We start from the raw sequence: 112133 nt of genomic DNA on the forward strand, positions 1-112133 counted from the left end.
CGCTGTGAAGATGCAGTGTATCCGCGGCTAGACGGAAAGACCCCGTGAACCTTTACTATAGCTTTGCACTGGACTTTGAATTTGTTTGTGTAGGATAGGTGGGAGGCTTTGAAGCGTGGACGCCAGTCTGCGTGGAGCCAACCTTGAAATACCACCCTGGCAACTTTGAGGTTCTAACTCTGGTCCGTTATCCGGATCGAGGACAGTGTATGGTGGGTAGTTTGACTGGGGCGGTCTCCTCCCAAAGAGTAACGGAGGAGTACGAAGGTGCGCTCAGCACGGTCGGAAATCGTGCGTAGAGTATAAAGGCAAAAGCGCGCTTGACTGCGAGACCAACACGTCGAGCAGGTACGAAAGTAGGTCTTAGTGATCCGGTGGTTCTGTATGGAAGGGCCATCGCTCAACGGATAAAAGGTACTCCGGGGATAACAGGCTGATACCGCCCAAGAGTTCATATCGACGGCGGTGTTTGGCACCTCGATGTCGGCTCATCACATCCTGGGGCTGAAGCCGGTCCCAAGGGTATGGCTGTTCGCCATTTAAAGTGGTACGCGAGCTGGGTTTAGAACGTCGTGAGACAGTTCGGTCCCTATCTGCCGTGGACGTTTGAGATTTGAGAGGGGCTGACCTTAGTACGAGAGGACCGGGTTGGACGAACCTCTGGTGTTCCGGTTGTGTCGCCAGACGCATTGCCGGGTAGCTACGTTCGGAAAAGATAACCGCTGAAAGCATCTAAGCGGGAAACTTGCCTCAAGATGAGATCTCACCGGGAGCTTGACTCCCCTAAAGGGCCGTCGAAGACTACGACGTTGATAGGTTGGGTGTGTAAGCGCTGTGAGGCGTTGAGCTAACCAATACTAATTGCCCGTGTGGCTTGACCATATAACACCCAAGCAATCTGGTGTTATCGAGCCAACAGAATCAAACAACTTCGCGAACTTGCGAGATTGCAAATGCCTTAGCTTCTGTCACACATCCAAGCTTTTTAAGCTGCACGCACTGCGGGCAGCAACAAATTGCTTGACGACTATAGAGCATTGGAACCACCTGATCCCATCCCGAACTCAGAAGTGAAACGATGCATCGCCGATGGTAGTGTGGGGCTTCCCCATGTGAGAGTAGGTCATCGTCAAGCACCTATACCAAACACCCTGATCAGCAATGATCAGGGTGTTTTTCTTTGTGCGCTAAAAGCCCTGCTGCGCGCTCCGTCTCGGTTTCTTGTATCTTCTTGCGTCCTGAGCGCAGCGTGACTGTCAGTCCGTTGCGCTGTTCTGGTCTTTCTGGTCTCGCTGGCTGCTAAGCTGATGGCACGACAAGGAGGAAGTATGGGGATATACGACAGATATATACTGCCCAAGCTAATTGATACCGCCTGCGGTATGGGGGATGTCATGAAGCGACGTGCGCGGCTTGTTCCTCAGGCGCATGGCGATGTTCTTGAGATAGGTATCGGAACCGGGCTGAACCTCGCTTACTACGATAAGGCGAAGGTAACTCGGGTGACGGGCGTTGACCCAGCCGCGCAAATGCAGGTTACTGCCAGACAGCGTGCCGCCGATATTGGTATACCGGTCGATATGGTTGCCGTTGATGTGCGCGGTATACACGCGGACGCCAGTCGCTTTGACACTATCGTTATGACGTTTACGCTCTGCAGTATTGCTGATCCGCTGCCGGCCCTGCAGGAGATGAAGCGCGTTCTGGCTGACGGCGGTCGTTTACTTTTTTGCGAGCATGGCCTTGCCCCGGATGTGAGTGTGCAGGGTTGGCAGCGTCGCCTCACGCCGTGGTGGAAGCCGCTCGCAGGAGGCTGCCATCTGGACCGTGATATCCCCGCGCTGATTGCTGAGGCCGGATTTGTGATTGAACAGCTGGACACCGGTTATATAAAAGGGCCACGCCCTATGACGTTCCTCTATGAAGGGGTAGCCAGCAAGTAATGCGAGCGAGCCGTAAACAAAAAGAGCGCCCGAAGGCGCTCTTTTTGTCTGGGCGTTTTGCTCTGCTCAGGCGCGGCCCCATTCGACATCCTGCAGGTGTCGCCACATGATCTTGCCGGTAGGTGACTTGGGAATGCTGTCGCTGAATGACACCATCTGCGGGCACTTGTAGGCTGCCATGTTTTCGTGACACCAGCTGATGATTTCCTGTTCTGTGGTGCTCTCCTGGCCCTTGGCCAATACCACCACCGCTTTGACTGTCTCGCCACGGCGCTCGTGGGGAGCCGAGATGACGCAAACTTCCTGGATGGCTGGATGGGCGTACATGAGCGACTCGACTTCGGCAGGCCATACCTTGAAACCAGACGCGTTGATCATGCGCTTCACACGGTCGACCAGGAAGAAGTATCCCTCCTCGTCGTAGTAGCCCAGGTCGCCGGAGCGGAAGAAGCGCTCGCCATCTACGTTGACAAACGCTTCTTCGGTGGCGTCGGGCCGATTCCAGTAGCCTTGGAATATCTGCTCGCCGCGCATGATGATTTCACCGGTTACGCCCGGCTCTACCTCTTTCAGTGTTTCCACATCGATTACCCGGGAGTCGACACCGATAAAGGGTATGCCAAGGCATTGCGCCTTGCAGGCATGCGGCGGGTTGACGTGGGTTGCTGCAATGGTCTCTGACAGGCCGTAGCCTTCCATATAGGTCAGGCCTGTTTTGTCTTTCAGTTTGGCGGCCACCGCAGCTGGCATGGCCGCACCACCGCCGCCGATACCGGTCAGCGAGCTGATGTCGTAACTGTCGATATCCGGGTCTGACAGCATGTCGACCACCATGGTTGAGATGTTGCGCCAGGTGTTGATCTTCAGTCTCTCGATCAGGGTGGCTGCAACCTTGCGGTCCCAGCGGGTCATGACCACCAGGGAGCCGCCTGCGTAGAGGGTGGAGTTCATGCACGACTGCATGCCGGTAACATGGAACATCGGCACCGATACCAGGTGTATGCAGCTGTGCTGGGTGTTTACCCAGGCAGCGCCATAGACTGTGGTTGCCATAACGCTGTGGTGGGTATGCACGCATCCCTTCGGGTTGCCGGTGGTGCCTGAGCTGTATGGAATTACGCAGAGATCCTGTGGCCCTGCTGTCAGCACGCCGGGGCGCAGGTTGGCGGCCAGGGCATCCTGCCAGCGACTGATGCCGGCGCCGCTCTCAACATGCGCGGGCTCGCTCACGGCCTCGGGAAGGGGCAGGTCGGTTGGCTCTACTACATACTCGCTGTAGGCGCTGACGATAACCTCACGCAGACTGCTCTTGCCAACATGAGGGGTAACGAACTCGCTGAGTTCCTGGGCGCACAGGGCCACCGGCGCCTGGGTGTCTTCAATCAGGTAGGCCAACTCGGCGGTGCGATTCATTGGGTTTACCGGCACCACCACGGCATTGGCGCGCAGGATGGCGAAGTAGCCGATGATGTATTGCGGGCTGTTCTGCATATACAGCAGTACGCGGTCGCCCGCCTGAACACCGGCCTGCTGCAGGTAACCGGCCAGACGCTCGGTTTCATCCTGCAACTGACGATAGCTGATGTCGCTGCCGTAGTAGTGGATGGCCGGATGGTCCGGGTAGCGCAGCGCAGAGACGGTGATGTTGTGGTACAGGTTGGTTGCCGGTAGTTCCAGCTCGCGGGGTACCTGATCCGGCCATACTGCAAAATGACGGTCAAACATGCATCCAGTCTCCTGTTGTTGTCTGCCGATGCGCTGGCTCGCCAGACTGTTGTAGTGAGTATTCCGACAGCATAGGGCAGGTGAGCGTGTTGATGAATCAAACTGCCTTGCCGTGTTGGCAGCCAATAAACAGCGCTTAGTGTGCGTGCCGCTCGCGTGGCTGGATCGGGTATCATTGCAAGTTGGGGTAAACGTCGTCGCGGAGGGCTGCGCACATGACACAGAATCAGGTAATCATCTTCGATACCACGCTGCGTGACGGGGAGCAGAGCCCCGGCGCGTCCATGACCAAGGACGAGAAGCTGCGTATTGCTCGCGCGCTGGAAAAGCTACGTGTAGACGTCATCGAGGCAGGCTTTGCGATTGCCAGCCCGGGTGACTTCGAGGCGGTCAAGCTGATTGCCGACACTATTCAGGATAGTGTCGTCTGCAGCCTGTCGCGCGCGGTGGATGCGGACATCGACCGTGCCGCCGAAGCGCTGGCCGGCGCCAACGCCGGGCGTATTCATACCTTTATCGCCACCAGCCCTATTCATATGCAGCACAAGTTGCGTCTGCCGCCGGATCAGGTGGTTGAGCAAGCAGTGCGGGCGGTCAAGCGGGCCCGTAATCTGTGCGCGGATGTGGAGTTCTCCTGCGAGGATGCGGGCCGCTCAGAGATCGATTTTCTGTGCCGCATCATTGAGGCGGCGATCGATGCCGGTGCGCGCACCATCAACATCCCTGACACCGTGGGCTACGCCATTCCCCATCAGTTTGCCGACACTATCGGTCAGATCATCCAGCGCGTGCCGAATGCCGACCAAGCGATTTTCTCGGTGCATTGTCACAACGACCTCGGGCTGGCGGTCGCCAACTCGCTGGCGGCGGTGACCGCCGGTGCGCGGCAGGTCGAGTGCACCATCAACGGCCTGGGCGAGCGAGCAGGCAACGCAGCGCTCGAAGAGATCGTGATGGCCATCAAAACCCGCAAGGATCTGCTGGGTGTGCATACCGGTATCGAGACTGAAAATATTCTGGCTGCCTCGCGACTGGTATCCGGCATTACCGGTTTTCCGGTCCAGCCAAACAAGGCCATTGTTGGCGCCAATGCCTTTGCCCATGAGTCGGGTATCCATCAGGACGGCGTGCTCAAGCACCGCGAAACCTACGAGATTATGAGCGCGCAGTCGGTCGGCTGGCACACCAACAAGCTTTCGTTGGGCAAGCTGTCCGGCCGTAATGCCTTTCGCTCGCGCCTTGAAGAGCTGGGCATCGAGCTGTCCGGTGAGGCGCTTAACGCAGCCTTTGCGCGTTTCAAGCAACTGGCTGACCGCAAGCACGAGATCTTCGACGAAGACCTGCAGGCGCTGGTGACCGATACCCTGACTGAGGTGGAGGAGCACATCCGCCTGGTCCATCTGGAGGTGACCTCTTGCATGGGTGAGGTGCCGGTGGCCTCGGTGCAGCTGAATGTCGACGGCAAGGAGCAGAGCGCGCGGGCCGAAGGGTCCGGGCCGGTTGATGCCACCTTCAAGGCGATTGAGCAGCTGATTGGTTCGGCCGCCAGCCTGCAGCTGTACTCGGTCAATGCCATCACCCAGGGCACCGACTCGCAGGGCGAGGTGACAGTACGCCTAGAAAAGGCCGGGCGTATCGTTAACGGTAATGGTGCGGACACCGATATCGTCGTCGCCTCTGCCAAGGCGTATATCAACGCGCTTAACCTGATGCGCGAGGGTGCTTATCGCGCGCACCCGCAGGCGGCGGGGGTCTGATGTACGAGGCAACCCGTCTCGCCTATCTTGAGGCGCTTGGGGTCACCAACTGGATACCGCGTGAGCCGCTGAGCGGCGTGCCGGTGCGCCCGCCTGCGTTGCTGCTGCCCGAGGCAGAGCCGCAGGCGCCGCAACCGGCCAAGCCCCAGGCGGTGCCGGCTGACTCGCCAAGCGCTGCCCCGCGCATTGAGATACCTCGCCCCGGCAAGCCCAGCGTCGCTGCGCCGGTCGCCGCCCCCGAGCCGGCTGCGGAGCCTGCGCCTCAGCCCACAGGCCCGGCCGCCGAGCCGGTTGCGCCTTTCTACCTGCAACTCTGGCAGGCTGGCCCGTGCCTGCTGCTGATCGAAGTGCCGGAGCCTGGTCTGGAAAGCGCGATGCCGGGGTTCATCCTGCTGCAGGATATTCTGCGCGCCGTACAGTTACCGAATCGCCCGGCGCTACTCGGTGACTTCCGCTGGCCGCTGAACCGTAACCCACAGCTCGACCGTAGCGCCGGCGCCGCCAGTCTTGGCTTGCAGGCATTCATGCGTGGGCGCGTCGAAGGGCTCGAACTGGTGTCACTCGGCTGCTTCGGCTCTGCCACCACCTTGCTGGTCGATGCTGACCTGGCCCAGGCCGATACCTTGCTGGGCTGCGAGGAGGCGTTTGATGACCTGCCGCCAGCCTGGTTTGCCCCTGATCTTGAGTCCCTGTTGCGGCAACCTGCGCGCAAGGCCGAGCTCTGGGCGTTGTTGCGCCGTGTGCGCGCTCGCTGGCAGGGAACGCAATGAGTGAATTGAGTTTTCGCCGCATGCAGGAGTCGGATCTGGATGCGGTGCTGGCGGTCGAGTTTGCCGCCTTCAGCCATCCCTGGACCCGTGGCATCTTCCTCGACTGCATCCAGTCTGGCCACGAGTGCTGGCTGGCGTTCAGTGGCCGCCAGCAGGTTGGCCACGGCGTGCTATCAGCTGCCGCAGGCGAGTCGCATCTGCTGAATCTGACCGTCAAGCCCGAGAGCCAGGGCAACGGTTATGGCTATGCGTTGCTCGACCACCTGATGGCGCAGGCGCGCCTGCGTGATGCGGAGGAAGCGTTTCTGGAAGTGCGAGCCTCCAATCAGACCGCTGCGCGCTTGTACGAGCGTTATGGCTTCAACGAGATTGGCCGGCGCCGCAATTATTACCCGGCCGTTGGCGGGCGCGAAGACGCGCTGGTGATGGCCTGCTCGCTGATTGACTGAGCGCAGGTACACGGGAGACCTCATGTTTTTTGCCACACGCCATGGCGCTATCTGCGGCCTGGTTATCGGCGCCCTGGCCTGGGCTGGCAACGCCCTGGTGGCGCGTGCCAGTGCCGGCCTGTTGCCGCCGGTAGGGTTGTCATTCTGGCGCTGGCTGACGGCTCTGGTCTTGATACTGCCGTTCACGCTGCCCAGCCTGATACGCCACCGCCATGTGCTCGCCGCGCACTGGCCGCGTATTGCACTGCTTGCCGCGCTGAGTATCGCCTCCTACAACACCCTGATGTACCAGGCCGCGCAAAGTACCACCGCTATCAATATCACGCTGGTCAACACCGGGCTGCCGGTCGCCGCGTTTATCTGGTCCATCCTGTTGCTGCGGCAATGGCCCACGCGACTCACCTTGGCCGGCACGCTGTTGTCCTTCAGTGGGCTACTTTTGATTCTTGGGCGCGGTGAGCCGACCCAGGTATTTGTTCAAGGAATGAATAAAGGTGATTTGATCATGGTACTGGCGGTGCTGACTTGGGGGCTTTATTCGGTGCTGCTGCAGCGCTGGCCGGTGCCGCTCCCGGGTTTCACATTGCTCGCGGCCATGTTGCTGTTTGGTGTGCCTATCCTGTTGCCTGTCTACCTGTGGGAAGTGTCGCAGGGCGCTAGCATGCCGCTGTCCGCCAGCTCGGTGGGCGCGGTGCTGTACACCGCGGTAATGGCGTCGCTGGTTGCCTATTCGGCCTGGAACAATGGAGTACGGATACTTGGGCCGGGAACAGCTTCCTTGTTCAGCTACCTGATGCCGGTATTTACGTCGCTGTTCGGTGTGCTGCTACTCGGGGAGCATTTGCATGGTTACCACCTGCTTGGCGGAAGCCTGACTTTTGCCGGCCTGTTGCTCGCCACCTGGCAGGGGCGGCAGGCATGAAGCGTCTTTGCGTGATTGCCGGAGACGGCATAGGCCCCGAGGTTGTGCCCGTCGCGGTGGATGCCCTCCAGCGTCTGCTGCCGGGGTTGCGCACCTGCGAAGCTGACGCGGGTTGGGGCTGCTTTGAGCGCACGGGCACATCGGTGCCGCAGGCGACGCTGGACCTCATGAAGAGCTGCGGCGCCGGCATCTTTGGCGCCGTGTCTTCGCCTTCCCACGCGGTTGCCGGTTACCGTAGCGCCATTCTGACCCTGCGTCAGGCGCTCGCCCTGAACTGCAACCTGCGCCCGGTACGTAGTTGGCCGGTTATCTCACCGCAGCCGAATATCGACATGCTCATCCTGCGGGAAAACAGCGAAGGGCTGTATGTCGGGCGCGAGCGCATGGACGGAGAAGGCTGCGCCCTGGCCGAGCGCCAGATTACTCGCCGGGCCAGTGAGCAGTTGGCGCAGCGCACGGCAGAGGTCGCAGCTTTGCGCAACGCCCGGCGCATTACTCTGGTACACAAAGCCAATGTGCTGCCGCTGACCTGCGGCCTGTTTCGCGACAGCGCCCGGCAGGTGCTGGCTCAGGCGGGTTGGGATGCGTGCGTTGACGAGCGCCTGGTGGATGTCGCCGCCCTGCAATTGGTCGCCTCGCCGGAGCAGTTTGATCTGATTGCCACCACCAACCTGTTTGGTGACATTCTCTCGGACCTGGCCTGCCACTGGTCCGGTGGCCTGGGCACCGCACCGTCGCTCAACTGGGGCGAAGGCATCGCACTGGCTGAACCCGTGCACGGCAGCGCCCCCGACATCGCCGGCACCGGCCGCGCCAACCCGCTGGCTGCACTGCTCAGTGCCGCTCTGCTGCTCCGTTACCACTGGCAGCTGCCAGCGCTGGCGGACCAGCTGGAAGCTGCAGTAAGTGGCTTTCTGGAGGACGCAGGCACCGTCGATTTTGGCGACCGCACAACCCGAACCATTGCCGATGGCGTGTTGGCGCGGCTTCGCTGACGCTGGCGACTAGCTAGCGGGCTGCCGTGGGCATATTGTGGGCATACGCGGAAATAAAAAAAGGCCTAGCCGAAGCTAAGCCTTTGAAAAGGTTGGTGGCTACACCGGGACTTGAACCTGGGACACCAGCATTATGAAGGGGTTGAGGTATTCCACATTAAACCTCGTATCTTGCTGTTTTATAAAGGCTTACTCTTGCTTCGCCTCGCTATTCCTTAAAGCTCACCTTTCTATAGTCTGCATTCAGGGCTATTATAAGTGCACTTTTAATGGTGCCTTTAAGGGTGCTTTGTGAGGTGCTTAATGGCTTTTCAAATTCTAGCGGAGGTTGCCGCGTCCGTTACTGATCTGAAGCGGGATCCAATGGGTACCCTGCGTGAGGGCCACGGCAAGCCCGTCGTCATTCTCAACCGTAATGAACCTGCCTTCTACGCTGTACCGGCCAAGCTCTATGAAGCCATGCTGGAGCAGTTGGATGACATAAAGCTGGAAGAACTGGTGCGTTCTCGCATGGGTGAACCAACCGTTGCTGTTGATATCGACGACCTGATTGCAGACGCGGGCGGCGCGGGTGTCTGATTTCAGCCTTGAATTCAACCAAAAGGCTTTGAAGGAATGGCATAAGCTGGATGCCACCATTCGGCTGCAGTTTGCCCGCAAGCTGAAAGAGCGTATGCAGGCGCCGCATGTGGAAGCAGACAGACTGAGAAGCCTGCCGGACTGCTACAAGATCAAATTGCGGTCTGCCGGTTATCGTCTGGTCTATCAGGTGATCGACCAGCGTTTGGTCATCACTGTGATCGCTGTAGGCAAGCGGGAGCGGTCTGCGGTATACGGTGATGCAGAGAAGCGTCTTCGCTAGCGCTTCTGCCTGCCCCATGCCCGCATATGAATGAATAGCTTCACCGCCTTGTTTCGCCTGATTGCGTTATCCTCGATCTAACGATGTGTTGACACTCCCTCGTTATGCCTTGCTACTCCGTCAGTCGTTTGGGAGACAGGTCCATTTTTATCTACTTTACCTGAAGCCAAAGAAGCGTTAGCGTTACTGAGAAGTAATGGCTAACGGACAGCATGCATTAGGAGGTAGGGATGACCTTTTTTGGCGTACAGTCAAAGTGCTTGGTGTGCCCTTATTTTGGGGCGTTTGATACGGGCATTAAGCTCTTCCTTCCTGCAGTCAGTCGTATCTTCTGCGATTTTCTTGCGATTCTCTATTCTTTATTTCCTCAATATTTATGTTCGAAGCTCCCCTCTAGGGTCGAACTTTGGAGGGCTTGTGTCTGAAAAATATACTGCGGTGAATGGCTTCATTGTTGTTGATGAGGATTGGGGTTGTGCGTTTGAGCAACTAAGTGCGTCTCCTGAGTTTCCGGAAATAAAGCTATGTCATGTCTCTGTGTCAGACGTAAGAAAAATGGCAGGAAAGCTCTCCCAGCAGGTGCTTGATACTTCATGGATGACAGGTTTGGATTACGGAGCGCAGCAGGCTTATGAGTACACTGTAAATGAAACAGCGGGCATGCTTTCCCAAGTTTTTAAGCAGGCTAATCCGGATGACCCTGTGTCTGCCGAATTTGGCGAGATGATGGTGTCTATGGGGGCTGGACGTGGATTGAATCAAATTTATAACCATATCCAGTTGCCTATTTCAGAGCTATGGAAATTTCAAATTAAAGGGAATGAAGGTTTCGACTTTCATACAGTATGCCCTAGTGAATTATTGAATTTTGGTGAGGCGAAATATTCAGGATCTAAAAATCCTCATGGTTTGGCGATGTCTCAGATTAAGGATTTTTTGGATCAGGAAAAGTACATTAGAGATTATATTCATCTGTTGCACATCGCTCCGGAAGGAAATAGTGTTGATAATTTGACTCAAAGGGTATTTGGGGTCGTAGCTGCATTCTCTATTAATTCAGATAATTATGCCTCAATTCTAGAGAATGCACTGAAAACAGCAGTGGGGCTTTTTAATGACTCACAGGCGTCCGCTGTTTATGTTGTAGGGGTTAGCTGTGAAGACAATTGAGATATCAGCCAGTAATTCTCCGTTCTCTGATCTGATGGGTATATTGGAGGAGCTTCATGAGACGGGGCCTGTCTCGTCTGATATATTAGAAACTCTAGGAATGTATAAGTTTTATCATCCAGAAACCTTTCGGCGTTTAGAGTCTAGGATAATTTCGGCACTGGGGCTTTTCTACAAGGTGCGCGATCCGTCTGATCTTTACTCATTCATTCTTGGCGCTATCGGCAGAGATCATCAGTATAAGTACGGCGCCCTGCTTACGCCAGTTCAAGCAAGCGTCCGGCGCGCAGTAGAGAACATGAAGTTTGTTTCCATCTCGGCGCCTACTAGTGCGGGTAAATCTTATTCGATTCGCGATTTTATCGCTGAGCAAACTGGCGATGCGGTCGTTGTTGTGCCTTCTAGGGCGTTAATTGCAGAGTATGTCGCCGTGATGAAAGAAAAATTTTCAGGCGACAAAACAGTAATGATTTCTGCTTTCGTTGATAACGTTTTTACTAGCAGGCATCCTAGGCGCATATTTGTCTTAACACCTGAACGAGCTCGGGATTTATTTTCTGCCGACTTGAGTTTGGATATACGGGTATTCTTCTTCGATGAGGCACAGATATCCGAGGAACCCGAAAGAGGTGTTATTTTCGACGTGCTAGTGCGAAGGGTTAAGGTTGGGTTTCCAGAAGCAAAGCTGATTTTTGCTCATCCTTTTGTATGTGCTGATACGGTATTCACCTGACAGTTGACCACTGTCAGGGGTGGTGGTCATACGGCCTCGAACCGGGTTATGAAACGGGTACCCCTACCTGTCCATAACCTGGAGAAGCACGCATGACCACCGAGGAGAAAATAGCACGACGTAAGCTCAGCCTGCTGGACTTGGCGCAAGAGCTACGCAACGTCAGCAAGGCCTGCAAGGTGATGGGATACAGCCGCCAGCAGTTCTACGAGATCCGCAGGAATTACCAGACCTACGGGTCATCTGGCCTGCTGGATAAGCTGCCGGGCTGCAAAGGTGCGCATCCTAACCGGGTGTCGCCCGAGATTGAGCAAGCCATTCTGGACTACAGCTTACAACGCCCTACCCATGGCCCACTGCGGGTATCACAAGAACTGGCCCTGCGCGGCATCACAGTTAGCTCAGGCGGCGTTCGAGGCGTCTGGAGCAGGCATGACTTGCTGTCCAAGCATGACCGTTTGTTGCGACTGGAACGAGAGCAGAAGGATCGTGCCCTGGAGCTCAGCGATGAGCAGATTCGCCTGCTGGAACGCTTTAGCCCTGAGTTCCGGGAGCGGCAGATTGAGGTGCATCACACCGGCGAACTGGTTGCGATAGACACGTTCTTTGTCGGCACGCTCAAAGGCGTCGGCAAGGTGTATCTGCAAACTGTTATCGACTGCTTCAGCCGTTTTGCTTTTGGCAGGCTGTACACGAGCAAGATGCCGGTCACTGCGGTTCATGTCTTGAATAACGATGTGCTGCCGTTTTTCGAGCAGCACGCCGTGAGGGTAGAAACCGTGCTGTCGGATAACGGCCGCGAATACTGCGGCAGGCCGGATAACCATCCCTTCGAACTGTTCCTTCAGCTCGAAGGGATCGAGCACCGAACCACGCGTGTTCGACGTCCGCAGAGCAATGGATTTGTGGAGCGACTACACCGCACGCTGCTGGATGAGCACTTCCGCGTGGCAGGGCGTACGACGTGGTATGAGAGCGTTGAACAGATGCAGGAGGACTTCGATAAGTACCTGCACCACTACAACTACGAGCGGCCCCACCAGGGTCGGATGATGAACGGGAGAACGCCAAGCCAAGCGTTCATCGAAGGTATTGTTGAGCAGCCAGAACCGGCCACGGAGGACGCTGTTTAACTCAGCCCCGGAACGGGGCCGGTGTCAGGTGAATACTTGATCTGTACATTTTGTAGAAAATCCCGAAGCTCAACTTAAGAAGCATAGTATTCAAGAAGACGATGCATACGCAAGAGCTTACACTTATGGAACTGTAGGTAAGATCTGTGTTTTTCATCATAAACTTAGCGGTAAAGATTATGTGTTTTCCCCTTATGTTGTTGGTGGGCACACAGTAAGAAAGTCCAAGGAGTTAGTTGGTGGGTTTGAGAAGTTCGCTTTCGAGTCAGGTCTTTCCATATTGATGTATGTCTCTAAGGCCTCAATATATAACGGAAAGTTTTTAGATGATTTGATGTGGTTTATTGATGGTTTGGATGAGGTGGAAGATCAGCATGCTTTAGATATAATCGATGAAGTCGAGCATCTGGTTGGTGCAGACGAGGAAGGCCATAATTCTTTAATGGTCGGCCTTCTCCGTAAAGGTGTTGTCATTCATCATGGCTCTGTCCCGCTTGAAGTAAGGTTTCTTGTCGAAGATTTTATTCGTGGTGGTTTTGCTAGGATTTGCTTTGCAACTAGTACGCTTGCTCAAGGCGTTAATATGCCGTTTGATATCGTTTGGTTGGAAAATATGAGATTCCAGGGCGAAGGCGATGGTGAGCGTTCGCTTTCATTTAAAAACCTTATAGGAAGGGCGGGTCGCCTTTCTTCTGAAGAGAAGTTTGATTATGGATTTGTTTATACCAAAAATCCGAAGTTGTTTTCAAGGCGAATAAATGATGTTTATTTTTTGAAGGAGATGTCGCTTGTAGATTCTCCTGAGGATTGTCCTCCTGATTCTCGTGAGCTGGTTGACTCGATTCGCGATGGTACCTTTAATGATGAGCTGCATATTCCTCAAAGTAAGGCTGATCGGCTGCGTGATAATAGTGTCATAAAGGCGGCATTTGATATCTTGGAAATTTTTTATGCAAATGGCGGTGATGTTCGTTCTAATATTAGGGGTGAACATAACCGTGATCGACGGGAGGCCGTGAAATATAATCTCAGGTTGATATTTGAAGCGTCGATTGGTCGTCCGCTTCTGTATGGTGAGCAGGCTGTATTTGATAATGCGATTAGTATATTTTTGCAGCTTATTCAGGGTGCTTCGTTTCGTGAAAATGTTGGTTTAAGGTATAGCAGGATAACTAAGCGTGATGAGGGGCGGGCCGGATTTGCTCAATTTACTCAAGGTGCAAGCAAGCTTCCGAATAGTAAGCTAGAAAATAGATTTTCTCTTTTTGACCAAGTGCTTGCGCGCAATGTGAGTTACGATGCAGTTGTATATGATACTTATGACTACCTGGATCAGGTTATCTCTTTTTCACTTTCTGATGTTTTTATAGCTGCATTTAAGATATACCAACAGGTGTCGGGCGATGCTCGTGCGCAGAAGGTGATAGAACTCCTTCGATTCGGTACAAATGACTCGATGAATATGCTTCTTATACGCTATGGTTTTTCCTCTGAGCAGATTGCCGAAATTACGCCTTATATTCGCTATGTTAACGAGAGCGATATTGTGTTCAAGGAGACTGTCGCGGAAGCGCCGTTATATATAAAGAAAATTGTTGAGTGGTATTTGCCGTGATGTTCCGTTTGTGAATTTTGAGAAGGGCGTCTAGGCGTCCTTTCTTCTCTGCTCCGTTGCAAGAGCCTGCAGAGCAGCGTTTCATCTGTTCACTGTTTATTTCGTCTTGCGGTTTCGCGTTCGTGCAGAGACTGGATGTATGAGTCTAGATCTTTCTGTTTAGCGTCTTCCTGTTCGTACGCTGCGGTTTTGTTAGCCTGTTCCGATCTAACTTCTGCGCTTTTTTCCTCTGTCCATGACTTCATACCGTTCACGCTAGCTAACACGGTCACGATCCCGGCCGCGCCCATCGCTACCTTCCATATTATTCGCTCTAGCTCGTTCATCCTGCCGTCTCTTCCTTGAGCTTTGCCCTACTTCAACTTTTCCTTGTCTTTGCGTGAAAACCAGCGCTGTCCGGCTTTTCGTGTGATCGCTATCCCGCGCTTTGATTGGTCAAGTTTCGGTTGGCCTCGTCGTATTCCGGGCTTGTCTGGCCGCAGTCTGGTGCAACTTCGCCTGTGATCAGCCAGAGGGCGTATTGGGGAAAGAGTTGCGCCACCGCTTCTATTTCTGCGTCGGTAAGGCGCGCTTTGCCGTTACGGACGTTCCCCCAACGGTAGCGGTCAATTCCCGTCTTCTTTTCGAACCAAACGCTAGTCCTTTCGCTGTTGAAAAGACTTATAAGGCGCTCTTTTATCATAACGAAATATTATACTAAGTATATTGTACTTAGTAATTCCTGTGCCATAATTGGTTCAACGTAGTAAATATTACTAAGTCGGTTTCTCGATCAATTATAGGTGGTTTCCATGGAACAGTCAGGCGTATTGGGGTTGAAGGTAGATGGCGAGGTTACCGTGGAGGTAATTCGCAATGTCCCGTTCTGCACTCACGAAGCTCTGGCCCAAATGGTCGGCGTCTCCGATGACACCGCTCGGGGCTGGGTTGAGATGGGCACCATCCCGACCGCCAAGATTGGCCGCCGCCGTGTGGTGAACCTCGCTCGCATCATGTCTGACCTGTCCCGTGGCAAAACAATTTTTTGCTCCGGCGATTACAGCGACGAGTGAGGGCAGGGCGATGAACAGCCTCCAGCGCTACAAACCCAAGCACGAACCCGGTTGCGATTGCTCCGTTTGCTGGACCCACCAGTTCTGCAACGAAATGCATGCCCGCAACGATGCCCGGCAAAAGCGTTGCCATGAAATCCTGAACAACCCGTTTCAGGCCCGCTTCCCGCGGACCTGGAGCAACTGCTCCTTGAGCGTGGCGCCCCGGGTAACGGTCGTTTATTCAGCTCCTGCCGGTCAGCGTTCCGCAGCGTCTATGAGAGGGCAGGGCTATACACTTCCGGCCAACTGACGCACATTCTCCGGCACGCCTTCGCTAGTCACGACATGATGCAGGGCGGGAACATTCTGGCGCTGCAGCGGATTCTTGGTCATGGGGATATCAAGATGACCATGCGCTACTCGCACCTGTCGCCGGGTCACTTTGCCAGTGTGCTGACGCATTCGTCATTGGCGTTGATTGGCGGTGGTGACCAGTCGAGTGGGCTATGAGAATATTTGCTATAATTTCACGGTCCCGAAAGAGGTGTGCTCGATGACCAAACCGTCACTGAAAGCCAAAAAAGCCTACGCAGCAAAAAGCCGCCAGTCCAACTATGTGGCTAGCCTGCGCCTTGAAGGCTTTGCCGTTTCTCGTTCGGATGCAGATCGCAAACTGCCTACCCGAGAGGCTGCGCTTAACCAGCTTCGTGCAAGCCAGGCTTGATGGTCGATAAATACGGCACAGGCCAAGACCCTTACTGTTACCCAGGCTCTACTGTTCTTCGCAACAATTTCGACCTTCATGACGATGAAGCGTTGGAAGGCGCTGAACGCACGATGTCAGAAATCGCTGCCAGCGAAATAGAGTTTGACCTTCCCCCCTACGATCTAGCGTATCTCCGAGAAATTCACCGCAAGCTATTCCGTCAGACGTATGACTGGGCGGGCAAGCTTCGGAGTATCGCCATTTCGAAAGGAGACACGCATTTTTGTACTGCAAGCCGCATTGAACCTGAAGCCAACAAGCTATTTAGCCAGGCTGCCCAAGTGAATTGGTTCGAGGGGCTGGCCCGGCGTGAGTTGGTGCAGCAGGTTGCCGAGTTCTACGGTGATCTGAACATGCTTCACCCTTTCCGCGATGGCAATGGCAGGGCGCAGCGTATTTTGTTTGAGCACCTGATTATCAACGCCGGCTATGAAATCAGCTGGTGGGCGGTAGAGCCGGACGAATGGACCCGCGCAAACATCGCTGCGGTAGCGTGTGACTACCAACCCCTGATCGACATTTTTGAGCGCTGCATTGGTCAGAAGATCGCCTGATCAGCGGGACAAGATAGGGGCACTGAGGGGACACTACAGGAATAAAAAAAGGCCTAGCCGAAGCTAAGCCTTTGAAAAGGTTGGTGGCTACACCGGGACTTGAACCTGGGACACCAGCATTATGAATGCTGTGCTCTAACCAACTGAGCTATGTAGCCATCCGAGGCGCGCATTATTCATTTTGGCGGATACCTTGTCAAGCCTGTCGCGCGATTTTTTTAGCTGCCATTTCAATTGCTTAACCGGGCGCTACTGGCTATCGAGGTGCAGCGGGATGCTGATGCTGTCGGCGCCGCTACTGTCCTGTGTCGATACGTCGATCAGGTAGAGGCGCTGTGCGTCCAGGCCGCCGCGCTCTACCAGGTATGCCTTGATCTCTGCGGCGCGGGCTTGGGCCAGGCGTCGTAGCATCAGCGCGTTGCTGCTCCAGTTGTCCAGCACGGCTTGCTGCATCAGCGGGGCGCGCTTGTCGCTATCCAGCTCTGCCCATTCGGGCGGCGGCTGGCGTTTCAGGCGGCTGCGGTAGATGCCCTCAAGCAGCGCCGGCTTGTCGTCATCCTCCACTGTCAGCTCGCTCGGGTTGGCCGGTACCTTTGCGCCGCTGCGCTGCAGCGATTGGTACAGCAGCTGTTGATACTCTTCTTCCAGGCGGGCGGCGGCGAGTGGTGGACCGTCTTCCTTGATGGTGCTTCGTCCCTCAATTTCCAAGGTCAGGGAAGGGCGCTCCTGCAGAGCGGTGGCGAGGGTGTCGAGGGTGCCTTGCGCGCTGCCGTCCAGCGCTGTCTGGCCGGGGGCAAAGCTGATCTGGCTCAGGTCCTGGTCATCGCCTGAAACCAGTCCGGCGATAAATTTGAAGGGGGCCTGGGTGGCGCGCAGCAGCAGATTGCGTAGGGTCTGCCAGACGATCGGCATGACGCTGAATTCGGGATTGTCCAGGTTGCCGGACACGGGCAGCGATAAGTCGATGTTGCCCTTGGTGTCTTTGAGCAGCGCCACGGCCAGGCGCACGGGCAGGTCGACGGCGTCGGGGCTGTCGACTTTCTCGCCCAGTTGCAGGCCTTCGAGCAGCACCTTGTTTTCGGCATTCAGCTGGCCCTGCTCGATGCGGTAGCGCAGGTCGAGGTTGAGGCGTCCCTTGCGGATGCGGTAGCCGGCAAACTTGCCGGAGTAGGGCGTGAGGGTTGTTAACTCGACATTGCGAAAACGTGTGGCGATGTCGAGGCTGTTGAGCGGGTCAAAAGGTGTGAGTTCGCCTTTGATGGTTACCGGGGCGTAGCGATCCACGCGGCCTTCGATATCTACACTGGCGACCTGCTGCCGCTGGTTGTCGATGGTGCCGATGTTGCCATTAAGCTGGCCCAGGGCGGTGGCGAAGTTCGGCGTCAGGCTGAAGTCGGCGAAGTTGGCGGAGCCGTTGGTAATGCGGATGCCGCCAATGCGCAGGGCCATTGGTGGCTTGTTCGCCGCAGGAGCCTGTTGTGCTGCGCGATTCGGCTGTTTGACCAGCAGGTCGCTGAAGTTGGTGGTGAGGTTTTCGTTGATGATGAAGCGAACGTAGGGCTGTTGCAGGGTTATGCGCTCAATACCAAGGCTGGCGCCTTGGTAGTCGATACCGGCAACCTGAATGCTCTGCCACTTGAGCAGATCGCGTTTGCGTGCGGAGTCTACAACGTGCAGCTGGTTGACGTTGGCATCGCCGGTAACGCCGATATCAAGCGGTGATGCGCTGCGCAGTTGCAGGTTCAGATCGCTGTCGAGCAGGCCGCTGCGCAGTTGGATTTGAACCAGGGGCTCGACGTAGGAGCGGGCGAGTTGCAGGTTGATGTCGCGGGTTTTGATGGCGAACGTCGCTGCGATAGGTTGCAGGCTGACCTCGCCGCTGGCGCTTACGTGGCCGTCCCCGTTCACGCCAGTGTCTACGGTCAATGTGAAGGGGGCTGCCGCGGCGCTGTCAAAATTGTTTAGGGTGAGGTTGAACGGCGCCAGTTCCAGGTCGACATCTCTTTCAGGGAGGCGGTCCTGCAGGTGTAGGTGGTAGCCGATTAGCTCGGCGTTTGCCAGCTGCAGCTGCCAGGCTTTAGTGGGTTGCTCTGGTTGCTCTGGTTGCTCTGGTTGCTCTGGTTGCTCTGCACGCGCGTCGTTTTCGTCAATTGCCCTGCTTTCTGCATTACGCTCTGGCGGCTGCTGGGTGCTCGCACTAGCAGTCGTGCTCACGGCCGTCGGCTGGGTGGTGTTGGTTGGTGCAGGTATCAGGCTGAGGAGGTCGATCTGGCCATCCTCGGTGCGTGCTGCCCAGGCTTCCAGCCCTTCACTCTGCACGCTCCCCAGCCGGGCCAGGCGGTCGGTAAGGTCGAGTGAGCCGTCGCTGATATCCAGTGATGGGATGCGCAGCAGCGGGTTTTCACCGTTGTCGATAATCAGCTCGCGCAGCTTGAGGCCGGCATTGCTCAGGCGCACGTCGGTGCCGGCGGAAAGGTCGACATGATAGTCGGTGCTGGCACTGACAGCGCCGCTGCGCAGCAATAGCGGCAAGCGCTCTTGCACGTAAGGCCAGACGGTATTCAGCTCGGCGGCACGCAGGCTGACACGGCCGCTGGAGCGTAGCGGTATCAGGCTGAGCTCGCCTTGCCAATCCAGAGTCGCGCCATAGGGGCCAGTGGCGGCCAGTGTCATTGCACCACTGTTGTCGGGCAGGGTGCTCAGGTTCTGCAGTTCGACCGACAGGTCGTCATAGGCGAATTCGACTGGCTCCGACGGACGCAGGTCTTCGAAGTGGAAGCTGTTCTTGATCAGTGCGATGCGGTCGAGCAGCAGCGGGAAGGGTTGGGCGTTAGGGTCTTTCTCTTTGGGCTCAGACGGTGGCAGCTCGAATAGCTGCATGAGGTTCAGTTGGCCTTCTGCGTTGAAACGCGCGTCGACGTGGGCGCGTTCCAGTTCTATGTCGGAGAGGTGCAGCGCGCCACGCCAGAGGCTATCGATTTGCAGGTTCGCGTAGGCGCGACGAAATGCGACCTGTGGCTCGTCTTCTTCGCCAATGCGCAGGTTCCACAGCGTCAGCTCCATGCTGAACGGGTTGAATTCAACCCGTTCCAGTTTGGCAGGGACGGTTGCCAGTCGGCTCAGTTGTTGGTTGGCTACATGCAGAACGATGGCTGGCAGCAGCAGGGCGCCAATCAGGCTGTAGGCAAATGCGATGGTCAACACAGAGACCAGCAGGGACTTCTTCCTTAAATGCATGGAGATCTCGCAGCAGCTTGGAGCACCGGACAAGTATGGCACGGGAATCGCGCGGATGCGGCGCCCCAGGCTGGCGGCAAGCAGCAGACGTGAACGGGCGGGCTGGTCTGCCCCGGTAGCTTGATCTACAAGGGCAGCGTTCCCGCGATTGAGAGGCGTCGTCTACTGGACTTGTGCAGGTTGCGTGCTGTTGCCTGGTTGGGTGGTGTGCTCTCGAAACCACTCGATCGCCAGCTGTGCCAGGCGCTCGGGGCGTTCCAGTGGGATCCAGTGGCCGGTGTTTTCGATGCGCTGATAGGCCCAGCTGTTGTTGACGAAGTGCTCGGAGTCGAGCATCTGTTCTTCGGTCAGGTAGGCGTCGTTGCTGCTCCAGACGCCGAGGGTTGGGCATTGCACCGACCCCCATTCGCCAAAAACGGCGTTGCGCAGGTTCTCGCGATACCAGTTTAACGCCGCAGTCAGGCGTCCAGGGCGAGACATCAAGCGCAGGGTGTCATCGCCATGTTCGCTGTCGCCGAGCCAGCGCCGTAAGCCGCCAGCGCGCAACAGGTACCACTCGCAGAGGCCGCGGAGTTGGAAGCCGAGAACATACAGGCCCTTGCCGAGCTTTTGTTTTACGCCGGCGCGGCCGTAGCTTTTTGGGTGTCCGACTGAAACGGCGACCAACGCCTGTACCCGTTCCGGGTGCTGCAGGGCCAGGGCCCAGGCAATGGCCGAACCCCAGTCGTGGCCCATCAGGCAGACTGGCTGTCGGACTCCCAGTGCATCGAGGATTGCCGTTGCGTCGGCGACGATCTCATCAATGCGGTAGCTGGCGCTGTCTGCGGGCGCGTCGGTTTCACCGTAACCGCGCTGATCATAGGTGATGACGCGAAACCCGGCTGCCAGCAGCTGGGGCGTCATCGCCTGCCAGAGTTCCAGAGAGTCGGGGAAGCCGTGTAGCAGCAGTAGCGGAGTTCCTGCGCCTTGATCGAGCACGCGGAAGTTCAGGCCTCGTGTGTTGATCGTCTGGAAAGCGGGCTGGGTTGGTTGCTGGCTCATGTGTCCTGTCTCACCTTGCTTATTGTTATTGGAGGGCGCGTTGCTGGCCGATGCCTGGTGGCGCTTGCGAATGCCGGCTTATTCTTGAGCAATTGTGGGGGCTTGTGTCGTCATTTTCGGATGGAATAACTGCAATTACGGACACAGTATAGGCGGGAGGGCGAGAGGGGCCGAATGCTGGTGCGAGGGGAGTGTTCGGATGTCTACCCCGGCGGCGCCGGGGTAGACAGTACAGTAGCGCTGTTTAGACGTTAAGTAGGAAGTCTGTGTGTTAGGGTTAGGATATTCAGGGCTTATCTTGATTTCCATAAATTTTGTACCCGGTTTTATGGCTTTGTCCTTGGTTGGCCTATCTGAAAACGAGTAGGCTCAATCCTCATCGAAATCGCCGTGCTGCCTCGCTATCTCTCGCACCCTCTCGGTCATCTTGTTGAGGGCTTCTTGGCCCTTCTGGGTTTTCTTGCGACGTTTCTCTATCTGGACAATCATCCCTGATGCTGTTGTGTAGGTGATCGACTGCTGCTCCTGACTACTTGAAGAACCACTTGGGTCTAAGACCGGTGACCGAGCAGTGTCAGTCGCGAGTTTTGACTGCTCCGTGTTCGCTGGCTCTTCAGATGCTGGCGGTATAAAAGCTTGGCTTTCGTGCTGGCTGTTGGGTTGGATCATGGTCTTGACGCCTAGCTGCTCGGCAGTCTTTTGTAGATCACCACGCTCCCCTGCTAGCGGCTTTGGTCCGTTGCCCGCCCGAAGTTTCGCATAGGGATTTTTCATTAGCTGCTGCAAATACGCGCCTTCATCCACTCCCTTTGATGTTGCAAGCGCTGCCAGCATCTCTGCTGTCTCTGGGTCAAGTACAATTGAGCGAGCCCCCAAAGCCTTCATGGCGCGCCTTTTATTTTGCATGGCCCAAGCCTTCTTCATGCTCGCCAAGAGCTTCCCGTACTCTTCTTCAAACTCTGCGTTTTGGCCGAAGTCTGCCTCAATAGCCTCTCCGATGCTCAGCAACTCATCGAACCTGTAGTCCCCGTGCTTTGGTGCCCTAAAGTAGCTCTTGGCATTGTCGATGCGATTCTGCAAGTAGTTGACCGCCCATTGGTGTTGCTCTCGGTCTTTCGGGTCGAGCCAGGACAGTAGCGTATCGTTATTGGTGTTTTTGCGTCTCATTTTATCCTCAAGCATGCTCGCCACAGTTCCCTGTTCCTGCCTACTCGCCACAGTGGCGCCACTGTGGCAAGGCTAATAGAATTCCAAATTGACCCCTGTTTGGGGCCTTGGGGAGGGGTGCTGTGGTTTACCTAGAACGTTTCCTGCAGTCAGTTGATCCACAGCTGGGCGTTAACGAGCGATTCCTGCTTGCTGCCCTTATGTTCGCATTTGATGGGCGTTGGGGAGGAATCGTCGTCGCTGACGTAGCTGATCGTCTGGCGGTGTCGGCGAAAATGGTGCGCAACGGTTTCAGGCTTCTTTGCGACGCAGGCTGCCTCGTTGATGACGATAGAGTGACAACGTCGCCTGGCCGCCCGAAGCTCAGTTTTAGCTTGTCTGCCGATCTTAAGCAAGCTCGGACGGAGTTCAGCAGGGCAGAGGCATGGGGTAAGCAGCGTCAGGCTATCCTCGAGTGCCTTTGTGGTGCTGCCTTTAGCTATGATCCTAAAGGTGGTCCGGATCTGGGAACTAAAGTCGGGCATGGTCATCCGCCAACTCGCACCCGATCATCTAAGCTTCCAGTGCCTGCTCGACTCATTGCCAGCCTTATGGTCGATAGGTCTGATGAGTTGGGCTGTGTTCAGGGTATCAGCAAGGCCCGCCTGCGAGAGCTGACTGGGATCTCGGATTCTGGTGTGCGAAAGCACGTCAGGGAGCTGCACCAGCGAGGTGTCATTTTGGGAGCGGTGCCCGGGGTTTCGAGCAGGTTGCTTGCTGAGCACAAGGTGACCTCTGTCTACCTGCTCAACTTGCCAGATTGGCCATGTCTTGCCGGGCGATTTGCTGCGAGCTGTGTTTTCTTGGACGTAGAGCAGGCTGACTTCCACGGTGAGCTTTTGGAACAGCTGTCTTTCTTGCCACAGGTGTTGCGAAAGCAGGTGATGCAAGTGGCACTTGAAACACTGCTATTCAGGCTGCTTCAAGAAGCAGCCAAATTGGTCCCCTCGTGTCCGGAGAGTCTGAGTTCGGCTCAGACGTTTTATGACGACTGTGCTAGCTCGTCAGGGCTGAATGACAGAGTTGCCGCTCTCCTGCATCCTCAGTTGGCCGTTTATCAGGCTGTCTATGGCCATGGCATACCTGCGAACATTTTATCTCTGCTGTGTGGGAGGCTAGTCTGGTTTTGCATTGAGACGGCGATCAGAGTTCGTCGTATTCTCATCGACCGTGGGCTCAGAGTGGACGACCTTGATGAGCTCCAGATCTGGCCCCGGTTGAAGGGGAGCAAGGTGCACGTCTGTCGGTTGCTGTTCATTGCACCCGGTGAAGGCTGAGCTGTCTCTCGGTAGCACTTGGTTGAGGCTAGCCGTTCCAGAAGGTCATTTTTTACTACGTCGCCACATCCTCTGAGCTAACAGAGGAGACTGCTCATGAGGATCATTCGACTGCGTGACGTGATGAGCGCAACTGGCCTGGCACGGTCAACTATCTACAAGCACATCAGCGAGAACACTTTCCCCAAGCCAGTATCCATGGGCGACCGTTGCGTGGGGTGGATTGAGAGCGAGGTCCAGGACTGGATTCTGGAGCGTATTGAGGAGCGGGATCAGCAAGCCGGCGCGGCATAACAGGGGCACCACGGCGCAAGGTCGTGGTGCTCCTATGCCGACTTGCTCCCCTCGAGCGCTCATCCCTCATCAGCTAACTTGTCAGTGACTGTTCATCAGGTTTTGCTCCGCCCCACCGTGACTTTTCCCTCAGAAGTGCTTGCTACGCTGGGCATAGGCTGTCGGTCTGGATCGGGATCTATTTATATACCCTACAAACAGTATTCATCTGATAGTGGTAACTAGGCTATCCCATACACCTACAGAGCCATAGACAGGACATCAATACCCTACAGATCAACCAGGTATCAGAACTGCATTCAGGTTAAAAAATACTCACCTCACCAGTGGTATGTACCTCAACAGGAGACATACCATGCACGACTACATACCCACCATTTCCCAAGCAGAAGTCAGCTTCAAGATCGATCAGCTCGTAGACGATGCTCTACGCAGAGGTGAATCGGCCTACATCCCACAATCACGTCCAGACAGGCCATACCGCAAGACGATGCTAGGAGCGGATCTGGACTACCTCAGTCAGATGCTCGCTCTGTTCGATGGTCGTGTGGATTACGACTACAGCGAGAACCTGGAACTGTTCTACGACGCTTGCCAGGACATCAGGCTGGAGCATGTCGGTCGTTCCTATACCTGTCCTGATCCAGAGGCTAACGGTAGCTACCTGTCAGAGCCTGAGACCATGAACCTGCTGTTAGACCGTATCCGTGACCTGAGTAAGCGTGAGCGCTACCAACGCAGGTGTGCAGACCGTCGATACCAAGCCAAGCGGCAGGACGAAGAGCTACGAGAGTGGACCGACAAGGTGATGGAACGCTACGCCAGGACGTTGGTGCTGAGGCTGAACTTCTACTACCGGGAGTCCGCTAGGCTACGACTCACTGTCGAGCAGGTGTTTGCTGACATGAACGAGATGGTCAGGGCTCGCAGGACCAATCCCGCCTTTGACCATCTGGTGGGCTACATCCTTCGGGTAGAGCAGGGCGAGGATCAGGGTTTTCACATCCATGCGGCATTCTTCTTCAACGGATCAGAGCGTTTTCGTCAGTTTCACGTAGCTGAGCGTATCGGTGAGCTGTGGGAAGGGATTACTAACGGGCGAGGGTACTGGCATGACAGCGCTAGGGAGTGGGTAAAAAGGGGCGGTAACGATGAGCACCGAGGCACTGGCATGTTTCATCGCAGTGATGAGAAAGGACGCTACGCAGTCATGGAGCTGATGACCTACCTGGTTAAGGACAAAGGACAGCACCTCAGGATTAAGCCTGCTGGTGCCAGAGCGTATCGGACGGGATGCATACGCTAGCTGCCAGCTCCGACTGTCCATAGCTGATCAAGCCTAGTGGTGAATGCAGGGCTCACTAAGTGTGTACTATGTACAGTACCTGTCTGCGCTCTAAGAAAATCTCTAGTCTCCGTCTAGGGAAAAATGTTGAAAGCCGAATCAGGTAGCCTGATTCGGCGATTCCTCCATGGAGTCAAAAAGGGTGCTTCCAATATCGACAAATATGAGGCTAGGAGCACCCGTAGAATCGGATTCTAGTTGCTATTCAGAGATTGAAGCCGTGCCTGCAGTGCGTTTCGCGCTTGAGGTGAAGTGTTGCCTGGATTTGTAGATGGGAAATAGAGACAAAAGGCAGATGGCACCGGGTACTAAAGACGTTAGCATTACTATGGCCAACAGGGCACTGTTGGTTTGCCCCACCAGCTCTCCTGCACTGGACTCGACAAAGCCGCTGAGCTGCAGTCCAATACCGGCGAGCCCTGCCCCAAGACCTAGTCCGAGTTTCTGTCCGAGTACCCAGATGCCGGTAAAAGAGCCCTCCTCAGCTAGGCCCGAGCGTTGGCGTTCGGCCGCGACAATATCTGGCATGATGGCAAAGCAGAATAGTTGTTGGCCTGCATTGGCAATACCTAGGACGATAATGGCTAGCCAGAATCCCCAGAAACCGTCTTTTGCGAACCAGAATAGCGCCATTCCGAGCGCATAGAGGGTGGTGGCTAGGTAAAATCCGCGGTACTTGCCGCTCCAGCGGGCCAGCCGGGTCCAGAAGATGGTAGTAATTACAGTCAGGGTCATTACGCCGATAAAGATTTTGCTAACGGTTAGTTCCTCGTTACCCAGCCAGTACTTGTTGTAAAAGCTGATTAGTGAGGAATTTACGCTGACCGATACCATCTGGATAATGAAGCCCAACCAGAGCCAAGCGAACGCCGGCACTCGCAATGGCTGCAGCAGGCTGCCGCTGCTTTGCCGACTACGCTGGATTACTCGTCCGTTGCTGGTACCCAGCACCGTAGTGGTCATTGCGGCAAAGGACATGAGCCCGATTAGCAGGCCCATGGTGGCGAATGCTGGTCGTTCACCACCACCACTTTGAACTACCCAAGGTGCTAGTCCGCCGGCAAGCAGAAAGCCAACTGAAAGGAAAACGCTACGCCAGCCAGCTATTCTGGTCCGTGTTTTGCTGTCCTCAGTGACCTCGGCGAGCATGGTGATATAGGGCACTTCGAAGAGTGTATAGGCTGTAGTGGTGAGGGTGTAGAGAAGCAGTACCCAGATCAAAGCGCTGCGCCAGTGATTGAAATCAGGCGGGGAGAACAGGGCGATGAACCCAATTACGAACAGCACTGCGCCCACGGCCATGAATGGTCGGCGCCGCCCCCAGCGCGTATCTACTCGATCGGACCAGCGACCGATAAGAGGATCGGTGAAAAGCTCGATCAACTTCGGGAACAGCAGCGCCATTCCTGCAGCGCCGGGCGGAATGCTCAGCGCTTCTGTCATGAAATATAAAAGTAGAATCTGTGGGGCGATGACGAATATCGCCGTGCCGATACTGCCCACGCCATAGGCAAGTTCAAAACTCAGCCCTGGGGTGCGCTTAGTTTTGGGCATGGTGAAGCTCCTGTTCAGGATGCGCCGACTGCCGGGCATGGCGATCATGACCGAGTCTCACAAAGAAATGGGCGAAAACCGAGGTGGCCTGAGGATGCCACCCCAGCTGGTTTTACGCTGTGACCACTGTTAGGCCTGCGCCTTGGGGGCCACAGAACGGGTCTAGAAGCTTGAAGAAGGTATCTGGGTCGATTACCTGTTCTGGCGCGAAAACGCCGAACTCCTTGATGTTACCGTTCTGTAGCAGCGGAAGGAAAAGGGCGTGGGGAATACCGGTAATGGTCGCCATGCCACCGACAGGTCGGTGGTTGATATAGGCTCCGGCGGTGGCAGGTTGGCCATTGCGGTAGCCGGCGGCAAAGGCAAGCGCACCGGGTACATCCGCCCGGTCCTTTTCTGCTAGTCTGGCCTGACGAGCTTCGCGACCACCCTCTCCGGCCAGCAGTCGCGCGGCATCATCTACGCTCATGTGCGCCATCGCTACAGCACTGGCTACCTGGCGCAGGTCGCTGGCGATATCGTCGATGCCGAGCATGCCGTTGTAGCAGTTCTGCAACTGGGGAAAGCGACGTATCAGCGTGACAGCTTCCGGGTGGCCCAACGACCACACGTCGAGGTTACCGAGACCGGGAAATTCGATCGTCGAATGTTCCAGCGGGTCGGTATCAATGAACCGGCCTTGCCGCAGTACGCGAATCTTTTCGGATAGACAGTGCATCAAATGTACTGCGGCGGCATCCACATGGCCGGTGGCAGGTAGCGGGGTGAAGCCGTCATCGTCATTGATCGCGCCCGAGAGCTTCCAGGCAGAGACCAGCGTATCCACTTGATCCAGGGTCTGGGCGGCCTTGACGCACAGCAGATTGATGATGCCGGGGCTGGCTCCCAGGCCGATGACCGCCTTGACCTGGTTCTGGCGGGCCCGTTCGTGCAGGGCGAGCATGTCCAGGGTCGGCTGCCAGTCATCACAGATGTCGCAGTAGTGTTTGCCCTCGTCGATAGCAGCGCTGAGTACCGGCACGCCAAAGCGGAAAAACGGGCCGGCGGAATTGAGCACGACATCTACATCGCGCATGGCAGCGCGCAGCGCCTGATTGTCGGTGATGTCCAAGTGCAGGTTGCGAACTCGAGGATCTTCGAGTGAAGCGACAAAGCGTTCGGCCAGTTCACCATCAATACCCGCAACGATAACTTCACTGATAAAATCATAAGTCAGCGCGGTGCGCACAGTTGCGCGCCCCATGCTGCCGCTTCCACCTATAGCTAATACTTTCATGTTATTTCCTTTAGATGCTATGACCCGGCTGTTACCGAGTCGGTTACCTGTGGAGGGGAGTGATTTAGCGCACCCCTTCGTTCCTCAGAGCTGCAGGGGTGAAGTCGGAAAACCTTGCGGGTATGCCAAATTCGAAGCTGTTGCGCTCCTCGTTCTTCATACCCAAGGCCAAATAGCGTCCAGCATTCAGGTCATATATGACTTCCAGGGTGTAGGCTGGGGTCTTGACGTGGTAATACTGCTGCATGTGTCCCTCGGCAACGCGCCATAGTTGGCCGCGACCGTCGTAGTGGTCCACATGGGCGAGCTGCCAGGTATCCTCGTCGAAGTACATTTGGCGCTGGGCATAGATGTGGCGTGCTTCGGGCTTGACTGTGGCGACGACTTCCCATACGCGATGCAATTCGTAGCGTACGTTTTCCTGATTCAGATGCCCCGCATGTATGATGTCTTCATACTTAAGGCTGGGAGAGTCCAGTTGGTAGCTGTTGTAGGGAATATACAGTTCACGCTTACCCACCAGCTTCCAGTCATATCGGTCCGGCGCACCACCGAACATATCGAAGTTGTCGGTAGTGCGAAGGCCGTCTGCGGCAGTACCGGGGCCATCGTAATCGACTTGAGGGGCGCGACGTACGCGACGCTGGCCAGCGTTGTATAGCCAGGCCGAGCGAGGCTCTTTCAACTGATCCAATGTCTCGTAAACTAACAAAACGTTGCCGGCCAGTCGGGCTGGAGCGGTAACCTGCTGCTTGAAATACGAGATAATGTTGTCACCTTTGCCTTCTGGCAGATCAGGCAAGTCTTGGGGAGCCGCGACTGTCTCTTCAAAGCGAACTGGAATGAAGGTACCGTTGGTACTTGGCGTTGCCTGCGTGATGATTCGCCGCATATTGCCGCCACGATAGCGGGTGATATGGTTCCACAATACCTGTAGGCCATCCTGGGGGATCGGGAAAGCGTAATATCGGCTGTTCTGAAAGTTGCCTACAGCGTAACCGTTGTTCTCTGCTGTAGTCTCTAGGGCGCTTATTTTAATCCGGTTGTATATATCGTCTGGCAGAGCAGCGCTGCGCCGGCTTGGATAAATCGGCATTGTGAAAGTGGCCGGGTAACGATTGAACATAGCGATTTGTCCGGGCGTCAGCTTGTCACGATATTGCTCCAGGTTGGCAGCGGTGATTATGAATAATGGCTTGTCATCGGCGAAGGGGTTTTCCAGAAAACCCTTGGCATCGACTTGGCCGGCATTGGTTACCAGCCCGCCAGTCCATTCTGGGATGGTGCCCTCAGCATTGCCAGCACGCTCTGCACCGATAGGGGTCAGGTCTTTGCCCAAGCGCTCAGCTTGCTCGCTTGAAACTGCCGATAAAGCATGTGGGGACGCGGCAGCCAACAAGCTCACCGCGACGTAGGTGAAGATAGTCGTTTTCATGGTTATCTCTCGTCTGCGTACAGGAAATCAGAAGCTCACGCCGAGGCTCAGCGCAATAAAATCTCGATCAACTTCGGTGTTGTAACGCCCGCCGAAAAAGTTGGTGTAGTTGAGGCTGGCGCTGTACTTGTTTAGGTAGTTGGCGTCGAGCCCGAGGCTAATAGCTTTGGCCCCTTCGATGAAGTTGTCGTTGGGACCATAGCCGGATACGTCATGTGACCAGGCCAAGTTGGGTTCTAGGTTGATGCCGGCAATGACATCGCTGTACTCAAGGCTGGCGGCCAACTGGTAGCCCCAGGCGTTGGTTGTGGTATAGCCTTTTCTTCGAGTGTCACCGAATACAGTATCTCGGCCGTAGCGGAGCTGGCGTGTGCTTTCCAGGCCGGATGTATGGGTTAGCGCTGCCTCGCCTACCAGTACCATTTGTTCTGCGCCGAGGACCTGATCGAAGGTGTGGATTAGCGTAGATTGCACTTGGCTGACTTCTTTGCGCTTATAACCGCGGACCTGACCGCCGGGTTCAACCCCCAGATTGGATATGGCCGGATCTACTGGAGTCAGTAGACCTAGAGTCATATCCGCGGCGTTAAAGCTAACCGGCGCGTTGGGACGGTAACTGATCTCACCGCTCCACGCTGTGCCACTAGGCAGGGTAGTGGCGAAGCTAACACCGAATAGGCGTATATCCTCGGGATAATCCATGAAGTACCTTGCACTGCCTAACACAGTTGCTGCCGTCAGCCCTTCCAGTGTCGCCGGGTCGGTTACGCCCATACCTATCGCGCTGCCGATGATATCGTTGAGGCTTGCATAGGTGCTCAGTGGTGCGGCTTGGTATGCCAAAAAGGGGACGCGGCTATGGTAGTTCATGGCAAAAAAGCCGAACTCTGTACTGTCAGTTTGCAAACGGAGCGCAAGCCCCCACTGACCACCATCTCGGGCCTCGCGATCTTTGAGGCGGGGAATCAATACCCCTTCTGCACCACCCGGATACGCCTGACCATGGATTGCCGCGATGGGTGATAAAGCCATAAGGTCGCCATCAAGCACAGTGAAGTTATCTGCGCAACCTGGCGCGGCGACATCGGAGCTGAAGAAGGTGCCACAGTTGTCTAAAATGTAGGGCTCCCACTTCAATTGATAGAATGCCTCCAAGTTCACAGTGTTGCTCAACCGTTGCGAGGCAAAGACCATCGGCACTGGTACCAAACCCTCTTTTAGTTCAGCCCCTGGACGGCGCAAAGCAGCGACATCCCAAGGATTCACAGAGTTAATACCTCCGCCTATAAAGGTGCTTTCGCCCCAGCTGACTACCTGCTGGCCAAGCCGCAGGTGGCCTGGCATATTTCCTAGGTAATAGTTGTGATAGACGAACGCGTCTAACAGGTCATAACCTGAGGATTTGGCGGCTGGTGAGCGTCCTTGGTCGCTTATCTGCTTGAAGGTGCGCGACTCGTCTTTAAGCTCGAAGTCGTACCAGTATTTGCCGCGGAAAAAAGCCCCACTATCCTCGTATCGGAACTCAAGGTCGTGGACCCCTTTAAAGATTTTGGAGAAGGTTTCACCGCGCTTGAAGTTCATGCGGCCATCATCCCCGGTGGAAGATGCGCCATGACCGCCGTTGTTGGTGTCGATTAGTCTGCTGCTGGGCTTGCTGGTACTCCAGCTGGCACCAATCGATAGCTGTGAGTCCAGGCTACCTTGGACCTGACCTATATCGAAGTCCACCGCCTGGGCTGCGGTGGCAACACCAATCGCCGCCGTAAGCACACCCAAACGGGATACTGAGCGTAGATTATTGTTCATTGTCGTGAGCTCCATTCAAGCTGTTTAAGCAGAGTGATTGAAGCGCGTTGGAGAAGGGGTGATTAGTCCCCGAAAGAGCTCATTTGCGTACTAGTTCTTTAGGATTAATGCACTGTGCTATGGTGCTTTTCTTCTGTGTGGTCGCAGTCCCGCCAGGCGATGCCCTATGGAAGAGCGCTTTCAGCGGTAGCCGATCATCCCGGTAGGTTAGAACATTCGACTGTGCTTCTAGATGGGCCGTTTTGTACGGCATCAGACGTTTTATGGTAAGAATGTGTTCCGCCTTTGTTTGTGCTGGAACATTCTCGATATGGACTTTTCCGCGAACTTGCCCCCTCGGCTACCGCGCCCACACATTCCGCGCCCCCGCCTAAGCAGACCGATATTGCAGGCTCATGCTCGTGTATTGCTCTTCTGCGCACCGGCCGGTACCGGCAAAACGGTATTGCTGCTGGAATGTCTGCAGCAGTTGCCAACAGAGGCCACGGTGCACTGGGTGCCGCAGTTGGCTAGTCTGAGTGATCCAGAGACCTTGATGCAGCAGCTGGGGAGTGTCTTTGGGGTAGATGTGAGGTCATTTTCAAGCTTGGCTCGGCTGCTGAGTAATCAGGATGAAGCCGTGCACCTAGTGCTGGATGACTATTGTAGGAAACCCGTTGCTGGGGTGGATGACCTGCTAGTGCAGTTGATTCAAGCAAGTTCTCCGTCTATTACCTGGTGGGTGAGTTGCCGCCGCCCCTTGTCTGAAGTCTTCAGTCGTCTCGCCGTGCAGGGTGATGTATTCCAGACGGGTGGTTGGTCGACCATGGCGTTCACCTCTGTGGAGAGGCAGGCTTTGCTGGATTGTGGCGCTTTAGACTTGCCAAGCAGACAGCAACTGGCCATTGCCCGGCAGACCGAGGGTTGGTGCATTGCCGTACGGAGTTTTCTGACTGCGGACCGCGCGGACCTGCAACCGCACTGGCCGGCCTCGCTGCGGCAGTATCTTGAGAGTGAGCTGTTGGTACAGCTGAGCGATGAAGAGCGTGATTTGTGGTTGCTGCTGGCACAACTTGGTCGGTTTTGCGCGGCGTTAGTAGCTTACGTTACCGGGGGGCGTGAGTTTGATTGCGCGCTCCGGTTGCAGGGGCTGGTGGAGTTGGGTGCTTACATTGAACCTTTAGGTGAAAGCGGTTTTTGGTACTGCATGCATGAGCCAGTGCGCCAGATGGTCAATTGCTGGGCTGGTGTCCCGGCGTCAGGACACCAGCGTGCCAGCCAATGGTATGCAGGCCAGGGCCATTGGCAGCTAGCTGTGGAGCATGCGTTACATGCCGGCCGGGAGGCGGAGGCGCTCAGCATGGTGCAGTGGGTTTCTGATGAGCAGTCCATGAGCGGCGATAACGTTACTGTGCTTAGACGTCTGCAGGAGATGGTGCCCGAGGACATCCTGCCGAGCTCGCCGCGATTGGTGGCGCTGCTGGCCGGTGCTCAGATTTTCACTGGGCAGTTACGAGAAGCGGCTATGACCATGGAGCACTTTGCCAAGTTCATGCCCCAGCCTAGTGCCGAGCTGGAGGCCGCCATCGTCACCCAGTGGCAGGTGTTCTGTGGTTGGAGTCATCACCTCGAGGGGCGGCGCGAGCAAGCTCTTCCTCTGCTTGAACAGGGCTTGCAACAGACCGGGGAAGCCTTCTGGGAGCTGGGACTGACCTGCTACAGCGCTTTAACCCAGCAGGCTCTCTTGATTGCCGATCTGGAACTTGCGCAGCGCTTGAGCCGGACCGGCCTGCGCCAGGCCAGGCAGCGGAGAAGCGTGGTGCTGGAAGCCTATCTGGAGCTGGACCATGCGCAGCTGCTGGAGCACCGTGGTGCATTGCTTGAAGCCGAACGGGTGTTGCAGCAAGCATGTCTGCTGCTCAATGAGGATGATATCAATCAGAGTCCAGTGCTGGGCCGTATCCATCTGCGGCTGGGGCAGCTCATGTTGCGCCAGGGCAAGCTGGCTGCTGCGCACCGCTATTTCACCTGCGGCCTGCAGGAGACCCTGCGCTGGGGCGACCATCGCGCATTCTACGGGTATTGCGGTCTGGCTTTCATCGCCTTGGGGGCGCATAACGATGCCGCTGCTCTGGATTACTTACAGGATGCCGAGCGCTGCATGCAGCGCAATCATATTCCAGATGAGGTCTATCGCCCGTACCTGTCGTTTGCCAGCAGCATAGTTCGTTTGTATCAGGGGCGCTTCCAGCTTGCGCAAGAAGCGCTTGGCGAGTTGCTGCGCGACTACGCAGACCAGCCAAGCCTGACGCCACCACCGGCTTCATTCGAGATGCTCCAGCGCTGCCAGCTATACCAATCCATCGCGTGGATGCTGCTGGGGCAGTATCAGAAGGCTATTGCTCAGATACAGGATGTGCTGGCCTACGCGCTGCAGCGCGGCCTGATCACCCTCAGCGCGGAAAGCCAGGCGTTGTTGAAGCTGGCTCAATACGGGGCGGCCTGTCACATGCCGAGCCTGTCGCAGATAGAAGCTCTGTTCAAGCCTTGCCATGACCTGGGATTGTTTGGCATCTCCGATGAAATGTGCCGGCTGTTTCCTGAGTTGTTGGGTAGATATACCGAGCGTGGAATTGAAGCTCAGGAAGAGCTGCTGAGCGCACGCGAGGTGGAAGTGCTGAGGTTGGTGGCTGCCGGGTTGGCCAGCAAGCAGATCGCCGACCAGTTGTTTATTTCGTTGCATACGGTCAAGGCGCATTTGCAACGGATATACAAGAAGCTTGGTGTGGTTAGGCGCACACAGGCGATTGCCAAGGCAAAACTGCTTGGTATCTTCCTGGAGTAGGTCCATATAAAAGATACCTTTACTCTGGGAGCTTTGTACCGGTGCAGGGTTTGTTTGCGCTTAATTGCCAGTCGAGCCTGACTTGTTTTGCCCAGCTAGGTTTTCACCTTGCGTTCCATAGCTGATCAAGCCAGGTGGTGAATGCAGGGCTGAGTAGCTGGCGCTGCATTTACCATTCTGACTTGGTGGGAACATGTCCAGGGCGGATCGTACTTTTTCCCCGGCGTTGGTTGCTTTAATTGGACTGCACAGCCGCGGGCGATCAGGTGTCCGATCATGAATATCTTGCTGGTCTTGCACAGCCGAATGATAGATCCTAACTGGCACGAGCTGTAATGCCTGTCTGTGGTGTGAGAAGAAGCCTTCCTCAATGCCCTCGAAAGGTGCTGGTTCCGTGTAGGGCAGGGCGTCTGGCTTCTGAAGAGCTTATTAAAGAAAGAATTTGTATTTGATCGGCCTAGTACGGGTGTTTTGAGTAAGTCACTGACATGCCATCATAACGCCGCCGGTTCACTCAACAGTTAGTCACCAAGTTCAAATTTCAAGGAGATTCCTGCATGGGAGCTTGGTCGCACAACCCGTTCGGCAATGACACTGCTTGCGATTGGGCATATGGCCTTGATGAGCGGCGAGACTTTTCACTGATTACCGAAGCTATCCAAGCTGTTCTCGACAATGGCAGCGACTACCTTGACTCAGATCTAGCCAGTGAGGCTGTCGCCGCTGCGGAGATTCTTGCTAAGGCCCTTGGGCGCAGCACGCAGACTGATAGCAACTCCGAAGAGGTAGATGCCTGGATCAAATCCATCACTGCCAAACCCTCCCAAGACTTGCTGTCCAAGACCAATGGAGCGCTCGTGCGCTTCATGGGGCCTGACTCTGAACTGAGGGAGCTGTGGGAGGAGAGTGAGGATTTTGGGAGCTGGGAGTCATCAATCAAGGCGCTGCAGTCAGCTCTTGGTTTCTAATGATGCATTCAAGCCGAAGCTGCTTCGTGGCTCGACTTAGCTCAGGCGTTGGGCGAACCCCGTATGAGTTGTGAGTACGCCGGACTGATCAGAGACACCATGACTAAGGTTTCGCGCTGTGCAAGTCTTACAACACCGTCAAGCAGGCTGGTGCCCGCACCAGCCTGCTTGACGCTCTGAGGCTCATGACCAACATCCTGCTAGTATTGCAGTCGGGCGTGATCGCTCACTAACAGCGGTCTCACAGCAGGCCTAGGTTGTGCAGTAGCAAACTGTCTCATGAACGGAGGAATGATGACGCATGATATTGACGTAATTGGAGAGTTCGATCCCGACTCCTCTATTCTCTTCCTAGGCTCTGGATTCAGCCTCGGCGCAAGCAACATCGCGAATGGTACCCCGCCCAACGGCAGGGGGTTGCGGCACCACTTTATTGAGCAACTTAACCTGCCCAGAGATACGGACTACGACCTGCAAGTTCTCAGCGAGGAGTTTGCCGAGCATGACTCCGGTAAGCTTCGTGACGAGTTGTATAGGATTTTTCGGCTGACCGAGCTAACTGCTGGACAAACAGCTGTATTAAATGAGCCTTGGCGACGTATCTACTCTACTAATTACGATGATGCGGTCGAGTTGCACAGGTTAAAAAAGAAAGTGCCGCCGAATGCCTTCGATATCTCGGAGCCAGTTCCGAACAAGCTTCCTCACGGCGCAGTAGTGCATCTCCATGGAAGCATCCGACTGATTACAGCTGATAATGTGATGAAAAGCTTGGTTCTCGGCGAGGGATCCTACGTGAACCAGTATGTCGTGCGCTCACTCTGGTACAACCAATTTCAGCGCGATTTGGCTTTTGCAAGTACCCTATATATCGTCGGATACAGCCTTGCCGATTATCATATCGCTGGTCTTCTCATGGCCAACCCTAAACTTGCTGAGCGAACTATCTTCATACAAGGACCTACCGTCGACGAAACGTTCCTGAGACGCACTGCGCAGTATGGGCGCACTATGTTCATAGGCACCGACGGCTTCGCTGAGATTCTAGCGCGTACCCCACGCTCTGTTGCTCCTTCGTTGGATAATCTACGCTCTTTCCGCTCGTTGTCGCCTGTACGAGACAGAAAAGCAGTCGCTCGTCCGACCGCTACAGAGGTGTTTGATCTTCTAGTCTATGGCAATTTCGATCCTGCTCGTCTTGCTCGCTCGCAACCAAGTGAGGAGTACGCGATTGCTCGGTCGGATTCGGTGCGCACGGCGGCTGATGCTGTTGAGAGTAAGGCATCGCTCGTTGTCGATGGTCGCCTTGGTAATGGCAAGTCGATTTTCCTTCAATTACTTGCATTCGAGCTTTCGTCGAGAGGATGGACTTGTCTTCAGCTCCAACTCGGTCACCCGGACTTTCAGCGTGAGGTTGCGGCACTGGCTGGGGTCGATCGATTGGTCGTATTTGTCGACCAATACTCGGCTGCTCAAGATAGTTTACGTGGCCTCCGCGATGCGCTTCCACAGGCTAAGCTCGTGGTGGAAGTGCGGACGGGGACGTTCGAGGTTCGTTTCCACGAATTCATACAGCTTCTGCCTCAACCGTTTGATCGGATTAGCCTTAACGCCTTAACACGATCCGAAATAGCCTCATTTGGGCGGCTGTGCGAGAGTGCAGGGCTTCGTGCTCCTGATCCAGAGCATCGTGGCGACCTACGGGACCTTTTGCTTGATCTTTTCGACAATGCCGCAGTCCGCGACCGTGTGAAAGAGGCTCTAGCCCCTCTGTTTGAAAATAGGGCTACCCGGCGAATTTTGACTATGACGATGCTGATTGCCACCCATCAAGGCTCCGTCGGTGCATCATTCGTGAGAAGCGTAGTTGGTGAGGATCCATTTATGGCTCTCAAACCGCTAGAGGATCTATCGCATGAAATTTTCGAGACTTCGGCCGATGGCTTCAGAGCCCGATCATCTATCTTCTCCTCGTTTGTGATAGCTGCGTTCATTGGACCAGAGGAGATCGCCGAAGCTGTTGTCGAGGTGACGCTGGCCGCTGCACTGCGGCGAACTGAGCGACTCTATCGAGTTCTTATGTCGAACATGATTGCGTATTCGAGCTTGCGGAGAACCCTGCGCGGCAAGGGCGATCCGGATACCGTCATCTCCAGCATCTATGAACGTTTGCGATATGATGAGCGGGTGAATGGTGAGCCGCTCTTTTGGCTTCAGTATGCGATAGCGATGGCGGAAAAAACTCGGCTCGATGCGGCCGACGAGTTCATTGCTACGGCTTATAGAAAGGCCAGCGAGCTCCCCGGCTTTCAAACCTACCAAATTGATACCCAGGCTTTTCGTATAGCGCTGATGCGTGCGACGGAGCAGAGCTCGGGGCAGGCTATTTTCAACATTGATGCCATTATTCTTGGGTTTGAGCGGATCAATGCCATGCTCGGCGACGGGAGTCACCGGTTCTACGCTGTGAAAGTGCTTGAGCACGTTCAGCCGTTTGTGATGGCACGGCTTGGCGATTTGGTAAACGGCGAGCGAACCGCCTTGCAGTTCTGGCTTCTAAAGGTGGAAAAGTCTCTCTCTTCGCTGCCAGATGCCTTCAAGGCAGCAGCAGGTTCTGAGGCCATTCGTACGAGCGTCGAGGATGCCGCCAAGATGTTTATCGACCAGCGTTAATCGTTTTGTGGTCTGTAGATATCGAGCTTTTCTGCCGCCTTGCGCCGTGTGCTTCTTTCTCACCACCCTGGAAAAGCGGTGGGATTTAGAAGGGTAACGGTCTGCTCATGGCCATTTCTTGCGATAAAGCTGATGTGCCCTCCGGTGATAGGGAAGACTGTGCGGATTAGCTATTGCTTGGATAGTGGTTACTGGGATGGTTTGTGAGGGTCGTCCTAAAAAGAAAAGCACCCCAGCCAGGCCCGAAGGCCGCTGAGGTGCTTTTGCTCAGTAGACCCCGCTACACTGTAGCGTGGCTTGCACGTTGAACCTGATGAACTCCTCGCTCGGAGCGCCAGTGCGTTTTACGCGTTCCAGGTAGGACAGGTCATATTCCTGAATCACTTTGTCAAACACGCAGCTACATACCTCTTTACCTGCACCACCTTGAGCGCAGCCTGAGAGAAACTCCCCGCGCATCTTGTCTTCCGGGCTAGAGCAGCCAGCTGCCAGTGCGCTCAGCGCCAATACCGCCATCAGTTTATTTTTCACACGTGTTTACCTTTATATGCGGCTCAGCACCTGGGACATTCCCAGCGCGACGCCAATGAACAGACCAATGACCTGAGGGCCTGCAATCCAGAACAGCTTGATGAACACCAGGCTGCAGAATCCGCCAGACGTGAACACCGCAGACGGGCGCGCGAAGCGGCAGATGGCATCACCCAGCAGGGCGCCACCCCAACCCAGCAAGGTGCCGACTAACACTGCAAAGGCTTTAGCGAAGAATCCCGCACGCAGCACCATGCCGGAATTGTTGAAGGTCACCATGAAGATGGCCACGGCGAAGGCTGCCAGCGCCCAGCCTAGTACCTTCACTTGGACAGGAAGAGAGTCATCGATGTAGTCATCATCGTCGTCTCGCGGATCACGTTGGTCGAGATTGTTTTGCTCCATACAGCTAGCTCCTTGGGTGTTCGCATTGAGCATTATTGGATTTTTGGTTACCACGACGCCCGGCAGGTGTTCTCGGGGTGGTCGAGCGGTTTGATCACGTCGATGCCCGTGGTTGGCAGGCTGACGGTTTGGCCACGCTGACTGATCTGCAGCGTTTTTGCGGTACGCAGGTGCTCCCAGAAGGAGGGGAACAACTGGCCGCAGATGTTGCAGTAGGTGTCGAACGGGTTGGTGTACTCGGTGCCGTCGAGAATGACGTTGAATCCCGGATCTTTCTCCGAGCTGTACACCTGGCCATCGATAGTGGCGTAGGCCTGAACGTACTTACCGTCGTCGTCCGAGCAGGCGATCAGCAACTCATTTTGGTTGCCGTCGTTGATGGTGTACTCAGTCGTGCCCATAGCCCAACCTGAGGTCCACTCGGCAGCGCTGACACTGCTGATGCTCAGCACGCTGATCAATGCGGTGGCGCAAAGCGATTTCTTCATGGCGTCCTTTCCTGTGCTGTTTCGGGAGTCAATGGGTATAAATTGACGTCAAATCTACCTGTTGAGTTGATTCTCATCGCTGTAAGTCCTTCATGTCAATCGGTCGACGCCCAACTATTCGAGTCGAATAGGAGGGGTTATGGCTAAACCAGAGAACACAGTGGCTGCGAGCATTGGTCGCACAATCGCAGACATGCGCGCCAAGGCGGGCATGACGCAGGACGATGTTGCCGGCAAGCTGGAGATTGGCCCTGAGGCTGTCTCGCGGATGGAGCGGGGTGTGGCGATGCCGTCGATTGCTCGGTTATACGAACTGGCCGAGCTGTTTGGTTGTGAAGCGGTAGACCTGTTAACGGTCGGTAGCTCGCATGTGGACGATCAGGCTCGTCACCTCAAAACGATGCTGGAGCCGCTGGGGACCGAGGACCGAGAGTTGGTCATGCGGCTGGTTGAGCAACTGACCGAGCGTCTGCAGAAGTAGTGTTTTAGTCACCTCACTTAGACGGTGCAGGCGGTTCCTCGTCAGCCTCATCCATCAGCAGAAATCCGCAGTTCAGGCACAGGCTGTCGAAAGTACCCAGCCAGTGCTTTGCCGCGTTGTCTGCCAATGCAACGCCTTGCTCAACGCCTGTCTCAATGGTTGTTGCTGGCGCCTGGAGTAACGCAACCAACTCCCCCAGCTGACGCCAAGGGGCTGGCTCTTCAGGCTGCTCTTGCTGGCGCTCCACGTGCTGGCGTAACAGCGCATCCAACACCCCGGCCATCACAGCCAGGGTGCACAGGTTCTGCCGATGGACCAGTGTGGCGCTACGGCAGATGGTGCAGGTCTTCATCATGGGTGGATCTCCTTTTCGGCTTCGCTCAGATCAACCCACGCTCGGCAAAGCTCACCGCGGTGGCTCCACCAATCACCAGGTGATCGAGCAGGCGCACATCGATGGTTTGCAGGGCTGTGTTCAGGCGAGTGGTCAGGGTGCGGTCGGCCTGACTGGGCTCAGGCACACCGCTCGGATGGTTGTGGGCGAGGATCACAGCAGCGGCGTTGGCATTGAGTACGGCTTTGATCACCTCGCGGGGATAGACGCTGGCACTGTCGATGGTGCCGTAGAACAGCCGTTCAAAACGCAGCACACCGTGCTGGCTGTCCAAGAGGATGACGCCAAACACTTCGCGCTCCTCATTGGCTAACTGGGAGATGAGGTAATCGCGAACCAGGTTCGGATTGGTCAGGTAGTTACTGCGATAAAAGCGGGCTTCCAGTATGGACTGGGCCCAGCTCAGTACTTCGGTTTCGGACAGCTCGATGCCTGCCGTCGGCACGAGGGCCGACGACGATTTTGGGTTACTCATGATGGTCTCCTGATATAGGAAAACCCACCCGCTCAGGCGCTGGCGAGTGGATTCGCTTGTTGCAGGTTGTGGGTACGTTCGAGAATCAGGTCGTGCAGGGTCGGCTTACCGTTGCGGCTCCGACGGCTGCTGTACTGCGGCGTGGGCTTTTGCGTGGTGGTTGCTGGCGCTGACTCAGCCACCGATTGCTCTGGATAGAACTCCTCAAGGACCAGATGCGAGTCCTCTTCACTGTCTTCAAAGGCGCCATTGATGAGCCCCATACGTGCAGCGGCATCCAGTGCGTGCTGATCAAAGCCTGCATCGCGCCGTGACTGATCCAGCTGGTGTGCTTGGGCCAGAGCATCCTCAAGACTCAGCCCACTACGCAGGGTTAGATCCACGTAGTAGATAGGTGAGCCATGGCTTTGCCGGGTGGACTTACCCCGCAAGCGTAGCTCCAGTGGCAGGCACGCAAGTCGATCCCCAGACAATGCCTGCAGATAGCTCAACCGGGCCGATAGGGTGCGGATGCTGTTGTAGCCGGTAGTACGAAACACAAAGCTGCCCAGCGGATCGTCATCACCGATGGCGACGTTCAATCGGCCATAGGGCTTACAGTTACCACCGGGTGCCAAGGGGCAACCGTCAGGCGAAGGGCAGGGCAGCGATTGAATGCCTTCTGCCGTCGAGCGTTTGCACGACTCACCGTTACCGACACAGAGCGGTCGGCCACTGGTGCGGTCAAACAGACTGTATTCGGCGCGGAAGTTGAGCTCCGGATCGTTGAACAGCAAGCGCACCGGAATACTGCGGATCTTGCCGCCTTGCTCCTTGCGCAGCAGCTCATCCAGTGGATGGACCAGCCAGCCATCGCGGGTCTGGACCTGCGAGGTGATGGTGAACTGGTCGTCTTTCTCCGGCAGGCGTTTGCCGTTCTTCTCGACTACTTTACCGATGGAGATACGCCCGAGCACGGGCGGGGTGATTGCCAAGCCTTTGATCATGGGAATGCTCCTAGAGGAAACAAAAAGGCCGACGCCATAACGGCAGTCGGCCTGAAGGGGAGTGATGGGAGATAAAGCGACTCAACTGACCAGAAAGCGCCGGCTGCCGGGTTTGCTGATCTGGTACTGCGTCTTGAGCGCGGGGTGGTCCTTGAACAGCGCATCCAGGTCGAGACCGGTGCCGTCCTTGGATTTCTTCCAACTGATGCTGCCGCTGGCGAAGAGCGCTTTACTGGCTTCGCCCATGGCCTGCTGCAGCGACTGCTTGAGCTCGGCTTCGCGCTTGCCCAGATCACTCAGGGAAGAGCGCACCTGCTTGAGCTCATCGAACGCCTCCGACAGGGCTGTATTTGCTGAAAGATCCAGCTGCTCACCATCGTCAGCGGGGTAGAGCAGGCGCAGTGCCGCTTCTGCCGAGTCCGATCCATCTGCTGGTGGTGGAGTGTCGGTCTCAACGTAGTGCCAGAACTGACGCTCCAGGGCGATCAATTGCTCGATCAACGCCTCGTCACGCTCGATGCGGTAAACCTCCAGCTGCTGCCCACCGAGCAGCACAGCCACATCCGCCGCTTGCTTACCGGTGACAGCCAACTGATGCATGACCTGAACCTCGACGTACTTGGGGACGCCATCACGCCAGAGGCGGGCACCGTTCAGACCCGCCGTTTTGCATTCAAGGATCTGCACCTCACTACTGCCAACCACTTCCCGGTCGATATTGGCCAGCATCCAGGGCACGTCAGGGTGCCGCAGCACGGCATTCACCTTGCGCACCTTGTTGCCGGTGCGGCGCTGATATTGGGAAGCCACCACCGGCTCCAGCACCACGCCCCAGAACACCGGGGTGGTGTCGTCTTCGGGGTTGGGTTTAGCGAGTCCCACGTCACGGTTGGTTTTCTCCAGCCAGAGCTCCAGCTGGGATTTGTAGGGGTTGAGGCCGATAGCGGTTGCCGCATCCGAGCTGCCGATACCGCGTTTTCGCACGTCTAGCCAGTCGTTGCGAGTCAGGTCTTTGGTGCTGACCAAGCGCAGGAGGCCACGGTTAGCTTTGTTCGTGCCATTGGTAGGTGTGGTTTGATGCGTATTCATAAGCAAACTCCAGACGCACAAAAGCCCGACCAGCAGACACTGATCGGGCTCAGGCGAGTAAGTAGAAAGGGGAATTGAGGGAAACGGAAAACCCGTACGGGAAAATCAGGCGATCAGCTCCAGGGCGTGATCCAGAGCCTTTTGCTTCAGGGTGGCACCTTGACCAAACCAGGCTGAGTCCAGCCGGTGATCAATGCTGCGGGCGCGTTTCTCGTGATCGACGTACTCGGTCACCGCATTGAGCAAGCCCCACGCGGTGTCCTGTGCTGATACCAGTTGAGAGCCGCGTCCTTTGCCAGCGTATAGATCCTGCACTTTCTGCAGGGCGCGGTGCTGGGTGAGTTCGCGGCGATCCTCCACGTCCTGCTCGGTGTCGCAAATCACCCGCAGGAAGTAGCCAAGCGCTTCACCGGTGTTCACCTTTCGTTGAGACAGATGCTTCATCCGGTACATGAAGTCATCCCACTGCGCGACCGAGATGCCGAGCTGGCGTTTGACTGCCTTGGCGTTGAACTCGGTGTTGTGCGGCACCTTGATTGACTCGGAAGCGCCATTCACTGCGATGGCCAGGGTGTTGTTGCATACCACCCGTACCGTCGTTGGCGTGGCGACGGTCGACAGGGTGCCGTCGCAGGAGGTGGCCAGCAGCAGGTAGCCGTTGACCAGATCGTTACCCTTGAGTGCTGAGGCCTGCCCTGTACGCGCCAGTGCCCAGAACTTGCGGCCACCTTTGAGCACGCCCGCGGTTTCCAGCTCAAAGCCTGCGTACTCAGTCAGATCTCGGTAGAACTCCAGCACGTCGAACGGCTGCACCACCTTGTAGCGCTGTGAGACGACTGAGAGTGGGGCTTTGGTGTCCGAGCGATAGAGCACCTTTTGCTCCGGGAAGGTGTGAATGCTGCCCAAGTGCGCAGCGGAGTCCGACAGGAACCGTACCGGAGACTCTTCAATGTGCCAGTTCATCCCGGCTTCATGCTGCCAGACCTCCAGCGGCTGATTGCGGGACAGCTTGCTACCCAGGCCATGCCAGGGTGTGGTGCCAACGTAGGCCATGTTTTCAACTTGATGTGCCATGGAAACCTCCAAAACGGCATAGACCGCCCGAGCCACAGAGCCCAGGCGGTCAAAGACAATGAGAAAGGGACAAAGCGAGACAGGGAAATACAGAGAAAGCTGGAAGGGCGGGGATCAGAAGTGTGCGTTGCAGTCGAGGCAGCGGAAGCGGCAGAGCAGTTGCTCATCGAGCACCTGACCTAAGCGCAGTCCAGCAATGCAACCAGCAAAGGCGCCAGTGATAGCGCCAAGCACCGCGCCCGCACCAATGCCAGTAGGGCCACCAGATGCACCGACTTGCATGCCGATACGCAAACCAGCTGCAGCACCGGATGCAGAGCTGGCTGCAGCACCACTGAACGCACCGGCCACGGTGCCTACGGTGCCACCGATGCGCTTGCCGTAATGGCAGTACACCACGCGCTGTGAGCGACAGCGCGGACAGGATTTGGACATAGAGAATTCCTCACGAGACAGGCCAGTTGAGCGGACTGGCTGGGGTAGGCTCGTGGGAGTTATGTAGGGTTGAAGAAAATTCGAATGGATATCGCTTGTTTGAGGGGGTGATTCGCGCCAGCTTTCCGATGATGCGTACGCGCTGCAGAGCAATGCTGATGTTGTCAGGAGCGCAATCGATTGACTGGACCTGACACTCTATGTCGGCATTGGTGCCTGAATAAATAGATATGAGTCTAGTAAGTCCTTGACTTATATGCCTTAGGTCGCGAAATTTGAGTGAACTAATTGCCGATTGTGCGTCGGTTTGAAGCCGTACTCACTGCGCTTGCAGAGGGGGCCTTGCTTTGTTAGTTGGTTTAACGTGGCCTCCGTCGAGGTGGTTTGCCCGGAGGCTGGGTTACGGAAGGCTCTGCGAGGAGGCGTGATTGGGCTCTATCCCTAAAAGACGGCGCACAGGAAATGGCAATCGGATCAAATATACGAAGGGGTGAACTACATGTGGAGCTGGGACCAAGGACGGCTTGATTATTTTCAGTTCGATAATCTCAAGAAGCTCGCTAAGCTTGCCCTCAGCGGTGACCTTCGTCTTATGGATCGTGGCGAACTGGTTGCAGGGACGGGCCTGCCTTTCCTTCCCGACAACGAGAGATACAAGCCGTGGAGGAACTACGGCCGAGTTTTTCGTTCGGCTTTGCTCTGTGTTCCCGAAGAGGGAGGTGGCTCAAAAGCCACGAAGGTTGCAAAGGCTCTTGCTGCTGATGGCAGCACTACAGCAGACGAGTATTTTCATTATTTAAGCGAGTCTTATTCTGATCCATCCCCAGCGTTGCACAATTGGGATCACTCAGCATCTCTGCGGTACCCGCTGCTGTTCTCTTTAAAATACCTACTGGCTAGAGCTGCGATTGGCCTAACTGAAACGACGATTACTCAGATCATCGCAGCATATGCTTACTCTGGTTTTGTTGGTGACGAGGACCAGTCAAGCTTCATTGAGCTAATTAATGTAGATCATGACATGGGAGCCGTTGGTGAGCATCGGCAGGCGGCTGAAAGTATACGTGTTATCGCTCAGATATCTTATTTGTCGCTTGATCGCAGAGCTGTAACTGTCTCCCTTTCGAGAGAAGACGCCGGTAATATATTTCAGCAGCTTTCGCCTATCGGGGGTGAGCATCTTGAGAGTGCCGCAGAAGAGATACTGAGGATCACGGACCTTTTTCCTTCAGCTGTCGATGAGCTGGAGCTTGATTACGCGACTACGGCAGTAAGCGATGTTGAGGAAGCAGGGTTCTCCGTCGTCAGCTTCGCAGAGGGCGTCAAGACGAGAAAAACACACATCGTAATTGAGCGTAACAGCAAAATCCGGTCAGAGTTTTTTAAATTTTATCCTGTTTCGATCTGCGATTTCTGCTCGCTGGACACGGCTCATCGATATCCCTGGGTATCCCGGGTGCTAGATGTGCATCACCTTCTCCCGTTGTGCTCTGGTTCGAGAACGTCCAGAGATGGTACGATGCTCAATGATCTTGTGGCTGTGTGCCCCACTTGTCATCGGGCTGTCCACCGGTACTACGACTGCTGGCTGAAAGAGCAGGGACAAAAGGACTTCCTCGACGCTGAGCAGGCAAGGGCCGTCTACGAAAAAGCAAAGAAATTACTTACCACGGGTACCTGATGCAGATGCCAAAACCGGCCAAAATCGACGTCACTCATCCTTATGATGCTCAATCGGAGCTGATTGGAGCTGCAGATGAGCGAGAGGATATTCAGTCCGTCATGGCAAGCGTTGGAGCAACAATTGACGACCTGGTATATGCCAACAGCCGCTCGTTGCGCTGGACGGGGGATAAGCCTCCTGCATTGAGTTCTTTCCAACCCATAGCGAAAGGGGTTCCCATAGTCTCGTTTTTTACTGGCTGTGGAGGCATGGATCTTGGCTTCGAGGCGCTCGGGTTCGAGCATAAGGCGGCCTTTGAATTCAACGAGATTTTTTGCAAAACCTTGCGCGTCAATCGTCCGAAATGGAGCGTCTTTGGGCCTCCGTATCATAATGGTGATGTCTCTAAAACCGATGAAATCGTCGAGCAGCTTGCTCCTCTGATTGGCATGCCTTTTGACGGTGTCTTTGTCGGAGGGCCACCCTGTCAACCGTTCTCGATCGCAGCGAACCAACGCTTTTCAAAGTCTGGCGATAACTTTAAGCGAGTTGGCTTTGCGCACGAAAAGAACGGCAACTTGTTGTTCGACTTCGTAAAGCTAATCGCTCACTTCCGTCCAGCGGTTTTTGTCATCGAGAATGTTCCCGGGCTCCGTGATCTGGATGGAGGAAAGCAGCTGGGTGAGGCAATCAAAATTCTAGAGAAAGCGGGTTATTGTGTTGTTGAACCTGAGGTTTGGGATGCTGCGGATTACGGAGTGCCTCAGTATCGCCAGCGGATGTTTGTGGTTGGGGCTAGGGTCGGTGGTGAGTTTCAGATGCCGGAAAAAAGGGAGCATATCGGCGCCGGCAGTGTGCTTGCTGAGTTGCCGCCTGAGCACCTGGAAAATCATGAGACTCGTAAGCACTCTATTGCTTCGGTGTCACGATATCGCACCTTGGATTACGGGAAGCGTGATCAGCTTGGGAGAGTGGATCGCCTCACGCCAACCAAGCCTTCAAAGACTGTAATCGCGGGCGGTACAAACGGAGGTGGGCGCTCACATTTACACCCCGAGATACCGAGAACGTTAAGTGTTCGAGAGTGTGCGCGTTTGCAGACATTTCCAGATGACTACAGATTTGTCGGGCCGACGGCAAGGCAGTTTACGCAGGTTGGAAATGCGGTGCCTCCTCTACTTGCCGCGACGCTCGCGAAGCAAGTAGCTCTTGCTTATTTTTCTTAGGTAATCTGGCTTGGCGGCTATGCGCGGCATTCTATAGTGTCGCCTGCTGCTGTCTTTGTTGATGCATTGCAACACCCTTGTGCTCAAAGGCTTTTCTAACGAATTGCCACAACCTTTCCCTTGTCTCCTTCATTACAAGCAGCGACAGACAGGCTTCCTGTCGCTGCTTGCTCAATATGCCGGCTCCACCACTCCATCATTGGTCTGCGGCGCTCGACGTAGTCAGCCCTGTTGTAAGCGCTACGGACTTCGTTCTTGTCCACATGTGTCAGCGCGACTTCGATGAGCTCCGGATCAACCCCGTATTCATTGAGAACGGTGCTCGCAATAGAGCGCATGCCGTGGCTGACCAGGGATGCTGGGGGTTAGTGTTGCTAGATGGGCTGGTCGGCTTTGGAGTCCTTCCACAAGTCAAGCATATCTGCCCACTGCTGCATCATCTCTGCTCGATCGGCTAGATACTCCGCATGGTTGTAGGTGCGGCGAACCGTGTTCTGCTCGGTGTGCGCTAGTTGACGTTCGATCCAGTCTGCTGAGTAACCTAGTTCGTTCAGTCTGGTGCTTCCAGTAGTTCGAGTGGCGTGAGGGCTGTATTTGCCTCCCCAGCCAAGTACGTTGAGCATCTGGCGAAATGATGCGGAAACCATGGGTCGAGTGCGGACATCTCTGTGGGGGAAAAGATGTGCATATTTCCCTGTTATTGGTTGCAGTGCTTTTAGCATTGCTACTGCTTGCCTGGGCAGTGGCACGGTGTGGGGCTTACGCTTTTTCATACGCTCGGCCGGTATGCACCATAGGGCCTTCTCTAGGTCGAACTCAGACCACTCGGCTTCCACCGCTTCGTTTGGGCGGCATAGGGTCATCCACATCAGCATGAAGGCACAGAGGGTTTCGTGTCGCCCACCGTGGGAGTCGACATCTCGTAGGAGCTGGCCAATTTCTTCTGCAGACAATGGTCGCTTATGCTGGGTCTTATTTGCGGGCACTGCTTTGCGGACGGGGTATACAGGGTCGGAGTCGGCTCGAAGGGTGGCGATAGCGAGTTCGAAAACGCCAGACATGCTCCGTTTTGCCTCGGCGGCAACGGATGGCCCATTGTTTTGTGCCGCAGTTTTGAGTACTTCTAGAATGTGCGCGGGTTTGATGTCCTTGATTGGCAGTTCGCCAATTTTGGGAAACACGACTCGCTCAAGCATTTTGAGGCGTCTGGACTTGGTTATCTCCTCCCAATCCTTCAGTGACAGCCATTCGTGTGTAACGGCTTTGAAGGTTATGGCTCGCTCATGGTCACGTTTGATGCGCTCTTGCTGCCTGTAGTGAGCCGGGTTGATTCCTTGAGCCACTAGCGAGCGAGCTTTCATGCGTTCTTCACGGGCTTCTGAAAGGGTAAAGCTTCGTCCTTTTCGGCGTTCCTCCGCTTGCCCGTGTGTCTCGCCCTTGGGAGGCGTCACATAGCTGCCAATGGCGAACAGACTCTCCTTTCTGATTCCTTCTGAGTTCAGCTCGAAACGGTAGCGCCAGGCTTTAACTCCGTTTGGTTTGACTTCGAGGTAGAGGCCATTCCCGTCAGTAAGTTTGTAGGCTTTTTCCCTAGGTTTCGCAGTACGGCATTGGGTGTCAGTTAGTGCCATGGCTGATCCTTTCGTCATACCCGGTGATAAAAGAGGATGGGCTTAATCGTACCCGGTAGCGTACCCGGTTATGACATGGATCGTATAGTCTATTGGTGGACGCTATTGGAAAAGAAAAACCCCTTGATGCGGTATAAATCAAGGGGTTTTGTGTCCATTAGGATCCGATAGGATCTTAATGTCTGCTCAGACGTTGAAGCGGAAGTGCATCACATCGCCATCTTTGACGATGTACTCTTTGCCTTCCAGGCGCCACTTGCCGGCTTCCTTGGCACCGCTCTCGCCGTTGTACTGAATGAAGTCGTTGTAGGCGACCACTTCGGCGCGGATGAAGCCCTTCTCAAAGTCGGTGTGAATAACGGCAGCCGCTTGCGGCGCGGTGGCGCCGATCTTCACGGTCCAGGCGCGGACTTCCTTCACGCCAGCGGTGAAGTAGGTCTGCAGGCCCAGCAGCTCGTAACCGGCGCGGATCACGCGGTTCAGGCCAGGCTCTTCCATGCCCATGGTTTCGAGGAACATCTGCTTTTCCTCGTCGTCATCCAGTTCGGCGATTTCTGCTTCGATCTTGTTGCACACCGGCACCACCACGGCACCTTCTTCGGCGGCGATCTCACGCACCACGTCCAGGTGCGGGTTATCCTCAAAGCCTTCTTCGGAGACGTTGGCGATGTACATGACCGGCTTGTTGGTCAGCAGGTGGAAACCCTTGGCCAGCTGGCGCTCTTCCGGGCTGAGGTCTTTCAGCAGGGAGCGGGCGGGCTTGCCGTCTTCAAAGTGCGGGATCAGCTGTTCCAGCAGCGCCTTTTGCGCTACGGCTTCCTTGTCGCCACCCTTGGCGTTGCGGGCAACGCGCTGCAGCTGCTTCTCGCAGCTTTCCAGGTCGGCGAAAATCAGCTCCAGGTCGATGGTTTCGATATCGCGGCGCGGGTTGACGCTGTTGGAGACGTGAATCACGTTCTCGTCTTCAAAGCAGCGCACCACATGGGCAATGGCGTCGGTCTCGCGAATGTTGGCCAGGAACTTGTTGCCCAGGCCTTCACCTTTGGACGCGCCTTCCACCAGACCTGCGATGTCGACAAATTCCATGCTGGTCGGGATGACCTTCTCGGGCTTGACGATGGCGGCCAGGGCGTCCAGGCGGGCATCGGGCATGGGCACCACGCCGCTGTTGGGCTCGATGGTACAGAAGGGGAAGTTCTCGGCGCCAATGCCGGCCTTGGTCAGGGCATTGAACAGAGTGGATTTGCCGACGTTGGGCAGGCCGACGATGCCGCAGTTAAAACCCATGGTGTTGTCCTCTGCCGATGGTTCGGCGCAATGAGATTCAGGCCTTGAAGCTGTGCAGGCGTTGCATGACGGCGGTCCAGTTGCCTTCGATCATGCCGGGCAGTTCGCCAATGGCTTCGTCGATGCAGGCATCCAGTGCGTCCTGCTCGGCGCGGGGCGCTCGCCCCAACACAAAGCCGGTCACCTGCGAGCTGTGGCCGGGGTGGCCAATACCCAGGCGCAGGCGGTGAAATGCGTTGTTGTTACCCAGTTTGGCGATGATGTCGCGCAAACCGTTGTGCCCGCCGTGTCCGCCACCTTTCTTGCACTTGACCACGCCCGGCGGCAAATCCAGCTCGTCGTGGGCAATCAGAATTTCTTCGGGTGCAATGCGATAGAAGCTCGCCAGCGCGGCAACAGCCTGCCCGCTGCGGTTCATAAAGGTGGTGGGGATAATCAGGCGAACATCCTGACCGGCCACGCTGATGCGTGCAGTCAGGCCAAAAAACTTGCTCTCCGGTCGCAGGCTGGTGTTGTACCGTGCGGCCAGGCGCTCAACAAAAAGGGCGCCAGCGTTGTGGCGGGTCAGTTCGTATTCCGGACCGGGGTTTCCCAATCCTGCAATCAACTTGATTCCCTGCGTCACAACGGGCGCCCCTCTTCAGAAGTCGTACGGGAGATTACTCCGCGGACTCCTCGCCTTCGGCAGCCGGCGCGTCGTCAGCAGCGGCAACGCGAGCAGCGTGAACGTTGGCAACCGGCAGGTCGTGGTCAGCACCCTGAGCCAGAACCGGAATGCTAACGCCTTTCGGCAGTTTCAGATCAGACAGGTGAACGATCTGGTTCAGATCAACGCCAGCCATGTCGACTTCGATGAACTCCGGCAGGTCTTTCGGCAGGCAGTTCACTTCAACGTCGGTCATGGTGTGGGAGATCACGCCACCGCTCTTCTTGACGCCAACGCAGCTGTCTTCGTTGATGAAGTGCAGCGGAACGTGGACGGTAACTTCGTGGCCAGCAACAACGCGCAGGAAGTCAGCGTGCATGATGACCGGCTTGGCCGGGTGACGTTGCAGGGCTTTCAGCAGCACGTCTTCTTTCTTGCCGTCGATGGACAGCTTGATGACGTGGGAGTAGAAAGCTTCGTTTTCCAGCGCTTTTTTCAGTTCGCGAGCTGCCAGGGCGATGTTTTGCGGAGCCTTGTCGCCACCGTAAACGATTGCCGGGACCAGATCAGCGTTACGACGCAGGCGGCGGCTCGCACCTTTCCCCAGGTCGTTACGCGCATTCGCATTCAGAGAGAAGTCGACCATTGTAGTCTCCTTGCTAATTCACCCGGGCACTTGCGACCAGTGCGTCGAGCGAAGGGTTGTGCCCTTGTTGGGCGTAAACCAGCGCGGGTTCCTTAACGGAACATCGCGCTGATGGATTCTTCGTTGCTGATGCGGCGCATGGCTTCGGCCACAATCGGGGCCATATCCAGCTGGCGGATGCGCTCGCAGGCTTCAGCGGCCGGGCTCAGCGGAATGGTGTTGGTCACCACCAGCTCATCCAGCACGGAATTGGTAATGTTCTCGATCGCCTTGCCCGACAGGATCGGGTGTGTGCAGTAGGCATAGACCTGGGCGGCGCCGTGGTCTTTCAGGGCCTTGGCCGCGTGGCACAGGGTGCCGGCGGTATCGACCATGTCATCGACCAGTACACAGGTGCGGCCTTCAACGTCACCGATGATGTGCATCACTTCAGACTGGTTGGCCTTGGGGCGACGCTTGTCGATGATCGCCAGGTCAACGCCGAGGCTCTTGGCAACGGCACGGGCGCGAACTACGCCGCCGATGTCAGGCGAGACAATCATCAGGTTGTCGAAGCGTTGATCCTGAATGTCGTCAATCAGTACGGGCGAGCCGTAGATGTTGTCGACCGGGATATCAAAGAAGCCCTGGATCTGGTCAGCGTGCAGGTCAACGGTGAGCAGACGGTCAACACCAACGGTGTCGAGCATGTCGGCTACTACCTTGGCGCTGATGGCCACACGGGCCGAGCGCGGGCGACGGTCCTGACGGGCGTAGCCGAAGTAGGGCACCACTGCGGTAACGCGCGACGCGGAGGAGCGACGCAATGCATCGGCCATGACCACCAGTTCCATCAGGTTGTCGTTGGTCGGTGCGCAGGTGGGCTGAAGAATGAAGACGTCCTTGCCGCGTACATTTTCGTTCAGTTCAACGTTGACTTCACCGTCGCTGAACCGGCCGACGGTAGCGTCGCCGAGCGGAATGTGCAGTTGACGCACGACGCGCCGTGCCAGATCGGGGTTGGCGTTCCCCGTAAAAACCATCATCTTGGACACGCAGCATTACCTTTTTGGGTAGCGGTCTGGGCGGAAGATTCAGATCTGCGGGAATGCCGGGGGAGGCCTCAACCAGTCAGACATGAATCTGTTCTGTACGTGATTGCTGCCGGAGAGAAAAATGGCAGGGGCGGCTGGATTCGAACCAACGCATGGCAGGATCAAAACCTGCTGCCTTACCGCTTGGCGACGCCCCTGTATCTGTCCGGATGCACGGCTGCATCCGTCATGCTTGCTTTTGCAGTTCGCGGTGTAACGGTGAAACGTTACAACCTCTTGCTACAAAACTTCGCAGTGTGGCTGGCAACCGGGCGCGAACTTTATCAGCTTCGCGTTCGTTTGGGAAGGCCCCAAACAAGCAACTGCCAGTCCCGGTCATCTTAGCCTCACAATATTTGTTTAGCAAGATCAACGTGTTACGAATTTCAGGGTAACGCGTTGTGACAACCGGCAAGCAGTCATTCCGACCACCGACCTCACGGAAGGCCGCTAATGTAATGGGCGATGTATCGCGCGTCAACCTCTGGTCGGAAAAAATTTCTGCGGTGCTGACGTGACAGGCCGGCGCAACCACCAGAAACCAGGGTTCATCCAGCTCGACCGGGGTCAGTTTTTCGCCGACGCCTTCGGCCCAGGCGGCCTTGCCGTGCACGAATACCGGCACGTCGGCGCCCAGGCGGATGCCCAGCTCGGCCAGTTGCTCAAGGCTCAGGCCGGTTTGCCATAACTGGTTGAGACCCAGAAGCGTTGTGGCGGCATCGGAGCTGCCGCCGCCAATGCCGCCGCCCATGGGCAGAATCTTGTCCAGGCGAATGTCGGCGCCGAGCTGGCAGCCGCTGGCTTCGCGCAGCAGGCGCGCGGCGCGGATGATCAGGTTGTCCTCGGCGTTGACCCCGGCCAGCTCGGTCAGCAGGTTCAGCTGCCCGTCTTCTCTCGGGCTGAAGTGCAGGGTGTCGCCGTAGTCGAGAAATTGAAACAGAGTCTGCAGTTCGTGGTAGCCATTGGCACGGCGACCGGTGATGTGCAGGAACAGATTCAGTTTGGCGGGGGCGGGCAGGCTAAGTGTGGTGCTGTTCATTCGTTGAGGCCTGGTTTCCATTCGGTGACCACCAGGGTCAGCAGCAGGTCGTGACCGGAGATTTGCAGACGTTGCGGCAGCTGCACGCCGTTTACCTGCTGGTAGCGGCTGTATTCGACGGTCCAGCCGCTTTGGCTGAGACGGCCAAGGCGGCTGCTGCTGTCCAGTTGCAGGTTGCTGGGCGAATCCGGTGCCGGCAGGCCGCGTACCCACCAGAGCAGATGGTCGACCGGCAGGCGCCAGCCAATTTGCTCCTCTACCAGCTGTTCGGCGGAGTCGGCGGTGACGGGGGCGCGACCGGCGATCTCCAGTGTGGTCTGCTGGCGGTCGCCCTGGATGCGCGTGGCGCCGCGGCCGAGCGGGCCGGACAGGCGGATATCGTAATAGTGCTGACGCTGCAGCCAGAACAGGGTGCCGCTGCCGGACTCCTGCGGGCTGCGGATGCCCAGCTTGCCCTGCAAAATCCAGCTGTCGATGGGCTCGACGCTGCTGCGGTGGGTTTTCCAGGCGGCTTCGTCGCCGCCCAGTTCGAGGGTTTCGCGTTGATGCAGGCTGCTGCAGGCAGTCAGGGTCAGCAGCAGGCAGGCCAGTAGGGTGCGGTGCAGCAGGGGCATGGCTTATTCGGCTTCCAGGCGGTCGCGGGTGGCGGGGATCAATTGGCTGTCGGGGCTGTGTTCCAGCGCCTCGCGCCAGACCTTGCGGGCTTCGCGTTTCTTGCCCTGGCGCCAGAGCACCTCGCCCAGGTGGGCGGCGACTTCCTGGTCCGGGTAGGCGGCGTAGGCGTCGCGCAGCAGGGCTTCGGCACGGTCCAGGTCACCCAGGCGGTAGTAGACCCAGCCCAGGCTGTCCTGAATGGCGGGGTCGCTTGGGTCCAGTGCGGCGGCGCGCTTGATGAGGTCCAGCGCTTCGTCCAGGCGTTCGTTGCGGTCGGCCAGGGTGTAGCCCAGGGCGTTGAGTGCCATGGCGTTGTCCGGCTCGCGGGCGATGATGTCGCCCAGGTCTTCTTCCAGGCCGCGCGGATTACCGAGCATTTCATGCAGCATGGCGCGGCTATAAAGCAGGTTGCTGTCGTTGGGGTAGGCCTGCAGGGCGGCGTTGGCCTGCTGGATGGCCAGCTCCGGATGGGCCGGGAGCAGCGCTTCTATTTCTATCTGGAACAGGGCCAGGCCATGTTGCGGGTGCTGGTAGCGATCCTGTTGCAGTTGTGCTTGCAGGGCGGCTGGGCGCTCCTGTTCCAGTAGCAGGCGGGCTATCTGCACCCTTGAGGTGAGCAGTTCGGTGCCGTTGTCGATGCTCTGCCAGGTCAGCAGGGCGTCTTCAGGACGGTCTGCAGCCAGATAGGCGTTGCCCAGATGGTAGCGTGCGGTATTGTTGCCCGGCGCTAATTGCAGCGTGTTTTGCAGGTGGATGACGGCGTCGCTGGCGTGTCCGAGTTCCAGTTCGATCAGGCCGAGAGAGAGTTGCAGGTCGGGCTCGTCGGGGTTGTCGCGGGCGAGCTTCTCGTATTGTACTCGGGCTGCTTCAAAGTCGGCTTCGCTGACCAGAGTGCGGGCCAGCATGAGACGCAGGCGCGTGTCATCCGGAAATTTCTCCAGCCCGCGGTAAAGAATGTCGGCCGCCTCCTCGCTGTCATACTCGGCCACCAGGCGGCTGTGCAGCAGGATGGCGGGCGGTGCATCGTCGGTGCGCGGATGATCTTCCAGCAGCGCCAGTGCTTCAGTGCTGCGGCCGGCCTGCTGCAGTAGCAGGGCTCGGGCGAACACCAGTTGGGTGTTGTCCGGGAAGCGCTGGGTCATGCGCTCGAGGCTGTCGAGTAGCGCGTTGCGGGTGGTCGCATCGGTATCGGCCGCGGCCAGAGCAAGAAAGTCGAAATGGGTTTCACCATGCAGCTCCAGCGCACGCTGCATCATGTCCATGGCCTGCTCGTGGCGACCGGTGCGGGCTAGGTGAATGGCCGCTGAGCGCAGGGCTTCCGGGTCCTGCGGTGCGACCTCTACCCATAGGCGGGCCATCTCCAGAGCTGCGGGCTCGTTGCCCAGAAACTCTGCCACGCGCATAGCGCGTTCACTAATGCCGGCGTCGCGGGTGCTGCGGGCCTGGCGCAGGTAGTTGTCCAGAGCCAGATCAAAACGGTTGCGTTGCCCGGCGATCTCGGCGGTCAGCAACTCGTACAGGGTGTCCTGCTGGAAGCGGCCGTAGGTTACCGGGGTATCGGTTTCCGGTTCTTCGATGGCGGTTGGCGCGGTGCTGGGTGCGGCTGGTGCAGAAGGCTTGGACAGGCTGGTGCAGCCACCGAGCAGCAGTCCGGCGGTGAGCAGGGCGGGCAGGGTTGACGCGGAAAACACCTTCATAGGAAATCTCATGCGGAACGGTTGACCTGCCTTGCTGGCGCCGGCGGGCGCCTGACGGCAGGGCTCATCATGACACAGGCGTGCGGGCAAACCCAGCGGCTGGCAGAGGCCTGCGCGGCGATCTGTCGCCGGTGCCGAGCGTCGCTGCGGGCATCTGGCGATTGATTGGCTTGAACTAACATAGGACAATTGCACGTTTTTGGCAGCAGCTCCGTTCTCGCAATACGAGGCATCATGGGTTTCATTGCACTGGGCATCAATCATCGGACCGCAGGGGTTGAGGTACGCGAGCGCGTGGCCTTTTCGCCCGAGCAGCTGCCCGATGCCCTGCAGCGCCTGCGCGCCGAGGCTGGCGCTGACGAGGTCGCTATCCTTTCTACCTGCAACCGCACCGAGCTGTACTGCGCTCAGGATCGGCTCGACGCCGAGCGACTGGTTGATTGGGTGGCCCGCTTTCACGGTATGACCGCAGATGAGATTCGCCGTTCCAGCTATTTGCATCAGGACGCTGGCGCGGTGAACCATATGATGCGGGTTGCGGCCGGGCTGGATTCGCTGGTGCTGGGCGAGCCGCAGATTCTTGGGCAAATGAAGGACGCCTGGCAGACGGCGCGTACTGCCGGCACTCTCGGCCCCTATCTGGATCGACTTTTCCAGAGCACCTTCAGCATGGCCAAGCAGGTGCGTACCGATACGGCGATTGGTGAAAACCCGGTGTCGGTAGCCTTTGCGGCGGTGAGCCTGGCGCGTCAGATCTTTGCCGACCTGCGCCGCAGCACCGCGCTGCTGATCGGCGCTGGCGAAACCATTGGGCTGGTGGCCCGTCACCTGTTCGAGCAGGGCGTAGGCCGCATTATCGTTGCCAACCGCACCTTGCAGCGGGCTGAGTTGCTGAGCGAGCCGCTGGGTGGTCAGGCCATCGTATTGACGCAGATCCCCGACATTCTCGCCGAGTGCGACGTGATCATCAGTTCAACCGCCAGCCCGCTGCCGATTCTCGGCAAGGGGGCCGTGGAGCGGGCGCTGAAGCAGCGCCGGCACAAGCCGATGTTCATGGTCGATATTGCGGTGCCGCGGGACATTGAGCCGGAGGTGGGCGACCTGTCTGACGTCTATCTGTACACCGTCGACGATCTGCACGAGGTGATCGAGGAAAACCGGCGCTCGCGTCAGGGCGCGGCCGAGGCGGCTGAACGGCTGATTGAGCTGGGTACTGGCGAGTTCATGCAGCGCCTGCGTGGGTTGGCGGCAGTAGATGTGCTGCGCAGCTACCGGCAGAAGGCGGAGCAGACCCGTGACCTGGAGCTGCAGCGCGCTTTGCAAAAGTTGCAGCGCGGCGCGGATCCGGCGCAGGTGATGGCAGAAATGGCGCGCATGCTGACCAACAAGTTGCTGCACGACCCCAGCGTGCAGCTCAAACAGATGACGGCGCAGGGCCGGGTGGAAGCCCTGGCGCTGGCCCAGGAACTCTTTGCACTGGGCGACAGCGCACCGGGCAATAGCACCACCAAGGCACAAGGCGACTCATGAAAGCATCCCTGTTGAACCGGCTGGACGCCCTTGGCGAGCGTTTTGAAGAATTGGCAGCGCTACTCAGCGACGCCGAGGTGATCAGCGATCAGCCGCGTTTTCGCAGTTACTCCAAGGAGTACGCCGAGCTGGAAGGCACGGTTAAATGCTACGCCCAGTGGCGCCGGGTGCAGGACGACATTGAAGAGGCGCGCAGCCTGCTGAAAGACAGCGATCCCGACCTGCGCGAAATGGCTGAGGACGACCTGGCAACCAGCACGGCGCAACTGACCGAGCTGGAAGAAGAGCTGAACCGCCTGCTGTTGCCGAAAGACCCGAACGACGACCGCAACGTGTTTCTGGAAATTCGCGCAGGCACCGGCGGTGATGAAGCGGCGATCTTCTCCGGTGACCTGTTCCGCATGTACAGCCGCTACGCCGAGCGTCAGGGCTGGCGCGTCGAAGTGTTGTCGGAAAACCAGGGCGAGCACGGTGGTTATAAAGAAGTTATCGCCCGCGTCGAAGGGCAGTCGGTGTATGCCAAGCTCAAGTTTGAGTCCGGTGCGCACCGTGTACAGCGGGTGCCGGAGACCGAGTCGCAGGGGCGTATTCACACCTCCGCCTGCACCGTGGCCATCCTGCCGGAAATGGATGAGCAGGCCGAGATCGAGATCAATCCGGCTGACCTGCGCGTAGACACCTACCGCGCTTCCGGGGCTGGCGGCCAGCACGTCAACAAAACCGACTCGGCAATCCGCTTGACCCACCTGCCGACTGGCATCGTGGTCGAGTGCCAGGACGAGCGCTCGCAGCACAAGAACCGCGCCCGCGCCATGAGCCTGCTGCAGGCCAAGCTGGTGAATCAGCAGCGCGACGCGCAGGAGAAGGAGCTGTCCGACACCCGCCGTTCTCTGGTGGGCTCAGGGGACCGCTCCGAGCGTATCCGCACCTATAACTTTCCGCAGGGCCGGGTGACCGATCACCGCATCAACCTGACCCTCTACAGCCTGGATGAAGTGATTACCGGCAACCTCGATAACGTGATCGAGCCGCTGCTGCGTGAGTACCAGGCTGATCAGCTGGCAGCGCTGGAGTCGGCATGACGCCGACCCTGGCCGAGCTGCTGGCCAGCATTGAGCTGCCTGACTCGGATAGCGCGCGGCTCGACGCTGAGTTGCTGCTCTGCCATGTCATTGGCAAACCCCGTACCTACTTGCGTACCTGGCCTGAGCGTCGACCGGACGCCGACCAGCTGCGCCAGTTCGAGCAGCTCCTGAGCCAGCGCCGTAGCGGCGTGCCCGTCGCCTATCTGCTGGGCGAGCAAGGCTTCTGGAGTCTGCAATTGCAGGTTAGCCAGAGCACGCTGATTCCGCGTCCGGATACCGAACGGCTGGTCGAGGTGGCGCTGGAGCTGGGGCCGCAGGCGGCAGCCAGCGTGCTTGACCTGGGTACCGGCACAGGCGCCATCGCCCTGGCGTTGGCAGTTGAGCGCCCGTACTGGCAGCTCACCGGGGTGGACCGCGTTGCTGAGGCTGTGGTGCTAGCGCGTGGTAATGCCGAGCGTCTGCAGATTGGCAACGCCAGTTTTGTGTGCAGCGACTGGTTCAGTGCGCTGGCCGGGCAGCGCTTTGACCTGATTGTCTCCAACCCGCCTTACATTGCCGCAGATGACCCGCACCTGCAGCAGGGTGATGTACGCTTTGAGCCGGGCAGTGCACTGGTTAGCGGTGCTGACGGCCTGGATGATATTCGCGGCCTGGTGCAGCTGGCGCCTGATTACCTGCAACCGGGCGGCTGGCTGCTGTTTGAGCATGGCTGGCAGCAGGCCGATGACGTTGCGCTGCTGCTGGCTGAACGCGGATTTGAGCAGATTGAGAGCTGGCGCGATCTGGGCGGCCAGCAACGGGTGACCGGGGGGCTATGGCGTGGATGATCAACAGCTGTTGCGCTACAGTCGGCAGATTCTGCTGCCGCAAATTGACATCGAAGGTCAGCAGCGACTGCTGAACAGTCGCGTGCTGGTGGTCGGTGTGGGCGGGCTGGGCTCGCCGGTGGCCTTGTATCTGGCCGCTGCCGGGGTTGGCCAATTGCTGCTGGCGGACCCGGACCAGGTGGACTTGAGCAATCTGCAGCGGCAGGTCATTCATCACGCCGCGGATATCGGCCGGGACAAGGTAGCCTCGGCGGCCGAGCGGGTAGCGGCCATCAACCCGCAGGTCGAGTGCCGGCAGCTGCCCTCGGCGTTGGCTGGCGCTGCGTTGCAGCAGGCGGTGGGAGAGGTGGATCTGGTGCTCGACTGCTCCGACAATTTTGCCACCCGCCATGCGGTCAATGCCGCCTGTGTGCAGCTCGGCAAGCCTCTGGTGTCAGGGGCGGCGATCCGTCTGGAAGGGCAGCTCAGTGTGTTTGACCCGCGCCGTGAGGATAGCCCGTGCTACCAGTGCCTGTACGGTGAGGGTGATGAGCAGGCGCTGAGCTGCAGTGAGGCTGGCGTGGTTGGGCCGCTGGTTGGGCTGGTTGGCAGCTTGCAGGCGCTGGAGGCGCTTAAACTGCTGGTCGGCTTTGGTGAGCCGCTGGTTGGGCGTTTGCTGCTGATCGACGCGCTGGACTCCCGCTTCCGCGAGCTGCGCGTGCGTCGCGATCCGGCCTGCAACTGTTGCGGAGCCGCCGCGTGAGTGCGCCGATTGGGGTATTCGATTCCGGGGTTGGCGGGTTGTCGGTGTTGCGCGAGATTCGCCGCCTGCTGCCCGATGCGGACCTGCTCTACGTCGCCGACAGCGGTCACGTGCCCTATGGCGAGAAACCACCCGAGGCGATCCGCCTGCGCAGCCGGCGTATCGCCGAGTTTCTGATTGCCCAGGGTGCCCGTTCGCTGGTGCTGGCGTGCAACACCGCCACGGTGGCGGCGGTGAACGAGCTGCGCGGTACGTTCGATATGCCCATCATCGGTATGGAACCGGCCGTCAAGCCGGCTGCCTGTGCCACCCGCAACGGTCGGGTAGGCGTGCTAGCCACCACCGGCACACTGCAAAGCGCTACCTTCGCCGCTTTACTGGATCGCTTCGCACGCGATGTGCAGGTGCTATCGCAGCCCTGCCCGGGGCTGGTTGAGTGCGTGGAGCGTGGTGATCTGCAGGGGCCGCAGGTGCGGGCCTTATTGCAGCAATACCTGCAGCCGCTGCTGGCGGCCGATTGTGACACCCTGATCCTCGGCTGCACCCACTATCCTTTCCTCAAGCCCCTGCTTGGTCAGTTATTGCCAGCCGGTATTAAGGTTGTCGATACCGGTGAGGCGGTGGCCCGTCAGGTGCAGGTGCGACTGACCGACAGTGGCTTGCTGCGTGAGACTGGTGGCGCGACGGTCGGTTTCTGGAGCAGTGGTAGTCCGCAACAGATGCAGGCGGTGTTGCCAGCGCTCTGGGGCAGCCCCGGGGTGGTTGCCGCCCTGCCGGTTTGAGTCGGTGCGGTACAGGAAGACCTGTTGGGAGAACTTTGCGTTATTTCGCAGTCTATTCTGCGTGATTTGTCGATAAATAAGGAAGAAGACGCCATGAGACGTTCGTTGATAATCGGAAGTATGCTGTCGATTATGGCTTGTAGTTCATCCGTGTACGCTGTGGATGGCATTACCCTGGAAGGGGGTCACACCAACGAGTCGACCGACACCCTGCGCCTTGGTCTGCAGTTCGACTTTGGCCGCACCCTGTGGCAAAGCGATGGCGGTGGTGCCGTGCTGGGTGGTTACTGGGACGCCGGTTACACACACTGGAGTGGGCTGGACTCGGATAGCCTGAGCCTGACTCCGATGTTTACCCTGAGCTTCCCGGGCAACGGTGGTGTCACGCCGTTCCTGGAGGCGGGTATCGGGGCTGCAGTGTTCAGCGAGTCCGACCTGGATAATCGCCGTGACCTGGGCTCCAATTTCCAGTTTGAAGACCGCCTCGGGGCGGGCCTGCGCTTTACCTCGGGTGCTGAAGTCGGTCTGCGTTACTACCATTACTCCAACGCCGGTATCGAAGAGCCTAACCAGGGCGTCAACAAGGCGGCTGTTTACTACCGTCACCCCATCTGATGGGTATCAGGAAGCATCGCCTCGATGCTTCCTGGCCAGTTGCTGCATGCGGTACTGTTCACGGTAAAGGTGGGCGAACCCGTGCAGCACGGGCATCACCAGTGCCCAAATCCCGCCAAGCAACAACGCCGTGTTCATTTGGCCCAGCGGCAGGCTGACCTCCGCCAGGCGCGCGCCGGCCAGGTAACTCAGTGGCCCGCCAATCGCCCCCAACAGCGCTGCACGCCAGATTGGCTGGGCGGTCCAGCTCAGGCAGTGATTGAGGGTAGTCGCCAGCAGTGCCCACAGCAATACCAGCCAGAGCGGCACCAGGGTCTCTTGCCCGGCGAACTGCAGCACGCCCAGTTGCAGCAGGAATGAATCCAGCGCTGCCCCGGCCAGCATGACCGACACCACCAACTTGCCTTCGGCAGCCCAGCTGCTGGTCCAGAAAAAATGCACCAGCAGCGCCACCACGGGTACCGCCAGCCAGATGCTGGTGCCGCCTAGTACACAGGCTAACCAGCCAAGCTGAAAGAGTACGGCGTTGGCGATCAGTCGCCGATCAGGCATATCAGCCTCCCAAGTAGGTTGCTCCGGGGCGGGCATCGGGCTTGCTGAGCAGGATTTGAGCAGTGCCGATGCCACGTTCGCGAAAGCCCCCTTCGCAGTAGCAGAGGTAGAACTCCCACAGCCGGAAAAAGGCGTCATCATACCCGAGTTGTGCCAGCTCTCCACGGTAGCGCTGCAGGTTGTGGTACCAGTGACGCAGGGTGCGCGCGTAGTGCAGGCCGATATCTTCCAGATGCAACATGGCAAGGTCGGTGTGCTTACGGGTCAGTTCGCCAATGATGCTGACGGAGGGCAGGGAGCCGCCCGGGAAGATGTAGCGCTGAATGAAGTCCACGCTGCGGCGGGCCTGTTCATAGCGCTGGTCGCGAATGGTGATGGCCTGCAGCAGCATGAGGCCATCGGGCTTGAGCAGCGCGGCGCAGGCTTTGAAGTAGGTGGCAAAGTAGGCATGCCCGACGGCCTCGACCATTTCGATGGAGACCAGCTTGTCGTACTGACCTTCCAGCTCGCGGTAGTCCTTGAGCAGCAGGGTGATGCGATCCTGCAGGCCGGCCTGGGCGATGCGCTCCTCAGCCAGGCGGTATTGTTCCTGCGATAGCGTAGTTGTAGTCACCTTGCAGCCATAGTGTTGCGCCGCATAGATCGCCATGCTGCCCCAGCCGGTGCCAATCTCCAGCAGATGATCCTCGGCGCTCAGTTCCAGTTTGCGGCAGATGTGCTCCAGCTTGTTGAGCTGGGCTGCGTGCAGATCATCGCTGCCGGGTGCAAAGAGTGCCGCCGAGTACATCATGCTGGGATCAAGCAGACGCTCGAACAGGTCGTTGCCCAGATCATAGTGAGCGCTGATATTGCGCCGTGAGCCGCTGAGACTGTTGCGGTTGAGCCGGTGCAGCCATTGCAGGGCGGGTTGTCCGAGCCGTGCCAGGCCGGTCTCCATGGCGTCCAGCACATCAAGATTGCGCACAAACAGGCGGGTCACGGCGGTCAGGTCTGGGGTGCTCCACATGCCCTGAAAGTAGGCCTCGCCGGCACCGACGCTGCCGTTGCAGGCAATTTGCCCCCAGGCGGCCGGATCATGCAGGCGGATCTCGGCGTGCAGGCCGTCGTGATCGGGCTGACCAAAGTCCAGGCTTTCTTCCTCAAGATGCAGGCGCAAGGTACCGCGCTGCAGCAGGCGTAGCCGTGCCATCACGGCCTGACGGCACAGCTTCTGCAGCCAGCCCTCACGGTCTTGCGCCGTGCTGCAGGTCAGTTCAGGTCTGCTCGGTTTCATGTCCGGACTCCTTGCGCGGATGCGCCGCCACCGATTGTGCGGCGGGTGCATGGTCAAACAACGGTATACCTTTGAGCAGCAGGCGCAGGGCCTGCCAGTAGATGCCACTGACGGTGCGTAGCACCATGAAGGGAAAGCGCAGCGTCTCGCGCCGCAGCAGCGCAGGGCTGAGCGGCTGGCGTTGCAACCCCATGCTGGCGTCGAACAGGCGCTGGCCGTCCTGATGGTGTTCTATGCGCACCTGCAGGCGCCTGGCCGGCACGCTGAAGTGCATGTGGTACTCGGCTTCGCGGGGTAAAAAGGGGGAGACGTGAAAGCGCTTGGTCAGGTTGAAATGCTGACGCTGCTGCTCGGGGTCTGCTTCCAGCAAATAGCTGAAGCGCTCTCCCCAGGGGGTATTGGTGACTTCGCAGATGATGGCGCGCAGCTGACCGTTGAGGTCATGGCAGTAAAAGAATGAGACCGGGTTGAACAGCATGCCAAAGCTGCGAATCTGCGTGAGCAGCCGCACTGGGCCGTCTAATGTCAGCCCCAACTGCTCACGCACCAGGCGCTGGGCGCAGGCCTTCAGGTCCTCCTGCGGCCGGCGTTCAGCCCGCAGGTAGTCGCGCTCGGCAAAGCGCATGGGTGACCACCAGCGGCCGCTCCAGAGCGCACTCAGACCGAATACCTTGGACTGCTCGTCGAGATCGAGCAGCAGCAGGGTGATCCGGTAGCGGAACTGATGCCCGCGCGGCAGGTGCCGGCGATGCTGCAGTTGGCCGCTGTAGAGCGCGCTGGCGAGGCTCATCAGAGGCTCTCTCCAAAGTGCGCTGCAACGCGCAGGGCGCTGATGACGCCGTCCTCATGAAAGCCATTGGCCCACCAGGCGCCACAGAAGAAGGTGTGCTGTTCACCCAGCAATGACTGCCATTGTTGCTGGGCGGCACTGGCTGCCTGGCTGAACTGCGGATGGGCATAGTTGAAGCGCGCAAGAATGCGTGCCGGATCAATTTGTTCGGTCTGGTTGAGGCTGACGCAGAAGGTTTCCGGCGCTTCAATGCCCTGCAGGATATTCATGTTGTAGGTCAAGGCGGCCGGCTGTTCGGTGGAGGCACCGAGGCGGTAGTTCCAGCTCGCCCAGGCCCGTTTGTGGCGTGGCAGCAGGCGGGTGTCGGTGTGCAGCACCACGTCGTTGTCGGCATAGCGAATGGCACCCAGAATCGCCTGCTCAGCTTCGCTGGGCTGCTCCAGCAAATGCAGGGCCTGGTCGCTGTGGCACGCGAGTATCACGCGGTCAAAGCGCTCCTCGCCCTGACGGCTGAGAATGCTGACGCCCTGTTCGTCGCGGCGAATGCGCTGAACTGGACAGTTCAGCCGGATGCCCTTGGCGAAGCCGGCGCTGAGCGCCGGGACGTAGCTGCGTGAGCCGCCCTCGATGACCCGCCACTGAGGCCGATTGCTGATCGACAGCAGGCCGTGGTTGTGGAAAAAGCGAATAAAGAAGGCCAGCGGAAAGTCCAGCATGTCGCGCAGCGACATCGACCAGATTGCTGAGCCCATCGGAACGATGTAGTGGTCGATAAAACGGCGGCTGTAGCCGCGCTGGTGCAGGTACTGGCCCAAGGTTTTGTGGCTGCCTGCCTCGGGCTTTTCCAGGTCGGTCAGCGCTTCACGGTTAAAACGCAGTATGTCGGCCAGCATGCGCAGAAAACCGGGCGAGATCAGGTTGCGACGCTGGGCGAACAGGGTGTTGAGGTTGTTGCCGTTGTACTCCAGCCCGCTGCGTGGGTCGCTGACTGAAAAACTCATTTCGGTTGGCTTGGAAGCCACGCCCAGTTGGTCAAGCAAACGAATGAAGTTGGGGTAGGTCCAGTCGTTGAAGACAATGAACCCGGTGTCGATGGCGTAGCGCTGCTGCGCTACGTCGACATCGACCGTGTGGGTATGGCCACCAATCCAGTCGTTGGCTTCAAATAGGGTGATGTCGTGGCGACGCGACAGCAGATGCGCCGCCACCAGGCCGGCTATACCGCTGCCGACAACGGCAATGCGCATCAGTTGATCTCCTGCTCAGTTGTGGCCTCTGGCTTGCGGCGGCGCCGCGTCAGCGTTATGCGCAGCCAGGCGGGGAGCGCTGCGATCAGGCGCAGCATGGCGATAAAGCGGCCGGGGAAACTGATCTCCCGTTGCCCGCGTTCCAGGCCGCGCAGGGTGCGTCGGGCCGCCTCCTTGGCGCTTAGGCGCATGGGCATGGCGAAGTCGTTGTTGGCGGTGAGCGGCGTGTCGACAAAGCCGGGGCTGACCAGGCTGACTGCCACGCCCTCATTGGCCAGGTCCAGCTCCAGTGACTGCACTAGGTAGCGCAGAGCCGCCTTGGAGGCGCCGTACGCTTCGGCGCGCGGCAATGGCAGGTAGGTAACGCTGCTACCCACTACCGCCAGGCGCGGTTCGTGGCCACGGCGCAGCAGGGGCAGGGCGGTCTCAATGCAATTGGCGGTACCCAGAACATTCACCCGCATGACCCGCTCCATCAGGCTGGCGGAAAAGCGTGGCAGCTCCATGTACTCGCAGGTGCCCGCATTGAGAATAGCCCAGTCCAGGCCGCCCCAGGTGGCGTCCAGCCGTTCGCCGGCCTCGCGCACGGCGTGAATGTCGGTCAGATCGGCGGTGATGACCAGGATCTGCTCAGGGTAGCGCTTGGCCAGGGCCCGCAGCGGCTCACGGCGTCGCGCGGTGAGAGCGATCCGGTGGCCCTGTTCGGCCAGTTGCTCGGCCAAAGCAAGGCCAATGCCGCTGGACGCGCCGGTAAGCCAGATTCTGCGTTGATGGTTCATGTCAGTCGTCTCTTGAGTAAGCGTATGAGGCTGCCGAGCAGGGGGATGTGCTCGTACAGCAGTGCGCCCGCGTCGTAATGGTCTCGATGTCGAAAGACCTTGCCGTTGCGGAACCACACCTGGCTTACGCCCGGTACGCTGACTTCGCGTCCGCCGGCCAGTCGGGGGTGGCGGTAGTACAGGGTCCAGCACAGCAGCGCTTGCTCATCATCGATTGCCGAGCATTGGCTGAAGTCGAAGCGCACGCTGCTGAGATTGCTGTAGAGATTGGCGCAGTAGTCTGTCAGCGCCGTTAGCCCTCGCAGCTCGTGCAGCGGGTCGGTGAAGTGCACGTCAGGCTGGTACAGCTCGCCCAGGCGCGCAAGGTTGTCGCGGTCCAGGCTGGCAAAGCCGTGGGCAAAGGCGTCGATCTGCTGCTGGCTGATCATGCGGTTTCTCCTGCCTGGCGGAAGGCGTCGATAGCGCGTTGCCGGCTGCTGCGGAGATCGACGATGGGGGCAGGGTAAGTATGGTCGCGGGAAAGCAGATCTTCCTGCGGCGGCAGGTGGATGTCGCGCGCGGCCAGCTCTGCCAGCTCCGGTAACCACTGGCGGATAAAGCTGCCATCGGGATCGCATTTCTGTGACTGGCTGACCGGGTTGAATACCCGGAAGTAGGGCGCGGCGTCGGTGCCGGTGGAGGCACTCCACTGCCAGCCGCCGTTGTTGGCGGCCAGGTCGCCGTCGATCAGGTGTTGCATGAACCAGCGCTCGCCTTCGCGCCAGTCGATCAGCAGGTTCTTGGTCAGGAACATCGCGCTGACCATGCGCAAGCGGTTGTGCATCCAGCCGGTTTCGAGCAGCTGACGCATGGCCGCGTCCACCAGCGGGATGCCGGTGCGACCTTGCTGCCAGGCGGCGAGGCCGTCGGCGTCTGTGCGCCACTGCACCACTTCGGTTTCCGGGCGGAAGGCGCGATGGCGCGATACCCGCGGGTAGCAGACCAGGATGTGTTTGTAGAACTCGCGCCAGAGTAGTTCGTTGATCCAGCTGACCGCGCCCCGGTTGCCGCCGTCAAACTCACCCCGGTTGACGCGCAGCGCCGCGTGCAGGCACTGACGGGGTGACAGCACGCCGGCGGCGAGGTAGGCAGACAGGCGGCTGGTGACATCCAGGTCAGGGCGGTCGCGGTCCTCGGCGTACTCTTCCAGTAGCTCGGCGCAGAAATGTTCGAGGCGCTCAAGGGCTGCCTGTTCGCCGGCAGGCCACAGCGCTTGCTGATCCTCGGAGGGGCATTCGAAGGCGTCGAAGCCTGCCGCTGGCGGGTCGCTGTCCAATGGCAAGGCGGTTTGGCGTTCGGGTGCCGGCAGGCAGTCAGGTAGCTGGCGATGCAGCGCCTTGTAGGCCTGCTTGCGGAACTGACTGTATACCTTGTACATGGTACCGCTCTGTGTCGTCAGGCTGCCCGGCGCAAACAACAGCTGATCGGTGTAGCGCTGGCAGCTGAGGCCGGCGTCAGCAAAGACCGCGGCTGTGGCGTCGTCGCGAGACTGTTCGTGCAGGCCGTATTCGTCGTTGAAGTGAAGGCTGCCGACCTCCAGTTCCTGGGCAAGCTTGAGAAGCTGGCTGGGGCAGTCGGCCCAGCTGTCGGCGTGCAGCACGCGCAGGGGGATGTTGCGCTCAGTCAGCTGTGCTTGCAGGGCGATCAGGTTGCGCCGCCAGAAGTCGATCTTGATGGGGGCATCGTCGTGCGCGCGCCAGTCGTTGGGCGTGACCACGTATACCGCGACTACCGGGCCCTGCTGGCTGGCGTGCCAGAGCGCGTGATTGTCGTGCAGGCGCAGGTCGGTGCGCAGCCAGCACAGTTGCATAGGCTGGCTCATGAGCGGGCTCCGCTGGGCTGGGTGCAGCGTTGAAAGTCGGTCATGGTCAGATCGCATTCCGCAGGCTGAGCTCGGGTGGGTGTGGCTGCAGGTAGGCCTGCTGCTGCAGATACGGGTCCGGATGGCGCAGCAGGTGGTGCTGCAGCAGGGTGATGGGCACTACCAACGGCACCACGCCTTCGCGGTAGCGCGCGATCAACTGTTGCAGTTCGGCTTTTTCCGGCGCGGCCAGCACGCGTTTGAAGTGCCCGGCCACATGCTGCAGCACGTTGCTGTGGCTGCGGCGGCTGGCGGGCTGGCGCAGGGCCTGCATCAATTCGCTGAAATACTGCTCGGCGGTGCGGGCGAGCGCGTCGCCCTTGCCTGGCTTGGCCAGCAGTTGACCCAAGGTGCGGTAGCGCGGAGATTGGTGCGCCATCAGCAGATACTTGTGGCGCGCGTGGAAGGCCAGCAGGCGGCTGGCGCTCAGGCCATTGCGCTTGAGGGCTTGCCAGTCGGCGTAGACGACCACCCGATTGACGAAGTTTTCACGCAGCACGGGGTCGTGCAGGCGGCCTTCTTCCTCGACCGGCAGCAGCGGATGGCGTTGCATCAGGCGCGCGGCGAACACGCCGCTGCCAGTGGCTGGAGCTGGTTGGCCTTGGCGGTTGTACACCTTGACCCGCTCCATGCCGCAGCTGGGTGATTTCTGCATCAGGATAAAGCCGCACAGCTCATCGCTGCGGTCGCTGACGGCATCAGCGTAGTCGCTAAGGGCCTGAGTGTGGTCCTGGTCAAGGTTGTCGCTGCTTACCGCGCGCGGTGCCTGCGGATCGTCGATCAGGCGGATGACCTTGCGCGGTGTCCCGAGGCCGATAGCGACTTCGGGGCAGACCGGGCGCAGGTCAAAGAGGGCGCCGAGCTGCTCGGTGCACAGGCGCGAGTGCTTGTGTCCAGCGTTGAAGCGCACCGGGTCGCCTACCAGGCATTGGCTGATGCCGACCGGGATACGTGCAGTAATGGCAGTGCGCATGGCTTATCTCCTGTACAGCTTGGATTGCTCTTGTACAAGGATAAGCATGAATTCACTATTTTTGTATAAGTTTTTGCGCCGTCCGTCTGCCAATCGCCTCCATTGGTATAATTTTTACGGCCTTTATTGGGCTGCTCAGCTTCTGCCGAGCAGCACTTGGGCCGCTTCTCGACCGCTCAACCATGCGCCTTCCAGCCGCCCAGCCTGACACCAGTCGCCGCACACGTAGAGGTCCAGCTCGGGCGCAGCAAGTGCGCCCCATTGCTGATGGTCGGCTGGGCGCGCGTACAGCCAGCGGTGGGCGTGCGTGAAGTGCACCTCGGGTAGCTCGGTTTGCAGCGCGTCTGCCAGTGCCGCCAGCAGCTGTGCCGCTACCTCCTGTGGTGGTGTGTCCAGGTTTGCCGCCGCCCAGGCCGGTGTGGATTGCAATACCCAGTTGGCGGCACTGTCACGGCCAGGCTTGCTGTGGTTGGCACAGACCCAGTCCAGCGGGCCGCAACGTACGAAGGCGGCGTCCAGCGCCAGAGTCAGTGGTTCTGCAAAGCCCACGCAGACTGCCCAGCCCGGTTCCATCTGTGCCTGTGCCGCTGCGTTGGCCAGGGCCGGCGCAGCGCTGAGCAGCGGCACTGCCTGGGGCGCTGGCGTCGCGACGATCACCTGCTGGTAGGGGCCGTGGTGATCGGCTTCGCTATCAATCAATAACCAGCCGTCCTCGCTGCGCTGCAACTCGACGATGCGGGTGGCGCTGTGCAGCGGAATGTCAGCAATCAGGTTGCGACTCAGCGCGGTCATGCGAGGGGCCCCGACATAGCGCTGCTGGTCGTCTTCGGATGCGCGTAGCCCTTGCTCGTCAATGCGATACAGACGAGGCTGCCAGCGCGCTACCCAGCCGCGTGCCTGCCAATCTTCTACTGCCGCACGAAAAGCGCTGTGACGGGCGGTGAAGTACTGGGTGCCGATGTCAAACTCGCCTTGTTCGGTGCGTTTGCTACTCATACGGCCACCGGTTCCCCGGCTTTTGTCGAACAACTCGACAGCAAGGCCAGCCTCTTGCAATTGCAGGGCGGCGCTGATGCCAGCCATGCCGGCGCCAATTACGGCTACGCTCATAGTGTGATCTCGTTCTGTTCAGGGTCGCTGTAGGGGGCCGTTGTACCCCGGCAGGACAGGAAAAGCTATACATAGGGTGGCGGTCTGTATAAAAATTTGCGTGTCGTCAGCGTTGCCGGTGTCTCGCATGTTGTTCATTTGGCAGTTTGGCGTGCCCGTGCTTGCCCGAGGAGCTGCCAGGTCATAGTGTGGCGGCTAGCAGCGTTGATGACAGGGAGTCTTTATGAACGTATTACTGACCGGCGGTACCGGTCTGATCGGGCGGCAGCTGTGCCGCCAACTGACTGCGGCCGGACATCAGGTAACTGTCTGGAGCCGGCGTCCGGGTGAGGTTGCAACATTGTGTGGCGCGCAGGTGCGCGGCATCGCCAGCCTTGAACAGTTGGATGATGATGCGCTGGATGCGGTGATCAATCTGGCGGGCGCGCCCGTCGCGGACCGGCGCTGGAGTGACGAGCGCAAGGCTGTGCTATGGCAGAGCCGGGTGACCCTGACCGAGCAATTGGTGCAGTGGCTTGGCCAGCGTGCCCAACGCCCTGACGTGCTGGTCAGTGCGTCGGCGGTGGGCTGGTATGGCGACGGTGGCGATACACCGCTGACCGAGTCCAGCCCGGCGAAGGCAGAATACACGCACACGCTTTGTGATGCCTGGGAGGCGGCGGCGCGTCGAGCAGCGTCCTACGGTATTCGCGTATGTGTGCTGCGTCTGGGGCTGGTATTGGCTCCGGACGGCGGTTTTTTGGCTCGCATGCGGGTGCCTTTCAGTTTGGGGCTGGGCGGGCCGCTGGGGGCTGGCAAGCAGTACATGTCTTGGGTGCATCATAGCGATGTCGAGGCGTTGCTGCTGTGGCTGATGGAAACCGCCGATTGTCGGGGTGTTTACAACGGTACGGCGCCGGCGCCGGTCACCAACTCGGAATTCAGTGCGGCACTGGGCAAGGCGCTGGGCCGCCCGGCAGTGCTACCAGCGCCGTCGCCGGTATTGAAGTTGGCGTTGGGGGAAATGGCTCGGCTGTTGCTGACCGGTCAGCGCGCGCTGCCTGCCAAGGCTGAGCAACAGGGGTTTGTATTTCGCTACCCGCAGCTGGACGCCGCCTTGGCGCAGGTGCTGCAAAAGCGGGAGTAATGGTGATCAATTTGCTGGAGTCTGTAGATGTCTGAACGTGGGGTTTTGCTGGTCAATCTGGGCTCGCCCAAGAGTACTCAGGTGGCCGATGTGCGACGCTATCTGAATCAGTTCCTGATGGATCCCTATGTAGTAGACCTGCCCTGGCCGGCGCGTCGGCTGCTGGTCAGCCTGATATTGCTTACGCGCCCCAAGGCGTCGGCGCATGCCTATGCCTCAATCTGGTGGGAGGATGGCTCGCCCTTGTTGGTGATTAGCCGCCGGGTGCAACAGGCCTTGCAGCAACAGCTGGAGATGCCGGTGGAGCTGGCAATGCGCTACGGCGAACCCTCCATTGAACGGGGGCTGCTGGCGCTGGCGGCGCAGCCTGGGGTGCGTGAGGTGCTGTTTATGCCGCAGTACCCGCAGCATGCTGACAGCACCATCACTACCTCGGTGCAGGAGGCGCAGCGGGTCATCCAGCAGCATGGTCTGGATCTTCGCTTGACCGTCGTGCCGGCATTTTATGACCGCCCCGACTATCTCGCAGCGCTGGCCGACACCATGCGACCCTATCTGGCGCAGGGCTTTGATCACCTGCTGTTGAGCTACCACGGCTTGCCCGAGCGACACCTGCGCAAGGCCGATCCGACCGGCTCGCATTGTCTGGCATCCGCCGATTGCTGTGAGCGCCCCTCGGCGGCCCACGCCATCTGTTATCGTGCGCACTGCAGTTATGTCAGCCGTGAGCTGGCTGCCCGTCTGGAGTTGGCGCCAGAGCAATGCTCGATGGCATTCCAGTCTCGACTGGGGCGCGACAAGTGGATTGAGCCCTACACGGAAAACCGTATCGACGAGCTGGCAGCTCAGGGCGTCAAGCGGCTGCTGGTCGCCTGCCCGGCCTTTGTGGCTGACTGCATCGAGACGCTGGAGGAGATTGGTGACCGCGCACGCGAGCAGTTTGTCGCCGCAGGCGGGGAAGAACTGGTGCTGATCCCCTGCCTGAACGATGACCCGCAATGGGTCAAGGTGCTTGCCGACTGGGCGCGGAACACGCCCACTCAGGCCTGAGCTCGGCGCGGCTCAGCCGCGTTTGATCCAGTGCGACAGGGCGATGTGCAGCCCCAAGGCGACCAGTACGCCACCCATCATTCGATCAAACCAGTGCCCCATGCGGTGGAAGCCGCGACGCACTGCGTCGCGGCTGAACAGTAGGGCTACCAGGCAGAACCAGGCGCCCGTCGCTACGGCCAGATACACGCCGTAGCCTGCCTGCACCAGCAGCGGAGTGTCGTGACTGATTACCACGGTGAACAGCGAGAGAAAGAACAGCGTTGCCTTGGGGTTGAGGCCGTTGGTGATAAAGCCCTGACGAAACGCCTGCGCGGTGCTCATGCTGCGCTGCTTGCTGACCTGCTGGGCAGCCGAGACGGGCTGGGCGCGCAGGGCGCGAAAACCGATGTAAATTAGGTAGGCCCCAGCCAACAGCTTGAGCAGATTGAACAGCCAGATCGACTGCGACACAATCAGGCCAATGCCCAGCAGCGAGTAGGTTACGTGCAGGAAAATGGCGCTGCCAACACCGGCTGCGGTGTACAGGCCGGCGCGGTGCCCGGCGCTGACGCTATTGCGAATTACCACGGCAAAATCCGGTCCTGGGCTGATTACGGCGAGCAGGTGGACCAGTGCCACCAGCGCAAATTCATTCCAATACATTGCAGGGCCTCCTATGGGCGGGCGATTATACTGCGCCGTCTCCCTGCAATACAGGTACAGCCAGCATGCAAGAAGGTCTCTCCACCGTTTTCCTCGATCGTGCCAGCCTCGACCAGGGCGACCTGGATCTGAGTGCGCTGGAAGGCACAGCGAGTGTCTTCACCAGTTATCCGCGCACGGCTGCCCGCGAGGTCGGCGAGCGGCTGCAGGGGCAGCAGGTGGTGATCACTAACAAGGTGGTGATTGACCGCGCACTGATGCAGGCCAACCCGCAGCTTAAGCTGATTCTTATTGCTGCGACCGGTACCAACAATGTCGACCTGCAGGCGGCGCGTGAGCAGGGCATCGTGGTGTGCAACTGTCAGGCCTACGGTACCCCGGCGGTGGCGCAGCACACCTTGATGCTGATGCTGGTGCTGATTACCCGATTTGAGTCCTACCGTGAGGCGGTGCGCGGCGGCGCCTGGCAACGCAGCGAGCAATTCTGCCTGCTGGACTACCCCATTGGCGAGTTGTCTGGCCGCACCCTGGGTATTCTTGGCTACGGCGAGCTGGGGCAGGCGGTGGGGCGGCTGGCTGAGGCCTTTGGCATGCGCGTGCTGGTGGGCGCCTTGCCCGGGCGTGAGCGGGAAGGGCGCCCGGCGCTGGAGCGCCTGCTGCCAGAGGTCGATGTACTCAGCCTGCACTGCCCGTTGACCGAGTCAACCCGCGACCTTATCGGGGCGCCTGAACTGGCGCTGATGAAGCCGGGCAGTCTGGTGATCAATGCCGGGCGCGGTGGGCTGGTCAATGAGGTCGCGCTGGCGGCGGCGCTGCGCTCCGGACACTTGGGCGGCGCGGCCTGTGATGTGCTGACGGTCGAGCCGCCGGTCGATGGCAATCCGCTACTCGACGCGGATTTGCCGAACCTGGTGATTACGCCGCACAGTGCCTGGGGCAGTCGCGAAGCGCGCCAGCGTATTGTTGGGCAACTGCGTGACAACTTGCTCGGCTTTGTCGCTGGCCGGGCTCCGCGCCAAGTCGGCATCTGATAACTCCCTCACACCGCTGTCGCCGCCCTCACCCATAAGGGTGGTGGTGGTCTGGGAGCCTCCTTTTACGGTGAACGGCGTCATCGGATGACGTTCGCCGGGTACCTGCAGTCCGGCTGATCCGCCACGGAATCAGGGCCTGCAGGTGTTGCTGCGCAGGTCCACTGGCACAGGACCTGCCTCATGCTGGCCAATCACTCGTCCGCCTGCGGCCCGCCGGCCCAGCGCGGCTTTTCGCTGCTCGAAGTGCTGGTGGCACTGCTGCTGACCACGCTGGGTGTATTCGGTGCCATCGGCTTGCAGCTCAACGCCCTGCGCTTCAGCGCCGATAGCGCGCACCGCGCCCAGGCGCTGCTGATTACCAATGACCTGCTTGAACGCATGCGTGCCAATCGCGGTGCCTTGCCGCTGTATGCCATGACGGTCACCGGGGACTGCCCTGAGCAGACCGCAGAAAACCTGCCCTTGCTGCAACAGGATCGCGCTGACTTTGCCAGCGCCGTGACCTGTCAGTTGCCCGACGGTGAGGCGCGAGTAACGGTAGAGCAGGGTGTGGCACGTGTGTTGCTGCGTTGGTCGCAGGCACGCATCAGTGAGCAGGGCCCTGCCCGCCTGCAGCTTGATGTGCATATCGGAGAGCAGCCGTGAGCTGCCGGCTTAGCGGCTTCGGCCTGGTCGAACTGCTGGTATCCATGGCGCTCGGGCTGCTGCTGACCATGGCCTTGATGCAGACCTTGTTGGGCAGCCGCGACAGTCTGGTACTACTGCGCCACGGTAATCAGTTGCAGGAGGATGCGCGCTATCTGATGGGGCGTTTGGCCAGTGACCTGCGTGCGGCCGGCAGTGAAGGCTGCCTCGATCTGCAGCTCAGTTCGGGGTTGGCGCTGCCAGCGCCGCTGGCGCAGCCGATCAGCTATCAAGATGGTGTGCTGCAGATTGTTACCGCCTTGCCGGTCTGGATTCAGGTCAACGCGCCCGCAGGCTATCGCCCCGGCAGCTTTGGCGCTCGCTGGCTGGTAGCTGGCAATTGCCGTGACCGGGTGACCATCGCGCAGGATGAGCTGCAGTTGCTGCCCGGTGACTGGCTGCTGGCGCTACGTCAGCTGGAATACCGCCAGCAGGGCGACCGGGTGCAGGTGCGCCTCAATGGCAGCGGCAACTTTGAAACGCTGATTGAGCAGGTGGTGGATTTTCGCGTGCAGTTTGCCCTGGCAGCAGACGCCGATTCGCCCGATGCCAGCGGCCGCTACCAGCCAACGCTTACGCCTGGGGAGCAACCCCGGCTGCGCAGTGTGCGAGTAAGTCTGGCGCTCAGTGACAACCCGAGCAGCCCGCAGGCCGGGCGCCTGCTAACCCAGCACTTCACGCAGGTTACCCGCCTGCGCAACCGACCTGACCAATAAGGGAGTGATATGAGCAGGCAACCTTCGTTCCGGCCGCAGCAGGGCGCCGCCCTGCTGATCAGCCTGGTGTTTTTGCTGCTGATGGTGGTGGGCGCACATGCGGCTGTACGCGGCGCTACCCATCAGCAGCGCCAGGTTGCCAATCTGGCCCAGCGCCAACTCGGTTTTCAAGCTGCCGAAAGCGCATTGCGCACGCTGGAGGCTCAGATTCGGGCGCAGGAGCTGGGCCTGCCCGGCCAAGCCTGCAGCGGGGCTGACTGCAATCTGGCCGATACTGGCTGGCAAAGCCTTGCCTCTGCCGAAACCGGGGTGGCGGTGGCCTATCGAGTTGACTGGCTGGGCAGCAGTGCGATACCGGCCCAGCTGCAACACAGCGGTGAGTCGCAGGTGTATCGACTTAGCGTGCGCAGTGAAACCGGGCGTCGTCGCACCGAGCTGGAGGCTGTGTATGCACTGGCCTATCAGTAAGCTGGCAACCTTGCTATTGGGTGCCGTGCCTACTGCTGCACTGGCCTTTCAGCCGATCAGCGGCCCGGTGAGTACGCGTAGCGCCGCCCCGGCCAATGTGATCCTGCTGCTGGATAACTCCTCCAGCATGGTGTTGAACAGCACAGGCGGACGCACTCGTTTGGCGGTTATGCAAGAAGCCGCCAGTCAACTGCTGCACCAGCACCGCGACCTGCGATTTGGCCTGTTTGCCTTTAACCCGGCCTCGGGAACGGGCGCGCAGCGTGACACGGCCGGTGGACGCCTGCTGGTGCCCGTTGACGGGATTGGGCATGACGCAGCCGGCCTGCAGCACCTGCAACAGCTCGAGCAGGCCATTGCCAACCTGAGCCCCGCAGCGGGTAACGACCCGGACCAGTACACCTGGACGCCGCTGGCCGAAACCCACTATGAGATCAGCCGCTACCTGCGCGGCATGTCTTCCTTCTACGACCCCGCGATACCGCGCTACCAGAGCCCTTTGCAGTGGCGCTGCCAGGCCAGTGCCGCGGTTGTGCTGACCGATGGGCTGCCAACTCACGACAGTGTCTTCCCCGTCTCGGCGCAGCAGGAGCCGGCTGGCCAGAACCCGCACTTGCCGGGCAATTGGCACCTGCCGGACTGGGACGGCGACGCCAGCAACGATACGACTGGCGCAAGCCTGCAGGACCCGGGTAGCACCTTTTATCTGGATGATATGGCGGCCTTTGCCCGGGCGCTCGATTTGCGTCACGGCGGCGTGGATGCGGCCGGACAGAGCTGGGACGACCCGGCCTATCCAGCGCAAAGCCTGCGTACCTACACCCTTGGCTTTGCTATTGATGACCCGCGTTTGCGCGCGGCTGCGCAGGCTGGCGGTGGCCGCTACCTGAGCGTTGCCGACGCCGGCGGGCTGTCCGCCGCGCTGGGGCACATTGTGGGGGAGGTTGGCGCGCACAGCGGCTTTGTTTCGGCAGTGACGCTGGATGGCCAGACCCTGAGCGCTGGTCGCTTGCGTGTACGCTCGCAATACCATGCCCGCGACTGGAGCGGTGCGCTCGAGCTGCTGGCGCTGGACAGAAGTGGGGCAGAACAGGGCGTGATCTGGCGTAGCGACAGCCAGTTTGTACCCGGCGGGCTGCGCGGCCGATACCAGAGCTGGCGTCAGGCTGACGCGTTACAGCCAGCAGGCCCGGTGACCTTGCGCGGCGCGGGGTTTGGCGCCCTGGCGCCCGCCCAGCAACAGCAGCTACAGGCGATAGCTGCGGGGCTTGGCTTGCCCGGCGCTAGCGCCGGGCAACAGTTGCTCGACTGGGCGCGCGGTGTACCTATTCCGGGGCTGCGCGCACGCACCCGGCTGCTGGGCGACAGCGTGCGCAGCGCGCCCAGGCTTCTGATCGCCGGAGCGCCCCTGTTGGCCAGTGAGGAGGCAGACTATCAGGCCTATCTGCAGCAGCGCAGCGCTACGGGTGACCTCTTGCTGGTAGGGGCCAATGACGGCTTGCTGCACCTGTTCGAGGCGGGCGGTCTGCACCGCTACGCCTATTTACCTGCGGCCCTGCAAGGCAACCTGCAACACTGGGCCGCTCCGTCCTACGGGGCTGGTTACGGGCATTACTCTGGAGTGGATGGTCAGGTAGCGCTGGCCGATGTGCGCCTGTCGGCAGGCTGGAGCACGCTGGCAGCGGCCGGGTTGGGTGCCGGCGGCAAAGGGCTGTTTGCTGTCCGGCTATTTGACCAGCGCGATGCAGGTAACGCCCTTGGCGCACTTTGGGAGGTGGAAGCAACGCTGCCGGGCTGGCAGGCGCTTGGCCATGTATATGCCGCCCCGCAGGTGTTCAACAAGGCTGGGCGTGCGTTGCTGATCACCGGCAACGGCTACGGTAGCGCTGCGGGCCTGGCCAGTTTGCTGGTGCTGGATGCGGAAACTGGCGAACTGCTCAGGCAATTTGACCTGCCTTCCAGGGCGGGCACGCCCGAGGGCAACGGTTTGTCTGCCGTGACCCTGCAACGTGATACCAATGAAAACGTCGTGGCAGCGTACGCCGGTGACCTGCACGGGCAGCTGTGGGGCTTTGATCTGAGCGCAGACGACCCGCAGCACTGGCAGGTGATCAACCGCAGCGCGCCGCTGTTTGCTGCTCCGCCGGGCCAGCCGCTGACGGCCGCCCCGCTGCTCCACCTAAGCACGCCGGCCAAGGCGCCACTGCTGCTGTTTGGCAGTGGCCGCCTGTTGGCCCAAGGCGATGCGCAAAGCCGGGAGCAGCAGGCATTCTATGCGCTGCGCCTGGCGCCCTCGGGGCGAACGTTGAGCGTGGCCGATTTGGCGCAGCGCAGGCTGCAGCAGGGCGACACGGTCAGTAGCCGAAAAGTGGACGGTACTGCGCTGGACTGGCGGCAGCAGGCGGGCTGGTATGTGCCGTTGCCGGTGCATTCGGTCAGTGCCGAGCGGGTGGTCGATGCGGCCACGGTCGTGGGTAGCCGGGTGTTGTTCAGTACGTTGATCCCGCGCCGCAGCGCCGCAGACCCCTGTCGCCACCAGAGCAGTGGCTGGCTGGTGTCGCTGGCGCTGGATACCGGTCTGGCGCCGCCCTTCGCCAGCCTGGATGGCAACGCCGATCTGCAGGTCAATGAGGCAGACATTGGTGTGGTCGGTATCGAGCTGGATATCGGCCTGCCCGGTCTGCCGCAGGTACTGCGCGCGGAGGCAGACCCGGAGGTGGCGCTGCCCGGCTGTGAGACTGAGCACTACCTGCTGCAGGGCAGTGAAGGCAGCGCGCTGCTGGCCGGCGGCGGGCGCTGCGTGTTTGCGCGGATTCACTGGCGGCAATTGCTATGAGGCGCGCGTGCGGCTTTACCCTGCTGGAGCTAGTGGTGGTGGTGGCGATCATTGGCCTGCTTGCGGCCATTGCCTACCCCGGCTACCAGGAGCATGTACGCAAGGGCCAGCGAGCTGAGGTCAGCGGTCTGCTGCTGGATAATGCCCAGCGTTTTGAACACCACTATGCCAGCGCTGGCAGCTATGACGAGGGCACTGTCGAGGGGCTGTGGCAGCAGAGTCCGGCGCAGGGGGCTGCGGTTTTTCAGCTGAGTGCGGAGCGTTATGAGCAGCGCTTTGTGCTGCGTGCTCAGGCGGTGCCTGGTGGCTTGATGGCTGGTGATGTCTGCGCTGAGCTGACGCTCAATCAGCTGGGGCAGCGCACGCCGGCCGACGCGCGCTGCTGGCGGCGCTGACCCGCAGGGTGCGGGATCAGCGCCTGTCGTGCGTTACTGATGCGGCAGAGCGTTCTCGTCCTCGCCCTTGGGCAGCAGCAGGTTAAGCACAATGGCGACCACGCCGCACAGGCTGATGCCCTGCAGGCTGAAGCTGTCATTGCCGATAACCATGCCGCCGATGCCAAATACCAGGGTGACAGAGACGATGCACAGGTTGCGGGCCTGCGCCAGATCAACCTGATTGCGTACCAGGGTGTTCAGGCCAACAACGGCGATCGAGCCGAACAGCAGGCAAAGAATGCCGCCCATGACCGGCACCGGCATTCCCAACAGCACCGCGCCAAACTTGTCGACAAAGGCCAGGCCGATGGCAAACACAGCTGCCCAGATCATCACATTGGGGTTGAAGTTGCGGGTCAGCATGACCGCGCCGGTGACTTCCGAGTAGGTGGTGTTGGGCGGGCCGCCGAGAAAGGCTGCCGCCGAGGTGGCGATGCCGTCACCCAGTAGGGTGTTCTGCAGGCCTGGTTTTTCCAGGTAGTTCTTGCCGGTGACGCCGCCAATGGCCAGCACGTCGCCAATGTGTTCGATGGCCGGCGCAATGGCGACCGGAATCATGAACAGGATGGCCGCCATATGAAACTCCGGCGCAACAAAAGCCGGCACCGCTAGCCAGGGCGATTCAGCAACCTGGCTGAAGTCGACCACACCCAGCAGCCAGGACAGCACATAACCCACCAGTACGCCGGCCAGAATCGGCACCAGGCGGAACAGCCCCTTGGCAAAGACCGCGACCACAATGGTGGTGGCCAGCGAGGCCGCTGCAATAAGGATCGCCGTGTTGTAATCCACCAGTTGCTGGTTGCCGTCACCTGACTTGCCCATTGCCATGTTGACGGCGGTGGAAGCCAGCCCCAGGCCAATGACCATGATGACCGGACCCACCACCACCGGTGGCAGCAGTCGCTGGATAAAGCCCGGTCCACGCCAGCGAATGATCAGGCTAAGCAGGATATACATCACCCCAGCAGCGACCAGGCCACCCAGCGTGGCCGGCAGGCCCCAGGTTTGGTTGCTGTGCATGATGGGAGCAATAAAGGCGAAGCTTGAGGCCAGGAAAATTGGCATCTGGCGATGGGTGGTGAACTGGAACAGCAGGGTGCCTATACCTGCGGTGAACAACGCCACGCTCGGGTTCATGCCGGTAATCAGCGGCATCAACACCAGCGCGCCAAAGGCGACAAACAGCATCTGTGAGCCGGCTAGCGCGGTGCGCCAGCCGTGAGTCTGTACGCCCTCCATCAGACGATATCCTTCTGCTTGGTGCCGAAGATCTTGTCACCGGCGTCACCTAGGCCCGGAATGATGTAGCCCTGTTCGTTCAGGCGCTGATCAACCGAGGCGGTGTAGATCTGTACATCGGGGTGGGCATCGTTGACCCGCTTGATGCCCTCGGGCGCGGCTACCAGAACCAGCGCGCGAATCTCGCGGGCGCCGGCCTTTTTCAGCATGTCGATGGTGGCAATCATGGAGCCGCCGGTGGCCAGCATCGGGTCGATGATCAGTGCCATGCGCTGGTTCAGCTCGCCGACCAGCTTTTCCAGGTATGTGTCTGCCTCCAGGGTTTCCTCGTTGCGCGCCAGGCCGATCACGCTGACCTTGGCGCTGGGGACCAGGCTGAGGACGCCATCGAGCATGCCCAGACCGGCACGCAGGATGGGCACCACGGTAACCTTCTTGCCGCTGAGTTTCTCGACCTGCACATCGCCGCACCAGCCCTTGATGGTATGGGCTTCAACCGCCATGTCCTGCGTCGCTTCATAGGTCAGCAGGGCGGCAACTTCCTGGGCCAGTTCGCGAAAGTTCTTGGTGCTGATGTCATCACGGCGCATCAGGCCTAGCTTGTGTCGGATCAGGGGGTGGCGGATTTCTTTGACGTTCATCGGAAAGTTACTCTGTTGCGAGAAGGGCGCGGCAATTATGGCACAGCCGGGCCCGGGTCAACATGCCGCAGGGGCGCACGCTCCGGCAGGCAGCTGCACGCATGGGCACTCGCAGAGGCCGTGTGAAATTGTTCAGTGCTTCCTATACTTGTGCTTTCGCGACGACATGGGTATTTTTCGCCCCTTTTTTCCGGCACCAGCGGAGGTCAGTCATGGCGGTAGAGCTGCAGCATATTAAAGAAGTGATGGCGGAGGCGGACTGTCTCTTCACCGAGGCAGACGTCGAGGCAGCGCTGCAGCGCATGGCCGATGACATCAACACCCGGTTGAGTGACAGCAACCCGATTGTCTACAGCGTAATGAACGGCGGCCTGATCATCAGTGGCAAGTTGCTGCCCAAACTGCCCTTTCCAATGGAAGTGGGTTACCTGCACGCCACGCGCTATCGCAACAAGCTGTCTGGCGGCGAGCTGTTCTGGAAGGCGCGCGCCGAGCACTCGCTGGCGGGCCGCAGCGTGCTGATCATCGATGACATTCTGGACGAGGGCCATACCCTGGCCGCGATCGTCGAGTATTGCCGTGATGCGGGCGCCGAGCATGTCTACACCGCCGTACTGCTGGACAAGCAGCATGATCGCAAGGCCTATCCGGGCATGCGCGCCGACTTTACCGGCCTGGATGTCGAAGACCGCTATATCTTCGGTTACGGCCTCGATTACAAGGGCTACTGGCGTAACGCCGCTGGTATCTTTGCTCTCAAGGGCCACTAAGCGATGCGCGCCTGGCTGCTGGGTGCGGGCTTGAGTCTGCTGGCGCCGCTGCTGGCGGCCCAGGTCAGCCTGCCGCACGACGAGTACCTGCCGGCTGACCCCTTTGGCCAGCGGCAGGACAAGCCCGAGCAGGTGCTGTTTGAAGTGCAGCGCTACAGCCTGACCGTGGGCAGCGAGCTGCGCCCCGGCGGGCGCCCCAACCAGGCCGAAGCGGCTGTCTGGCTGCTGCTGGAAGGGCGTTCGTTGTTGCCGGGTAGTCCGGTTGAGCGGGCGCGACTGCACTTTGTTGCGGGCGACGCCGGCCTGCGCGCTGCGCGGCTGGAGGATGGCGCCAACACGCTGGTTATCACTTACCCTCTGAGCCTGCTGTCGGTCATCCGTCAGCAACTGGAGGCGCCCGGTGCCGATTATGTGCAGGGGCGCTTTTACGGCAATGGGCTGATTTGGGCTGACGTGCATTCGGCAACCCAGCCTGGCGGCCGCTGAGCTGGTGAGCTGTGCGGCGGATGGTTACAATGCCCGCCCTGAGCCAGTGAGGAAGCATCATGCGTAAAGACAAAGAAAAGGTGATCGGCGAGCCGATGACCGACGAGCAGGTCGCGGTATTTCTCAACGCGCGTCCTTATAACAGTGACGAGTCAGCCGACTATCACCTGCTGGTACGCGCCTACCGTGGCCTGCGTATCGAGGATTTTGAGCGTTTTCTGGTGATGTTCAAGGCCGAAGGCTTTGATCTGAATGCCGCCAACGGTGAAGGTCGCACCTTTGCCGAGACCGTACGTGAACACGCGCAGGGCGAAGAGTACGTTGCTGTGCTGGAAGCAGCCGGCGCCCGTTGAGGGTAGTTTGCCGCCGGCTCAGGCCGGCAGCAGGCGCCACTGGTTGCGGCGTGCGGTGCGGATAACGCGGGCGCTTGCCGGCAACGGCTTGCCGATCCAGCGCGGCTCCATCTCACACACCTCTACCCAGTGTCCCTGACGCGGAGCGTCCTTGAGTTCCCACAGGGCGAGACACAGCCCTTGGGGGCTGAGCTGTGCGTAGCAGCGGCGACGCTTGAACAGAGCGTTGAGCATGGCGGAAGACTCCTCAGTCATTCTGGCCGCCAGCTTGGCCTATCTGCATTGCAGGATGATGACAGTGCAGGCCTCTGTCAGCGGCCTCGGAACCGGAGTATGCTGCGCCTGTCCAAACCGGCAGCAATCCGGTGACAAACTGATTTTTCCGATAGATGGCAGGAGTAAGCTACTTATGCTCAAGCGTTCAGGCATGGTGTTGCTGGCGGCGCTGACGGCGGCCCTGGTGGGTTGCGCGCACAGCCCGCAGCAACTGACAGTACAACCGCAGATCAACAAGCCGCTCAACCCGGTTGCCCAGCAACAGCCGGTGACCGTGCAGGTGCAGGACACGCGCCAGAGCAAGATTCTGGGCACCCGTGGCGGTATCTATCCCGACTCCAGCAATATCACCATCAGCGACAGCGCTTTGCCGGCGGTACGTCAGCAGGTTGAGAGCGCTCTGCGCCAGCTGGGCTTTAACGTGGTGCCGCAGGGTACGCCGAATGCCAATAGCCTGACCCTGAATTTGTCTGACCTAAGTTATCAGTCGCCCAAGAGTTCGGTTTATGTCACCCAGGCCGATATCAGCGCGACCTTTGTGGCCGAGGCGCGCAACATGAACAAGAACTACCAGGGTCGTTACAGCTCCTCGCTGCAGCAGCGCTTTGGCTACGCACCGAACCAGCAGACTAATACTCAGCTGGTGAGCGATGTCATGAGTGATGCTCTGACCCGCGTGTTCCAGGATCCGGCGGTCATTCAGATCCTCCAGCAGTAAGGTCTTGGCAATAAAAAAACCGGCGCGTGCGCCGGTTTTTTTGTGTCTGACAGCTGGTGGCGTCAGGTGGTGGGAGGCTGCAGCATTTCATCGTGTTCTGCCATATTCCACGGCAGCACGCCTGGTGAAATATGCAGGAAGTGCAGGTACTTCTCGAAGTGGTCGAGAATATCGCCGATCATTTCCTGCTCGTCGTAGCCATACACATCGTAGGTCTGGCCGCCGCGTCGCAGGAACACCTCAGCCCGGTAGTAATGTTGCTGCTCGTTGTTGTCGGTACGGCGCATTTCCGGATAGGCAAAATCTGGGCGCAGGTATTCGCGCAGGCGCACCTCGTAAATGAAGTCGAGCTGATCCGGCTTGTGGATTTCCAGGTACACCCGGCCATTCTCCGGGTCGCGCTCGGCCTTGGTTGGCCAACCCTGTTCCACCAGTGCATCGCTCAGGCGCTGCATGGCGGGCATGGCGGTCTGGTTGATAAAACCTTCCACCGCCGCACGATCGGGGAAGTTGACGATACCGGCCAGGCGCTTCTTCCAGTTGGTTGCCAGGCTGTTGTCGCTGTAGCGACTGACCTGCATCTGGTGCAGCAGGCTGACATCGCGGTGGCCTTCGATCACCAGCGCGCGCCACATGCCGAGCATGGCAATGATCATGATGATGGCAAAGGGCAGGGCGGTGACGATGGTCATGGTCTGCAGGGCGCTGAGGCCGCCGGCAATCAGTAGTACCGCCGCCACTAGACCCTCCAGAATGGCCCAGAACGCGCGTTGCCAGACCGGTGTCTGCATCACGCCGCCGGATGCCAGGGAGTCGATTACCAGCGAGCCAGAGTCAGAGGAGGTGACGAAGAAGGTGACGATCAGCACCACCGTGATGAAGGACACGATGGCGGTCAGTGGCAAGCGCTCGAACAGTTTGAACAGGGCGATGGCCTTGTCTGCCTGCACTTCGCTGATCAAGGTGGTGTAACCTTCGTTCATGATCAGATGCAGGGCCGTGTCACCAAACACCGAGAACCACAGGAAGGTAAACATGGTTGGCACCAGCATCACGCCAAAGACGAACTGGCGAATGGTGCGCCCACGGCTGATCTTGGCGATAAACAGCCCGACAAAGGGCGCCCAGGCGATGGTCCAGCCGAAGATGAACAGGGTCCAGTTGCCGATCCAGTCGCTATGGGTGTAAGCCTGCAGGTTGAAGGTGCGCTCGACAATGTTGTTCAGATAACTGCCGGTATTCTGCAAAAAGGCCTCGAGGATAAAGATCGACGGGCCAACCAGAAACACGAACAGCATCAGCGACACCGCCAGCACCATGTTGAGGATGGAGAGATTCTTGACCCCCTTGTCGAGGCCGGCGACTACCGAGAATAAGGCCAGTCCGGTCACCACAATGATGGCGATGACCTGCACGTTGCTGGCCACCGGAATGCTGGGCCAGAGGTAGTTCAGGCCCGCATTGATCTGCGCAACCGACAGGCCCAGGGTGGTGGCGATGCCGAACAGGGTACCGAGAATGGCGACCACGTCTACGGTGTGCCCGATGGGGCCATGAATGCGCTCTCCGATCAGCGGGTAGAGGGCCGATCGCATCGACAGCGGCAGGCCGTGGCGAAAGGCAAAGTAGGCCAGTACCAGGCCGACCAACCCATAGATGGCCCAGATATGAAAGCCCCAGTGGAAGAAGGCGATCTGCATCGCCTGCTTGGCCGCGTCCAGCGTCTCCGGGGCGCCCGCGGGCGGGCTGGCAAAGTGGGTGACCGGCTCGGCTACGCCAAAGAACAGCAGGGCGATGCCGTAGCCGGCGGAGAACAGCATGGCAAACCAGGCCGGGAAGCTGTACTGCGGCTCGGCGTGGTCCGGCCCGAGGCGGATGTTGCCCCAGCTGCTGCAGGCGACCAGCACCACGAACAGCAGAAAGCTGGCGACCGCCAGCATGTAGAACCAGCCAAAGGTGTCGGTGATATAGGCCAGCGTACTGGAAAACAGTGAGCCAGCCAGCTCGGGGTTGCTGATGGTGCCGATGACCAGTAGCAGGGTCACAATCACGGCAGGGGCAAACACGGGAACCAGTACGGTTGATTGCCAGCCACGCTTGGCGTCAGTCATGCAGATCTCCTTGTCCTGCGTATGCCGGTCGGGTCGCCGGCTTTAAGGGCGAGCAGCACCAGGCTGGCAGGCGGGCGGGAGCGCGCCGATGTCCGCTTTGTTTCTGCTCGTTACCTGTAAAAGGATAGCCGGTCGGGGCAAAGGTTCCGCTTATTCGCTCTGCTGGTCCGGGTCCAGCACCTCGATACGCACCCGCGCACTGCCAGCGCGAATCATGCCCAGCAGCTCGGCGGCGCTCTGTGAAACGTCGATGATCCGGTGGCCAACAAAGGGGCCACGGTCGTTGATGCGCAGAACAACCGAGCGGTTGTTGTACAGGTTGGTCACCTCAACCAGAGTGCCGAAGGGCAGCTGCGGATGCGCTGCGGTGAGGTCGGTTTCATCGTAAGGCTCGCCGCTGGCGGTGCGTCGGCCGTGCAGGCGGGAGGAGTAGTAGGAGGCTTTGCCGGTCTGAGTCCAGCCGGGATCGCCCAGCGAGAGATCATCTGCCGTGGCGCTGCTGGCCAGCAGGGTAGCAAGGACGATCAGCAGGGCGCGAAGCATGGGGAGAGTCCCGGGTGGCGGCGGCGAGATCTGAGACCACGCCGCCGCCCGCCGGTTCAGCCTTCCAGCTTCTTGCGCAGCAGTTCGTTGACCTGCTGCGGGTTGGCCTTGCCCTTGGAGGCCTTCATGGCCTGACCGACGAAGAAGCCGAACATCTTGCCGCGCTTGGCTTCGTCGCTGGCGCGGTACTGCTCCAGTTGCTCGGCGTTGGCGGCCAGCACCTCATCCAGCATGGCTTCGATGGCGCCGCTGTCGGTGACCTGCTTCAGCCCCTTGGCTTCGATGATGGCATCGGCAGAGTCGCCTTCGCCGGCGGCCAGTGCCTCGAACACCATCTTGGCGATCTTGCCGCTGATGGTGTTGTCCTTGATGCGCAGGATCATGCCGCCCAGCTGATCGGCGCTGACCGGCGACTGCTCGATCTCCAGGCCTTGCTTGTTGAGCAGGCTGGACAGCTCGCCCATCACCCAGTTGGCGGCCAGCTTGGCGTCACCACAGGTTTTCTGCACCTGTTCGAAGTAGTCAGCCAGTTCGCGGCTGGCGCTCAAGACGCTGGCGTCGTAGGTCGACAGGCCAAACTGGCTTTCGAAGCGCTCGCGCTTCTGTTGCGGCAGCTCCGGCAGTTCGCCACGAACCTCTTCAATAAAGCTCGGCTCCAGTACCACGGGTAGCAGGTCCGGGCAGGGGAAGTAGCGGTAGTCGTTGGCTTCTTCCTTGCTGCGCATGGAGCGGGTTTCGTCCTTGTTCGGATCGTACAGGCGGGTTTCCTGTACCACCTTGCCGCCGTCTTCGATCAGCTCGATCTGGCGCTGGACTTCGGTGTTGATCGCCTTTTCGATAAAGCGGAAGGAGTTTACGTTCTTGATCTCGCAGCGGGTACCGAACTCGCTTTGACCCTTGGGGCGGACCGAGACGTTGCAGTCGCAGCGCAGCGAGCCTTCGGCCATGTTGCCGTCGCAGATGCCCAGATAACGCACCAACGAGTGAATGGTCTTGGCGTAGGCGACCGCTTCCTTGGCACTGCGCATGTCCGGCTCGGAGACGATCTCCAGCAGCGGGGTGCCGGCGCGGTTGAGGTCGATGCCGCTCATGCCGTGGAAGTCTTCGTGCAGACTTTTGCCGGCGTCTTCTTCCAGATGCGCACGGGTCACGCCGACGCGCTTGACGGTGCCGTCTTCCAGGGTGATGTCCAGGTGGCCCTTACCGACGATCGGGTGATCCATCTGGCTGGTCTGGTAGCCCTTGGGCAGGTCCGGGTAGAAGTAGTTCTTGCGCGCGAAAACGTTGGTCATGCCAATCTCGGCGTCGATCGCCAGACCGAACTTGACCGCGTTACGCACGGCGCCGGCGTTGAGCACCGGCAGGGTGCCCGGCATGCCCAGATCAACCAGGCTGGCCTGGGTGTTGGCTTCGGCGCCGAAGGTGGTGGCGCTGCCGGAGAAGATCTTCGAGGCGGTGGTGAGCTGGGCGTGGATTTCCAGCCCGATGACGATTTCCCATTGCATTGCTGTCAATCCTCTCAGTAGCCGGCCGGAGCGCGCTGGTGCCAGTCGGTAACCTGCTGGTACTGGTGCGCGATGTTGAGCAGACGGGCTTCGCTGAAGTAGGGCCCCAGCAGTTGCATGCCCAGCGGCAGACCGTTGGCAAACCCGGCAGGCAGGGCAACGCCCGGAACGCCGGCCAGGTTGGCGGTAATGGTGTAGATGTCGGTCAGGTAGAGGCTGACCGGGTCGTCGATCTTCTCGCCGATCTTGAACGCCGGGGTCGGCGAGGTCGGGCAGAGAATGACGTCGACCTGCTCGTAGGCGGCCATGAAGTCGTTCTTGATCAGGCGGCGAATCTTCTGCGCCTGCAGATAGTAGGCGTCGTAGTAGCCAGCGGACAGCGCGTAGGCGCCAACCATGATGCGGCGTTTCACTTCGGCGCCAAAGCCTTCGGCGCGTGAGCGCTTGTACAGGTCGCTCAGGTCGGCCGGGTTCTCGCAGCGATAGCCAAAGCGCACACCGTCAAAGCGTGACAGGTTGGAGGAGGCTTCAGCTGGTGCGATGACGTAGTAGGCCGGGATCGCCAGCTCGGCATTTGGCAGGCTGATTTCCTTGACCTCGGCACCGAGCGCCTGGAACTGCTTGACGGCAGCGCTGATGGCATCAGCCGTGGCAGCATCCAGACCGGCGGAGAAGTACTCCTTCGGCAGGCCGATGCGCAGGCCCTTGAGCGAGTCATTCAGGCCGGCGCTGTAATCCGGTACCGGTTGGTCGACACTGGTGGAGTCCTTGGCATCAAAGCCAGCCATGACCTGCATCATCAGCGCGCAGTCTTCGGCGCTGCGGGCCATCGGGCCGCCCTGATCCAGGCTGGATGCGTAGGCGACCATGCCCCAGCGCGAAACGCGGCCGTAGGTCGGCTTCAGGCCAGTCAGGGCGGTGAAGCCAGCCGGTTGACGGATCGAGCCGCCAGTGTCGGTACCGGTGGCGGCGGCGCACAGGCGCGCGGCAACGGCCGAGGCGGAGCCGCCAGAGGAGCCGCCGGGTACCCGGTCGGTATCCCACGGGTTGCGGGTCGGGCCATAGAAGCTGGACTCGGTGGACGAGCCCATGGCGAACTCATCAAGGTTGGTCTTGCCGAGGCTGACCGCGCCGGCATCCAGAAAGCGCTGGGTAACGGTGGACTCGTACGGCGAGATGAAGTTGTCGAGCATCTTCGAGCCGCAGCTGGTGCGCTGGCCCTGGGTGCAGAACAGGTCCTTGTGCGCCAGCGGGATGCCGGTCAGGGCGGTGGCGTTGCCGGCGGCAATGCGCGCATCGGCGGCCTTGGCTTGCTCCAGTGCGGACTCGGCGGTAACGGTGATATAGCTGTTGAGGCTGCCATCAAGCTGCTCGATGCGCTTGAGGTAGTGCTGGGTCAGCTCGACGCTCGACAGCGCCTTGCTCTGCAGGGCCTGGGACAGTTCGGCCAGCGTTTTTTCGTGCATGGGAGTAGTCTCTTGTCGGCGCGGCAGGATTATTCGATGACCTTGGGAACCAGGTACAGACCTTCTTCGGTGGCCGGTGCGATGGCCTGGTAGGCGTCGCGCTGGTTGCTTTCGGTGACTTCGTCGGCGCGCAGGCGCTGGGTGGTTTCCAGCGGGTGGGCGAGCGGTGTGACGTTGCTGGTGTCCACCGCCTGCATCTTGTCGATCAGGTCCAGAATGCCGGACAGTTTGGCGGTAGTAGCGGGGATTTCATCCTCGCTGATGGCGATACGGGCCAGATGCGCGATCTTTTCCACATCGGTGCGGTCCAGGGACATGTGTAAAGCTCCATGTAGCCGGAAGAATTCCGGTTGGCTGCTGGCGACAGGCGCCGTTGGGTGGTTCGCCACGGGAAATGCGGGCAAAGGCGGGAATTTACCACAGCGCGCCTTGCCCAAAAACCCCGCCATTGTTAGAGTTGCGACACTTCCGGAGGTACCGATCAGCTACCTGTTTGCCCTGTTTTCTAAAGGCCTTTTGCCGCTATCCATCCCTGCGGCAATGCAGCGGGCAGGTGGCTTATCAGTGCTTTCTTTATATTTTTACCATTAACCCACGCGTCCTCGGGGTCTAGTCAACGCATGTTCAAAAAAATTCGTGGCATGTTTTCCAGTGATCTGTCCATCGACCTGGGCACTGCCAACACCCTCATTTACGTCCGCGATCGTGGCATTGTGCTGGACGAACCGTCGGTGGTTGCCATTCGCACCACCGCCGGCAATCAGAAAAGTGTTGTTGCCGTTGGTACTGATGCCAAACGCATGCTGGGACGCACGCCCGGCAACATCCAGGCCATTCGTCCGATGAAAGACGGCGTTATCGCCGACTTCAGTGTCTGCGAAAAGATGCTGCAATACTTCATCAACAAGGTGCACGAGAACAGCTTTATCCAGCCGAGCCCGCGTGTGCTGATCTGCGTACCGTGCAAGTCTACCCAGGTTGAGCGTCGGGCGATCCGTGAGTCAGCCCTGGGTGCTGGCGCCCGCGAGGTGTACCTGATCGAAGAGCCAATGGCTGCCGCCATCGGTGCCGGCCTGCCGGTTGAAGAGGCGCGCGGCTCCATGGTCGTGGATATCGGTGGTGGTACTACCGAGATCGCGCTGATCTCCCTTAACGGCGTGGTGTACGCTGAATCCGTCCGGGTTGGTGGTGACCGTTTTGATGAAGCCATCGTGACCTATGTACGCCGTAACTACGGCAGCCTGATCGGCGAATCCACCGCCGAGCGCATCAAGCAGGAAATCGGCGTCGCCTTCCCTGGTGGCGAAACCCTGGAAGTCGATGTTCGTGGGCGCAATCTGGCTGAGGGTGTGCCGCGCAGCTTTACCCTCAACTCCAACGAGGTGCTTGAAGCGCTGCAGGAGTCGCTGGCAACCATCGTACAGGCAGTCAAGAGCGCGTTGGAGCAATCTCCGCCGGAACTGGCTTCCGATATCGCCGAGCGTGGCCTGATTCTGACCGGCGGTGGTGCGCTGCTGCGTGATTTGGACAAGCTGCTAACCCAGGAAACCGGCCTGCCGGTAATTGTTGCCGAGGAGCCGCTGACCTGCGTTGCTCGCGGCGGTGGCCGTGCGCTGGAAATGATGGACCAGCACACCATGGATCTGCTGTCGACCGAGTGAGTCGGCTGCCGGCCCGCTGCTGCGCGGCGGGCCGTTGACCGCAACACGCCAGTGGCTGCGAGGAACCTGCCATCAAACCGCTATTTATCAAGGGGCCGTCGCTCGGTGTCCGCCTGATTGTGCTCACGGTGTTGTCCATCGTGCTCATGGTGGTCGACGCCCGTTTTGACGCCCTCAAGCCCCTGCGCCATCAGCTCGGTCTGCTGGTGGCGCCGTTGTATTCGGCTGCTGAAATGCCGGTGCGGGCCTGGCAGTCGGTCTCCGAACTGACCACCAGTCGGGCCGAGCTGATTGCTGATAATGAGCGGCTGCGCGCCGAAGCGCTGCTAACCCAGCGCAAACTGCAAAAACTCGCCACCCTGACCGAACAGAACGTGCGCCTGCGCGAGCTGCTCAACTCCTCTTCGCTGGTGGACGAGCGGGTGCTGGTGGCTGAGCTTATCGGTGTGGACCCCAACCCCTTTACCCAACGCATCCTGCTCGACAAGGGCGAGGCCGATGGCGTGTTTCTGGGCCAGCCAGTGCTGGATGCCAGCGGGCTGATGGGGCAGGTTGTCGAGGTGCTGCCGCATAGCGCTCGGGTGCTGCTGGTGACTGATGCATCCCACAGCCTGCCGGTGCAGATCAACCGTAATGGCCTGCGCGCCATTGCCAGCGGTACGGGTCGCAACGAGTGGCTGGAGCTGCGCTACGTGGGCGACACCGCCGACGTGCGCGAGGGCGACATTGTGGTCAGCTCAGGTCTTGGCCAGCGCTTCCCAGCCGGTTACCCGGTCGGTCGGGTGCAGGCGGTGACGCGGCACCCTGCTCAGTCCTTTGCCGAGGTGCGGGTCACGCCGTCGGCGCAGCTCAGTCGCAGCCGTTATCTGCTGTTGGTATTCAGCCCGGAAAGCGGTTATGGCGATGTGTTGCCGGCGCTGGAGCTGGGTGGCGAAGCGGCACCGAGTGCTGACGGGGCGGTACGAACTCCCGCTGCCGATAGCGAGGGCCAGCCGGCCGGGGAGGCAGCCAATGCAGACTAGTCTGGCGATCATCCTGAGTATTGTGGTGGCGCTGCTGCTCAGCGTCATGCCGCTGCCCGAGCCGGTCAGCCTGGCCCGCCCGATGTGGCTGGCGCTGGTGCTCTCGTGCTGGGTCATGGCGCTGCCGCACCGGGTCGGCCTGCTGACCGCCTGGCTGGCAGGCCTGCTGTCGGACGTCTTGTTCGGCCAGCTGTTTGGACAAAACGCGCTGGTGATGACGCTGGTGGTCTGGATGGTGCTGCTGCTGTATCAACGCATTCGCCGCTTCCCACTGTGGCAGCAGAGCCTGGTAATGCTGCCGGTCTTTGGGATTGCGCAGATGGTTGCACTCTGGCTCAACAGTCTGAGCGGCAACCGGCCGCCGACCTTACTGTTCTTGTTGCCTGCGGTAGTCAGTGCGGTGCTCTGGCCCTGGGTCTTCTCGTTGCTGCGCGGCGTACGTCGGCGTTTCCATGTCAATTGAACTGCTGCTGGCCTCGGCCTCGCCACGCCGGCGCGAGCTGCTGGCGCAGATTGGTGTGCCCTGCACCCAGCGCCCCAGCGAGGTTGATGAGCGGGTATTGCCGGGCGAGACGCCCGAGGCCTACGTCGAGCGGGTGACCCGTGATAAGGCGCTGGCCGCGGTTGCTTCCAGCCCGGGGCGGGTGGTGCTGGCGGCGGACACCGCGGTGGTGCATCGCGGCCAGATTCTCGGCAAGCCGCATGACCGGGCTCATGCGCTGGAGATGCTGGGCAAGCTGTCTGCGGACGAGCATTGGGTGATGACCGCAGTGGCGGTCGCCCGGGACGAACGTATCGCGCTGCAGCGGGTCGATACCCGGGTCTGCTTCCGCCCCCTGAGTGCGCAGGAGCTGGCGGATTACTGGGATACCGGCGAGCCGGCAGACAAGGCTGGCGCCTATGGTATTCAGGGTCTGGGCGCGGTCTTTGTTGATCGTATCGAAGGTAGCTACAGCGCGGTGGTCGGGTTACCGCTGCGCGAGACCGCCAGTTTGCTTGAGGGCTTTGGCATTTCCTGCTGGCAACGGCCCTGACGCGGCTGTTCCGGGCCTCCAATCACCGGTATTGTGGTGACAGACAAGAAGCGAGAGAGCCCATGAGCGAAGAAATTCTCATCAATATCACGCCGATGGAAACCCGCGTTGCGCTGGTCGAGAACGGCGTGCTGCAGGAAGTGCACGTCGAGCGTACCCAGCGCCGTGGCATCGTCGGCAATATCTACAAGGGCAAGGTGGTGCGTGTACTTCCGGGTATGCAGGCGGCCTTTGTCGATATCGGGCTGGAACGGGCGGCCTTTATTCACGCCTCCGAAATCTCCCAGCGCGAGGGCCAGGCAGTAGAGCCGATCAGCGCCCTGGTGCACGAAGGCAAGGCGCTGGTGGTGCAGGTCACCAAGGACCCGATTGGCACCAAGGGCGCGCGCCTGACGACGCACCTGTCGGTCCCTTCACGCTATCTGGTGTACATGCCGCGCACGCCGCATGTGGGCATCTCGCTGAAAATCGAAGACGAAGCCGAGCGCGAGCGTCTGAAACAGGTTGTTGCTGACTGCCAGGAAAGTGAAGACATTGAGGAGGCTGGCGGTTATATCCTGCGCACCGCCGCCGAAGGCGCCAGGCCGGAGGATATTCTGGTCGACATTCGCTACGTGCGCCGTCTGTGGCAGCAGATCGCCCAGCAGATGGGCACCGCGCCGGCGCCCTCGGTGATCTACGAAGACCTGCCGCTGGCCCTGCGTACCCTGCGCGATCTGGCCAACCCCAGGCTGGAGAAGGTGCGTATCGACTCGCGTGAAACCTTTCAGAAGGTCGAACAGTTTGTGCACGAGCTGATGCCGGGGGTCGAGGAGCTGCTGGAGCACTACCCGGGTGAGCGGCCGATCTTTGATCTCTACAGCGTCGAAGACGAGATTCAGAAGGCCATGGACCGGCGTGTGATGCTCAAGTCTGGCGGCCACTTGGTGATCGACCAGACCGAAGCGATGACCACCATTGACGTCAATACCGGCGCCTTTGTCGGCCACCGCAACCTCGAAGAGACCATCTTCAAGACCAACCTCGAAGCGGCGACCGCAATTGCCCGCCAGCTGCGCCTGCGTAACCTTGGCGGCATCATCATCATCGACTTTATCGACATGGAAGATGAGGAGCACCAGCGCCAGGTGCAGCGCACGCTGGAAAAGCAGCTGGAACGCGATCACGCCAAGACCAATATCATCGGCATCACCGAGCTGGGCCTGGTGCAGATGACCCGCAAGCGCACCCGCGAGAGTCTTGAGCAGGTGCTGTGCGAGCCTTGTCCGAGCTGTCATGGTCGTGGCATTCAGAAAACGCCGGAGACGGTGTGCTACGAAATCTTCCGCGAAATCCTGCGCGAGGCACGTGCCTATCAGGCTGGCTCCTACACGGTGCTGGCGTCGCAGGCGGTGATTGATCGCCTGCTGGACGAAGAGTCTGGCAACGTTGCTGATCTGGAGTTGTTTATCGAGCGACCGATCAAGTTCCAGGTGGAAACCATGTACACCCAGGAACAGTACGATGTGGTGCTGATGTGATGGCAGGCTGATTCCGGTGCTCAGGCAACGTTGGCTACTCCGCGCGCTCAATGGGCTGATCCTGCTGCTGGTCGGCTGGCTGCTGGCTGCGGCTGCCTACGTAAGCCTCGGCCGTATGCTGGTGCCGACGGTCGAGAACTACCAGCAGGAGCTGGTTGCCAAGGTTGAGGAGCTGGCCGGGCGGCACATTGAACTGCGCTCCCTGCAGGGGCAGATGCAGGGCGCGCAGCCGGTCCTGACGCTGCGCGGGCTGCGTGTGCATGAAAGCCTGCAGCCTGACAGTGAGGTGCTGTTCGACCTGGATGATGTCACCGCGCGACTGGATGTCTGGCGCAGCCTGTGGCTGCGACGTCCGGTCATGGATGCGCTGCAGATTCGCGGGCTGGCGCTTTCCTTGAGCGAGGACGAGCAGGGCCAGTGGCATCTGCAGGGGGTGGGTGAACGCACCCGCCGTCTGGGCGCGCTGGAGCAGGCCGTCAACACCTTGCGGGAGCAACGGCGGATCACACTGCTGGATACGCGCATCGAGGTCAGCCCGTATGGCGAGCCACGTTGGCAGTTTGAACACGGCGACATGACGCTGCTCAACGGGGATGGCTGGCACCGCCTGGACGGCCACCTCAGCCTCCCGGCTGGCGAGCGCCTGCGCTGGCAGGTCAGTGCCTTGATGCCGGGTGAGCGGTTGTCAGACGCTTCACTCGGGTTCTTTGTCGAGCTGCCTGCCAGTGACTGGAGTCGCTGGCTGCCTCATGACTGGCTGGAGCGCTCGCACTTGCGTGAGCTGACCGCCGGCGGCCGGTTCTGGGGTAGCTGGCAGGACGGGCGCCTGCAGCGCCTGCAAGGCACTCTTATTGCCCCGCAGATTCGGTTGCATAGCGGCGAACGTGAGCCGGTGCTGCATGACCTGTTCAGCCGGTTTGAATATCTGGACGCCAGCGACGGTCGTCAGCTGCATGTGCAGGACCTGAGCCTGCACATGGGCGAAAACGTCTGGCCCACCACCAATTTGCTGGTACGCCAGGACGAGCAGCCGGGGCAATGGTTCCTGGCGCTGGACCGGCTACGGCTGGACCGACTGCGCGAATGGGTTGAGGTGCTGGCGCCGGATCAGCCGGTCGCCGAGTTGCTTGCCGAACTGGCGCCTGAAGGTACTGTGCGGCAGTTGCAGGTCGGCGGCATCGATACGTCCGGGCAGCTCGATAGCGTGCATCTGGCGGCGCGGTTGGATGCGGTGGGCGTGGCGGCGTTTCGCAATGCGCCTGCTGTCAGTGGTATTAGCGGCACCGTGCACGGCACGCCAGCGCAGGGTGAGCTGCGCATCGATGCCGGCCCCTGGAGTATGCAGTTGCCCAACCTGTTTCCTGAACGCTGGCAGTATCGTCGAGCACAAGGCCTGCTCAACTGGCGCTGGTCTCGCGAACAGGGTTTGCACCTTGACTCACCCGGCCTGTCGGTCAGTGGTGATGATGGGCAGGCCGACGCACTTTTGGCTCTGCACCTGCCGCCAAGCGGGCAGACACCGACGATGGATTTGCGCGTGGCGCTGCACGATAGCCGGGCGCCGGTCCACCGCGCTTACCTGCCGGTACGTTCGCAAGGCTTCAGCCCGGCGCTGGCAACCTGGATGGCCGCCAGCGGCATTCAGGGGCAGGTGCCGCTGGCAATCTTCGAATACCGCGGGTCGCTGCTCAAGGGGGCCAGTGCTGAGGAGCGCGACATTGGGCTGTTCGCCCGCCTGCGTCAGGGGGAGCTGGTGTTCCAGAGCGGCTGGCCGCCACTGACGGAGGTGGACGCCGAGCTGTTGTTGCGAGGTGGTCTGCTGGACATTCGGGCCAGTCGTGCGCGGCTGCTTGACGCCCAGGCTGACGGCGCCCGCGTCTATGGTCAACTGATGAACCAGGCTGGGCCACTGCAGCTGCATGTAGAGTCTGCCTTCAGGGGCTCAGTGAGTGATGCACTCAAGCTGATGCAGGACAGCCCCCTGGCTGGTCTCACCGGCAACCCGCTGGCGGGCTGGAGCGGTGAGGGGCAAGTGGACGGCGAGCTGGCGCTGGCGATTCCGCTGCGGCGTAGTGGAGAGTCTCCCGCGCAGCTGCAGGCCGACATCGACTTTCAACTCAACGGCGCGCGCGTTGATATTCCGCAGTTGCAGGCGCCGCTGGAGCAGTTGCGCGGGCGCTTCAACTTCACCCGTGGCACCGGACTGCGCGCCGATGACGTGTCCGCGCGCTTTCTGGGGGCTGCGGTGGAGGGTAGCCTGACGCCCCGCGGTGAGCGCGCTCAGCGGCTAGCGCTGAGTGGTCAGCACAGTGTCGAGCAGCTGTCGGCCTGGCCGCTGCTCAAGGCGCTGCCGGCCGGCTTGGCCAGTGGTTCGCTGCGCTGGCAGGCGCAGGTGGATATCGCCGCCGGTCAGCAGCAGCTGCAATTGCGCAGCGACCTTGCAGGTCTGGCGCTGACGTTGCCGGCACCGTTTGGCAAGACCGCTGAAGACACCCGCGCCACGCAGCTTGACCTGCAACTCGGCGCGGGTCGGCAGCGCTGGCACCTGCAGACCGCCGATGGGCTTGATGCCCGGTTGCGTACCGGCGGCGAGCTGGCCGGTGACATCCGCTATGCCAGTGGCGCCGCGCAGACGCCAACGCAACCGGGGCTGGCTGTACAGGCCCGGGTGCCGACCCTCGACTGGAATACCTGGCGCAGCTGGCTTGATCAGTTGTCTGCCGCTGCACAAACCGGCGCGGGCTCGGCCGCCAAGTCCGGACTGGTTGATACGCCCTTGCGCGAGCTTGAGGTGCGGGCTGCGCACTTCAGCGGTTTTGGTCTCAGCCTGGATGATGCCTGGGCCAGGGTGCGGCAGGGCCAGCAGCAATGGTTGATAGATATCGAGCAGGCTGAGGTTGCCGGCCAGGTCCGGGTGCCCCGGGGGCGCGGCGATCCGCTGACGCTGGACCTGCAGCGCTTGAATCTGCCGCGCTCGGAGGCCAGTCGCAACCGGCCGCCGCTGGGGCAGGCGGCTGCGAGCGCACCAAGTGAGCCGCAAGATCCGCTCGCCGACTTCCGTCCGTCCTCGCTGCCGGCGCTGGACGTCAGCATTGATCAGCTGTCCTGGGGCGAGCAGCCGGTGGGTGCGGTGAGCTTCATGCTGCGCCCTGACGCCACCGGAGCTCAGCTGCCGGAACTGAATGTGGATCTGCGCGGCTTGCGGCTGACGGGCAGCATGGACTGGCGCGAGCAGCCAGCCCACTCGGTATTTGAGGGCAGCCTGCAAGCCGACGATATCGGCCAGGTGCTTACCAATTGGGAATACGCACCAACCATCACCAGCGACAGCTTCGTCACCAATGCCGCCTTGAACTGGCCAGGCTCGCCGGCTGCGTTTTCGCTGCGCAGCTCCTCCGGAACCCTGGGTATCGCGGCCCGCGATGGCATGCTGCAAAGCGGTGAGGGCAGTGCGGAGGCGCTGCGGGTGTTTGGTCTGCTCAACTTTAATGCGCTGACACGGCGCTTGCGGCTGGACTTCTCTGACCTGTTCAGCAAAGGCACGGCTTACGACAGCCTGGACGCCGGTCTTTATGTCGAGAACGGCGTCCTGCACAGCGAGCAGCCGGTTGTGCTCGATGGCCCCGGAGTGAAGATGCAGATGGAAGGCAAGCTCAACCTGCGTTCCAACCAGGTTGATATGGGGCTGCTGGTGACGCTGCCGGTGACCAACAACCTGCCGCTGGCTGCGATCATTGCCGGGGCGCCCCAGATCGGCGGCGTGCTGTTTCTGGCAGACAAGCTTCTCGGTGACAAAGTCGCGCGGTTTGCCTCGGTGAAGTACCGTGTCAGCGGCGACTGGCAGAAACCCGACGTTGACTTTGATCGCGCCTTTGATGACAAGGCGGCACTCGAGGAGGACTGAGATGGCAACGGTTGCGGCGCTGCAAATGACCAGCGGCCCAGAGGTGGCTGACAACCTGCACACGGCTGCACGGCTGATTGCCGAGGCAGCCGAACAGGGGGCAGAGCTGGTCCTGTTGCCTGAGTGTTTTGGCGCTTTTGGTGCCGCGTCGTTGACCGCGATTGCTGCGGCTGAGTGGGGAGTGCAGCGGCCGATGCGGCGCTTTTTGGCCGAGCAGGCGCGTCAGCATGGTATCTGGCTGGTCGGCGGCAGCCTGCCCTTGCCTGTCTCTGCAGGTGGCAAGCCGATGGCGTGCCAGCTGGTGGTGGATGAGCACGGTCACGAGGTGGCGCGGTACGACAAGCTGCACCTGTTTGACGTGGATGTCGCCGACAATCACGGCAGTTACCGAGAGTCTCGCGACTACGACTTTGGCGACCGGGTGGTCTGCATCGACAGCCCGGTCGGGCGGCTGGGGCTGAGTATCTGTTACGATGTGCGCTTTCCCGAACTGTATCAGGCGCTGCGTGCAGACGGCGCTGAGGTGATTGTGGTGCCGGCGGCCTTTACCGCGGTTACTGGCGCAGCGCACTGGGAAGTACTGCTGCGGGCGCGCGCCATTGAGACCCAGTGCTGGGTGTTGGCTGCCAACCAGGTGGGTGAACATCCGAGCGGGCGTCAGACCTATGGTCATAGCTGCCTGATCGACCCCTGGGGTGTCGTCCAGCAGTGCCTGCCCGCAGGCGAGGGCGTGCTGACTGGCGCGCTGGTGCCAGAGCAGTTGCAGGGCGTGCGTGCGCGCATGCCGATAACCCGACATCGTCGTTTCGCCCTGGCGGCCCAGCCGTTGCCGCCAGGCAAGGAGTCAACCGAACATGAGTGACATCGTTACCCGCGCCGAGCAGGCGCTGTTGCAGCCCGCCGAGCTGAGTGCTGATGCGGTGGCGGGTGTGCTCGGCACCCTGGTGCAGGCACCCGGTGTCGACGCTGCCGATCTGTATTTTCAACATCAGATCAGCGAGTCCTGGGTGCTGGAAGATGGCATCGTCAAGGATGGCAGCTTTCACGTCGATCAGGGGGTCGGTGTGCGCGCCCTGTCCGGTGAGAAAACCGGCTTCGCCTACAGCAACGACATTCGTCTTGCCGCGCTGAGTCAGGCGGCTGGCGCGGCGCGCTCCATCGCTCGCGCTGGACAGGCAGGCAGCGTGCAGGCCTGGCAGCGGCCAACGCCGCCCGCGCTTTACGCTGCGGATAACCCGCTGGATGTGATGCCGCAGGCTGACAAGGTTGCTTTTCTGCAGCGCCTCGATGCCTATACCCGCAGCCTTGATCCGCGCATTAGTCAGGTCACCGTAAGCCTGGCGGGTGTGCATGATACCGTCATGGTCGCGGCGAGTGACGGCACCTGGGCCGGTGACATCCGTCCGCTGGTGCGTATGAACGTCAGCGTCATCATGGAGCAGAACGGGCGCCGCGAGCGCGGCAGCAGTGGCGGCGGCGGCCGGACTGATTACCTGTATTTTGAGGCCGAGGAGCGCGCTTTGGGCTATGCCCGCGAGGCCGTGCGTCAGGCCTCGGTCAATCTGGAGGCGATTGCCGCGCCTGCCGGCAGCATGCCGGTGGTGATGGGGCCGGGCTGGTCCGGCGTGCTGCTGCACGAGGCGGTTGGTCATGGCCTTGAGGGCGACTTTAACCGCAAGGGCAGCTCGGCCTACAGCGGCCGGGTTGGCGAGAAGGTCGCTTCCAGTCTCTGTACCATTGTTGACGACGGCACCCTGCCGGGCCGTCGCGGCTCGCTCAGCGTGGATGACGAAGGCGTGCCCAGTCACTGCACCACGCTGATCGAGAACGGTGTGCTCAAGGGGTATATGCAGGACAAGCTGAATGCGCGCCTGATGGGCGTGCCGGCTACCGGCAATGGTCGCCGTGAGTCTTATGCTCACCTGCCGATGCCGCGCATGACCAACACCTACATGTTGGCCGGCGAGAGCGACCCGGACGAGATTGTCCGCTCGGTGAAAAAGGGCATCTACTGCGCCAACCTGGGCGGTGGGCAGGTCGACATCACCAGCGGCAAGTTTGTCTTCTCCACCAGTGAGGCCTACCTGATCGAAGACGGCAAGATCACCGCCCCGGTCAAGGGCGCCACCCTGATTGGCAACGGCCCCGAAGTCATGAACCGCGTCTCTATGGTTGGCCACGACCTGAAGCTCGATACCGGCGTCGGCGTTTGCGGCAAAGATGGCCAATCAGTCCCGGTCGGGGTAGGGCAGCCGACACTGAAGATTGATCAGATTACGGTGGGCGGCACCGGCTGATGCCCGGCGCGGCGAGCCGCGCGGCTGGAGGCTGGAAGCAGTCCGAGTTGGTACGGACGTTGGTTTTTTGCATATGATCCGCAAACCCTGCTTGACCCGCTTTGCGAGGACCTCATCCTGATTAAGCCTTCAGCCTTCAGCCTTCAGCCTTCAGCCTTCAGCCTTCAGCCTTCAGCCTTCAGCCTCCAGCCGCTTTTACCTCCCCTCAAACCGCCCAGCCAGCCGATTCTTGCGCACCTGATCAACCGGGAACACCTTGCCGCTCATGGCGACGTAGACGCCGTGGGGCAGGCAGTTGAGGGCGCCGATGGCCAGGCCGAGGTTGAAGCTGGCGTCGGTATCGCGAAAGCGTGCTGGCTGCATCGCGCCGGTGAGTACGATAACCTTGTCCTCGATGTCGGCCAGCGCCGCGCCGGTTACCGTCATGGTATCGGTACCGTGGGTAATCAGAACGTGTTCATAGGGGCAGGCAGCGACCCTGGCATGAATCAGGTCGCGGTCGGTGTCGGTTAGCTCCAGGCTGTCTTTGCGGGTCAGCGACTCGATTTGATACTCAAACCCGACACGCGCTTGCTGCAGGATGTCTGCCGCCATGGGCTCGCCGATCTGGAACTCGCTGAGCGCGTCAAAGTAGACTTTGTCGATAGTACCGCCAGTGCTGAAAATCTGAATGAACATCCTGTATTCCTTTGCGCCGAGACTGTCTGCGTATGTCTGTTGAAGAGTCTACCCTGTCTGCTGTTGAGCGTATCTGGTGGGTTTACATGGTGCGTGCTGAGAATGGTCATTTGTATACCGGCATCAGCGTGGACCCTGAGCGGCGCTTTCTGCAGCATCAGACCGGTAAGGGCGCACGCTTTTTCAATCGTAGTCCGGCGGCGGCGCTGGTCTGGCGTCGCAGCTGCCTCGATCATGGTGACGCCTTGCGGCAGGAGAGGGCGATCAAGGCGCTGACGCGTAAAGCCAAGGAGTGCCTGATAAATCAGCCCGATGGCGACGTATCAGTCCGCCCGAAGGGCTAGCCAGCCTCCATCTGGGCGGTCTACAGTGGCAGTCCATTTTGCCGGAGAGCTGTCATGACCGATCTGATTCTGCACCACTATCCGCAATCCCCGTTCGCCGAGAAGGCGCGCCTGATGCTCGGCTTCAAGGGCCTGTCCTGGCATTCGGTCATGATCCCGCCGGTGATGCCCAAGCCGGATCTGACCGCGCTGACCGGTGGCTACCGCCGGACGCCGGTGCTGCAGGTGGGAGCTGACATTTACTGCGACACTGCGCTGATTGCCCGCCGCCTGGAGCAGGAAAAGTCTGCGCCGGCACTGTTCCCGGAGGGGCAGGAAGCAGCTGCGGCCAGTCTGGCGCAGTTTGCCGATCAGGTGCTCTTTCAGCACGCGGTTGCCATCAACTTCCAGCCCAAGGGGCTGGCTGAGCGTTTTGCCGGTATGCCAGAGCAGGTAATCAAGGGCTTTGTTGCCGATCGTCAGAAGCTGTTCAGTGGCGGCACAGCGAGCCGCCTGGAAGCCGATGTGGCGCTCGGCCAGTGGCCTGCCTTGCTGTCGCGGCTGGAAACCCAGCTTGAGCGTGACGGCGACTTTCTGCTGGGTGGTCAGCCCTGCATTGCAGATTTTGCCCACTATCACGCGCTCTGGTTTGTTGCCTCCAACCGTGCGGTGGCCGATGCGCTGGAACCTTATGTGGCGGTGCGCGCCTGGATGGGCCGCATGCGCGGCATTGGCCACGGCTCTCACACCGATCTTAGCGCCGAGGCGGCCATCGACATCGCACGCCAGGCCAGCCCGGCGCCTTTGCCAGCTGACGCCATCAGCAGCCCGGCGGGCTTGTCTGTCGGTCAGGCGGTTGCTGTCAGCGCGGTTGACTACGGCACTGACGACGTTGCAGGCACGCTGGTCTACGAGGGGGCTGAGGAGATTATCATCGCCCGCGAAGACGAGCGGGCGGGGCTGCTGCACGTGCACTTCCCGCGGTTTGGCTTCCGCGTACGCGCAGCCTGAAGCGCAGCGGCGCGTCAGGGGCGATGTCCGGCCACTGACGCGTCTTGCAACAGAGTATTTGTCTCTGGCCCTCTCGCCAGTGCCATAGCTGCGCGCTACTCTGCTCAGGCGGTCAGCTCGACCGTTTCTCCTTCAGGACTCTCTGCCATGTTTGACTGGATTTTCCTGCCCGAAGCCTGGGTGGCGCTGGCGACCTTGCTGGCGCTAGAAATTGTGCTTGGTATCGACAACATCATCTTCATCTCCATCCTGGTCAGCCGTTTGCCTCCCGAGCAGCGAGAGCTGGTGCGGCGTCTGGGTATCGGTTTTGCGATGGTCACCCGATTGGCGCTGCTGTTTTCGCTGGCGTGGATTATCGGCCTGGTCGAGCCCTGGTTCAGTGTGTTGGGGCAGGCTATTTCCGGCCGCGACCTGGTGCTGATCCTCGGCGGACTGTTTTTGCTGGGCAAGGCGACCCACGAGATTCATGCCAGCCTGGAGGCGCCGGTTGAAGCTGAAGCCTCTCTGGCGGCGACGGCGCGCAATGGTATGGTCAGCGTGGTGGTGCAGATCGCTATTTTGGATATCGTCTTCTCGCTGGATTCGGTCATCACCGCCGTTGGTCTGGTAGACCATCTGGCGGTCATGGTGATCGCGATTCTCGGCGCGGTGGCGGTGATGCTGTTTGCCGCCAAGCCGATCGGCGACTTTGTCGATCGTCACCCGACCATCAAGATGCTGGCGCTGTCGTTTCTCATGATGATCGGCTTGACGTTGATGGCTGAAGGCTTCGATGTGCATGTGCCCAAGGGCTACATCTACTTTGCCATGGCGTTCTCGGTAGTAGTGGAACTGCTCAATATTCGGGTGCGGCGCAACAGCGCCTCGCAGGAAAACTGAGGTTCAGGCGTTCATCCGGCGATAACCGGGCAGGGCTTCAATGCGCCTTAGCCAGGCACACAGGGCGGGATAGCCCTGCAGCTCGAAGCCACCGTCGCCGGCAACATGGGTGTAGGCGTAGAGCGCGATGTCGGCCAGGCTGGGCCGCTCGCCCACGAGGTAGGGCGTCTTTGACAGCTGAGTTTCCATGACCTTCAACGCCTTGTGTCCGCCGATCTGTTTGCTTTCATAGTCGGCCCGGCGAGCCTCGGGTAGTCCGAGGTAACGCGCGATAAAGCGCGCGACTGCAATGTAGGGTTCGTGGCTGTACTGCTCGAAAAATAGCCACTGCAGCATGCTGGCGCGCTCAAAGGCGTCGGCTGGAATCAGGGCGCTGCCCTCTGCCAGATACAGCAGGATGGCATTGGACTCCGCCAGGCAGCGGCCATCGTCGAGCTCCAGTAGCGGCACCTTGGCATTGAGGTTGCGGGCAAGGAATTCGGGCGTGTGTGTGTCGCCCTGCAGGATGTCGACAGGCTGCCACGCATAATCGATGCCCAGCAGGGCGCAGAGCAGCTGGATTTTGTAGCAATTGCCGGAGCGTTCATCGCCATGGATTTTCATGTGCAGGGTTCTCAAGGTTGTTGCATTAAGGGCGTCAGGTAGCAACGGCCGGTTTCGTATGGCCGTTGATCTAGTGTAGGGTCGTACGACAGGTGCGGCGCGGCGTCAACGGCGCGGCTGAGCGGTGGCTGATTCGGCAGGCAGGCGGAGTGTGAGTGGACAACATCATCGCGGTGGAAAACCTGACCAAAACCTACGCCAGCGGCTTTCAGGCACTGAAAGGCGTCAGCCTGCACATTCGGCGCGGCGAGATTTTTGCGCTGCTTGGGCCTAACGGTGCCGGCAAGACCACACTGATCAGTATCGTTTGCGGGCTGGTCAATCCCAGTAGTGGGCAGGTACTGGTCGATGGCTTTGATAATCGTCGGCAGTATCGACAGGCGCGCCAGCGGATCGGCCTGGTGCCGCAGGAGCTGACCAACAATATGTTCGACAGTGTCTGGTCAACGGTGCGTCTCAGCCGGGGGTTGTTCGGTAAGCCCAGTGATGACGCCCTGCTGGAGCAGATACTGCGCGAGCTGTCGCTCTGGGATAAGCGCGATGAGCGCATTATGGACCTGTCCGGCGGCATGAAACGTCGAGTGCTGATTGCCAAGGCGTTGGCCCACGAGCCTGAAGTACTGTTTCTGGATGAGCCCACTGCCGGCGTGGACGTGGCGTTGCGCAGGGACATGTGGAACATGGTGCGACGTCTGCAGCAACGCGGCGTGACCATCATTCTGACAACGCATTACATCGAAGAGGCCGAAGAAATGGCCGATCGCATCGGGGTGATTCGTCAGGGCGAGCTGATCCTTACCGAGGACAAGGATAGCCTGATGCGCCAGCTCGGCACCCGGCAGTTGACGCTCCAGCTGCAACAGCCGCTGCAAGCTGTGCCATCTGCGTTGAGCCATTACCCATTGAGCTTGGCAGAGCAGGGCTTTGCGCTGATCTATACTTTCGATGCGCAGGCAGAGCAAAGCGGTATTGCCGAGCTATTGCGCAGCCTGGACCAGCTGGGGCTCGAAGTGCGTGATCTGCACTCGAGTCAGAGCTCGCTGGAGGATATTTTTGTGGGGCTTGTGCACAATCGAGAAAAGGCCGAGCAGCCAGCGGCAGCGGGGCAGAGTGCATGAATCTGTATGGGGTTAAGGCTATCTATCTTGCCGAGATGGCGCGTATGCTGCGCACGCGGCTGCAGAGTATTGCCTCGCCGGTCATTTCCACGTCGCTGTATTTTATTGTTTTTGGGGCCGCCATTGGCACACGCATGACGGAAGTGGATGGGGTGAGCTACGGCGCCTTTATCATTCCCGGGCTTATCATGCTGATGCTCCTTAATGAGAGCATTTCCAACGCCTCGTTCGGTATTTACATGCCGCGTTTCACCGGCACCATCTACGAGGTGCTGTCGGCGCCGGTATCACCCTTTGAGATTGTGGTCGGGTACGTTGGAGCAGCTGCCACCAAGGCGGTATTGCTCGGGCTGCTGGTGCTGCTGACTGCGCGGATCTTTGTGGATTATGAGATTCAACATCCTGTCTGGATGCTGGGCTTTCTCTTGCTGACAGCCATCACCTTCAGTCTGTTCGGGTTCATCATCGGTATCTGGGCTGACGGCTTTGAGAAGCTGCAGATCATTCCCTTGATGATTGTCACGCCGCTGGCTTTTCTGGGTGGCAGCTTCTATTCCATCACCATGCTGCCGCCATTCTGGCAGACGGTGACCTTGTTCAACCCCGTGGTATACCTGATCAGCGGCTTTCGCTGGAGCTTCTACGGCGCTGCCGATGTGCATATTGGTGTAAGTGTGGTGATGACGCTGGTGTTTCTCGCGCTGTGTCTGCTCGTGATCTGGTGGATCTTTCGTACGGGCTTTCGTATTAAATCCTGATAAAAAGTAATGTCATTATATTGACTTTTTGAATAGTTATATTGAGAATGTGCCAGCGCTTTGGTATGGTGCCATTGTGATATCAGTCGATCGCTGTGTGCGGCCTAGACCGCTTCCGTTGTCTCGACCAGGCTGACTCCCGAACTAACACATCAACGTCAGGTTAGGAGACAATTTGGTGCTGCTGTTGTCGCGTTGTCTGGTTCGTGGCCTGGCGCTGCGTTGTTTGTTGGCGGTGTCTATGCTGACGCTATTTGCTGCGGGCGCTGCCGCTCAAGTCAAGCCCGAGTCGGTAGCGTTCTGGTACGCCGCTGAGCCTCCCCTGCCTGAATTAGCCCAGTACGACTGGGTGGTGCTGGAGCCCGGCCATACGACAGCCGAGCAGGTCGCTTTCCTGCGCGCCCAAGGTGCAGTGCCCTATGCCTACCTGTCGGTGGGTGAACTCTCCCCTGAAGATGAAGCCCTGCCAGACGCCGCGCAGCTATCGAGTGGCGAACGCAATCGCGAGTGGCAAAGCGATATTGCTGATCTGGCCAGCCCCCAGTGGCAGCAGCGGCTGCTCGATCGTGCGGCGGCGCTGCAGGGCGTCGGTTATCGCGGTCTCTTTCTGGATACCCTGGACAGCTTCATGCGCCTGCCCGAGAGCCGCCGTGCGGAGCAGCAACAGGGGCTGGTTGCGTTTCTGCAACGCTTGCACGCTGACTACCCGCAGCTGCAACTGTTTTTTAATCGTGGCTTTGAAGTGTTGCCGCAGCTGGATTTTGCTCCTGCCGCTGTAGCGGTGGAGTCATTGGAAGCCAGTTGGGATCAGGCGCAGGGGCGCTATCGCCGCGTGTCGGAAGATGATCGTGCTTGGCTCGATGACCAGCTTCAGCCTCTGTTGGCGGGCGGGATTCCGGTGGTAGCCATTGAGTATTTGCCGCCCGAGCAGCGCGAGCAGGCGCGCGACCTGAGTCGACGGCTGCAGCAAGAGGGTTTTGTACCGGTGGTAACCACACCGGACCTGGATTCACTCGGAGTGGGTACGCTGGAGATTGTTCCGCGCCGCATCGCCCTGCTGTTTGATCCACGTGAAGGCGAGTTGACGCGTACCCAGGGCCATGTGTTTTTGGGCGGCCTGCTGGAGTACCTGGGCTATCGCGTGGATTACTTCCCGGTCGATGGGCATTTACCCCAACACCGCTTCGACGAGCTGTACGCCGGCGTCGTGGTGTGGATGACCAGTGGTGCGCCTTCACGGGCCAGCGATTTCCGGCGTTTCCTGCAGGCGCGGCTGAACGAGGGCACGCGCATTGCCTTCTTTGGCGGCATGCCGCTGGATGACGCCCGTCTGCTGACGCGACTGGGGCTGCGTCGCCTGTCCTATGACCCGGACAACGTCAGCCTCAGCCGAGTGGATGGTGCGTTGCTCGGCAACTTTGAAGCCCCTCTGCGCCTGCGCTCACGTGATTTGCTGGCAATGACTGCCAATGAAGACATACTGCGCCCGGCGCTGCAGCTACTGGATCACCAGCAAAACCTGCTCACACCGGTGGCCGTTGGCGACTGGGGCGGCTATGCGCTGGCACCTTATCTGTTTCAGGAGTCGGCTGCCGGGCGGCGCTGGATACTTGATCCTTTCAGCTTTTTGCAGCAAAGCCTGCAGCTGCAGCCCTTGCCGGCCCTAGATACCACGACCGAAAACGGTCGTCGCATCGCCACGGTGCATATTGACGGCGACGGTTTTGCCTCCCGAGCAGAAATACCCGGCACGCCCTACTCCGGCGAGGTGGTGCTGCGCGACTTTATCCGGGCCAACAACTATCTGACCTCGGTGTCGGTGGTGGAAGGCGAGGTCGGGCCCAAGGGCATGTACCCCTACCTGAGTCAGCGCCTGGAGCCCATCGCCCGCCGCATTTTCGCCGAGCCCAAGGTGGAGCCAGCCACCCATACGTTCAGTCATCCCTTTTTCTGGGAGCCTGAGAAGGCCAGCCAGCGCGAGGGGTTCAACCCGGTGTACGGGCTGCACATGAACGTCCCCAATTACCCAAAGATGGACCTGCAGCGGGAAATTATTGGGTCACGGGACTATATTCAGCAGTCGCTATTGCCGGCGGGCAAGCAGGTTCGCCTGATTTTCTGGTCTGGAGAGGCGTTGCCCAGCCCAGAGGCGATCCAGATGGCCTATGACGCGGGCATGGCCAATGTTAATGGCGCTGAAACCTACATTACCCGCGCCAACCCATCGCTGACCGGGCTGCACCCGCTGTTGCGCCCGACCCGCGGTGGCCTGCAGATTTATGCGCCAATCATCAATGAAAACCTCTATACCAACCTGTGGACCGGGCCTTTCTACGGGTTTGAGCGTGTGCTTGATACCTTTGAGCTGACCGACTCCCCGCGCCGTCTGCGTGGCCTGCACCTGTACTACCATTTCTATTCCGGTACCAAGCAGGCATCGATCAAAGCCATGGCAGATGTCTACGCAGCCATGGACCGGCAAGAACCGATCTCGCTGTGGATGGGCGATTACCTGCGTCGCGTGCGCGGACTTTACGAGGGTAGTCTGGCGCGTCGCAGCGATGGCCGCTGGCAGTTGCGTGCATTGCAGGGGCTGCGCACGGTGCGACTTGATCCGCAGCTGGGCTGGCCCGACTTGCTGCACTCTGACGGGGTCGCTGGTGTGCGGGATTTGCCACAGGGGCGTTATGTCCACTTGAGCAGCGACCGCGCGGTGCTGGCGCTGCGGCCTGACCGTGATGGGGCGCCAGCTCTGGAGTACGCCAACGTGCCCGTCGAGCAATGGCAATACCAGCACGCGCGTGAGGTAACGGTGTCCATGGCCGGAGCCTTTGCGCTGCGCTTTGCTGTGCGGTATGCCGGTAGCTGCAGCCTGTCGGTCGACGGGCGTCGCTATCAGGGGCAGCGCCGCGCTGGTCTGCTGGAGTTTGCACTTGAGCAAAGGGAGGTGAGCGATGCAGTACTCACCTGCCGCTGAGTCCACTCCATTATTCCGGCCCTGGGCCCTTGGCCTGGCGGTTTTGCTGGTTGCCGTGGTGCTGGTGCTGACCTATCAAAACAAAAGCGCCTTTATGCCGCAGGGTGAGACCGACGCGGTGTCCGTCGGCTACGCCGAATTGCTGCTCACGGCTGAGCCCGAGAACATCGAGTTGCGTGCCGAGCTCCTGGAAATGCTCATTGAGCGCGGCGAGTTTTCCCGCGCACTCCGGCATCTGAGCGATTGGCAGGGCGGCGACGAGCAACTTCGTCGTTTTTACAACCTGGTGCTCGATGGCCGCATGGCAACAGTGCGCCGTGATGAACAGTCTATTGCAGACGCACGTCAGCGACTGACCGCGTTTGATCCGGCCGGGCTGACTTCGGCGCAACAGACCCAGTTGGCGGAGCTGGCGTTGGCGCTCGGCATGCCAGGCCGGGCTGCGGATTTGCATCTGGCACTGGCCCAGGAGGCCGAGGGGCCTGACCGGCAGACGCACCAGCTGGCAGCTGCGCGCTGGTACCTGGCGGCCGAGCGGCCGGCTGAGGCATCAGCGATCTACCAGCAGCTGGCGGAGTCGGCGCGCACAGTCGAGGGTCGCCGGCAGTTCGCCAAGCTGGCCTACGACGGCTTGTTGGCCGCAGACCAGGCCGAGTCAGCCAGCCTCTATGCGGTACAGCTGCTCGACAGCGGCAGTCTTAGCAGTCTGGGTGATGACTGGTGGCTGCCGAGCGTGCAGATCGCGCAGGGAGCCAGACGCTACGATCTGGCGATCCGTCTGGCTGAACACTGGTATGCACAGGAGCCCGATAGCATCGCGGCACTGCAGGCGCGCTTTGACTTGGCGTTGTCTGCCGGCGATACGGCAACGGCCTGGGAGGTAGGACAGACGTTGGTAAAACAGGCACCGCCCAATGCCGCGCTGTTGCGGCAAATGGCTCTGCTTGGCCAGTGGCGGGGCAAGCCTGAGGCGGCGCTGGATTACTGGATTGCCTATCTGGATCTGGCCGAGGACGCTGCGGCACGCAGTCAGGCCTGGCGCCTGGCGTTCCAGCTGTTCGACTACAACCGCGGCGTGCAGTTGCTGAGCAGCATGGCCGCTTCCCGACGCCTCACAGATGAAGAGTTGGACGCGCTGATCTACGCCCACGAGCAACGCGGCACGCCGGCCATGGCGGAGAACTGGCTACGCAGCTACCTGCAGCGTGCCGCAGGTCAGCGCCTGGCCTGGACGCGGCTCATGCAAAACTTGCAGAACCGTCAGTTGTTGCAGCGTGAGGCCGACACATGGCCGCAGTTCGCCGGCCGGCATCAGCTTACTATCAGTGAACGTATGAGCTGGGCTGAGGTGTTGTGGAATCTCTACCAACCCGAGCAAGCCTGGCAAGTACTGGATGTCGCGCCACTGGACCAGCTCAGCCCGGATTACTGGCGTTTGCGCGCAGCACTGGCCTGGGAGCTGGAGCAAGACGATGAGGTGCAGGCCAGCTACGAGGCTCTTCTGGCTCAGGGAGCGGTGCTCTTGCAGAGCGAACAGGCGCAGTTGATCGACATGTACCGCCTGCAGAATCCGGAGCTGGCGCTGCGCATGCTGACGGCCAACTGGCGGCGCACTGGCGATAGCCGCTATCTGGTCAATGCATTGCAACTGGCTGAGGAGCAGCAGGATTGGCCGCTGTTGGCTGCACTGGTGGCCGAGGCTGAGCAGACATCGAGCACGGCCGGTCTGCTGCCGGTACTGCTGGCGCGCGGTCTACTGGCAGAGCGCGCAGGGCGATTTGCAGAAGCTGAGCAACTTTATCTGCATGGGCTTTCCCGACAGCCGCGCAGCAGCCTGCTGCGCGCGCGATTGCTCTGGCTGCTTGTTGACAGGGTAGATCGCAGCAAGCTGGAGCGGGCTCTGCGGCAATGGGAAGGTGAGGCCCGGTCGGTGCCCGTCATGTGGCTGCCGATGGGGGCTGCCAACCAGATACTCTCGCGCAGCACCCAGGCGCTGCAGTGGTTCAACCGTCACCTGCGCGATAACCCACAGGACACCCTGGCCCTGGCGGCCTACGCCGATGCGCTGGAAGCCAGTGGCCGGGAGGCTACCGCATTGCAACTGCGTAGTCGCTTGCTGACCCGTCTGCGCTTTGCAGAAAGCGAGCGTGCTCCTTATACCGAGCGCCAGACCTGGGCGCGACTGATGACTGCCGGCGGTTCACCGCGCCAGGCGCTGGCCGGACTACAGCGCTGGCAGGACGGCTCGGTCGGCGCACTGCAGCTATGGTATGCCGCTCAGCTGGCTCGATTGGACAGCATCAATCAGGAAGCGCAGAAGGATGCCTGGTTGGCCTGGGGCCGCGCACGCGGCCTGCGGGAAGAGGGTTATCAGCGTATTCAGGAAGCGCTGCGTACCAATCGGCGTGAGGCTCTGGCGGCGTTGCTGGTCAATCCGCAGGTTGATGATGCCCATCGGGTTGCCGTGCTGGAGCGCCTTGGGGATGACAATCAGGCCATGGCCCAAGCGTTGTCCTCACTGGGAGAAGAACAGCCACTGGCGGTGCGTCGGCAGTTGTGGCGGCAATCTGTCGCCTTCCTCGAGCGCTACCCGCAAGGGGTTCGCGTTGGCTGGGGACAAGAGGATTTTGGCGGGCTGAAGACCCGGGGGCCGCAGCTCAGTATTGCCCGTTTTATTGGCGAGAACTGGTACCTGCGCGCCGATGGTGGCCGGGCCGAGTATGACTCTCAGCTGCTCGACAGCAGTGTGCTGGGCGCTGAGCGTAACCTGCTGCTGCGTGCTGAGCGCCAGTTGTCGAACGGCGATCTGTCACTAGAGCTGGATCACAGCGGCCGACAGGATGACAACCGTACCGGTGTCGGCATCGCGCGGCGCTGGAGCGAAGGGGGCAACGAAATCGAAGTGGGCGCGGACCTGCAGCGTGAAAGTCGTGAGACCGGTCTGATGCGTGCACTGGGCGAGGAAAGCGCGCTCTGGGTGCGCGCCAGCCACGCTTTTAGCGCGCGTGATCAACTGAGCTGGCAGGTGTCACAACGACAGTTTGAGAGTCGTTCGGGTATCGATATCGGCTCTGGCCAGCAGGTGAATCTGGAGTTTAGTCAGATTCAGTTTTTTGAGGGCCCCACCTGGATTCTTCGCACGGGTGTCGAGTGGCAGCGTAACAGCCTCAGTGGCGAGTCGCTGGACTCGCTGCTGGTGGCCAATGGTGGTGCCGTGCGGCAAAACGATGTGACCGTTGACCAACTGCTGCCCGAGCGTGTGGGCCGGGTCTACATTGGCAGTCAGTTGCGCCGGGGGATGCCAGGGCTGATCAACCGCAATCGCGGCCAATACACCTGGTTGCTGGATGCCTCTACCGGTTGGGACTGGGAAGAACAAAGCATGAATTTCGCCCTCAATGCCGGTATCGGCATTGAGGTGTTTGGCGACGATGAACTGTCGTTTACCGCCGGCTACCAATCAGAGCCGATCGGTGGTGATGGTGAAGCAGGCGGTACCGCAACGATTTCCTACAGCAGCCGCTTTGGCCGCTGAAGGCACAACAAAGGAGCACAACATGCGCATTCTCAAGGGTATGACACTGGCGGCGACCCTGCTGGCCGTCTCCGCCTGCAGCACCTTCTCGGGGAACGATGGCCCGAGTTTTCCGGCGTCAGCCAACTGGGGGTTGTTACCGATGGTCAACTATTCGCAGACCCCGCAGGCCGGCGAGCGCAGCGAGCAGATTCTGCTTAGCGTACTGTCGGAAGAG

General features: G+C 59.7%; 104 protein-coding genes, 2 tRNA genes, 2 rRNA genes and 2 pseudogenes (2 of these 110 cut by a window edge). 61 read left to right on the forward strand and 49 right to left on the reverse strand.

Features of this window, described 5'->3' with window-relative positions; translation table 11 throughout:
• The 3 genes from HV822_RS11950 to HV822_RS11960 all read left to right on the forward strand — a co-directional run.
• Positions 1 to 882: ribosomal RNA gene (locus HV822_RS11950) — 23S ribosomal RNA — on the forward strand; it begins 2007 nt to the left of the window's first position.
• Positions 883 to 1019: 137 nt separating this feature from the next.
• Positions 1020 to 1135: ribosomal RNA gene (gene rrf / locus HV822_RS11955) — 5S ribosomal RNA — on the forward strand.
• A 193-nt stretch (positions 1136 to 1328) separates the two neighbouring features.
• Positions 1329 to 1943 (forward strand): class I SAM-dependent methyltransferase, encoded by a 615-nt coding sequence (locus tag HV822_RS11960; RefSeq protein ID WP_238870277.1) that lies wholly within the window; start codon positions 1329 to 1331, stop codon positions 1941 to 1943.
• Positions 1944 to 2009: 66 nt separating this feature from the next.
• Here the strand turns inward: HV822_RS11960 and HV822_RS11965 are convergent, their stop codons facing one another.
• Complete coding sequence (locus HV822_RS11965) at positions 2010 to 3668, reverse strand: long-chain-fatty-acid--CoA ligase (RefSeq protein WP_238870279.1); 1659 nt, start codon at positions 3666 to 3668, stop codon at positions 2010 to 2012.
• Positions 3669 to 3883: 215 nt separating this feature from the next.
• On the opposite strand from HV822_RS11965, the gene HV822_RS11970 reads away from it, so the two are divergent.
• The 11 genes from HV822_RS11970 to HV822_RS12020 all read left to right on the forward strand — a co-directional run bounded on the left by HV822_RS11970 (position 3884) and on the right by HV822_RS12020 (position 14074).
• Positions 3884 to 5425, forward strand: coding sequence for a 2-isopropylmalate synthase (locus HV822_RS11970; protein WP_238870281.1), 1542 nt, complete (start codon positions 3884 to 3886; stop codon positions 5423 to 5425).
• Entirely contained in the window at positions 5425 to 6195 is a 771-nt protein-coding gene (locus HV822_RS11975) for an energy transducer TonB (protein WP_238870283.1), read from the forward strand. Before HV822_RS11970 ends, HV822_RS11975 begins: the two co-directional genes overlap by 1 nt.
• On the forward strand, positions 6192 to 6644 hold the full coding sequence (rimI, locus tag HV822_RS11980; protein WP_238870285.1) for a ribosomal protein S18-alanine N-acetyltransferase: 453 nt from the start codon (positions 6192 to 6194) through the stop codon (positions 6642 to 6644). Before HV822_RS11975 ends, rimI begins: the two co-directional genes overlap by 4 nt.
• A 22-nt stretch (positions 6645 to 6666) precedes the next feature.
• A complete protein-coding gene (locus tag HV822_RS11985; RefSeq protein ID WP_238870287.1) occupies positions 6667 to 7566 on the forward strand; it encodes a DMT family transporter in 900 nt (299 codons plus the stop codon).
• A complete protein-coding gene (locus HV822_RS11990; RefSeq protein ID WP_238870289.1) occupies positions 7563 to 8561 on the forward strand; it encodes an isocitrate/isopropylmalate family dehydrogenase in 999 nt (332 codons plus the stop codon). The genes HV822_RS11985 and HV822_RS11990 overlap by 4 nt, the downstream gene beginning before the upstream one ends.
• A gap of 303 nt (positions 8562 to 8864) precedes the next feature.
• A complete protein-coding gene (locus tag HV822_RS11995) occupies positions 8865 to 9140 on the forward strand; it encodes a type II toxin-antitoxin system Phd/YefM family antitoxin (protein WP_238870290.1) in 276 nt (91 codons plus the stop codon).
• A complete protein-coding gene (locus HV822_RS12000; protein ID WP_238870292.1) occupies positions 9133 to 9423 on the forward strand; it encodes a type II toxin-antitoxin system RelE family toxin in 291 nt (96 codons plus the stop codon). Before HV822_RS11995 ends, HV822_RS12000 begins: the two co-directional genes overlap by 8 nt.
• Before the next feature lie 417 nt (positions 9424 to 9840).
• Positions 9841 to 10593: a hypothetical protein gene (locus tag HV822_RS12005; protein ID WP_238870294.1), complete on the forward strand. Its 753-nt coding sequence runs from the start codon at positions 9841 to 9843 to the stop codon at positions 10591 to 10593.
• Positions 10580 to 11326 (forward strand): DEAD/DEAH box helicase, encoded by a 747-nt coding sequence (locus tag HV822_RS12010; RefSeq protein ID WP_238870296.1) that lies wholly within the window; start codon positions 10580 to 10582, stop codon positions 11324 to 11326. The genes HV822_RS12005 and HV822_RS12010 overlap by 14 nt, the downstream gene beginning before the upstream one ends.
• A gap of 92 nt (positions 11327 to 11418) precedes the next feature.
• Entirely contained in the window at positions 11419 to 12459 is a 1041-nt protein-coding gene (locus tag HV822_RS12015) for an IS481 family transposase (RefSeq protein WP_238870298.1), read from the forward strand.
• 181 nt (positions 12460 to 12640) lie between these two features.
• Positions 12641 to 14074: a helicase C-terminal domain-containing protein gene (locus tag HV822_RS12020; protein ID WP_238870300.1), complete on the forward strand. Its 1434-nt coding sequence runs from the start codon at positions 12641 to 12643 to the stop codon at positions 14072 to 14074.
• Positions 14075 to 14489: 415 nt separating this feature from the next.
• Here the strand turns inward: HV822_RS12020 and HV822_RS12025 are convergent, their stop codons facing one another.
• A complete protein-coding gene (locus HV822_RS12025) occupies positions 14490 to 14756 on the reverse strand; it encodes a DNA-binding protein (RefSeq protein ID WP_238870302.1) in 267 nt (88 codons plus the stop codon).
• Between the two features lie 109 nt (positions 14757 to 14865).
• On the opposite strand from HV822_RS12025, the gene HV822_RS12030 reads away from it, so the two are divergent.
• From HV822_RS12030 to HV822_RS12045, 4 genes and pseudogenes are all read left to right on the forward strand, one after another.
• Positions 14866 to 15126: a helix-turn-helix domain-containing protein gene (locus HV822_RS12030; protein WP_238870304.1), complete on the forward strand. Its 261-nt coding sequence runs from the start codon at positions 14866 to 14868 to the stop codon at positions 15124 to 15126.
• Positions 15127 to 15270: 144 nt separating this feature from the next.
• Positions 15271 to 15618, forward strand: a pseudogene (locus tag HV822_RS12035) (tyrosine-type recombinase/integrase); the annotation flags it as partial.
• 43 nt (positions 15619 to 15661) lie between these two features.
• On the forward strand, positions 15662 to 15832 hold the full coding sequence (locus HV822_RS12040) for a YhfG family protein (RefSeq protein WP_238870305.1): 171 nt from the start codon (positions 15662 to 15664) through the stop codon (positions 15830 to 15832).
• Complete coding sequence (locus HV822_RS12045) at positions 15832 to 16428, forward strand: putative adenosine monophosphate-protein transferase Fic (RefSeq protein ID WP_238870307.1); 597 nt, start codon at positions 15832 to 15834, stop codon at positions 16426 to 16428. Before HV822_RS12040 ends, HV822_RS12045 begins: the two co-directional genes overlap by 1 nt.
• Positions 16429 to 16509: 81 nt before the next feature.
• Here HV822_RS12045 and HV822_RS12050 read toward each other — a convergent pair.
• The 4 genes from HV822_RS12050 to HV822_RS12065 all read right to left on the reverse strand — a co-directional run bounded on the left by HV822_RS12050 (position 16510) and on the right by HV822_RS12065 (position 21888).
• A tRNA-Met gene (locus HV822_RS12050) sits at positions 16510 to 16586 on the reverse strand.
• A 91-nt stretch (positions 16587 to 16677) separates the two neighbouring features.
• Entirely contained in the window at positions 16678 to 19665 is a 2988-nt protein-coding gene (locus tag HV822_RS12055) for a DUF748 domain-containing protein (protein WP_238870309.1), read from the reverse strand.
• A 162-nt stretch (positions 19666 to 19827) separates the two neighbouring features.
• Positions 19828 to 20706: an alpha/beta fold hydrolase gene (locus HV822_RS12060; RefSeq protein ID WP_238870311.1), complete on the reverse strand. Its 879-nt coding sequence runs from the start codon at positions 20704 to 20706 to the stop codon at positions 19828 to 19830.
• A gap of 369 nt (positions 20707 to 21075) precedes the next feature.
• A complete protein-coding gene (locus HV822_RS12065) occupies positions 21076 to 21888 on the reverse strand; it encodes a hypothetical protein (RefSeq protein WP_238870313.1) in 813 nt (270 codons plus the stop codon).
• Between the two features lie 107 nt (positions 21889 to 21995).
• Between HV822_RS12065 and HV822_RS12070 the strand changes: the two genes are divergently transcribed.
• From HV822_RS12070 to HV822_RS12080, 3 genes are all read left to right on the forward strand, one after another.
• Positions 21996 to 23189 carry a hypothetical protein gene (locus tag HV822_RS12070; protein WP_238870315.1) on the forward strand — a complete coding sequence of 398 codons (1194 nt, stop codon included), beginning with the start codon at positions 21996 to 21998 and terminating at the stop codon, positions 23187 to 23189.
• Between the two features lie 96 nt (positions 23190 to 23285).
• Entirely contained in the window at positions 23286 to 23483 is a 198-nt protein-coding gene (locus tag HV822_RS12075; protein ID WP_238870316.1) for a helix-turn-helix transcriptional regulator, read from the forward strand.
• A gap of 355 nt (positions 23484 to 23838) precedes the next feature.
• Positions 23839 to 24789 (forward strand): YagK/YfjJ domain-containing protein, encoded by a 951-nt coding sequence (locus HV822_RS12080; protein ID WP_238870318.1) that lies wholly within the window; start codon positions 23839 to 23841, stop codon positions 24787 to 24789.
• Positions 24790 to 25029: 240 nt separating this feature from the next.
• On the opposite strand, the gene HV822_RS12085 is transcribed toward HV822_RS12080, so the two are convergent.
• The 4 genes from HV822_RS12085 to HV822_RS12100 all read right to left on the reverse strand — a co-directional run bounded on the left by HV822_RS12085 (position 25030) and on the right by HV822_RS12100 (position 30899).
• Entirely contained in the window at positions 25030 to 26430 is a 1401-nt protein-coding gene (locus tag HV822_RS12085) for an MFS transporter (RefSeq protein WP_238870320.1), read from the reverse strand.
• Between the two features lie 64 nt (positions 26431 to 26494).
• Positions 26495 to 27658 (reverse strand): saccharopine dehydrogenase family protein, encoded by a 1164-nt coding sequence (locus HV822_RS12090; RefSeq protein WP_238870321.1) that lies wholly within the window; start codon positions 27656 to 27658, stop codon positions 26495 to 26497.
• A 64-nt stretch (positions 27659 to 27722) separates the two neighbouring features.
• Positions 27723 to 29093, reverse strand: a complete 1371-nt coding sequence (locus HV822_RS12095; RefSeq protein ID WP_238870323.1) for a DUF1329 domain-containing protein — start codon at positions 29091 to 29093, stop codon at positions 27723 to 27725.
• A gap of 27 nt (positions 29094 to 29120) precedes the next feature.
• Positions 29121 to 30899, reverse strand: coding sequence for a DUF1302 domain-containing protein (locus HV822_RS12100; protein ID WP_238870325.1), 1779 nt, complete (start codon positions 30897 to 30899; stop codon positions 29121 to 29123).
• A gap of 385 nt (positions 30900 to 31284) precedes the next feature.
• Between HV822_RS12100 and HV822_RS12105 the strand changes: the two genes are divergently transcribed.
• From HV822_RS12105 to HV822_RS12115, 3 genes are all read left to right on the forward strand, one after another.
• Complete coding sequence (locus tag HV822_RS12105; protein WP_238870327.1) at positions 31285 to 33723, forward strand: helix-turn-helix transcriptional regulator; 2439 nt, start codon at positions 31285 to 31287, stop codon at positions 33721 to 33723.
• Between the two features lie 557 nt (positions 33724 to 34280).
• The gene (locus tag HV822_RS12110) at positions 34281 to 34691 is read left to right on the forward strand and encodes a DUF4259 domain-containing protein (protein WP_238870329.1); all 411 of its coding nucleotides are present in this window, start codon (positions 34281 to 34283) and stop codon (positions 34689 to 34691) included.
• Positions 34692 to 34985: 294 nt separating this feature from the next.
• A complete protein-coding gene (locus HV822_RS12115) occupies positions 34986 to 37364 on the forward strand; it encodes an SIR2 family protein (protein WP_238870331.1) in 2379 nt (792 codons plus the stop codon).
• 267 nt (positions 37365 to 37631) lie between these two features.
• On the opposite strand, the gene HV822_RS12120 is transcribed toward HV822_RS12115, so the two are convergent.
• From HV822_RS12120 to HV822_RS12130, 3 genes are read right to left on the reverse strand one after another with little or no spacing between them, the layout of a single operon-like run.
• Positions 37632 to 37895, reverse strand: coding sequence for a hypothetical protein (locus HV822_RS12120; protein WP_238870333.1), 264 nt, complete (start codon positions 37893 to 37895; stop codon positions 37632 to 37634).
• A 12-nt stretch (positions 37896 to 37907) separates the two neighbouring features.
• Positions 37908 to 38300 carry a hypothetical protein gene (locus HV822_RS12125; protein WP_238870335.1) on the reverse strand — a complete coding sequence of 131 codons (393 nt, stop codon included), beginning with the start codon at positions 38298 to 38300 and terminating at the stop codon, positions 37908 to 37910.
• Positions 38301 to 38347: 47 nt separating this feature from the next.
• Positions 38348 to 38788, reverse strand: a complete 441-nt coding sequence (locus HV822_RS12130) for a hypothetical protein (protein ID WP_238870337.1) — start codon at positions 38786 to 38788, stop codon at positions 38348 to 38350.
• Positions 38789 to 38927: 139 nt separating this feature from the next.
• Here HV822_RS12130 and HV822_RS12135 point away from each other — a divergent pair, with 139 nt between their 5' ends.
• Positions 38928 to 39269, forward strand: coding sequence for a helix-turn-helix domain-containing protein (locus tag HV822_RS12135; protein WP_238870339.1), 342 nt, complete (start codon positions 38928 to 38930; stop codon positions 39267 to 39269).
• Between the two features lie 13 nt (positions 39270 to 39282).
• On the opposite strand, the gene HV822_RS12140 is transcribed toward HV822_RS12135, so the two are convergent.
• The 6 genes from HV822_RS12140 to HV822_RS12165 form a co-directional block, all read right to left on the reverse strand.
• Positions 39283 to 39624: a hypothetical protein gene (locus HV822_RS12140; protein WP_238870341.1), complete on the reverse strand. Its 342-nt coding sequence runs from the start codon at positions 39622 to 39624 to the stop codon at positions 39283 to 39285.
• A gap of 25 nt (positions 39625 to 39649) precedes the next feature.
• Positions 39650 to 40138 carry a RadC family protein gene (gene radC, locus HV822_RS12145; protein ID WP_238870343.1) on the reverse strand — a complete coding sequence of 163 codons (489 nt, stop codon included), beginning with the start codon at positions 40136 to 40138 and terminating at the stop codon, positions 39650 to 39652.
• Between the two features lie 32 nt (positions 40139 to 40170).
• Positions 40171 to 41124, reverse strand: coding sequence for a recombination directionality factor (locus tag HV822_RS12150; protein WP_238870345.1), 954 nt, complete (start codon positions 41122 to 41124; stop codon positions 40171 to 40173).
• Positions 41125 to 41205: 81 nt separating this feature from the next.
• Positions 41206 to 42213, reverse strand: coding sequence for a YqaJ viral recombinase family nuclease (locus HV822_RS12155; protein WP_238870347.1), 1008 nt, complete (start codon positions 42211 to 42213; stop codon positions 41206 to 41208).
• A 105-nt stretch (positions 42214 to 42318) separates the two neighbouring features.
• A complete protein-coding gene (locus tag HV822_RS12160) occupies positions 42319 to 43287 on the reverse strand; it encodes a DUF932 domain-containing protein (RefSeq protein ID WP_238870350.1) in 969 nt (322 codons plus the stop codon).
• A gap of 114 nt (positions 43288 to 43401) precedes the next feature.
• The gene (locus HV822_RS12165; RefSeq protein ID WP_238870352.1) at positions 43402 to 43722 is read right to left on the reverse strand and encodes a hypothetical protein; all 321 of its coding nucleotides are present in this window, start codon (positions 43720 to 43722) and stop codon (positions 43402 to 43404) included.
• 499 nt (positions 43723 to 44221) lie between these two features.
• Between HV822_RS12165 and HV822_RS12170 the strand changes: the two genes are divergently transcribed.
• Both HV822_RS12170 and HV822_RS12175 read left to right on the forward strand, forming a co-directional pair.
• Complete coding sequence (locus tag HV822_RS12170; protein WP_238870353.1) at positions 44222 to 45403, forward strand: HNH endonuclease; 1182 nt, start codon at positions 44222 to 44224, stop codon at positions 45401 to 45403.
• Entirely contained in the window at positions 45403 to 46611 is a 1209-nt protein-coding gene (locus HV822_RS12175; protein WP_238870355.1) for a DNA cytosine methyltransferase, read from the forward strand. Before HV822_RS12170 ends, HV822_RS12175 begins: the two co-directional genes overlap by 1 nt.
• 95 nt (positions 46612 to 46706) lie before the next feature.
• On the opposite strand, the pseudogene HV822_RS12180 reads toward HV822_RS12175, so the two are convergent.
• From HV822_RS12180 to HV822_RS12225, 10 genes and pseudogenes are all read right to left on the reverse strand, one after another.
• Positions 46707 to 46964 (reverse strand): annotated as a pseudogene (locus tag HV822_RS12180) (integrase); the annotation flags it as partial.
• Between the two features lie 21 nt (positions 46965 to 46985).
• On the reverse strand, positions 46986 to 48242 hold the full coding sequence (locus HV822_RS12185) for a tyrosine-type recombinase/integrase (protein ID WP_238870356.1): 1257 nt from the start codon (positions 48240 to 48242) through the stop codon (positions 46986 to 46988).
• A 186-nt stretch (positions 48243 to 48428) separates the two neighbouring features.
• Positions 48429 to 49529 carry a redox-regulated ATPase YchF gene (gene ychF / locus HV822_RS12190; protein ID WP_238870359.1) on the reverse strand — a complete coding sequence of 367 codons (1101 nt, stop codon included), beginning with the start codon at positions 49527 to 49529 and terminating at the stop codon, positions 48429 to 48431.
• Between the two features lie 37 nt (positions 49530 to 49566).
• Positions 49567 to 50142, reverse strand: coding sequence for an aminoacyl-tRNA hydrolase (pth, locus tag HV822_RS12195; protein ID WP_238873597.1), 576 nt, complete (start codon positions 50140 to 50142; stop codon positions 49567 to 49569).
• 46 nt (positions 50143 to 50188) lie between these two features.
• Positions 50189 to 50821, reverse strand: a complete 633-nt coding sequence (locus HV822_RS12200) for a 50S ribosomal protein L25/general stress protein Ctc (protein ID WP_238870361.1) — start codon at positions 50819 to 50821, stop codon at positions 50189 to 50191.
• Between the two features lie 92 nt (positions 50822 to 50913).
• Positions 50914 to 51855 carry a ribose-phosphate pyrophosphokinase gene (locus HV822_RS12205; RefSeq protein WP_083726082.1) on the reverse strand — a complete coding sequence of 314 codons (942 nt, stop codon included), beginning with the start codon at positions 51853 to 51855 and terminating at the stop codon, positions 50914 to 50916.
• A 122-nt stretch (positions 51856 to 51977) separates the two neighbouring features.
• Positions 51978 to 52052: transfer RNA gene (locus HV822_RS12210), tRNA-Gln, on the reverse strand.
• Between the two features lie 29 nt (positions 52053 to 52081).
• The gene (ispE, locus tag HV822_RS12215) at positions 52082 to 52933 is read right to left on the reverse strand and encodes a 4-(cytidine 5'-diphospho)-2-C-methyl-D-erythritol kinase (protein WP_238870363.1); all 852 of its coding nucleotides are present in this window, start codon (positions 52931 to 52933) and stop codon (positions 52082 to 52084) included.
• On the reverse strand, positions 52930 to 53547 hold the full coding sequence (gene lolB / locus HV822_RS12220; protein ID WP_238870365.1) for a lipoprotein insertase outer membrane protein LolB: 618 nt from the start codon (positions 53545 to 53547) through the stop codon (positions 52930 to 52932). The genes ispE and lolB overlap by 4 nt, the downstream gene beginning before the upstream one ends.
• Positions 53548 to 53550: 3 nt before the next feature.
• A complete protein-coding gene (locus HV822_RS12225; protein ID WP_238870367.1) occupies positions 53551 to 55284 on the reverse strand; it encodes a tetratricopeptide repeat protein in 1734 nt (577 codons plus the stop codon).
• 234 nt (positions 55285 to 55518) lie between these two features.
• Between HV822_RS12225 and hemA the strand changes: the two genes are divergently transcribed.
• The 6 genes from hemA (at position 55519) to HV822_RS12255 (ending at position 60865) form a co-directional block, all read left to right on the forward strand.
• Positions 55519 to 56814, forward strand: a complete 1296-nt coding sequence (gene hemA, locus HV822_RS12230; RefSeq protein WP_238870369.1) for a glutamyl-tRNA reductase — start codon at positions 55519 to 55521, stop codon at positions 56812 to 56814.
• Positions 56811 to 57896: a peptide chain release factor 1 gene (prfA, locus tag HV822_RS12235; RefSeq protein ID WP_238870371.1), complete on the forward strand. Its 1086-nt coding sequence runs from the start codon at positions 56811 to 56813 to the stop codon at positions 57894 to 57896. Before hemA ends, prfA begins: the two co-directional genes overlap by 4 nt.
• A complete protein-coding gene (gene prmC, locus HV822_RS12240; RefSeq protein ID WP_238870372.1) occupies positions 57893 to 58726 on the forward strand; it encodes a peptide chain release factor N(5)-glutamine methyltransferase in 834 nt (277 codons plus the stop codon). Before prfA ends, prmC begins: the two co-directional genes overlap by 4 nt.
• The gene (gene moeB, locus HV822_RS12245) at positions 58719 to 59468 is read left to right on the forward strand and encodes a molybdopterin-synthase adenylyltransferase MoeB (RefSeq protein WP_238870374.1); all 750 of its coding nucleotides are present in this window, start codon (positions 58719 to 58721) and stop codon (positions 59466 to 59468) included. Before prmC ends, moeB begins: the two co-directional genes overlap by 8 nt.
• Positions 59465 to 60250, forward strand: a complete 786-nt coding sequence (gene murI / locus HV822_RS12250) for a glutamate racemase (protein ID WP_238870376.1) — start codon at positions 59465 to 59467, stop codon at positions 60248 to 60250. Before moeB ends, murI begins: the two co-directional genes overlap by 4 nt.
• Before the next feature lie 150 nt (positions 60251 to 60400).
• The gene (locus HV822_RS12255) at positions 60401 to 60865 is read left to right on the forward strand and encodes an acyloxyacyl hydrolase (RefSeq protein ID WP_238870377.1); all 465 of its coding nucleotides are present in this window, start codon (positions 60401 to 60403) and stop codon (positions 60863 to 60865) included.
• A 6-nt stretch (positions 60866 to 60871) separates the two neighbouring features.
• On the opposite strand, the gene HV822_RS12260 is transcribed toward HV822_RS12255, so the two are convergent.
• From HV822_RS12260 to HV822_RS12300, 9 genes are all read right to left on the reverse strand, one after another.
• Positions 60872 to 61417 carry a DUF2878 domain-containing protein gene (locus tag HV822_RS12260; protein ID WP_238870380.1) on the reverse strand — a complete coding sequence of 182 codons (546 nt, stop codon included), beginning with the start codon at positions 61415 to 61417 and terminating at the stop codon, positions 60872 to 60874.
• A 1-nt stretch (position 61418) separates the two neighbouring features.
• Positions 61419 to 62690, reverse strand: coding sequence for an SAM-dependent methyltransferase (locus HV822_RS12265; protein ID WP_396264876.1), 1272 nt, complete (start codon positions 62688 to 62690; stop codon positions 61419 to 61421).
• Positions 62671 to 63480, reverse strand: a complete 810-nt coding sequence (locus HV822_RS12270; RefSeq protein ID WP_238870382.1) for a DUF1365 domain-containing protein — start codon at positions 63478 to 63480, stop codon at positions 62671 to 62673. The genes HV822_RS12265 and HV822_RS12270 overlap by 20 nt, the downstream gene beginning before the upstream one ends.
• The gene (locus HV822_RS12275) at positions 63480 to 64727 is read right to left on the reverse strand and encodes an NAD(P)/FAD-dependent oxidoreductase (protein WP_238870384.1); all 1248 of its coding nucleotides are present in this window, start codon (positions 64725 to 64727) and stop codon (positions 63480 to 63482) included. Before HV822_RS12275 ends, HV822_RS12270 begins: the two co-directional genes overlap by 1 nt.
• The gene (locus HV822_RS12280; RefSeq protein WP_238870386.1) at positions 64727 to 65506 is read right to left on the reverse strand and encodes an SDR family NAD(P)-dependent oxidoreductase; all 780 of its coding nucleotides are present in this window, start codon (positions 65504 to 65506) and stop codon (positions 64727 to 64729) included. Before HV822_RS12280 ends, HV822_RS12275 begins: the two co-directional genes overlap by 1 nt.
• Positions 65503 to 65934, reverse strand: coding sequence for a nuclear transport factor 2 family protein (locus HV822_RS12285; protein WP_238870387.1), 432 nt, complete (start codon positions 65932 to 65934; stop codon positions 65503 to 65505). Before HV822_RS12285 ends, HV822_RS12280 begins: the two co-directional genes overlap by 4 nt.
• Positions 65931 to 67355 (reverse strand): deoxyribodipyrimidine photo-lyase, encoded by a 1425-nt coding sequence (gene phrB, locus HV822_RS12290; protein ID WP_238873599.1) that lies wholly within the window; start codon positions 67353 to 67355, stop codon positions 65931 to 65933. Before phrB ends, HV822_RS12285 begins: the two co-directional genes overlap by 4 nt.
• Before the next feature lie 58 nt (positions 67356 to 67413).
• Positions 67414 to 68379 (reverse strand): YbgA family protein, encoded by a 966-nt coding sequence (locus tag HV822_RS12295; protein ID WP_238870389.1) that lies wholly within the window; start codon positions 68377 to 68379, stop codon positions 67414 to 67416.
• Between the two features lie 135 nt (positions 68380 to 68514).
• Positions 68515 to 69489 (reverse strand): NAD(P)/FAD-dependent oxidoreductase, encoded by a 975-nt coding sequence (locus HV822_RS12300; protein WP_238870390.1) that lies wholly within the window; start codon positions 69487 to 69489, stop codon positions 68515 to 68517.
• A 223-nt stretch (positions 69490 to 69712) separates the two neighbouring features.
• On the opposite strand from HV822_RS12300, the gene HV822_RS12305 reads away from it, so the two are divergent.
• Positions 69713 to 70615, forward strand: a complete 903-nt coding sequence (locus HV822_RS12305; protein WP_238870393.1) for a TIGR01777 family oxidoreductase — start codon at positions 69713 to 69715, stop codon at positions 70613 to 70615.
• Between the two features lie 27 nt (positions 70616 to 70642).
• Positions 70643 to 71665: a ferrochelatase gene (gene hemH, locus HV822_RS12310; protein ID WP_238870394.1), complete on the forward strand. Its 1023-nt coding sequence runs from the start codon at positions 70643 to 70645 to the stop codon at positions 71663 to 71665.
• Between the two features lie 12 nt (positions 71666 to 71677).
• Here hemH and HV822_RS12315 read toward each other — a convergent pair whose 3' ends face one another.
• Positions 71678 to 72310 (reverse strand): LysE family translocator, encoded by a 633-nt coding sequence (locus HV822_RS12315; protein ID WP_238870396.1) that lies wholly within the window; start codon positions 72308 to 72310, stop codon positions 71678 to 71680.
• Between the two features lie 65 nt (positions 72311 to 72375).
• Here HV822_RS12315 and HV822_RS12320 point away from each other — a divergent pair, with 65 nt between their 5' ends.
• The 6 genes from HV822_RS12320 (at position 72376) to HV822_RS12350 (ending at position 78443) form a co-directional block, all read left to right on the forward strand.
• A complete protein-coding gene (locus tag HV822_RS12320) occupies positions 72376 to 73341 on the forward strand; it encodes a 2-hydroxyacid dehydrogenase (RefSeq protein ID WP_238870398.1) in 966 nt (321 codons plus the stop codon).
• A 183-nt stretch (positions 73342 to 73524) separates the two neighbouring features.
• Complete coding sequence (pilV, locus tag HV822_RS12325; RefSeq protein ID WP_238870401.1) at positions 73525 to 73989, forward strand: type IV pilus modification protein PilV; 465 nt, start codon at positions 73525 to 73527, stop codon at positions 73987 to 73989.
• Positions 73986 to 74744, forward strand: a complete 759-nt coding sequence (locus tag HV822_RS12330) for a hypothetical protein (RefSeq protein ID WP_238870403.1) — start codon at positions 73986 to 73988, stop codon at positions 74742 to 74744. Before pilV ends, HV822_RS12330 begins: the two co-directional genes overlap by 4 nt.
• A gap of 9 nt (positions 74745 to 74753) precedes the next feature.
• Positions 74754 to 75212, forward strand: a complete 459-nt coding sequence (locus HV822_RS12335; protein WP_238870405.1) for a pilus assembly PilX family protein — start codon at positions 74754 to 74756, stop codon at positions 75210 to 75212.
• A complete protein-coding gene (locus HV822_RS12340) occupies positions 75193 to 78048 on the forward strand; it encodes a PilC/PilY family type IV pilus protein (protein ID WP_238870407.1) in 2856 nt (951 codons plus the stop codon). Before HV822_RS12335 ends, HV822_RS12340 begins: the two co-directional genes overlap by 20 nt.
• Complete coding sequence (locus HV822_RS12350; RefSeq protein WP_275419362.1) at positions 78045 to 78443, forward strand: type IV pilin protein; 399 nt, start codon at positions 78045 to 78047, stop codon at positions 78441 to 78443. The genes HV822_RS12340 and HV822_RS12350 overlap by 4 nt, the downstream gene beginning before the upstream one ends.
• A 33-nt stretch (positions 78444 to 78476) precedes the next feature.
• On the opposite strand, the gene HV822_RS12355 is transcribed toward HV822_RS12350, so the two are convergent.
• Positions 78477 to 79727 (reverse strand): uracil-xanthine permease family protein, encoded by a 1251-nt coding sequence (locus tag HV822_RS12355; RefSeq protein WP_238870408.1) that lies wholly within the window; start codon positions 79725 to 79727, stop codon positions 78477 to 78479.
• The gene (gene upp / locus HV822_RS12360) at positions 79727 to 80368 is read right to left on the reverse strand and encodes a uracil phosphoribosyltransferase (protein ID WP_238870410.1); all 642 of its coding nucleotides are present in this window, start codon (positions 80366 to 80368) and stop codon (positions 79727 to 79729) included. The genes HV822_RS12355 and upp overlap by 1 nt, the downstream gene beginning before the upstream one ends.
• 212 nt (positions 80369 to 80580) lie before the next feature.
• Between upp and HV822_RS12365 the strand changes: the two genes are divergently transcribed.
• The 3 genes from HV822_RS12365 to HV822_RS12375 are packed head-to-tail and all read left to right on the forward strand — an operon-like array spanning position 80581 to position 81977.
• Complete coding sequence (locus tag HV822_RS12365; protein WP_096003236.1) at positions 80581 to 81138, forward strand: hypoxanthine-guanine phosphoribosyltransferase; 558 nt, start codon at positions 80581 to 80583, stop codon at positions 81136 to 81138.
• A 3-nt stretch (positions 81139 to 81141) separates the two neighbouring features.
• Entirely contained in the window at positions 81142 to 81624 is a 483-nt protein-coding gene (locus tag HV822_RS12370; RefSeq protein WP_238870412.1) for a hypothetical protein, read from the forward strand.
• 59 nt (positions 81625 to 81683) lie between these two features.
• Positions 81684 to 81977 carry a PA4642 family protein gene (locus tag HV822_RS12375; RefSeq protein ID WP_238870414.1) on the forward strand — a complete coding sequence of 98 codons (294 nt, stop codon included), beginning with the start codon at positions 81684 to 81686 and terminating at the stop codon, positions 81975 to 81977.
• A gap of 18 nt (positions 81978 to 81995) precedes the next feature.
• Here the strand turns inward: HV822_RS12375 and HV822_RS12380 are convergent, their stop codons facing one another.
• Positions 81996 to 82211 (reverse strand): hypothetical protein, encoded by a 216-nt coding sequence (locus tag HV822_RS12380; protein ID WP_238870417.1) that lies wholly within the window; start codon positions 82209 to 82211, stop codon positions 81996 to 81998.
• Between the two features lie 175 nt (positions 82212 to 82386).
• Here HV822_RS12380 and HV822_RS12385 point away from each other — a divergent pair, with 175 nt between their 5' ends.
• Positions 82387 to 82971 carry a YajG family lipoprotein gene (locus HV822_RS12385; RefSeq protein WP_238870419.1) on the forward strand — a complete coding sequence of 195 codons (585 nt, stop codon included), beginning with the start codon at positions 82387 to 82389 and terminating at the stop codon, positions 82969 to 82971.
• 62 nt (positions 82972 to 83033) lie between these two features.
• On the opposite strand, the gene HV822_RS12390 is transcribed toward HV822_RS12385, so the two are convergent.
• The 5 genes from HV822_RS12390 to gatC form a co-directional block, all read right to left on the reverse strand.
• Positions 83034 to 85082 (reverse strand): BCCT family transporter, encoded by a 2049-nt coding sequence (locus tag HV822_RS12390; RefSeq protein ID WP_238870420.1) that lies wholly within the window; start codon positions 85080 to 85082, stop codon positions 83034 to 83036.
• Between the two features lie 150 nt (positions 85083 to 85232).
• Positions 85233 to 85625: a septal ring lytic transglycosylase RlpA family protein gene (locus HV822_RS12395; RefSeq protein ID WP_238870421.1), complete on the reverse strand. Its 393-nt coding sequence runs from the start codon at positions 85623 to 85625 to the stop codon at positions 85233 to 85235.
• 56 nt (positions 85626 to 85681) lie between these two features.
• Positions 85682 to 87130, reverse strand: coding sequence for an Asp-tRNA(Asn)/Glu-tRNA(Gln) amidotransferase subunit GatB (gatB, locus tag HV822_RS12400; RefSeq protein WP_238870423.1), 1449 nt, complete (start codon positions 87128 to 87130; stop codon positions 85682 to 85684).
• Between the two features lie 14 nt (positions 87131 to 87144).
• Positions 87145 to 88596: an Asp-tRNA(Asn)/Glu-tRNA(Gln) amidotransferase subunit GatA gene (gene gatA / locus HV822_RS12405; protein WP_238870425.1), complete on the reverse strand. Its 1452-nt coding sequence runs from the start codon at positions 88594 to 88596 to the stop codon at positions 87145 to 87147.
• Between the two features lie 29 nt (positions 88597 to 88625).
• Positions 88626 to 88913 carry an Asp-tRNA(Asn)/Glu-tRNA(Gln) amidotransferase subunit GatC gene (gene gatC / locus HV822_RS12410; protein WP_238870427.1) on the reverse strand — a complete coding sequence of 96 codons (288 nt, stop codon included), beginning with the start codon at positions 88911 to 88913 and terminating at the stop codon, positions 88626 to 88628.
• A 303-nt stretch (positions 88914 to 89216) separates the two neighbouring features.
• Here gatC and mreB point away from each other — a divergent pair, with 303 nt between their 5' ends.
• The 8 genes from mreB (at position 89217) to tldD (ending at position 100034) form a co-directional block, all read left to right on the forward strand.
• Positions 89217 to 90257, forward strand: coding sequence for a rod shape-determining protein MreB (gene mreB, locus HV822_RS12415; protein WP_083726157.1), 1041 nt, complete (start codon positions 89217 to 89219; stop codon positions 90255 to 90257).
• A gap of 119 nt (positions 90258 to 90376) precedes the next feature.
• A complete protein-coding gene (mreC, locus tag HV822_RS12420; RefSeq protein WP_238870429.1) occupies positions 90377 to 91279 on the forward strand; it encodes a rod shape-determining protein MreC in 903 nt (300 codons plus the stop codon).
• Positions 91269 to 91742: a rod shape-determining protein MreD gene (mreD, locus tag HV822_RS12425; RefSeq protein WP_238870431.1), complete on the forward strand. Its 474-nt coding sequence runs from the start codon at positions 91269 to 91271 to the stop codon at positions 91740 to 91742. Before mreC ends, mreD begins: the two co-directional genes overlap by 11 nt.
• Positions 91732 to 92313 carry a Maf family protein gene (locus HV822_RS12430; protein ID WP_238870433.1) on the forward strand — a complete coding sequence of 194 codons (582 nt, stop codon included), beginning with the start codon at positions 91732 to 91734 and terminating at the stop codon, positions 92311 to 92313. The genes mreD and HV822_RS12430 overlap by 11 nt, the downstream gene beginning before the upstream one ends.
• 62 nt (positions 92314 to 92375) lie before the next feature.
• On the forward strand, positions 92376 to 93833 hold the full coding sequence (gene rng, locus HV822_RS12435; protein WP_238870435.1) for a ribonuclease G: 1458 nt from the start codon (positions 92376 to 92378) through the stop codon (positions 93831 to 93833).
• A 16-nt stretch (positions 93834 to 93849) separates the two neighbouring features.
• On the forward strand, positions 93850 to 97737 hold the full coding sequence (locus HV822_RS12440; RefSeq protein ID WP_238870437.1) for a YhdP family protein: 3888 nt from the start codon (positions 93850 to 93852) through the stop codon (positions 97735 to 97737).
• A 1-nt stretch (position 97738) separates the two neighbouring features.
• Positions 97739 to 98599: a carbon-nitrogen hydrolase family protein gene (locus HV822_RS12445; RefSeq protein WP_238870439.1), complete on the forward strand. Its 861-nt coding sequence runs from the start codon at positions 97739 to 97741 to the stop codon at positions 98597 to 98599.
• Positions 98592 to 100034 (forward strand): metalloprotease TldD, encoded by a 1443-nt coding sequence (tldD, locus tag HV822_RS12450; protein WP_238870441.1) that lies wholly within the window; start codon positions 98592 to 98594, stop codon positions 100032 to 100034. Before HV822_RS12445 ends, tldD begins: the two co-directional genes overlap by 8 nt.
• A 195-nt stretch (positions 100035 to 100229) precedes the next feature.
• On the opposite strand, the gene HV822_RS12455 is transcribed toward tldD, so the two are convergent.
• A complete protein-coding gene (locus HV822_RS12455) occupies positions 100230 to 100712 on the reverse strand; it encodes an asparaginase domain-containing protein (RefSeq protein WP_238870442.1) in 483 nt (160 codons plus the stop codon).
• Positions 100713 to 100744: 32 nt separating this feature from the next.
• On the opposite strand from HV822_RS12455, the gene HV822_RS12460 reads away from it, so the two are divergent.
• The 3 genes from HV822_RS12460 to HV822_RS12470 all read left to right on the forward strand — a co-directional run bounded on the left by HV822_RS12460 (position 100745) and on the right by HV822_RS12470 (position 102925).
• Positions 100745 to 101056: a GIY-YIG nuclease family protein gene (locus tag HV822_RS12460; RefSeq protein ID WP_238870444.1), complete on the forward strand. Its 312-nt coding sequence runs from the start codon at positions 100745 to 100747 to the stop codon at positions 101054 to 101056.
• Between the two features lie 54 nt (positions 101057 to 101110).
• Positions 101111 to 102046, forward strand: coding sequence for a glutathione S-transferase family protein (locus HV822_RS12465; protein ID WP_238870446.1), 936 nt, complete (start codon positions 101111 to 101113; stop codon positions 102044 to 102046).
• A gap of 147 nt (positions 102047 to 102193) precedes the next feature.
• Positions 102194 to 102925: a TerC family protein gene (locus HV822_RS12470; protein WP_238870448.1), complete on the forward strand. Its 732-nt coding sequence runs from the start codon at positions 102194 to 102196 to the stop codon at positions 102923 to 102925.
• 3 nt (positions 102926 to 102928) lie between these two features.
• On the opposite strand, the gene HV822_RS12475 is transcribed toward HV822_RS12470, so the two are convergent.
• A complete protein-coding gene (locus HV822_RS12475; RefSeq protein WP_238870450.1) occupies positions 102929 to 103528 on the reverse strand; it encodes a glutathione S-transferase family protein in 600 nt (199 codons plus the stop codon).
• A 155-nt stretch (positions 103529 to 103683) separates the two neighbouring features.
• Here HV822_RS12475 and HV822_RS12480 point away from each other — a divergent pair, with 155 nt between their 5' ends.
• The 5 genes from HV822_RS12480 to HV822_RS12500 form a co-directional block, all read left to right on the forward strand.
• The gene (locus HV822_RS12480) at positions 103684 to 104646 is read left to right on the forward strand and encodes an ABC transporter ATP-binding protein (RefSeq protein ID WP_238870451.1); all 963 of its coding nucleotides are present in this window, start codon (positions 103684 to 103686) and stop codon (positions 104644 to 104646) included.
• Positions 104643 to 105404, forward strand: coding sequence for an ABC transporter permease (locus HV822_RS12485; RefSeq protein ID WP_238870453.1), 762 nt, complete (start codon positions 104643 to 104645; stop codon positions 105402 to 105404). Before HV822_RS12480 ends, HV822_RS12485 begins: the two co-directional genes overlap by 4 nt.
• Before the next feature lie 241 nt (positions 105405 to 105645).
• A complete protein-coding gene (locus HV822_RS12490) occupies positions 105646 to 108381 on the forward strand; it encodes a bifunctional glycoside hydrolase 114/ polysaccharide deacetylase family protein (RefSeq protein ID WP_238873601.1) in 2736 nt (911 codons plus the stop codon).
• Positions 108359 to 111916, forward strand: coding sequence for a tetratricopeptide repeat protein (locus tag HV822_RS12495; RefSeq protein ID WP_238870455.1), 3558 nt, complete (start codon positions 108359 to 108361; stop codon positions 111914 to 111916). Before HV822_RS12490 ends, HV822_RS12495 begins: the two co-directional genes overlap by 23 nt.
• Before the next feature lie 22 nt (positions 111917 to 111938).
• Positions 111939 to 112133, forward strand: the start of a protein-coding gene (locus HV822_RS12500; RefSeq protein WP_238870456.1) for a penicillin-binding protein activator LpoB. Its footprint extends 324 nt past the window's final position; 195 of the gene's 519 nt are visible here — the first part of the coding sequence; it begins with the start codon at positions 111939 to 111941; the stop codon falls past the right edge of the window.

The sequence above is a fragment of the Halopseudomonas maritima genome (genome assembly GCF_021545785.1).
GTDB classification, from domain to species: domain Bacteria; phylum Pseudomonadota; class Gammaproteobacteria; order Pseudomonadales; family Pseudomonadaceae; genus Halopseudomonas; species Halopseudomonas maritima.

What these genes read in the sequence shown, in the direction of transcription:
- HV822_RS12030 (WP_238870304.1), top strand. Translation starts at nt 14,866, where the DNA reads ATGGAACAGTCAGGCGTATTGGGGTTGAAGGTAGATGGCGAGGTTACC.
- HV822_RS12200 (WP_238870361.1), bottom strand. Translation starts at nt 50,821, where the DNA reads ATGGTCGACTTCTCTCTGAATGCGAATGCGCGTAACGACCTGGGGAAA.
- HV822_RS12485 (WP_238870453.1), top strand. Translation starts at nt 104,643, where the DNA reads ATGAATCTGTATGGGGTTAAGGCTATCTATCTTGCCGAGATGGCGCGT.
- upp (WP_238870410.1), bottom strand. Translation starts at nt 80,368, where the DNA reads ATGAACGTCAAAGAAATCCGCCACCCCCTGATCCGACACAAGCTAGGC.
- HV822_RS12085 (WP_238870320.1), bottom strand. Translation starts at nt 26,430, where the DNA reads ATGATCGCCATGCCCGGCAGTCGGCGCATCCTGAACAGGAGCTTCACC.
- HV822_RS12155 (WP_238870347.1), bottom strand. Translation starts at nt 42,213, where the DNA reads ATGAATACGCATCAAACCACACCTACCAATGGCACGAACAAAGCTAAC.
- rimI (WP_238870285.1), top strand. Translation starts at nt 6,192, where the DNA reads ATGAGTGAATTGAGTTTTCGCCGCATGCAGGAGTCGGATCTGGATGCG.
- HV822_RS12165 (WP_238870352.1), bottom strand. Translation starts at nt 43,722, where the DNA reads ATGTCCAAATCCTGTCCGCGCTGTCGCTCACAGCGCGTGGTGTACTGC.
- HV822_RS12045 (WP_238870307.1), top strand. Translation starts at nt 15,832, where the DNA reads ATGGTCGATAAATACGGCACAGGCCAAGACCCTTACTGTTACCCAGGC.
- HV822_RS12225 (WP_238870367.1), bottom strand. Translation starts at nt 55,284, where the DNA reads ATGAAGGTGTTTTCCGCGTCAACCCTGCCCGCCCTGCTCACCGCCGGA.
- HV822_RS12275 (WP_238870384.1), bottom strand. Translation starts at nt 64,727, where the DNA reads ATGCGCATTGCCGTTGTCGGCAGCGGTATAGCCGGCCTGGTGGCGGCG.
- HV822_RS12140 (WP_238870341.1), bottom strand. Translation starts at nt 39,624, where the DNA reads ATGATGAAGACCTGCACCATCTGCCGTAGCGCCACACTGGTCCATCGG.
- HV822_RS12080 (WP_238870318.1), top strand. Translation starts at nt 23,839, where the DNA reads ATGCACGACTACATACCCACCATTTCCCAAGCAGAAGTCAGCTTCAAG.
- HV822_RS12470 (WP_238870448.1), top strand. Translation starts at nt 102,194, where the DNA reads ATGTTTGACTGGATTTTCCTGCCCGAAGCCTGGGTGGCGCTGGCGACC.
- HV822_RS12300 (WP_238870390.1), bottom strand. Translation starts at nt 69,489, where the DNA reads ATGAGCGTAGCCGTAATTGGCGCCGGCATGGCTGGCATCAGCGCCGCC.
- HV822_RS12445 (WP_238870439.1), top strand. Translation starts at nt 97,739, where the DNA reads ATGGCAACGGTTGCGGCGCTGCAAATGACCAGCGGCCCAGAGGTGGCT.
- HV822_RS12170 (WP_238870353.1), top strand. Translation starts at nt 44,222, where the DNA reads ATGTGGAGCTGGGACCAAGGACGGCTTGATTATTTTCAGTTCGATAAT.
- HV822_RS12370 (WP_238870412.1), top strand. Translation starts at nt 81,142, where the DNA reads ATGCGCGCCTGGCTGCTGGGTGCGGGCTTGAGTCTGCTGGCGCCGCTG.
- HV822_RS12495 (WP_238870455.1), top strand. Translation starts at nt 108,359, where the DNA reads ATGCAGTACTCACCTGCCGCTGAGTCCACTCCATTATTCCGGCCCTGG.
- HV822_RS11985 (WP_238870287.1), top strand. Translation starts at nt 6,667, where the DNA reads ATGTTTTTTGCCACACGCCATGGCGCTATCTGCGGCCTGGTTATCGGC.
- gatA (WP_238870425.1), bottom strand. Translation starts at nt 88,596, where the DNA reads ATGCACGAAAAAACGCTGGCCGAACTGTCCCAGGCCCTGCAGAGCAAG.
- HV822_RS12490 (WP_238873601.1), top strand. Translation starts at nt 105,646, where the DNA reads ATGCTGACGCTATTTGCTGCGGGCGCTGCCGCTCAAGTCAAGCCCGAG.
- HV822_RS12260 (WP_238870380.1), bottom strand. Translation starts at nt 61,417, where the DNA reads ATGCCTGATCGGCGACTGATCGCCAACGCCGTACTCTTTCAGCTTGGC.
- tldD (WP_238870441.1), top strand. Translation starts at nt 98,592, where the DNA reads ATGAGTGACATCGTTACCCGCGCCGAGCAGGCGCTGTTGCAGCCCGCC.
- ychF (WP_238870359.1), bottom strand. Translation starts at nt 49,529, where the DNA reads ATGGGTTTTAACTGCGGCATCGTCGGCCTGCCCAACGTCGGCAAATCC.
- HV822_RS12040 (WP_238870305.1), top strand. Translation starts at nt 15,662, where the DNA reads ATGACCAAACCGTCACTGAAAGCCAAAAAAGCCTACGCAGCAAAAAGC.
- HV822_RS12055 (WP_238870309.1), bottom strand. Translation starts at nt 19,665, where the DNA reads ATGCATTTAAGGAAGAAGTCCCTGCTGGTCTCTGTGTTGACCATCGCA.
- HV822_RS12185 (WP_238870356.1), bottom strand. Translation starts at nt 48,242, where the DNA reads ATGGCACTAACTGACACCCAATGCCGTACTGCGAAACCTAGGGAAAAA.
- HV822_RS12065 (WP_238870313.1), bottom strand. Translation starts at nt 21,888, where the DNA reads ATGCTTGAGGATAAAATGAGACGCAAAAACACCAATAACGATACGCTA.
- mreD (WP_238870431.1), top strand. Translation starts at nt 91,269, where the DNA reads ATGCAGACTAGTCTGGCGATCATCCTGAGTATTGTGGTGGCGCTGCTG.
- HV822_RS12095 (WP_238870323.1), bottom strand. Translation starts at nt 29,093, where the DNA reads ATGAAAACGACTATCTTCACCTACGTCGCGGTGAGCTTGTTGGCTGCC.
- HV822_RS12380 (WP_238870417.1), bottom strand. Translation starts at nt 82,211, where the DNA reads ATGCTCAACGCTCTGTTCAAGCGTCGCCGCTGCTACGCACAGCTCAGC.
- HV822_RS12100 (WP_238870325.1), bottom strand. Translation starts at nt 30,899, where the DNA reads ATGAACAATAATCTACGCTCAGTATCCCGTTTGGGTGTGCTTACGGCG.
- hemH (WP_238870394.1), top strand. Translation starts at nt 70,643, where the DNA reads ATGTCTGAACGTGGGGTTTTGCTGGTCAATCTGGGCTCGCCCAAGAGT.
- HV822_RS12110 (WP_238870329.1), top strand. Translation starts at nt 34,281, where the DNA reads ATGGGAGCTTGGTCGCACAACCCGTTCGGCAATGACACTGCTTGCGAT.
- HV822_RS12395 (WP_238870421.1), bottom strand. Translation starts at nt 85,625, where the DNA reads ATGCTTCGCGCCCTGCTGATCGTCCTTGCTACCCTGCTGGCCAGCAGC.
- HV822_RS11995 (WP_238870290.1), top strand. Translation starts at nt 8,865, where the DNA reads ATGGCTTTTCAAATTCTAGCGGAGGTTGCCGCGTCCGTTACTGATCTG.
- HV822_RS12430 (WP_238870433.1), top strand. Translation starts at nt 91,732, where the DNA reads ATGTCAATTGAACTGCTGCTGGCCTCGGCCTCGCCACGCCGGCGCGAG.
- HV822_RS12160 (WP_238870350.1), bottom strand. Translation starts at nt 43,287, where the DNA reads ATGGCACATCAAGTTGAAAACATGGCCTACGTTGGCACCACACCCTGG.
- gatC (WP_238870427.1), bottom strand. Translation starts at nt 88,913, where the DNA reads ATGTCCCTGGACCGCACCGATGTGGAAAAGATCGCGCATCTGGCCCGT.
- HV822_RS12125 (WP_238870335.1), bottom strand. Translation starts at nt 38,300, where the DNA reads ATGGAGCAAAACAATCTCGACCAACGTGATCCGCGAGACGACGATGAT.
- HV822_RS12320 (WP_238870398.1), top strand. Translation starts at nt 72,376, where the DNA reads ATGCAAGAAGGTCTCTCCACCGTTTTCCTCGATCGTGCCAGCCTCGAC.
- HV822_RS12455 (WP_238870442.1), bottom strand. Translation starts at nt 100,712, where the DNA reads ATGTTCATTCAGATTTTCAGCACTGGCGGTACTATCGACAAAGTCTAC.
- lolB (WP_238870365.1), bottom strand. Translation starts at nt 53,547, where the DNA reads ATGCCCCTGCTGCACCGCACCCTACTGGCCTGCCTGCTGCTGACCCTG.
- HV822_RS12285 (WP_238870387.1), bottom strand. Translation starts at nt 65,934, where the DNA reads ATGATCAGCCAGCAGCAGATCGACGCCTTTGCCCACGGCTTTGCCAGC.
- prfA (WP_238870371.1), top strand. Translation starts at nt 56,811, where the DNA reads ATGAAAGCATCCCTGTTGAACCGGCTGGACGCCCTTGGCGAGCGTTTT.
- HV822_RS12355 (WP_238870408.1), bottom strand. Translation starts at nt 79,727, where the DNA reads ATGGAGGGCGTACAGACTCACGGCTGGCGCACCGCGCTAGCCGGCTCA.
- HV822_RS12115 (WP_238870331.1), top strand. Translation starts at nt 34,986, where the DNA reads ATGACGCATGATATTGACGTAATTGGAGAGTTCGATCCCGACTCCTCT.
- HV822_RS12390 (WP_238870420.1), bottom strand. Translation starts at nt 85,082, where the DNA reads ATGACTGACGCCAAGCGTGGCTGGCAATCAACCGTACTGGTTCCCGTG.
- HV822_RS12340 (WP_238870407.1), top strand. Translation starts at nt 75,193, where the DNA reads ATGCACTGGCCTATCAGTAAGCTGGCAACCTTGCTATTGGGTGCCGTG.
- HV822_RS12175 (WP_238870355.1), top strand. Translation starts at nt 45,403, where the DNA reads ATGCAGATGCCAAAACCGGCCAAAATCGACGTCACTCATCCTTATGAT.
- HV822_RS12475 (WP_238870450.1), bottom strand. Translation starts at nt 103,528, where the DNA reads ATGAAAATCCATGGCGATGAACGCTCCGGCAATTGCTACAAAATCCAG.
- HV822_RS11990 (WP_238870289.1), top strand. Translation starts at nt 7,563, where the DNA reads ATGAAGCGTCTTTGCGTGATTGCCGGAGACGGCATAGGCCCCGAGGTT.
- HV822_RS12460 (WP_238870444.1), top strand. Translation starts at nt 100,745, where the DNA reads ATGTCTGTTGAAGAGTCTACCCTGTCTGCTGTTGAGCGTATCTGGTGG.
- HV822_RS12075 (WP_238870316.1), top strand. Translation starts at nt 23,286, where the DNA reads ATGAGGATCATTCGACTGCGTGACGTGATGAGCGCAACTGGCCTGGCA.
- HV822_RS12015 (WP_238870298.1), top strand. Translation starts at nt 11,419, where the DNA reads ATGACCACCGAGGAGAAAATAGCACGACGTAAGCTCAGCCTGCTGGAC.
- HV822_RS12130 (WP_238870337.1), bottom strand. Translation starts at nt 38,788, where the DNA reads ATGAAGAAATCGCTTTGCGCCACCGCATTGATCAGCGTGCTGAGCATC.
- HV822_RS12295 (WP_238870389.1), bottom strand. Translation starts at nt 68,379, where the DNA reads ATGCGCACTGCCATTACTGCACGTATCCCGGTCGGCATCAGCCAATGC.
- HV822_RS11960 (WP_238870277.1), top strand. Translation starts at nt 1,329, where the DNA reads ATGGGGATATACGACAGATATATACTGCCCAAGCTAATTGATACCGCC.
- pilV (WP_238870401.1), top strand. Translation starts at nt 73,525, where the DNA reads ATGCTGGCCAATCACTCGTCCGCCTGCGGCCCGCCGGCCCAGCGCGGC.
- rng (WP_238870435.1), top strand. Translation starts at nt 92,376, where the DNA reads ATGAGCGAAGAAATTCTCATCAATATCACGCCGATGGAAACCCGCGTT.
- gatB (WP_238870423.1), bottom strand. Translation starts at nt 87,130, where the DNA reads ATGCAATGGGAAATCGTCATCGGGCTGGAAATCCACGCCCAGCTCACC.
- HV822_RS12025 (WP_238870302.1), bottom strand. Translation starts at nt 14,756, where the DNA reads ATGATAAAAGAGCGCCTTATAAGTCTTTTCAACAGCGAAAGGACTAGC.
- HV822_RS12315 (WP_238870396.1), bottom strand. Translation starts at nt 72,310, where the DNA reads ATGTATTGGAATGAATTTGCGCTGGTGGCACTGGTCCACCTGCTCGCC.
- HV822_RS12265 (WP_396264876.1), bottom strand. Translation starts at nt 62,690, where the DNA reads ATGAAACCGAGCAGACCTGAACTGACCTGCAGCACGGCGCAAGACCGT.
- phrB (WP_238873599.1), bottom strand. Translation starts at nt 67,355, where the DNA reads ATGCAACTGTGCTGGCTGCGCACCGACCTGCGCCTGCACGACAATCAC.
- HV822_RS12385 (WP_238870419.1), top strand. Translation starts at nt 82,387, where the DNA reads ATGCTCAAGCGTTCAGGCATGGTGTTGCTGGCGGCGCTGACGGCGGCC.
- HV822_RS12060 (WP_238870311.1), bottom strand. Translation starts at nt 20,706, where the DNA reads ATGAGCCAGCAACCAACCCAGCCCGCTTTCCAGACGATCAACACACGA.
- HV822_RS11970 (WP_238870281.1), top strand. Translation starts at nt 3,884, where the DNA reads ATGACACAGAATCAGGTAATCATCTTCGATACCACGCTGCGTGACGGG.
- ispE (WP_238870363.1), bottom strand. Translation starts at nt 52,933, where the DNA reads ATGAACAGCACCACACTTAGCCTGCCCGCCCCCGCCAAACTGAATCTG.
- radC (WP_238870343.1), bottom strand. Translation starts at nt 40,138, where the DNA reads ATGAGTAACCCAAAATCGTCGTCGGCCCTCGTGCCGACGGCAGGCATC.
- HV822_RS12270 (WP_238870382.1), bottom strand. Translation starts at nt 63,480, where the DNA reads ATGAGCCTCGCCAGCGCGCTCTACAGCGGCCAACTGCAGCATCGCCGG.
- HV822_RS12365 (WP_096003236.1), top strand. Translation starts at nt 80,581, where the DNA reads ATGGCGGTAGAGCTGCAGCATATTAAAGAAGTGATGGCGGAGGCGGAC.
- hemA (WP_238870369.1), top strand. Translation starts at nt 55,519, where the DNA reads ATGGGTTTCATTGCACTGGGCATCAATCATCGGACCGCAGGGGTTGAG.
- HV822_RS12135 (WP_238870339.1), top strand. Translation starts at nt 38,928, where the DNA reads ATGGCTAAACCAGAGAACACAGTGGCTGCGAGCATTGGTCGCACAATC.
- prmC (WP_238870372.1), top strand. Translation starts at nt 57,893, where the DNA reads ATGACGCCGACCCTGGCCGAGCTGCTGGCCAGCATTGAGCTGCCTGAC.
- HV822_RS11965 (WP_238870279.1), bottom strand. Translation starts at nt 3,668, where the DNA reads ATGTTTGACCGTCATTTTGCAGTATGGCCGGATCAGGTACCCCGCGAG.
- HV822_RS12280 (WP_238870386.1), bottom strand. Translation starts at nt 65,506, where the DNA reads ATGAACCATCAACGCAGAATCTGGCTTACCGGCGCGTCCAGCGGCATT.
- HV822_RS12335 (WP_238870405.1), top strand. Translation starts at nt 74,754, where the DNA reads ATGAGCAGGCAACCTTCGTTCCGGCCGCAGCAGGGCGCCGCCCTGCTG.
- HV822_RS12150 (WP_238870345.1), bottom strand. Translation starts at nt 41,124, where the DNA reads ATGATCAAAGGCTTGGCAATCACCCCGCCCGTGCTCGGGCGTATCTCC.
- HV822_RS12350 (WP_275419362.1), top strand. Translation starts at nt 78,045, where the DNA reads ATGAGGCGCGCGTGCGGCTTTACCCTGCTGGAGCTAGTGGTGGTGGTG.
- HV822_RS11975 (WP_238870283.1), top strand. Translation starts at nt 5,425, where the DNA reads ATGTACGAGGCAACCCGTCTCGCCTATCTTGAGGCGCTTGGGGTCACC.
- HV822_RS12305 (WP_238870393.1), top strand. Translation starts at nt 69,713, where the DNA reads ATGAACGTATTACTGACCGGCGGTACCGGTCTGATCGGGCGGCAGCTG.
- HV822_RS12465 (WP_238870446.1), top strand. Translation starts at nt 101,111, where the DNA reads ATGACCGATCTGATTCTGCACCACTATCCGCAATCCCCGTTCGCCGAG.
- HV822_RS12090 (WP_238870321.1), bottom strand. Translation starts at nt 27,658, where the DNA reads ATGAAAGTATTAGCTATAGGTGGAAGCGGCAGCATGGGGCGCGCAACT.
- mreB (WP_083726157.1), top strand. Translation starts at nt 89,217, where the DNA reads ATGTTCAAAAAAATTCGTGGCATGTTTTCCAGTGATCTGTCCATCGAC.
- HV822_RS12375 (WP_238870414.1), top strand. Translation starts at nt 81,684, where the DNA reads ATGCGTAAAGACAAAGAAAAGGTGATCGGCGAGCCGATGACCGACGAG.